At 45.6% G+C, this 110695-nt stretch carries 127 protein-coding genes, 3 tRNA genes and 21 pseudogenes (1 of these 151 cut by a window edge); 81 read left to right on the top strand and 70 right to left on the bottom strand.

Translation table 11 applies throughout. From position 1 onward, the window contains the following. Positions 1–198, bottom strand: the 5' portion of a protein-coding gene (locus CCS41_RS06700; RefSeq protein ID WP_162859989.1) for an IS110 family RNA-guided transposase. The gene continues 762 nt to the left of window position 1, outside the view; the window shows 198 of its 960 coding nt (coding positions 1–198); its start codon is at positions 196–198; its stop codon lies off the left edge, out of view. A gap of 322 nt (positions 199–520) precedes the next feature. Continuing rightward, positions 521–646 (bottom strand): annotated as a pseudogene (locus tag CCS41_RS06695) (IS481 family transposase); the annotation flags it as partial. Positions 647–703: 57 nt separating this feature from the next. On the opposite strand from CCS41_RS06695, the gene CCS41_RS06690 reads away from it, so the two are divergent. Then, on the top strand, positions 704–1756 hold the full coding sequence (locus tag CCS41_RS06690; protein WP_119797413.1) for an IS630 family transposase: 1053 nt from the start codon (positions 704–706) through the stop codon (positions 1754–1756). Here CCS41_RS06690 and CCS41_RS06685 read toward each other — a convergent pair. Further along, positions 1749–1982, bottom strand: a pseudogene (locus CCS41_RS06685) (helix-turn-helix domain-containing protein); the annotation flags it as partial. The gene CCS41_RS06690 and the pseudogene CCS41_RS06685 sit on opposite strands and share 8 nt — an antisense overlap. 282 nt (positions 1983–2264) lie before the next feature. Here CCS41_RS06685 and CCS41_RS06680 point away from each other — a divergent pair. After that, positions 2265–2357 (top strand) — tRNA-Ser (locus CCS41_RS06680). A 10-nt stretch (positions 2358–2367) separates the two neighbouring features. Continuing rightward, positions 2368–2444, top strand: a tRNA-Arg gene (locus CCS41_RS06675). 72 nt (positions 2445–2516) lie between these two features. Here the strand turns inward: CCS41_RS06675 and CCS41_RS06670 are convergent. From CCS41_RS06670 to CCS41_RS17915, 3 genes and pseudogenes are all read right to left on the bottom strand, one after another. Further along, positions 2517–3260, bottom strand: a pseudogene (locus CCS41_RS06670) (integrase core domain-containing protein); the annotation flags it as partial. Further along, the gene (locus tag CCS41_RS06665) at positions 3259–3393 is read right to left on the bottom strand and encodes a phage tail tape measure protein (RefSeq protein WP_119797411.1); all 135 of its coding nucleotides are present in this window, start codon (positions 3391–3393) and stop codon (positions 3259–3261) included. The pseudogene CCS41_RS06670 and the gene CCS41_RS06665, both read right to left, overlap by 2 nt. Positions 3394–3428: 35 nt before the next feature. After that, entirely contained in the window at positions 3429–6002 is a 2574-nt protein-coding gene (locus CCS41_RS17915) for a phage tail tape measure protein (RefSeq protein ID WP_119797410.1), read from the bottom strand. Between the two features lie 155 nt (positions 6003–6157). On the opposite strand from CCS41_RS17915, the gene CCS41_RS06655 reads away from it, so the two are divergent. Together CCS41_RS06655 and CCS41_RS17660 are read left to right on the top strand one after the other, a co-directional pair. Beyond that, entirely contained in the window at positions 6158–6526 is a 369-nt protein-coding gene (locus tag CCS41_RS06655) for an IS630 transposase-related protein (protein WP_119797707.1), read from the top strand. Positions 6527–6791: 265 nt separating this feature from the next. Beyond that, on the top strand, positions 6792–6983 hold the full coding sequence (locus tag CCS41_RS17660; protein WP_240313880.1) for a transposase: 192 nt from the start codon (positions 6792–6794) through the stop codon (positions 6981–6983). Between the two features lies 1 nt (position 6984). Here the strand turns inward: CCS41_RS17660 and CCS41_RS06645 are convergent, their stop codons facing one another. The 14 genes and pseudogenes from CCS41_RS06645 to CCS41_RS06580 form a co-directional block, all read right to left on the bottom strand. Continuing rightward, a complete protein-coding gene (locus CCS41_RS06645) occupies positions 6985–7200 on the bottom strand; it encodes a DUF1799 domain-containing protein (RefSeq protein WP_119797409.1) in 216 nt (71 codons plus the stop codon). After that, entirely contained in the window at positions 7197–7508 is a 312-nt protein-coding gene (locus CCS41_RS06640; protein WP_119797408.1) for a phage tail assembly chaperone, read from the bottom strand. The genes CCS41_RS06645 and CCS41_RS06640 overlap by 4 nt, the downstream gene beginning before the upstream one ends. An 11-nt stretch (positions 7509–7519) precedes the next feature. Then, positions 7520–8181 (bottom strand): annotated as a pseudogene (locus CCS41_RS06635) (phage tail protein). Between the two features lie 106 nt (positions 8182–8287). Further along, on the bottom strand, positions 8288–8638 hold the full coding sequence (locus CCS41_RS06630; protein ID WP_162860101.1) for a type II toxin-antitoxin system ChpB family toxin: 351 nt from the start codon (positions 8636–8638) through the stop codon (positions 8288–8290). Next, positions 8635–8889: an AbrB/MazE/SpoVT family DNA-binding domain-containing protein gene (locus CCS41_RS06625; RefSeq protein WP_119797406.1), complete on the bottom strand. Its 255-nt coding sequence runs from the start codon at positions 8887–8889 to the stop codon at positions 8635–8637. The genes CCS41_RS06630 and CCS41_RS06625 overlap by 4 nt, the downstream gene beginning before the upstream one ends. A gap of 143 nt (positions 8890–9032) precedes the next feature. Beyond that, positions 9033–9421 (bottom strand): annotated as a pseudogene (locus CCS41_RS06620) (phage tail terminator-like protein). 14 nt (positions 9422–9435) lie between these two features. Further along, a complete protein-coding gene (locus CCS41_RS06615) occupies positions 9436–9891 on the bottom strand; it encodes a hypothetical protein (protein WP_119797405.1) in 456 nt (151 codons plus the stop codon). A 156-nt stretch (positions 9892–10047) separates the two neighbouring features. Further along, positions 10048–10386 carry a hypothetical protein gene (locus CCS41_RS06610; protein WP_119797404.1) on the bottom strand — a complete coding sequence of 113 codons (339 nt, stop codon included), beginning with the start codon at positions 10384–10386 and terminating at the stop codon, positions 10048–10050. Positions 10387–10390: 4 nt separating this feature from the next. Beyond that, positions 10391–10927 (bottom strand): DnaT-like ssDNA-binding protein, encoded by a 537-nt coding sequence (locus CCS41_RS06605; protein WP_205411504.1) that lies wholly within the window; start codon positions 10925–10927, stop codon positions 10391–10393. Next, entirely contained in the window at positions 10872–11042 is a 171-nt protein-coding gene (locus CCS41_RS15625; protein WP_162859964.1) for a hypothetical protein, read from the bottom strand. Before CCS41_RS15625 ends, CCS41_RS06605 begins: the two co-directional genes overlap by 56 nt. A 465-nt stretch (positions 11043–11507) precedes the next feature. Continuing rightward, complete coding sequence (locus CCS41_RS06595) at positions 11508–12530, bottom strand: IS630 family transposase (RefSeq protein WP_119797384.1); 1023 nt, start codon at positions 12528–12530, stop codon at positions 11508–11510. Positions 12531–12650: 120 nt separating this feature from the next. Continuing rightward, positions 12651–13792, bottom strand: a pseudogene (locus CCS41_RS06590) (major capsid protein). A 29-nt stretch (positions 13793–13821) separates the two neighbouring features. Then, positions 13822–14574: a DUF6651 domain-containing protein gene (locus CCS41_RS06585; protein ID WP_119797401.1), complete on the bottom strand. Its 753-nt coding sequence runs from the start codon at positions 14572–14574 to the stop codon at positions 13822–13824. Between the two features lie 251 nt (positions 14575–14825). After that, complete coding sequence (locus tag CCS41_RS06580; protein ID WP_072551162.1) at positions 14826–15287, bottom strand: DUF3757 domain-containing protein; 462 nt, start codon at positions 15285–15287, stop codon at positions 14826–14828. Positions 15288–15523: 236 nt separating this feature from the next. Here CCS41_RS06580 and CCS41_RS06575 point away from each other — a divergent pair, with 236 nt between their 5' ends. Beyond that, positions 15524–15727, top strand: a complete 204-nt coding sequence (locus tag CCS41_RS06575) for a hypothetical protein (RefSeq protein WP_072551163.1) — start codon at positions 15524–15526, stop codon at positions 15725–15727. A gap of 117 nt (positions 15728–15844) precedes the next feature. Here the strand turns inward: CCS41_RS06575 and CCS41_RS06570 are convergent, their stop codons facing one another. Together CCS41_RS06570 and CCS41_RS06565 are read right to left on the bottom strand one after the other, a co-directional pair. Beyond that, positions 15845–16939 carry a hypothetical protein gene (locus tag CCS41_RS06570; RefSeq protein ID WP_072551164.1) on the bottom strand — a complete coding sequence of 365 codons (1095 nt, stop codon included), beginning with the start codon at positions 16937–16939 and terminating at the stop codon, positions 15845–15847. A gap of 94 nt (positions 16940–17033) precedes the next feature. Further along, positions 17034–17858: pseudogene (locus CCS41_RS06565) on the bottom strand (DUF4055 domain-containing protein); the annotation flags it as partial. A gap of 36 nt (positions 17859–17894) precedes the next feature. Here CCS41_RS06565 and CCS41_RS06560 point away from each other — a divergent pair. After that, entirely contained in the window at positions 17895–18263 is a 369-nt protein-coding gene (locus CCS41_RS06560; protein ID WP_119797707.1) for an IS630 transposase-related protein, read from the top strand. A 265-nt stretch (positions 18264–18528) separates the two neighbouring features. Then, positions 18529–18720 (top strand): transposase, encoded by a 192-nt coding sequence (locus tag CCS41_RS17655; protein WP_240313880.1) that lies wholly within the window; start codon positions 18529–18531, stop codon positions 18718–18720. 181 nt (positions 18721–18901) lie between these two features. Here the strand turns inward: CCS41_RS17655 and CCS41_RS06550 are convergent. Further along, positions 18902–19725, bottom strand: a protein-coding gene (locus CCS41_RS06550; RefSeq protein ID WP_240313869.1) for an IS5 family transposase whose coding sequence is annotated in 2 segments (ribosomal slippage) — positions 18902–19338 and positions 19338–19725 — 825 coding nt in all. Because the reading frame shifts where the segments join, the coding sequence is not laid out codon by codon here. Between the two features lie 206 nt (positions 19726–19931). On the opposite strand from CCS41_RS06550, the gene CCS41_RS06545 reads away from it, so the two are divergent. Both CCS41_RS06545 and CCS41_RS06540 read left to right on the top strand, forming a co-directional pair. Continuing rightward, on the top strand, positions 19932–20882 hold the full coding sequence (locus tag CCS41_RS06545; protein ID WP_205411503.1) for a hypothetical protein: 951 nt from the start codon (positions 19932–19934) through the stop codon (positions 20880–20882). A gap of 122 nt (positions 20883–21004) precedes the next feature. After that, positions 21005–21757 carry a DUF6651 domain-containing protein gene (locus CCS41_RS06540; RefSeq protein ID WP_072551133.1) on the top strand — a complete coding sequence of 251 codons (753 nt, stop codon included), beginning with the start codon at positions 21005–21007 and terminating at the stop codon, positions 21755–21757. Between the two features lie 73 nt (positions 21758–21830). On the opposite strand, the gene CCS41_RS17910 is transcribed toward CCS41_RS06540, so the two are convergent. Both CCS41_RS17910 and CCS41_RS17905 read right to left on the bottom strand, forming a co-directional pair. Further along, positions 21831–22124, bottom strand: coding sequence for a hypothetical protein (locus tag CCS41_RS17910; protein WP_477021199.1), 294 nt, complete (start codon positions 22122–22124; stop codon positions 21831–21833). Between the two features lie 189 nt (positions 22125–22313). Beyond that, positions 22314–22877: a transposase gene (locus CCS41_RS17905; RefSeq protein ID WP_477021200.1), complete on the bottom strand. Its 564-nt coding sequence runs from the start codon at positions 22875–22877 to the stop codon at positions 22314–22316. Between CCS41_RS17905 and CCS41_RS17900 the strand changes: the two genes are divergently transcribed. Then, a complete protein-coding gene (locus CCS41_RS17900; protein ID WP_275887679.1) occupies positions 22758–23015 on the top strand; it encodes a hypothetical protein in 258 nt (85 codons plus the stop codon). The genes CCS41_RS17905 and CCS41_RS17900 overlap by 120 nt on opposite strands. 160 nt (positions 23016–23175) lie before the next feature. Here the strand turns inward: CCS41_RS17900 and CCS41_RS06525 are convergent, their stop codons facing one another. Continuing rightward, complete coding sequence (locus CCS41_RS06525; RefSeq protein WP_072549715.1) at positions 23176–23544, bottom strand: IS630 transposase-related protein; 369 nt, start codon at positions 23542–23544, stop codon at positions 23176–23178. A 36-nt stretch (positions 23545–23580) separates the two neighbouring features. Here CCS41_RS06525 and CCS41_RS06520 point away from each other — a divergent pair. Continuing rightward, positions 23581–23718 (top strand): annotated as a pseudogene (locus CCS41_RS06520) (P22 coat - protein 5 family protein); the annotation flags it as partial. Between the two features lie 143 nt (positions 23719–23861). Here the strand turns inward: CCS41_RS06520 and CCS41_RS06515 are convergent. Further along, positions 23862–24227: an IS630 transposase-related protein gene (locus CCS41_RS06515; RefSeq protein ID WP_119797399.1), complete on the bottom strand. Its 366-nt coding sequence runs from the start codon at positions 24225–24227 to the stop codon at positions 23862–23864. 116 nt (positions 24228–24343) lie between these two features. Here CCS41_RS06515 and CCS41_RS06510 point away from each other — a divergent pair, with 116 nt between their 5' ends. The 6 genes from CCS41_RS06510 to CCS41_RS06490 all read left to right on the top strand — a co-directional run bounded on the left by CCS41_RS06510 (position 24344) and on the right by CCS41_RS06490 (position 34716). Beyond that, entirely contained in the window at positions 24344–25048 is a 705-nt protein-coding gene (locus CCS41_RS06510; protein ID WP_119797398.1) for a hypothetical protein, read from the top strand. A gap of 473 nt (positions 25049–25521) precedes the next feature. Continuing rightward, the gene (locus tag CCS41_RS15620; RefSeq protein WP_162860015.1) at positions 25522–25689 is read left to right on the top strand and encodes a hypothetical protein; all 168 of its coding nucleotides are present in this window, start codon (positions 25522–25524) and stop codon (positions 25687–25689) included. After that, on the top strand, positions 25664–27337 hold the full coding sequence (locus CCS41_RS06505; RefSeq protein ID WP_119797397.1) for a BUD32 family EKC/KEOPS complex subunit: 1674 nt from the start codon (positions 25664–25666) through the stop codon (positions 27335–27337). The genes CCS41_RS15620 and CCS41_RS06505 overlap by 26 nt, the downstream gene beginning before the upstream one ends. A 422-nt stretch (positions 27338–27759) precedes the next feature. Then, on the top strand, positions 27760–28158 hold the full coding sequence (gene mutT / locus CCS41_RS06500; RefSeq protein ID WP_119797396.1) for an 8-oxo-dGTP diphosphatase MutT: 399 nt from the start codon (positions 27760–27762) through the stop codon (positions 28156–28158). A gap of 238 nt (positions 28159–28396) precedes the next feature. Continuing rightward, positions 28397–30901 (top strand): C80 family cysteine peptidase, encoded by a 2505-nt coding sequence (locus CCS41_RS06495; RefSeq protein ID WP_240313867.1) that lies wholly within the window; start codon positions 28397–28399, stop codon positions 30899–30901. Continuing rightward, positions 30850–34716, top strand: a complete 3867-nt coding sequence (locus CCS41_RS06490) for an FG-GAP-like repeat-containing protein (RefSeq protein ID WP_119797395.1) — start codon at positions 30850–30852, stop codon at positions 34714–34716. Before CCS41_RS06495 ends, CCS41_RS06490 begins: the two co-directional genes overlap by 52 nt. A 58-nt stretch (positions 34717–34774) precedes the next feature. Here CCS41_RS06490 and CCS41_RS06485 read toward each other — a convergent pair whose 3' ends face one another. Continuing rightward, positions 34775–35179, bottom strand: a complete 405-nt coding sequence (locus CCS41_RS06485; RefSeq protein ID WP_119797394.1) for a hypothetical protein — start codon at positions 35177–35179, stop codon at positions 34775–34777. On the opposite strand from CCS41_RS06485, the pseudogene CCS41_RS06480 reads away from it, so the two are divergent. Continuing rightward, a pseudogene (locus CCS41_RS06480) lies at positions 35129–36150 on the top strand (IS630 family transposase). The gene CCS41_RS06485 and the pseudogene CCS41_RS06480 sit on opposite strands and share 51 nt — an antisense overlap. A 2-nt stretch (positions 36151–36152) precedes the next feature. On the opposite strand, the gene CCS41_RS06475 reads toward CCS41_RS06480, so the two are convergent. Then, positions 36153–36293, bottom strand: a complete 141-nt coding sequence (locus CCS41_RS06475) for a transposase (protein ID WP_119797393.1) — start codon at positions 36291–36293, stop codon at positions 36153–36155. A 194-nt stretch (positions 36294–36487) separates the two neighbouring features. Here CCS41_RS06475 and CCS41_RS06470 point away from each other — a divergent pair. The 3 genes and pseudogenes from CCS41_RS06470 to CCS41_RS06460 all read left to right on the top strand — a co-directional run bounded on the left by CCS41_RS06470 (position 36488) and on the right by CCS41_RS06460 (position 39184). Further along, positions 36488–37310, top strand: a pseudogene (locus tag CCS41_RS06470) (IS5 family transposase). A 511-nt stretch (positions 37311–37821) separates the two neighbouring features. Further along, a pseudogene (locus CCS41_RS06465) lies at positions 37822–38915 on the top strand (ISAs1 family transposase). Between the two features lie 44 nt (positions 38916–38959). Next, positions 38960–39184, top strand: coding sequence for a transposase (locus tag CCS41_RS06460; protein WP_162860014.1), 225 nt, complete (start codon positions 38960–38962; stop codon positions 39182–39184). On the opposite strand, the gene CCS41_RS06455 is transcribed toward CCS41_RS06460, so the two are convergent. Next, a complete protein-coding gene (locus tag CCS41_RS06455) occupies positions 39169–39759 on the bottom strand; it encodes a helix-turn-helix domain-containing protein (RefSeq protein ID WP_420836489.1) in 591 nt (196 codons plus the stop codon). The genes CCS41_RS06460 and CCS41_RS06455 overlap by 16 nt on opposite strands. A 170-nt stretch (positions 39760–39929) precedes the next feature. Then, on the bottom strand, positions 39930–40376 hold the full coding sequence (locus CCS41_RS06450; protein WP_119797391.1) for a hypothetical protein: 447 nt from the start codon (positions 40374–40376) through the stop codon (positions 39930–39932). Between the two features lie 844 nt (positions 40377–41220). Between CCS41_RS06450 and CCS41_RS06445 the strand changes: the two genes are divergently transcribed. From CCS41_RS06445 to CCS41_RS06435, 3 genes and pseudogenes are all read left to right on the top strand, one after another. Beyond that, the gene (locus tag CCS41_RS06445) at positions 41221–41586 is read left to right on the top strand and encodes an IS630 transposase-related protein (protein WP_119797390.1); all 366 of its coding nucleotides are present in this window, start codon (positions 41221–41223) and stop codon (positions 41584–41586) included. A 130-nt stretch (positions 41587–41716) separates the two neighbouring features. Then, positions 41717–41977, top strand: a pseudogene (locus CCS41_RS06440) (transposase); the annotation flags it as partial. Then, the gene (locus CCS41_RS06435) at positions 41978–43471 is read left to right on the top strand and encodes an IS4 family transposase (protein ID WP_119797388.1); all 1494 of its coding nucleotides are present in this window, start codon (positions 41978–41980) and stop codon (positions 43469–43471) included. It abuts the pseudogene before it with no gap. Between the two features lie 59 nt (positions 43472–43530). Here the strand turns inward: CCS41_RS06435 and CCS41_RS17645 are convergent. From CCS41_RS17645 to CCS41_RS06420, 3 genes and pseudogenes are all read right to left on the bottom strand, one after another. Continuing rightward, a pseudogene (locus CCS41_RS17645) lies at positions 43531–43581 on the bottom strand (hypothetical protein); the annotation flags it as partial. After that, positions 43581–43913 carry a transposase gene (locus CCS41_RS16060; protein ID WP_119797386.1) on the bottom strand — a complete coding sequence of 111 codons (333 nt, stop codon included), beginning with the start codon at positions 43911–43913 and terminating at the stop codon, positions 43581–43583. The gene CCS41_RS16060 and the pseudogene CCS41_RS17645, both read right to left, overlap by 1 nt. Continuing rightward, positions 43828–44193, bottom strand: a complete 366-nt coding sequence (locus tag CCS41_RS06420) for an IS630 transposase-related protein (protein ID WP_072550348.1) — start codon at positions 44191–44193, stop codon at positions 43828–43830. Before CCS41_RS06420 ends, CCS41_RS16060 begins: the two co-directional genes overlap by 86 nt. Positions 44194–44558: 365 nt before the next feature. On the opposite strand from CCS41_RS06420, the gene CCS41_RS06415 reads away from it, so the two are divergent. The 4 genes from CCS41_RS06415 to CCS41_RS06395 all read left to right on the top strand — a co-directional run bounded on the left by CCS41_RS06415 (position 44559) and on the right by CCS41_RS06395 (position 47647). Next, positions 44559–44831, top strand: a complete 273-nt coding sequence (locus CCS41_RS06415) for an IS630 transposase-related protein (RefSeq protein ID WP_240313866.1) — start codon at positions 44559–44561, stop codon at positions 44829–44831. 91 nt (positions 44832–44922) lie between these two features. After that, positions 44923–45303, top strand: a complete 381-nt coding sequence (locus CCS41_RS06410; RefSeq protein ID WP_240313865.1) for a transposase — start codon at positions 44923–44925, stop codon at positions 45301–45303. Positions 45304–45807: 504 nt separating this feature from the next. Then, positions 45808–46830, top strand: a complete 1023-nt coding sequence (locus CCS41_RS06400) for an IS630 family transposase (protein ID WP_119797384.1) — start codon at positions 45808–45810, stop codon at positions 46828–46830. A gap of 223 nt (positions 46831–47053) precedes the next feature. Beyond that, on the top strand, positions 47054–47647 hold the full coding sequence (locus CCS41_RS06395) for a BRO-N domain-containing protein (RefSeq protein ID WP_119797383.1): 594 nt from the start codon (positions 47054–47056) through the stop codon (positions 47645–47647). Between the two features lie 197 nt (positions 47648–47844). Here CCS41_RS06395 and tnpA read toward each other — a convergent pair whose 3' ends face one another. Then, a complete protein-coding gene (tnpA, locus tag CCS41_RS06390; RefSeq protein ID WP_119797021.1) occupies positions 47845–48276 on the bottom strand; it encodes an IS200/IS605 family transposase in 432 nt (143 codons plus the stop codon). Positions 48277–48623: 347 nt separating this feature from the next. On the opposite strand from tnpA, the gene CCS41_RS16550 reads away from it, so the two are divergent. The 8 genes from CCS41_RS16550 to CCS41_RS06360 all read left to right on the top strand — a co-directional run bounded on the left by CCS41_RS16550 (position 48624) and on the right by CCS41_RS06360 (position 53014). Then, a complete protein-coding gene (locus tag CCS41_RS16550; RefSeq protein ID WP_240313864.1) occupies positions 48624–48977 on the top strand; it encodes a Rha family transcriptional regulator in 354 nt (117 codons plus the stop codon). Between the two features lie 27 nt (positions 48978–49004). Continuing rightward, the gene (locus CCS41_RS16545) at positions 49005–49388 is read left to right on the top strand and encodes a phage antirepressor KilAC domain-containing protein (RefSeq protein WP_240313813.1); all 384 of its coding nucleotides are present in this window, start codon (positions 49005–49007) and stop codon (positions 49386–49388) included. A gap of 167 nt (positions 49389–49555) precedes the next feature. Continuing rightward, positions 49556–49819: a helix-turn-helix transcriptional regulator gene (locus CCS41_RS06380; RefSeq protein WP_119797145.1), complete on the top strand. Its 264-nt coding sequence runs from the start codon at positions 49556–49558 to the stop codon at positions 49817–49819. Between the two features lie 399 nt (positions 49820–50218). Then, positions 50219–50857 (top strand): helix-turn-helix transcriptional regulator, encoded by a 639-nt coding sequence (locus tag CCS41_RS06375; protein ID WP_240313814.1) that lies wholly within the window; start codon positions 50219–50221, stop codon positions 50855–50857. Positions 50858–50868: 11 nt separating this feature from the next. After that, positions 50869–51012 carry a hypothetical protein gene (locus tag CCS41_RS15615; RefSeq protein WP_162860011.1) on the top strand — a complete coding sequence of 48 codons (144 nt, stop codon included), beginning with the start codon at positions 50869–50871 and terminating at the stop codon, positions 51010–51012. Positions 51013–51115: 103 nt separating this feature from the next. Further along, entirely contained in the window at positions 51116–51313 is a 198-nt protein-coding gene (locus tag CCS41_RS06370) for a hypothetical protein (protein ID WP_119797382.1), read from the top strand. Positions 51314–51656: 343 nt separating this feature from the next. After that, on the top strand, positions 51657–51995 hold the full coding sequence (locus tag CCS41_RS16540; protein WP_119797381.1) for a helix-turn-helix domain-containing protein: 339 nt from the start codon (positions 51657–51659) through the stop codon (positions 51993–51995). Further along, positions 51881–53014, top strand: a complete 1134-nt coding sequence (locus tag CCS41_RS06360) for a tyrosine-type recombinase/integrase (RefSeq protein ID WP_240313899.1) — start codon at positions 51881–51883, stop codon at positions 53012–53014. The genes CCS41_RS16540 and CCS41_RS06360 overlap by 115 nt, the downstream gene beginning before the upstream one ends. A 34-nt stretch (positions 53015–53048) precedes the next feature. Here CCS41_RS06360 and CCS41_RS15610 read toward each other — a convergent pair. After that, a tRNA-Ser gene (locus tag CCS41_RS15610) sits at positions 53049–53145 on the bottom strand. A 234-nt stretch (positions 53146–53379) separates the two neighbouring features. After that, on the bottom strand, positions 53380–53565 hold the full coding sequence (locus tag CCS41_RS06355) for a hypothetical protein (protein WP_119797379.1): 186 nt from the start codon (positions 53563–53565) through the stop codon (positions 53380–53382). A gap of 382 nt (positions 53566–53947) precedes the next feature. Here CCS41_RS06355 and CCS41_RS06350 point away from each other — a divergent pair, with 382 nt between their 5' ends. Both CCS41_RS06350 and CCS41_RS17640 read left to right on the top strand, forming a co-directional pair. Continuing rightward, a complete protein-coding gene (locus CCS41_RS06350) occupies positions 53948–54784 on the top strand; it encodes a hypothetical protein (RefSeq protein WP_119797083.1) in 837 nt (278 codons plus the stop codon). 132 nt (positions 54785–54916) lie between these two features. Further along, entirely contained in the window at positions 54917–55249 is a 333-nt protein-coding gene (locus tag CCS41_RS17640; protein ID WP_119797084.1) for a YopT-type cysteine protease domain-containing protein, read from the top strand. A 164-nt stretch (positions 55250–55413) separates the two neighbouring features. Here CCS41_RS17640 and CCS41_RS06340 read toward each other — a convergent pair. Continuing rightward, positions 55414–56237: pseudogene (locus CCS41_RS06340) on the bottom strand (IS5 family transposase). Between the two features lie 236 nt (positions 56238–56473). Further along, positions 56474–56776, bottom strand: a complete 303-nt coding sequence (locus CCS41_RS06335; RefSeq protein ID WP_162860010.1) for a hypothetical protein — start codon at positions 56774–56776, stop codon at positions 56474–56476. A gap of 63 nt (positions 56777–56839) precedes the next feature. On the opposite strand from CCS41_RS06335, the gene CCS41_RS06330 reads away from it, so the two are divergent. Together CCS41_RS06330 and CCS41_RS06325 are read left to right on the top strand one after the other, a co-directional pair. Continuing rightward, positions 56840–57862, top strand: coding sequence for an IS630 family transposase (locus CCS41_RS06330; protein ID WP_119797377.1), 1023 nt, complete (start codon positions 56840–56842; stop codon positions 57860–57862). A 9-nt stretch (positions 57863–57871) separates the two neighbouring features. Further along, a pseudogene (locus tag CCS41_RS06325) lies at positions 57872–58060 on the top strand (IS701 family transposase); the annotation flags it as partial. Between the two features lie 19 nt (positions 58061–58079). On the opposite strand, the pseudogene CCS41_RS06320 reads toward CCS41_RS06325, so the two are convergent. Together CCS41_RS06320 and CCS41_RS06315 are read right to left on the bottom strand one after the other, a co-directional pair. After that, a pseudogene (locus CCS41_RS06320) lies at positions 58080–58202 on the bottom strand (DNA adenine methylase); the annotation flags it as partial. A 212-nt stretch (positions 58203–58414) separates the two neighbouring features. Then, complete coding sequence (locus tag CCS41_RS06315; protein ID WP_119797376.1) at positions 58415–58615, bottom strand: Arc family DNA-binding protein; 201 nt, start codon at positions 58613–58615, stop codon at positions 58415–58417. Between the two features lie 90 nt (positions 58616–58705). Between CCS41_RS06315 and CCS41_RS06310 the strand changes: the two genes are divergently transcribed. Continuing rightward, entirely contained in the window at positions 58706–58984 is a 279-nt protein-coding gene (locus tag CCS41_RS06310; protein WP_119797375.1) for an Arc family DNA-binding protein, read from the top strand. A 154-nt stretch (positions 58985–59138) separates the two neighbouring features. After that, positions 59139–59456, top strand: a complete 318-nt coding sequence (locus CCS41_RS06305; RefSeq protein WP_119797374.1) for an Arc family DNA-binding protein — start codon at positions 59139–59141, stop codon at positions 59454–59456. Positions 59457–59649: 193 nt separating this feature from the next. On the opposite strand, the gene CCS41_RS06300 is transcribed toward CCS41_RS06305, so the two are convergent. From CCS41_RS06300 to CCS41_RS06280, 5 genes are all read right to left on the bottom strand, one after another. Then, a complete protein-coding gene (locus CCS41_RS06300) occupies positions 59650–59814 on the bottom strand; it encodes a hypothetical protein (RefSeq protein WP_162860008.1) in 165 nt (54 codons plus the stop codon). Between the two features lie 45 nt (positions 59815–59859). Next, positions 59860–60732 (bottom strand): ATP-binding protein, encoded by an 873-nt coding sequence (locus tag CCS41_RS06295; RefSeq protein WP_119797734.1) that lies wholly within the window; start codon positions 60730–60732, stop codon positions 59860–59862. Positions 60733–60736: 4 nt separating this feature from the next. Then, positions 60737–61606, bottom strand: coding sequence for a helix-turn-helix domain-containing protein (locus CCS41_RS06290; protein ID WP_119797372.1), 870 nt, complete (start codon positions 61604–61606; stop codon positions 60737–60739). A 70-nt stretch (positions 61607–61676) separates the two neighbouring features. After that, positions 61677–62123, bottom strand: coding sequence for a YmfL family putative regulatory protein (locus CCS41_RS06285; protein ID WP_119797371.1), 447 nt, complete (start codon positions 62121–62123; stop codon positions 61677–61679). 51 nt (positions 62124–62174) lie between these two features. Further along, entirely contained in the window at positions 62175–62411 is a 237-nt protein-coding gene (locus CCS41_RS06280) for a transcriptional regulator (RefSeq protein WP_119797370.1), read from the bottom strand. Between the two features lie 103 nt (positions 62412–62514). On the opposite strand from CCS41_RS06280, the gene CCS41_RS06275 reads away from it, so the two are divergent. The 7 genes from CCS41_RS06275 (at position 62515) to CCS41_RS16535 (ending at position 68046) form a co-directional block, all read left to right on the top strand. Beyond that, entirely contained in the window at positions 62515–62928 is a 414-nt protein-coding gene (locus tag CCS41_RS06275; RefSeq protein ID WP_162860007.1) for a helix-turn-helix domain-containing protein, read from the top strand. Between the two features lie 391 nt (positions 62929–63319). Beyond that, a complete protein-coding gene (locus CCS41_RS06270) occupies positions 63320–63643 on the top strand; it encodes a transcriptional antitermination N peptide (RefSeq protein ID WP_119797368.1) in 324 nt (107 codons plus the stop codon). 55 nt (positions 63644–63698) lie between these two features. After that, on the top strand, positions 63699–65099 hold the full coding sequence (ptsG, locus tag CCS41_RS06265) for a PTS glucose transporter subunit IIBC (RefSeq protein WP_119797346.1): 1401 nt from the start codon (positions 63699–63701) through the stop codon (positions 65097–65099). A 303-nt stretch (positions 65100–65402) separates the two neighbouring features. Further along, the gene (locus CCS41_RS06255; protein WP_119797347.1) at positions 65403–65708 is read left to right on the top strand and encodes a hypothetical protein; all 306 of its coding nucleotides are present in this window, start codon (positions 65403–65405) and stop codon (positions 65706–65708) included. Beyond that, the gene (locus CCS41_RS06250; protein ID WP_119797348.1) at positions 65698–66312 is read left to right on the top strand and encodes an ERF family protein; all 615 of its coding nucleotides are present in this window, start codon (positions 65698–65700) and stop codon (positions 66310–66312) included. Before CCS41_RS06255 ends, CCS41_RS06250 begins: the two co-directional genes overlap by 11 nt. After that, positions 66312–66752, top strand: coding sequence for a hypothetical protein (locus tag CCS41_RS06245; RefSeq protein WP_119797349.1), 441 nt, complete (start codon positions 66312–66314; stop codon positions 66750–66752). Before CCS41_RS06250 ends, CCS41_RS06245 begins: the two co-directional genes overlap by 1 nt. A 661-nt stretch (positions 66753–67413) precedes the next feature. Then, positions 67414–68046, top strand: coding sequence for a reverse transcriptase domain-containing protein (locus CCS41_RS16535; protein WP_338025033.1), 633 nt, complete (start codon positions 67414–67416; stop codon positions 68044–68046). 431 nt (positions 68047–68477) lie between these two features. On the opposite strand, the gene CCS41_RS06235 is transcribed toward CCS41_RS16535, so the two are convergent. Beyond that, the gene (locus tag CCS41_RS06235) at positions 68478–69659 is read right to left on the bottom strand and encodes a recombinase family protein (protein WP_205411463.1); all 1182 of its coding nucleotides are present in this window, start codon (positions 69657–69659) and stop codon (positions 68478–68480) included. Between the two features lie 351 nt (positions 69660–70010). Here CCS41_RS06235 and CCS41_RS06225 point away from each other — a divergent pair, with 351 nt between their 5' ends. The 11 genes from CCS41_RS06225 to CCS41_RS17630 all read left to right on the top strand — a co-directional run bounded on the left by CCS41_RS06225 (position 70011) and on the right by CCS41_RS17630 (position 76886). Beyond that, positions 70011–70220 carry a reverse transcriptase domain-containing protein gene (locus CCS41_RS06225; protein ID WP_162860006.1) on the top strand — a complete coding sequence of 70 codons (210 nt, stop codon included), beginning with the start codon at positions 70011–70013 and terminating at the stop codon, positions 70218–70220. A gap of 4 nt (positions 70221–70224) precedes the next feature. Beyond that, a complete protein-coding gene (locus CCS41_RS06220; RefSeq protein ID WP_119797365.1) occupies positions 70225–70656 on the top strand; it encodes a group II intron maturase-specific domain-containing protein in 432 nt (143 codons plus the stop codon). 150 nt (positions 70657–70806) lie between these two features. Then, entirely contained in the window at positions 70807–71427 is a 621-nt protein-coding gene (locus tag CCS41_RS06215) for a lambda exonuclease family protein (RefSeq protein WP_119797720.1), read from the top strand. Between the two features lie 110 nt (positions 71428–71537). After that, positions 71538–72485 carry an Rpn family recombination-promoting nuclease/putative transposase gene (locus CCS41_RS06210; RefSeq protein WP_119797364.1) on the top strand — a complete coding sequence of 316 codons (948 nt, stop codon included), beginning with the start codon at positions 71538–71540 and terminating at the stop codon, positions 72483–72485. 360 nt (positions 72486–72845) lie between these two features. Next, positions 72846–73610: a Rha family transcriptional regulator gene (locus CCS41_RS06205; RefSeq protein ID WP_072551018.1), complete on the top strand. Its 765-nt coding sequence runs from the start codon at positions 72846–72848 to the stop codon at positions 73608–73610. 159 nt (positions 73611–73769) lie between these two features. Continuing rightward, entirely contained in the window at positions 73770–74036 is a 267-nt protein-coding gene (locus tag CCS41_RS06200) for a transcriptional regulator (RefSeq protein ID WP_072551019.1), read from the top strand. A 153-nt stretch (positions 74037–74189) separates the two neighbouring features. Next, on the top strand, positions 74190–74876 hold the full coding sequence (locus tag CCS41_RS06195) for a helix-turn-helix transcriptional regulator (protein WP_240313863.1): 687 nt from the start codon (positions 74190–74192) through the stop codon (positions 74874–74876). Between the two features lie 257 nt (positions 74877–75133). Further along, positions 75134–75331: a hypothetical protein gene (locus CCS41_RS06190; RefSeq protein ID WP_119797179.1), complete on the top strand. Its 198-nt coding sequence runs from the start codon at positions 75134–75136 to the stop codon at positions 75329–75331. Positions 75332–75617: 286 nt separating this feature from the next. Continuing rightward, positions 75618–75848 carry an excisionase gene (locus CCS41_RS06185; RefSeq protein ID WP_072550645.1) on the top strand — a complete coding sequence of 77 codons (231 nt, stop codon included), beginning with the start codon at positions 75618–75620 and terminating at the stop codon, positions 75846–75848. Next, a complete protein-coding gene (locus tag CCS41_RS17635) occupies positions 75823–76473 on the top strand; it encodes a phage integrase Arm DNA-binding domain-containing protein (protein WP_420866975.1) in 651 nt (216 codons plus the stop codon). The genes CCS41_RS06185 and CCS41_RS17635 overlap by 26 nt, the downstream gene beginning before the upstream one ends. Beyond that, positions 76470–76886: a tyrosine-type recombinase/integrase gene (locus tag CCS41_RS17630; RefSeq protein ID WP_420866974.1), complete on the top strand. Its 417-nt coding sequence runs from the start codon at positions 76470–76472 to the stop codon at positions 76884–76886. Before CCS41_RS17635 ends, CCS41_RS17630 begins: the two co-directional genes overlap by 4 nt. 630 nt (positions 76887–77516) lie before the next feature. Here the strand turns inward: CCS41_RS17630 and CCS41_RS06175 are convergent. Continuing rightward, the gene (locus tag CCS41_RS06175) at positions 77517–78611 is read right to left on the bottom strand and encodes a hypothetical protein (RefSeq protein WP_119797362.1); all 1095 of its coding nucleotides are present in this window, start codon (positions 78609–78611) and stop codon (positions 77517–77519) included. Positions 78612–80126: 1515 nt separating this feature from the next. On the opposite strand from CCS41_RS06175, the pseudogene CCS41_RS16530 reads away from it, so the two are divergent. Further along, positions 80127–80624: pseudogene (locus CCS41_RS16530) on the top strand (reverse transcriptase domain-containing protein); the annotation flags it as partial. On the opposite strand, the gene CCS41_RS06165 reads toward CCS41_RS16530, so the two are convergent. The 9 genes from CCS41_RS06165 to CCS41_RS06130 form a co-directional block, all read right to left on the bottom strand. Beyond that, positions 80541–81923: a recombinase family protein gene (locus tag CCS41_RS06165; RefSeq protein WP_240313897.1), complete on the bottom strand. Its 1383-nt coding sequence runs from the start codon at positions 81921–81923 to the stop codon at positions 80541–80543. The pseudogene CCS41_RS16530 and the gene CCS41_RS06165 overlap by 84 nt on opposite strands. Positions 81924–81973: 50 nt before the next feature. Further along, the gene (locus CCS41_RS16055) at positions 81974–82333 is read right to left on the bottom strand and encodes a recombinase family protein (RefSeq protein ID WP_205411473.1); all 360 of its coding nucleotides are present in this window, start codon (positions 82331–82333) and stop codon (positions 81974–81976) included. Between the two features lie 306 nt (positions 82334–82639). Further along, entirely contained in the window at positions 82640–83359 is a 720-nt protein-coding gene (locus CCS41_RS06155) for a reverse transcriptase domain-containing protein (protein ID WP_119797318.1), read from the bottom strand. Positions 83360–83921: 562 nt separating this feature from the next. Continuing rightward, the gene (locus CCS41_RS06150; protein WP_205411495.1) at positions 83922–84563 is read right to left on the bottom strand and encodes a DUF669 domain-containing protein; all 642 of its coding nucleotides are present in this window, start codon (positions 84561–84563) and stop codon (positions 83922–83924) included. Continuing rightward, on the bottom strand, positions 84560–85243 hold the full coding sequence (locus CCS41_RS06145; protein ID WP_119797319.1) for a DEAD/DEAH box helicase family protein: 684 nt from the start codon (positions 85241–85243) through the stop codon (positions 84560–84562). The genes CCS41_RS06150 and CCS41_RS06145 overlap by 4 nt, the downstream gene beginning before the upstream one ends. Positions 85244–85264: 21 nt before the next feature. After that, positions 85265–85600 carry a hypothetical protein gene (locus CCS41_RS06140; protein WP_119797320.1) on the bottom strand — a complete coding sequence of 112 codons (336 nt, stop codon included), beginning with the start codon at positions 85598–85600 and terminating at the stop codon, positions 85265–85267. Between the two features lie 124 nt (positions 85601–85724). After that, the gene (locus CCS41_RS17120) at positions 85725–85859 is read right to left on the bottom strand and encodes a hypothetical protein (RefSeq protein ID WP_275887683.1); all 135 of its coding nucleotides are present in this window, start codon (positions 85857–85859) and stop codon (positions 85725–85727) included. Positions 85860–85895: 36 nt separating this feature from the next. Next, on the bottom strand, positions 85896–86219 hold the full coding sequence (locus CCS41_RS06135) for a transcriptional antitermination N peptide (protein WP_119797321.1): 324 nt from the start codon (positions 86217–86219) through the stop codon (positions 85896–85898). A 551-nt stretch (positions 86220–86770) separates the two neighbouring features. Then, the gene (locus CCS41_RS06130; protein ID WP_162860000.1) at positions 86771–87457 is read right to left on the bottom strand and encodes an XRE family transcriptional regulator; all 687 of its coding nucleotides are present in this window, start codon (positions 87455–87457) and stop codon (positions 86771–86773) included. A gap of 113 nt (positions 87458–87570) precedes the next feature. On the opposite strand from CCS41_RS06130, the gene CCS41_RS06125 reads away from it, so the two are divergent. The 7 genes and pseudogenes from CCS41_RS06125 to CCS41_RS06095 all read left to right on the top strand — a co-directional run bounded on the left by CCS41_RS06125 (position 87571) and on the right by CCS41_RS06095 (position 91716). Then, the gene (locus CCS41_RS06125) at positions 87571–87798 is read left to right on the top strand and encodes a transcriptional regulator (protein WP_119797323.1); all 228 of its coding nucleotides are present in this window, start codon (positions 87571–87573) and stop codon (positions 87796–87798) included. A 67-nt stretch (positions 87799–87865) separates the two neighbouring features. Further along, positions 87866–88360, top strand: coding sequence for a YmfL family putative regulatory protein (locus CCS41_RS06120; protein WP_240313856.1), 495 nt, complete (start codon positions 87866–87868; stop codon positions 88358–88360). Between the two features lie 2 nt (positions 88361–88362). After that, complete coding sequence (locus tag CCS41_RS06115; protein WP_119797324.1) at positions 88363–89067, top strand: phage antirepressor KilAC domain-containing protein; 705 nt, start codon at positions 88363–88365, stop codon at positions 89065–89067. 10 nt (positions 89068–89077) lie between these two features. Then, a complete protein-coding gene (locus CCS41_RS06110; RefSeq protein WP_119797011.1) occupies positions 89078–89956 on the top strand; it encodes a helix-turn-helix domain-containing protein in 879 nt (292 codons plus the stop codon). Then, positions 89868–90833 carry an ATP-binding protein gene (locus tag CCS41_RS06105; protein ID WP_240313782.1) on the top strand — a complete coding sequence of 322 codons (966 nt, stop codon included), beginning with the start codon at positions 89868–89870 and terminating at the stop codon, positions 90831–90833. The genes CCS41_RS06110 and CCS41_RS06105 overlap by 89 nt, the downstream gene beginning before the upstream one ends. Positions 90834–90869: 36 nt before the next feature. Next, on the top strand, positions 90870–91232 hold the full coding sequence (locus CCS41_RS06100) for a RusA family crossover junction endodeoxyribonuclease (RefSeq protein ID WP_119797012.1): 363 nt from the start codon (positions 90870–90872) through the stop codon (positions 91230–91232). Continuing rightward, positions 91229–91716, top strand: a pseudogene (locus tag CCS41_RS06095) (antiterminator Q family protein). Before CCS41_RS06100 ends, CCS41_RS06095 begins: the two are co-directional and overlap by 4 nt. Before the next feature lie 210 nt (positions 91717–91926). On the opposite strand, the gene CCS41_RS15600 reads toward CCS41_RS06095, so the two are convergent. Beyond that, positions 91927–92199, bottom strand: coding sequence for a hypothetical protein (locus CCS41_RS15600; protein WP_162860005.1), 273 nt, complete (start codon positions 92197–92199; stop codon positions 91927–91929). Between the two features lie 412 nt (positions 92200–92611). On the opposite strand from CCS41_RS15600, the gene CCS41_RS06090 reads away from it, so the two are divergent. The 4 genes and pseudogenes from CCS41_RS06090 (at position 92612) to CCS41_RS06075 (ending at position 95227) form a co-directional block, all read left to right on the top strand. Further along, positions 92612–93435 (top strand): IS5 family transposase gene (locus tag CCS41_RS06090; RefSeq protein WP_240313862.1). Its coding sequence is split into 2 segments (ribosomal slippage): positions 92612–92999 and positions 92999–93435, totalling 825 coding nucleotides; the frame shifts between segments, so codons are not numbered across the junction. 22 nt (positions 93436–93457) lie between these two features. After that, positions 93458–93604 (top strand): annotated as a pseudogene (locus CCS41_RS17115) (RusA family crossover junction endodeoxyribonuclease); the annotation flags it as partial. Next, positions 93601–94089, top strand: a complete 489-nt coding sequence (locus CCS41_RS06080) for an antiterminator Q family protein (RefSeq protein ID WP_119797359.1) — start codon at positions 93601–93603, stop codon at positions 94087–94089. The pseudogene CCS41_RS17115 and the gene CCS41_RS06080, both read left to right, overlap by 4 nt. Positions 94090–94204: 115 nt before the next feature. After that, a complete protein-coding gene (locus CCS41_RS06075; RefSeq protein WP_119797033.1) occupies positions 94205–95227 on the top strand; it encodes an IS630 family transposase in 1023 nt (340 codons plus the stop codon). Positions 95228–95557: 330 nt separating this feature from the next. Here the strand turns inward: CCS41_RS06075 and CCS41_RS06070 are convergent, their stop codons facing one another. Together CCS41_RS06070 and CCS41_RS06065 are read right to left on the bottom strand one after the other, a co-directional pair. After that, positions 95558–96727: a hypothetical protein gene (locus CCS41_RS06070; RefSeq protein ID WP_119797358.1), complete on the bottom strand. Its 1170-nt coding sequence runs from the start codon at positions 96725–96727 to the stop codon at positions 95558–95560. A gap of 24 nt (positions 96728–96751) precedes the next feature. Continuing rightward, positions 96752–97279 carry a hypothetical protein gene (locus CCS41_RS06065; RefSeq protein ID WP_162860003.1) on the bottom strand — a complete coding sequence of 176 codons (528 nt, stop codon included), beginning with the start codon at positions 97277–97279 and terminating at the stop codon, positions 96752–96754. Positions 97280–97723: 444 nt separating this feature from the next. On the opposite strand from CCS41_RS06065, the gene CCS41_RS06060 reads away from it, so the two are divergent. Continuing rightward, on the top strand, positions 97724–97927 hold the full coding sequence (locus tag CCS41_RS06060; protein ID WP_119797356.1) for a class II holin family protein: 204 nt from the start codon (positions 97724–97726) through the stop codon (positions 97925–97927). Further along, a pseudogene (locus tag CCS41_RS06055) lies at positions 97924–98250 on the top strand (lysozyme); the annotation flags it as partial. The gene CCS41_RS06060 and the pseudogene CCS41_RS06055, both read left to right, overlap by 4 nt. 68 nt (positions 98251–98318) lie before the next feature. Here the strand turns inward: CCS41_RS06055 and CCS41_RS06050 are convergent. The 3 genes from CCS41_RS06050 to CCS41_RS06040 all read right to left on the bottom strand — a co-directional run bounded on the left by CCS41_RS06050 (position 98319) and on the right by CCS41_RS06040 (position 99672). Beyond that, entirely contained in the window at positions 98319–98882 is a 564-nt protein-coding gene (locus tag CCS41_RS06050) for a phage antirepressor KilAC domain-containing protein (RefSeq protein WP_119797354.1), read from the bottom strand. 51 nt (positions 98883–98933) lie between these two features. Continuing rightward, on the bottom strand, positions 98934–99377 hold the full coding sequence (locus CCS41_RS06045; protein WP_119797353.1) for a YmfL family putative regulatory protein: 444 nt from the start codon (positions 99375–99377) through the stop codon (positions 98934–98936). A 67-nt stretch (positions 99378–99444) separates the two neighbouring features. After that, complete coding sequence (locus CCS41_RS06040; protein ID WP_162860100.1) at positions 99445–99672, bottom strand: transcriptional regulator; 228 nt, start codon at positions 99670–99672, stop codon at positions 99445–99447. 111 nt (positions 99673–99783) lie between these two features. Here CCS41_RS06040 and CCS41_RS06035 point away from each other — a divergent pair, with 111 nt between their 5' ends. The 6 genes from CCS41_RS06035 to CCS41_RS16525 all read left to right on the top strand — a co-directional run bounded on the left by CCS41_RS06035 (position 99784) and on the right by CCS41_RS16525 (position 104052). Next, positions 99784–100395, top strand: coding sequence for a helix-turn-helix domain-containing protein (locus CCS41_RS06035; protein WP_119797351.1), 612 nt, complete (start codon positions 99784–99786; stop codon positions 100393–100395). Between the two features lie 525 nt (positions 100396–100920). Further along, the gene (locus CCS41_RS06030; RefSeq protein ID WP_119797350.1) at positions 100921–101244 is read left to right on the top strand and encodes a transcriptional antitermination N peptide; all 324 of its coding nucleotides are present in this window, start codon (positions 100921–100923) and stop codon (positions 101242–101244) included. A gap of 164 nt (positions 101245–101408) precedes the next feature. Then, a complete protein-coding gene (locus CCS41_RS06025) occupies positions 101409–101714 on the top strand; it encodes a hypothetical protein (RefSeq protein WP_119797347.1) in 306 nt (101 codons plus the stop codon). Continuing rightward, positions 101704–102318 (top strand): ERF family protein, encoded by a 615-nt coding sequence (locus CCS41_RS06020; RefSeq protein WP_119797348.1) that lies wholly within the window; start codon positions 101704–101706, stop codon positions 102316–102318. Before CCS41_RS06025 ends, CCS41_RS06020 begins: the two co-directional genes overlap by 11 nt. Continuing rightward, positions 102318–102758 (top strand): hypothetical protein, encoded by a 441-nt coding sequence (locus CCS41_RS06015; protein WP_119797349.1) that lies wholly within the window; start codon positions 102318–102320, stop codon positions 102756–102758. The genes CCS41_RS06020 and CCS41_RS06015 overlap by 1 nt, the downstream gene beginning before the upstream one ends. A gap of 562 nt (positions 102759–103320) precedes the next feature. Beyond that, positions 103321–104052: a reverse transcriptase domain-containing protein gene (locus CCS41_RS16525; protein WP_119797174.1), complete on the top strand. Its 732-nt coding sequence runs from the start codon at positions 103321–103323 to the stop codon at positions 104050–104052. Positions 104053–104526: 474 nt separating this feature from the next. Here CCS41_RS16525 and CCS41_RS16520 read toward each other — a convergent pair. From CCS41_RS16520 to CCS41_RS05970, 7 genes and pseudogenes are all read right to left on the bottom strand, one after another. After that, a pseudogene (locus tag CCS41_RS16520) lies at positions 104527–105666 on the bottom strand (recombinase family protein); the annotation flags it as partial. 306 nt (positions 105667–105972) lie between these two features. After that, a complete protein-coding gene (locus CCS41_RS05995) occupies positions 105973–106692 on the bottom strand; it encodes a reverse transcriptase domain-containing protein (protein WP_119797318.1) in 720 nt (239 codons plus the stop codon). Between the two features lie 562 nt (positions 106693–107254). Beyond that, positions 107255–107695 (bottom strand): hypothetical protein, encoded by a 441-nt coding sequence (locus CCS41_RS05990; RefSeq protein WP_119797349.1) that lies wholly within the window; start codon positions 107693–107695, stop codon positions 107255–107257. Next, entirely contained in the window at positions 107695–108309 is a 615-nt protein-coding gene (locus CCS41_RS05985) for an ERF family protein (RefSeq protein ID WP_119797348.1), read from the bottom strand. Before CCS41_RS05985 ends, CCS41_RS05990 begins: the two co-directional genes overlap by 1 nt. Next, positions 108299–108604 (bottom strand): hypothetical protein, encoded by a 306-nt coding sequence (locus CCS41_RS05980; protein ID WP_119797347.1) that lies wholly within the window; start codon positions 108602–108604, stop codon positions 108299–108301. The genes CCS41_RS05985 and CCS41_RS05980 overlap by 11 nt, the downstream gene beginning before the upstream one ends. A gap of 303 nt (positions 108605–108907) precedes the next feature. Next, a complete protein-coding gene (ptsG, locus tag CCS41_RS05975; RefSeq protein WP_119797346.1) occupies positions 108908–110308 on the bottom strand; it encodes a PTS glucose transporter subunit IIBC in 1401 nt (466 codons plus the stop codon). A gap of 55 nt (positions 110309–110363) precedes the next feature. Then, positions 110364–110687, bottom strand: a complete 324-nt coding sequence (locus CCS41_RS05970; RefSeq protein WP_119797345.1) for a transcriptional antitermination N peptide — start codon at positions 110685–110687, stop codon at positions 110364–110366. Positions 110688–110695: the final 8 nt, after the last annotated feature.

The following is a 110695-nucleotide window of genomic DNA, read 5'->3' as shown; positions in this document are numbered from 1 at the left end:
AGCCAGTGGAACACTGTAACTCCCTGTGGCTTCGAGACAAATATGACAATCCCCGTAAGGGATAAGCCATTTCAGTAGTTGGCTAAATCCAGAGGGGGTATTCGGGAATGCTTTTGTTTTATACTTTTTTCTCTCTACCCACACTGCAACATCGAATTTTAATTTGGCAACATCAATACCCACTGAGGTCTTGTCCATGGCTGATTCTCCCATGAAAAACAGATAATTAAATGATCGCCCCGACCTTCCTTATAAATACGTGCTCTTAGCACAAGATACCGTTCGGTCTTACAGGCGACGATAAATATGTCACCGGGGTTTTATCTGACTGCACAAGCTTTAAGCCTAAGGGCGCAAACAAACTCTCCGGTGACATCCCAATGATCAGTTGGGGATCATCAACCTTTGAAAGTTAATAATCAAGATATAAAGCCTAAGGGCGCAAACAAACTCTCCGGTGACATCCCAATGATCAGTTGGGGATCATCAACCTTTGAAAGTTAATAATCAAGATATAAGGGCGCAACCAAACCGAGCGAACACCACTGCCGGAAATCATTATCCCCTGTCGGTTAAGTTCATTCGCCACACGGTGCTGACCATAAGCAGGATAGTCGTAAGCCATATTCACCACCGCTTGTTCTATACCCGTGATCAATGAAGATGCTTGATTTTGAAGTCGATAAGGATCATGCTCATAGCCATGAAAATAGAGCTGACTGCTGACCAGAAAATTACCCTCGAAGCCCAACATCGTCAAAGCCATGACCGCCGTGTCTGTGACAGGATCCGGTGTGTTTTGTTGTCCGCAGACGGCTGGACTCCCCCTATGATTGCTCACTCACAGCTCATTAATGAAACCACGGTGCGGCGCCACCTTACAGACTATCATAAACTCAACAAGCTCAAGCCTGAAAATGGCGGCTCCGATGGCTATCTCAATGCGGAACAGACCACGTCGCTGGTTGAACATCTCACCCAGCAGCTCTACCACCACAATCACCAAATTGTGGCCTATATCGCTGGACGCTGGAACATCACCTTTACCGTATCAGGTCTGTATAAAGGGTTGAAGCAGCATGGCTTTAGCTATAAAAAGCCGAAAGGTGTTCCGCATAAATTTGCCGTTGAGAAACAGCAGCAATTTATAAAGACCTACAGCGAATTGAAAGACGCCGCGGGTAATGACCCCATACTGTTTATTGATGCCGTTCATCCGACACAAGCCACCAAAATAAGCTACGGCTGGATACGAAAAGGCCAGGATAAAACGATAGAGACCACCGGGAGCAGAACGCGGTTGAATATCATGGGAGCCTTGAACATCCAGAATGTGGCTAACCCCATAATCCGTGATTTAGATAAATCAGAGTTTCCGAAGAGGTCTGATGAGACGATTAACAGCGAAAATGTGGTTCACTTCCTGTCTGCCATTCGCGCGCATTATCCCATCACGACAACGGCACATGTGATCCTCGAGGGTGCAGGCTATCACCGTTCACAGCTTGTGCAAGACGCCGCGCTTACGTTGAATATCCAGCTTCATTACCTTCCGCCGTATAGCCCGAATCTAAACCCGATAGAGCGATTGTGGAAGGTGATGAATGAGCAAACACGAAACAATAGATATTACCCATCTAAACAGAGTTTTAAGAACGATATCTTAAACTTCTTTGAAGTGAAGCTACCACAAATGGCAAGTTCTCTGGTATCTCGCTTAAACGATAATTTCCAGGCGCTAAATCCTGCATCTTGATTTCACTTGGGTATATATGCGGCTCCACTCGATTTTTTTCGAGTGGTTTTTTACGGCTTATTTCCACCAAGGCTGGCTCACCTCCCTGCTCATACAGCTTTTTAAAACGGTAATAACTGTCTCTGCTGTAGCCCATGACTTTACACGCTGACTGAACATTACACAGCTGTTTTGCCAGGTCAAGTAAGCCGAGTTTCGGTTTGATTATTTTTGCTGTTTGATTCATTTCTAACACGCCTTCATTTCATATTAAATATATTGAAATGTCAGATTAAATTCAAACTTTTACACTGCTATATCGTCCAGCTATATCGGCGAGCACAGGAGATTTCGGATAGGCTCTAAGTAATCGGATAGGATGGAACATGCACATATTGTCTGTTGATTGTTCAAATGAAATATAAGTTGGGAAAAATTGTTTGACTTATAAGTGTGGGAAAGTAATATGTGCGCCACGCGGTGCCTATAAGCCTCTCGAGGAGATTAGGTGCAATTCGAAAGAAGCGTAGGTGAGGTGGCCGAGAGGCTGAAGGCGCTCCCCTGCTAAGGGAGTATATGGTTAAGAGCCGTATCGAGGGTTCGAATCCCTCCCTCACCGCCATGTAGTTTATGCATCCATAGCTCAGCTGGATAGAGTACTCGGCTACGAACCGAGCGGTCGGAGGTTCGAATCCTTCTGGATGCACCAAATTCAATGTCAGTGAGTATTAGCAACTGACTGTAATTTGTAGTAGTTCAAACTTAACCTGGCAGACACAAGCTAAGCGATCGAATTTGTCAGAGTAGTCTGAGTGTGCGATGGTTCAAATAAATTATCGAGTTGTTTTTCTTTTACTAACTCTTTTGATGCAATCCAAGTTTCCCAGGGGGTTTTGCCATAACAATACCAGCCTGAATGAGGTCGCTCTCTGTTGTAGAATGCGAGCCATTTATCGATGTCTTGCTGAATGTCTTCCAATGATGAATAAATTTTACGCCGAAACATCACGTCATAGCCTTCATTTTTCATCGTCTTATGAAACCGCTCACAGATACCATTAGTCTGCGGGCTGTATGCCTTGGTCCGCGTATGCTCGATATCTTCTAGCTCCAGGTAAAGCTGATACGCATGGGTTTCCTTTTTCCCCGAGTATTCTGACCCTCTGTCGGTCAGGATACGCAATAAGGGAACCGCTTGCTCATCATATAATGGCAGCACCTGATCGTTTAACATATCTGCGGCAACCAAGGCATTTTTTTCTGTATAGACCTTGGCAAAAGCGACTCTGGAATAGGTATCAACAAAGCTCTGCTGATACATTTTACCCACACCTTTAATGTGCCCCACGTAGTAAGTATCCTGAGAGCCGAGATAGCCCGGATGTTGCGTTTCAATTTGTCCATGAGCTTCTCGTTTATCCTGCACTTTTTCTAATGCTTGCAGTTGGGCTTCCGTCAGTAAGTACCCCTCCTGCGCTACTTTGGCTTCCAAGGTAGAAAGGCGTTTCTTGATATTTTCCAGGTCAGATACCGTCTTTAGTCATCACAAATTCGCCTTTGTGGACGATACCCGCAGGCTGGTATTTGTCGCCTTCACCGGTGTAGCCACCCTTCGCATGACTGGGCACATTACTGCTCCAGCGAGTATTTATGCCCATAACACCGGTTCCCAGTGCATTGCTACTGGCTGCATTTACAGGGTGAGTTGTAAACGCCCCCCTATCCAGCCCATGGCCGCTTGTATCGCTTGAGCAATCAGTAGGCGATTAATAATATCGACGATATTTGTCAAAAATGCCGTGGCAAAATTCTTCAGATTGGCCTGACCGGTGGTGGTCAATTCGGTCATCATCGAAGACAGATTGCCCAGGGTGGTGCTAGCCAGTTTTTGCGTCGCCGCGAAGACATGATGGGCGGTTTCAACGTATTCGGTTATTCCTTGTTTCATGCCCGCCAGCCAGTTGCCCTCGTTCATTTTTTCCTGATGAAAACCGGTATGTAATTCTTGTTTTGCTCTGAGATAGGCGGCGGTGATTTTTTCTAATTGTTCGGCATCGGTGATGCCTTCTTTTTGTTTCTGATAGGTATTATCCAGCTGAAAGGTCTGGTCAACGCGTTTTGCCTGTTTATCGGTGAGGCCAAACCTGGCCTGCTGCTGAGCGTTAAGACGGGCAAGAGACTGGCTGGTGTCTTCCATCTGTTTGAGCGCGGCGAGCGCTTTTTGTCGCTGGCTGTTCTCACGGGATAGCTGAGCTTCCAGTTGCAGGCTGGCATTGATTTCTTTGGCACGGGCTAACAGGGATTGTTGGTCAGCTGTTAATAGCGATTTGGTTTTTAAATCCGCTATCTGCTGCGTGAATCTCACCTGCTGCTTTTCCTGCTCGCTCATCGAGGTGGTGAGCGTGGCTTGTTCACGTAACATCGCGACCCGCTGGCAGCTTTCCAGTAAGGCGCGGGTAGCGGCATCATCACGGTAGACTGCTGCTGGACGGCCTGTTGCCTGGCGGATAGGGGGTGATTTTTTGCGCTTCTCGTCGGGAAATCGTGCTTCGATAGCCGCACGGATACGCGCTTGTTCCTGCGGGCTAAATCGGGTAGCAATCTCGTTAAATTTTTTCAGTTCTTTGCTGCGCTGCTGGGCTTGGTTGGCATAGCGTTCACGCCAGTGGTCGCGGCGTTGCAGCGCCGCTTTTTCGATTGCTTCGGCGGTGTGATGGGCTTTTTTACGCGCCGCGGCTAATTCATCCTGAAATTGCTTTTCCAGTAAGGCCGTTTTTTTATTTTCCAGTGCTTTGATACGAGTACGATTAAAAAACCCCTTGCGCGCCGCATTTAAATGCGCCTCCGCCAGGGCCAGTTCATCCTGTATCGTTTTGTCCCTACCGATATTCAGCATGGCATTCCAGGCGCTTTTGGCGGTGTTTTTCAGGCTGTACCAGGCTTTTTCCATCGTACCCAGATTGGCGACGATGTCATCCGCCCGGGTTTTCAGGGCATTGGCATAGGCCTCCATCGCCAGGCGTGCTGCACCTAGAGTATTGCCCGCACGTTCCAGCGCGGCTATCTGTTCATACTCGGAAGCCGTCAGAAAATGTAATTGCTTGTCTAATGCTTTGACCGCAGTAAGCGGTTCCTCCTGTAAGCGGGTAAAATGTTTGACGGTGTCATCGACGGATTGTCCCGTTGCCGCCGCCATTTTGGCGGCCGCCACACTGACCTGTTCAATTTGTGTGCTGTCAAACGCGCCGCTGCCGACCACTTGTGCCAGGGCTGCCGATAACGCCGATTGCGTTAACCCGTCACCGGAAAGCTTTTTAGCAAGCTGTTGTAATTGAGTGGCGGTTTTGCCCGCATACTGGCCGGTCAAAATCAGCTGCTTATTGAAGGTGCTGCTTTCTTGTGCACCCCGGTAGTAGGCCAGTCCGATGCTTGCCAGCGCGGTCGCGGCGCCCCCGAGCAGGATTTTGGTCGGGGTCAGCCACTGTCCCATGGCCTTGAGTGCATTGGCGATGCCACCAAAGCTGTCTCGGATTTGTCCTCCTTGCTGAATGGCAATCAGGTACAGCGGCATCCCCCCGGCAATCGAGGTCGCAATGTCGGTAAACTGCATCGGCAATTGACGTAATGCCATCCGGTATTGACCCGCCGATATCGTGCCTTTTTTCCAGCTGTTTTCTTGTTCCCTGAGTGTGGCAATGAAAGGTGCAGCCTGTTGGGTGACGCCCAATTGTGCGGCTTTGTAGGCCAAAATCTCCGCAGTGGTTTTCCCCTGACATTCACTTTGTTCACGCAGTTTAGCAATAAAGGCGTTTTTTGCCTGAGCGGCGACTTTGTCTGCAGCGGCTTGCGCCGCCGCGGCACGACCTTCAGCGGTTCTCGCTTGGGCCGCTTGAGCGAGTTCATCACGCGCCTGATGAATTGCCCGGGCGGCTTGGTCAAAGGTGTCCTTGTCAAGGAACGGCAAGTTTTTATACCGCCTGAGCTGCGCTTCCCTCTCATCAAGCTTGCCAAAGGCCGCGGTGACCGGATGAATTTTGCCCAATAAGCGGTGCAGCTCATCACGCTGTTGTTGCAGGCTAAGATTGGCTTGATGTGTTTGATGGCCGAACGCATTGAGCGTACGGGTGGCCGGTGTAAACGATGAATTGAAATCCTCGGCTTGCGCGGCAGTACGCGCGGCCGTGTCGCCAAAGTGAGCCAGTGCCCTGTCCCCTTTTTCCAGGTTTGAGGTGTCGACACGTAGCGAAATCGTTGCAATCTCTGTCATGTGGCACTCCGTGAGTGGATCAGGGACAAGGCGATACTTTCCAGGGTGCGAATATCGTCAAAAACGGTTGCGCGGGGTTCTACGCCTAGTAGAGTCATCACGTGGAGTAGGCAGCCATATAGCGTAGGCTGTATAAATTGATGTATAATTTCAAGATGACTTATCCATTAAAATTTCGCCAACATGTATTGGCTATTAAAGAGCAAGAAAAGCTTACATATGCCCAAACGGCCACACGTTTTTGTATTGGGACCGCAAGTCTGATGCGCTGGGCTAAACGAATAGAACCTTGTCTGACACGTGATAAACCCGCCAGTAAAATAGCTCGAGCGGCGTTGATTCTTGATGTGGAAACCTACCCTGACGCGTCTCAATACGAGCGAGCCCAACGTATGGGAGTGAGCGCTAGAGGTATCTGCCATGCGTTGAAACGGGCAGGGTTTAGCTATAAAAAAAACATTTTATCATCCAAAAGCCAACGCCCAATCCCGAGAAGATTTTCAGGTCAAGATCCAGGCCTATGAAGCCAGCGAGACCCCTATTATTTACGTTGATGAAAGCGGTTTTGCTCATGACATGCCCCGCCTCTACGGCTATTGAGCTAAAGGTAAGCGGTGTTACGGTCAACATGATTGGCACGCTAAAGCACGTACCAATGTCATTGGCGCTCAGCTTAACGGAAAATTAACCACCGTTTGTGCCTTTGAATACAATATCAATAGCGATATTTTTCATGCGTGGGTAACCCAAGACTGACTGCCAAAAATCCCTCAAGGGGCTGTTATCGTGATGGATAATGTGAGCTTTCACAAACGCCAGGATATCCAGTCTACTATACAAAAATCTGGTTTTATTCTGGAATATCTCCCGACGTATTCTCCTGACCTCAACCCGATTGAGCACAAATGGGCTCAGGCTAAAGCCCTTCGTAGGAAACGACAATGCGATATCGACACTCTCTTTTCTGACCCTTTATTTTGAATCAATTTATACGGCTACAGCCATAATCCAGGCCAGTCGGACCCGCCATCCCCGTGCGCCATTGGGTTGACATCGCCCGCATGACGAGGAAAGACGGCCAGATGTCAGGCCAAATCTCAAGAGGCTGCGGGGAAAAATCCTCAGGGCGTAAGCCTGCGCTGGCTAATTCTTCCGCACAAGGCGCTGGGGTGTAGAGCGCCGTCGCAACCGCCCTCAGTTTTTTTCGCGTTGACCCAGGAGCTCACGGTAAAAGGTGTGAATGATAGCTTCAATGGCTTGGGGATAGTTATTCGCCAGCTTGGTCAGATTGTCACGATTTAACTCATCGGGCAGCGCCCAGGCGGCGGTAATGTGCTCAACAAAATCCAATCCCGTTTGGTTTTTGCGCTTTTCCCTCTCAGCCATTTCATTGAGCGGCACATGTTTGAAGGTAAAGGTCACGATACCGGCGTCCAGGCCCGCGCGTGGAATCGCCACATCGGCTTTAAATCTGGGCTGAGGTTGCAACGTAAATTCGATCGACATACGGTGTCTCCTTAAGCGGGTTCTTTGTAAAATGTCATGGCGGGACTCTGCATATTCAGTACCAATGAGACCGTTTCCACGGCGTTAACTTCAGTATGAGGCACCTCGTTAAAAGCCACCGTCGCTGACCAGTAGCGCTTTTCTTTGGCCTGCGGCACGAACATCGAGAAGGCGACCACGTCCTGACGCTGATCGGTCTCCCGTAATAGCGGATAAATCGCCAAAGCAGGATCATGTCCCAAGGTATAGTCAGGGTGCGCGGGGCTTTCACGGTGTTGATATTGCGTTGCACGGTATCGGATAAAAATTGCAGGCTGACCGTTTGTTGATCGCCGCCAGAACTGGCAACCTCTTTGATTTGCGGGATTTCTGTCCAGGTTTTTATTTTGCGCAGACTGCCCGCGCCGCCACCGGCAACAAATTGTGTGGTCTGGCGGGTGTCGATATTTTCCAGGGTGAGGCTGGTTGCCGTCGCCGCCGACACGCGAGCAACCCGTTCATTGAGCCCCGTCCAGCCGGAAGACAGGTGAACAAGGTCATCCTTTTTAATTTTGTCGTTGCCGACCACCGTGAGCACCGCATGGGCAGCATTCGTGATAGCCGTAAACGGTAGCGCGGTTTCGTAGTCTGAGGCCAGGTAAACCTGGGCACCATTTGGTAAGGCAAAGCCCATAAGCTGTCTCCGAGTGTTGAGAGAATAAGAGGATGTTTAGAAATAAATTGATAACGAAATAATTTTCGAGGGCAGTTGATCAAGATAAGGTCGCTGTCCGACTTTTTTATTCGATGAGGGTGTGTAGTTTAATGAGCGCTTCTTCAATCACGATGTGATCAGCTTTTTCAATGAATTCACCGTCTCGGGCAGTGATATCAACCATTCTGCTTTGATTTAATAACACGACGCCTTGGGTTTGCGCGCCACTCCCTGATAATGTTACCGTGAAACCCTGATACCTTGAGAAAGCACCGCCTTGTGTGATCGGGGCAATCAAAACCATGCCAAGATCATTGAAGTTTTTAGGAGAGAGTACCAATACTGGTCGTCTGTCACCTTGCTGTTCTTTTCCTCGAGTCGGGTTGAGTGTTAACAATACGATATCACCGCGCGAAAATCCTTTTCTACGTGTCACCATATTTCTTCCCCTACGGGGGAGTGATCGTCACCCCATACACTTTCTTCCGTTTCAAGTGGGGCACTGGCATCACATTGTTTAATCAGTTCGGCCAGGGTGTAACGCTTAGGTTTGGGCGTCAGAACCAAGGTGCCGTCTTTGATTTCCAGATCCAGTTCTTGACCTACAGAGACCCCAATTTTTTTCAGAAAGAGCGCCGGTATGACGATACCGTTGCTATTGCCCCATTTTTTGATGGCTACTGTCATAAGACCTCCGAACATTGATGTTTATACAGCGTATAATAGTGACAGAAGAAGTCAATAATTATATTTAGTCTATACATTATATGTGAAGATACCCTCTGACAAATGTGAAGCACTCTAACAATTCACTACGGGGTAGTCGCCGATCAAATCATATGCGCCCGATAGCGCAGACTGAGGGGCAGACTGTAGGTGTGACAGTGCGTGATACCCGCAAATACTGTGAGGACACTAATGATTGCACAGCGGATAAGGCCATCGGTTAAAAGAGTACCCAAATCAAACAGATTGATGAGATCATCAGCGACAGCCTGTACCTGAGCCTGGCCGCTACCCGTCGGGACACAAGGGTCATTTGATAGACCCCGTGATAAACCCGTGAAACTTGCGCTAAATCCAGGCATTCTGTGGTGGCGGGCAAGAGATACGATTGCAGATACAGGCTGCCGGTGTCACTAAATTGCACGTTTTGACTGGCGACGGGAACCCCTTTTTTTGCTGCCCAGGTGCCCAGATGGTGCTCAAGTAGCGCCATGATACGTCCCGTGCTCATTTTTTCATCTCCTTAACCGCCTGGTTAAACAGCGTCTGGAATGCTTCCGCGGTGACACGAACCATACCGTTGGGCGCCTGTTTCGAGTGACCGAACTCCAGCCGATAGGCATAGGGCACGGTGTTGCTGAAATAGATGGCCTGCGTACCCGGCGTAAACTGCGTTAATTGCTGCATTCCCTCCGTTAGCGTCAGATTGCCACGGGGGTCAATGCGTCCGGTTTCTGTTTCTGCGGGCACATCAAAGGTCACCTGCCAATTGCCGCGAAATCGACCACCGGTATAGCCGGGTGGCGCTTTGCCTTGCCAGGTGTCCGCGTTACCCACTGGCGACATTGTCACCAATCTTGCCAATATTTTCATGCCCAGCACCTGGGGGAGTGCCTGATGCGCCTGTTTACTCTGGTTAATAAAGGCAGTCATGGAGGCCATAAAAGGTTTGTTATCCGTCATCTTAGAGCCTGTTCCAAATCTTCTTGAGCGACGCTCAGACGAGGAAAAAACGTGTGAAAAAGCGCAGTTTACAGAGAGTAAATGAGCATTTTGAGCGCGTTTTTGACGAAGTATCAGCAAGCACAAGAGATTTAGAACAGGTTCTTAGGCTCTCAGTTACAATTGATAACACAGCAGCAATGCAGCAGGTTTCACGGGAGTGACCTGTATCACCCGATGGGCTTTGCCCTCGATAAGAAGGTGATCGCCCTGATAAATTTCCGTCTCAGCGGTTGCCATCATTTTACTGTCACCTTGTTGGATAAGCGTGCCATCAATTTCACCGGTGGTGTAACGCGCCATGACACCCGTCAGCCTGTGATTTTCTAGCGGAACAGCGATTTCAACGCCTTTGATGACCTGAACACCCCCGCCTCGCTGTAGGGTATAAGGGACACCATTGTCACGCAATAAACGGTCGGCAGCACGGCGTAAGCCTGCATCATTGATCGCCATGTCATCACCCCCTGACGAGCTGGATTTGGCAGCTGCTGATGAGCAGGCCGTGCAGTAAGCCAGGCAACCAGCTAAAATGAGGTGACGAAGCAGACCCCGACGCATAGGTCACACTGATTGCCCCTGAAACACTTTCCTGAATAACTTCCTTGCCACCTGAAAACGACGGCGTCAAATCGATAGCCTGTGCGGCCAACGCCAGACGGCATTGCGCCTGAAGGACTTGTGATGGAATGCACTCTTTGGGCAATAAATAGCCATCAAAGATAACCCCTGAGCGCGGCCAGGCCAGGGGCTGAAAAGCGGTGGTCCGTTCGCCCTGCCAGTTCAGTCCCGCCAGGTAATCCATGGCTTTTATCAACAAGGTTTCACAGGCGGCGTCTTCCTCGGGGAGTGGCTCACCCCGTTTGTTGGCTAGCCGTCGCAAATCGGCGACACGGGCATAACTTTCCCTTTCGGGTGAATTGATATCCGTGATGAGCATGTTATTTTTCCTGTTCGCCAAGCTGCCAACCCTCATCCTGCCAACGGGTGACTTCATCGGGATGTACATTGGCGGTTATCGGATCATCAGGGTGAAGCGGGGAAGAATGCATCATCGGGATAAGTGCTGAAAGCGGCGTTACTGCTGTATTGTCTTTTTTGTTTTTCGTCATGCTTTTTCCTAACATAACCTCGATTCGGGATAAGCATAAGCCTCACTAAGTAGACCACATATTCACACAAAATATACTTTACAATCAATATGTTAGTCGTGTATTTTAATTACGTACCTTTACTTGCAACCCTGTTTATATTGCATCATGGTACAGTGACATTAAATACAACATTTGGATTGTTACGGAAAAAAAGGATATTTACATGAAAAGGACCAAGAAACTTTTGACACTATTACCAATTTTATTATCGCCAATGTTTACCTTTGCTTCCCCTGCTGCGGTTCCTGCGGGTTGTAAAGTTTGGATGGTACCTGAAGGTCCGTGGCTTTCACGCCTGCTCGTTTGTTCTCCACAGAAAACAGCCCCCTCGTGTCCTTTATCTCAACAGATTACTGATCGACAGGATATCATGATGCCCCCAAGAATCGGGTGACCCGCTTTTTGGTATATACCCAAGTGAAATCAAGATGCAGGATTTAGCGCCTGGAAATTATCGTTTAAGCGAGATACCAGAGAACTTGCCATTTGTGGTAGCTTCACCTCAAAGAAGTTTAAGATATCGTTCTTAAAACTCTGTTTAGATGGGTAATATCTATTATTTCGTGTTTGCTCATTCATCACCTTCCACAATCGCTCTATCGGGTTTAGATTCGGGCTATACGGCGGAAGGTAATGAAGCTGGATATTCAACGTAAGCGCGGCGTCTTGCACAAGCTGTGAACGGTGATAGCCTGCACCCTCGAGGATCACATGTGCCGTTGTCGTGATGGGATAATGCGCGCGAATGGCAGACAGGAAGTGAACCACATTTTCGCTGTTAATCGTCTCATCATCACGGATTATGGGGTTAGCCACATTCTGGATGTTCAAGGCTCCCATGATATTCAACCGCGTTCTGCTCCCGGTGGTCTCTATCGTTTTATCCTGGCCTTTTCGTATCCAGCCGTAGCTTATTTTGGTGGTTTGTGTCGGATGAACGGCATCAATAAACAGTATGGGGTCATTACCCGCGGCGTCTTTCAATTCGCTGTAGGTCTTTATAAATTGCTGCTGTTTCTCAACGGCAAATTTATGCGGAACACCTTTCGGCTTTTTATAGCTAAAGCCATGCTGCTTCAACCCTTTATACAGACCTGATACGGTAAAGGTGATGTTCCAGCGTCCCGCGATATACGCCACAATTTGGTGATTGTGGTGGTAGAGCTGCTGGGTGAGATGTTCAACCAGCGACGTGGTCTGTTCCGCATTGAGATAGCCATCGGAGCCGCCATTTTCAGGCTTGAGCTTGTTGAGTTTATGATAGTCTGTAAGGTGGCGCCGCACCGTGGTTTCATTAATGAGCTGTGAGTGAGCAATCATAGGGGGAGTCCAGCCGTCTGCGGACAACAAAACACACCGGATCCTGTCACAGACACGGCGGTCATGGCTTTGACGATGTTGGGCTTCGAGGGTAATTTTCTGGTCAGCAGTCAGCTCTATTTTCATGGCTATGAGCATGATCCTTATCGACTTCAAAATCAAGCATCTTCATTGATCACGGGTATATGAGTTAGACTTATGCTTATCTCTATTCAGTTAAAATAAAGCGGCTATCACGCCGCGGTCTTAGCCTAAAATCAGCGCACTGTGCTCCGGTTTCACTGCCGCGACACCCCAGGCTAGCCCGACTTCATAGCGTATCTGATGATACTGACGGTAGAGCGCCACCTGGAAAGTCATGCCGGAGACCGGATCGGTGACATTCATCACATCATCGGCGATATCCCCGCCTTGAGGCATCGCCGGTGTCCGCGACGCCAGCAGGAATGCATTGCGATCGAATGCCATGTTAGCGGTGTAGTGACCAACCAGCGTGACAGCGGTGTTGTCCGCCAGGTCTTGCAACAAGCCCGGTGCAGACAGGGTGATAGTCGAGGCGCTGGCCGCGGCCACCACGTATTGATGCGTATCGCCGGTAAAGGTGACAATATCCCCTCGGTTTACTGTGCCAGTTCCACTGTCTACGGTAATGAGCTGATTGCCGACGTGATAACCGCCCGCTTTGTTGACCAGAAAACCACTGCCGGTCCCTGCTGTGACCCGTTTGATGCCCGCGGAATTGTGCAAATTAAAGCCTTCGATACGCCCGATGGTCCCTTCCCGCAACAGGGCTTCGCTGCCTGCTTCGTTGACTTTAAACAAGACGGATTGTTTGCCGCGAATGTTGGAAATAGCGGCGGAACCCAAGACCATTTGCAAATCGGTGGTCGGGGCCCCGTTATCTTCCAGCACGCGACGCGCATCAGCAAAATCGGCCAGGTCTTCTTTAACGCCAAAGGGGTGCTCCTTGCTTTGCCAACAGCCCGTGCCGAGCCGGTGTACAGTGCGCCAAGATCGTGATCGACTTCGTTCGCTAAAGCGCGGAAAGCCTGTTTGAACTGGTCGGCCAACAGCAGGTTATAAGTACCGGCAGACCCGATAGCCATTTGTTCTTCGCCGTTCCATTGCACCGGTGCCATTTTAGATTTGCTGATTTTAACTTCCACTGTACTGATGGTTTGTTCCGCACTGCCTGCCGCCGTGGGACCGGGTACGATATCCACCGTTTTGGCTATCGGTGCCACCGGTGCGGTGATATTTTGATCGAGAGCGGCGGCTTCCGCTTTGCTGTTACGGGCAACGGCGGGAATAAAACCGACTTGCTCACGGGAAACGCTGTCTAATGCGGTATAAATCGTGGGGATCAACCCCGTTAAGGTATTTGCCATGCTATTGCTCCAGGGTAACGTGTGTAAAATTAATCGACGATCGAGATACCGTCTTTGAGTGCGGCTTGTTTGCTGCCGATGTCCAAGGCATCAAAGGCGCTGCGTTTGAGTGTTTTTTGTCCGTGTTGCTGGGGTGTGGGTTGTGAGCCGCCGCCACGGTGGCCGGAGGCTTTCAGAATGTGGTCTTTGTGCGGATACTGTTCGATGAGGTATTCTAAGGCTTCCTCAAACTCCGCGATTTCCCCGGGCTGACGGCGTGAGAACACCTTGTTGCCTGCCGTATCCGTGGCAACCACCTTGCCCGCGTCAATGCTGAATGCGTGACCGAACCGGGCTTGCACCAAATCCGCCGGAATAGCCAGGTTATCCTGGATAAACGTCGAGCTGCTGAAACGTCCGCCAATCATCTCTTGATACAACTGGGCTTCCAGGGTTTTATTTTTGCTGCTGGCCTCGTCAAGCTGGGTTTGAAAGGCTTGAGTGATTTGTGCTTTTACCTGGTCGACCGCCCCGGCCTCGATTAATTTCTTTTGATCGATGTGGGTGAGCGTTTGCAGTGCTTCACGGGCTTTCGCCGGGTCGTCAATGCCGGCAAACGCCTTGAGTTTGGCTTCGAGTGCTTCCTTGGCCTCACGGTGGTTTTTGGCCTCGCCATTGAGGGCGCTAATTTTGTTCAAGGCCGCCACCGCATCAAAGGGGATCGCTTTGCCGTCCTCATGCAAATACACCGGCATGCCGTTTTCCAGTACCGCTTTTCCTTCTGTATCGAGGTGCAATTTCATTGCTATTGTCTCCGCCCATAGGCTGGGTTAACCGGTCATCCGACCCGGGCGCTGTGTCGCCTCCGCTCACAGCTGTTCATAAAAAAAGCCACCCTGGGGTGGCCTGTGTGAAGTTGAGTGGTGTTCACTAATCTATCCCGTGGTAACCTGACATACCCTATTTAATGCGAACTACCCAATAGTTTTTTGCTCAATTTCGTCACTACTATTCAATAAAATTATCACTTAACATCCGTTTTTCCAGACGCATATTATTTAATTTCATCGGTAGTAAGCAGTGTAAACGAACAATCTTCTAATTTCTCTTTATTACATTTGTATTCATTCTTGTCTATTGTTTCCCAATCTTTCTGCCTCGTTAATGAAACATAAGGATCGATGTTGCTTTTATTACTTACAAGAAATAAAAACATTTCTTTATTTTTTTTATTATTTCTAGTGTTTTCCAAAGTATAACGACATGCAGGAATACCTTTCCCTTTATCAGAGTATGACACTTCTTTTAACTTCATAGTGTTAAAAGTTACTTGACTCGATAAAGTGCCAAGCCACTGAAATTTATTATCGATTTCTGCTGTATAAGTTAGACCTTCTTTTTTTATATTTTTATATTTCGGACAGGTTATAAAATCATTTTTCGATACGGATTGCGCCAATACTGACTGTGCCGATAACAATAAAAAACAGGTAAAAAGTAGATTAATTTTTTTCATTTAATACCTCATAGTGAAAAAACAGGTACAAAAAATCACACTAATAAATTAATGTGCAGAAATATTACGATAACACGATGAAAAATAACTCATTATGTCAAATAATAATACGGTCTTGTTTATCTCTGTTTGCAACACTCCACTCTATTATTCACTCTGTTTCAAAAATGATGGGAGGGTTAGGTTGCTGTACATAATTATTTACCGATATATTTGACAACAAAATAAGTGAAATAATGAATTCTTCTACAGGCTCCGCTAATAAAATTTTTACTGAAATGGAAGTAGCACTGTTGATTTTATGGTTACAATCTCCTGAAGATTTCAATCGAAAATTTGAGCATCGTTCTCCTCGTTCAGTACAGGAAAAGGTGATGGATACAATCGCAAAAATATCCAAACCTCCCGGGGCTGTTCCTCCTGTAGATTTTATGGTGTGACACGAGGTTATTCCTGTGATTTTTTCAGCGAGTCAATGATGTCAACGCTACTTTAATCTGTCCGGTTTTTGATACTTCAGGCAAACACAGGTTAAGTTGTGCTGACATGTTGATTTTTTACTCTGTTTGGGTAATTTTACGCAGCTGTTCCAAGGTGAGCCATTCCCCTTTGTCGCTGAAAAAGTCATCGGGACGCCGTCCCTCCTCTCGCAGCATTTTAGCGCGGGTTTTACCCAGGACTTGGACTTGCCGCGCGTAGGGTTGTTGCTGTAACCAGTCAGAATAAGTGGTATCCGCAGGCACTTGCCCGTCCAGGCTGGCGCGTGTGCCCGGGTCCAGCTCATCTAAGTCAATGCCCAGGGCGCGCCAGGATTTGATGACCAGTGTCTCCGTTGAGCGACAGCAGAAGTGCAGTCGTCCCGGTCCTGGCAGATAGGGGATGTGATGGCCGAGGGGCTGGCCGGCTAGGGTGTAGCACAAACGGTCACGGATAACACAGGGCGACGAGGTTTTATTATCCAGCGTACTGAGCCACTGTTTTCTGTCTATCATTGCGGCGTTATTTTCAGCAAACTGGTCGCGAGCCACCGCTGCAACATGGTTGACGGCGGTTTTGACCACGCTGGTGAGATTTTTGCGACTGATGTCCAGTACCCCATCTTGATACTGTTTTGCCCTGCTCCCTCGTACCTTGCGCGTGATGTGCTCGACGGTATCGCCCAAGAGAAACCCGTTTTTTACCGCGTTGTTGATACGCTGGAAGCGATCGGTTTCCAGATGACTGACCCAGTCGCGCAGTAAACGCCCTTGAAAGGGCTGCGCCATCGCTGCGGCGTAAACCTGTTCTGCGGTGATAAGCGCTAAGGGATAGCGGTGTAGCACCCCATCAGGCAGCAGGGTATCAAAGAGACGGCAGTGATAACCCGCTTCGTGCTCGGCAAAGGTCCGTAATTCCTCGCTGAGCGATAAATACAGGGTACTCATTGCCTGCTGATTTACCGCCTGGACGCTGGCTAATAAGCGGGCTAACTGTTTGACTTCGATGTGTTGCGGATTAACCTTCTCCAATTTCCCAAAAAGTCGGGCGGTTAGTTCAGCATCATATTGATTGAGTCGTGCCACCTTTTCTTTAGCCACACCGTGGGCGTAGCGGGATTGAAACAAACTGTGTGCAAGGGCTTCATCACGCAGCCGCTGGTTGACGGTGGACATGGTAACTCCTTAATAGAAAAACCGGTTTGATGGCATGAGGATAACGGGGTGTTTTTATACAGCCTGCGCGTCACCTCACGATGCCACGCGGGCGTTACAGTAAATCCGGTGGCAAATTGTTAAGTTCATCACACAGGGTTTCCGGGTTGGCATCGGCATCAATAAGGTTCAGTGCCTGTAAGGCGCGGATGGCATCCACTTGACGAATATCACCCCCTTGCCGCAGAGCCTGTATCGCCAGGGCGGCCGGGGCATTGAAGCTTTGCTGGGCGGTTTCAAGCTCGGTACGAATGTCCACCTTGCCGCCGTCTTTTTCGCCTGACCACTCTGCCATCAGCTGCAACAGGGTATCGAGGGCATCTTCTAGCGAGTTAGACAGGGTGTAGAGCGGGGATTGTTCTTGTAGGCGCTCTTCGCTCACTTGGTCGAGGGTCTTGGTGCTACTGTTTTGACTGCGCAACAGCTTGCCCCCGGCTTGACGCATCTGCTCGACCAAATCCGTCAGTGCCTCTTTGCCTGCTCCTACGGCGGCGCCCGAATGTTCGGTGTACGCACTGCCCTGTTTGGTGCGGTCACTAAAGTGTGTCGCGCTTGAGGCACCAATGGTCAACTTTTCGCCGGCTTCAAGACCAAACACATTGAGGATGGGCACCTAGGCCACATGCAAAATATTGTCTTGCTCACTCTGGCTTTGCCAATGTTTGATATTGAGTAACGCCAGATTCAATAGCGGCGGGGCGCCACACATAAAACCGGTGCGTTTGCTGTACAACGTGACCAGCGGAATACGCGGGCAAGAGGTGGCCCAGCTGTCGTGCAGTATCCAGCGTTCAGTGCCGTCGGCTTGCCTGATTTTACGGTAGAGTTCAACCCGACCGGGCGTCAGTTTGCGGATTTGTGCGATTTTCTGTTGGCGGTATAGCGTAGGCTGTATAAATTGATGTATAATTTCAAGATGACTTATCCATTAAAATTTCGCCAACATGTATTGGCTATTAAAGAGCAAGAAAAGCTTACATATGCCCAAACGGCCACACGTTTTTGTATTGGGACCGCAAGTCTGATGCGCTGGGCTAAACGAATAGAACCTTGTCTGACACGTGATAAACCCGCCAGTAAAATAGCTCGAGCGGCGTTGATTCTTGATGTGGAAACCTACCCTGACGCGTCTCAATACGAGCGAGCCCAACGTATGGGAGTGAGCGCTAGAGGTATCTGCCATGCGTTGAAACGGGCAGGGTTTAGCTATAAAAAAAACATTTTATCATCCAAAAGCCAACGCCCAATCCCGAGAAGATTTTCAGGTCAAGATCCAGGCCTATGAAGCCAGCGAGACCCCTATTATTTACGTTGATGAAAGCGGTTTTGCTCATGACATGCCCCGCCTCTACGGCTATTGAGCTAAAGGTAAGCGGTGTTACGGTCAACATGATTGGCACGCTAAAGCACGTACCAATGTCATTGGCGCTCAGCTTAACGGAAAATTAACCACCGTTTGTGCCTTTGAATACAATATCAATAGCGATATTTTTCATGCGTGGGTAACCCAAGACTGACTGCCAAAAATCCCTCAAGGGGCTGTTATCGTGATGGATAATGTGAGCTTTCACAAACGCCAGGATATCCAGTCTACTATACAAAAATCTGGTTTTATTCTGGAATATCTCCCGACGTATTCTCCTGACCTCAACCCGATTGAGCACAAATGGGCTCAGGCTAAAGCCCTTCGTAGGAAACGACAATGCGATATCGACACTCTCTTTTCTGACCCTTTATTTTGAATCAATTTATACGGCTACAGCCATAAACTTTCTGTCTTTCCGGTTGCGGATAATAAAAAATGTTTTTAGTGAGCTTGCAACCCGAAAAAATTCGAAACTATCCGCTTCTCTGTCTCGTAGAGGGTCTCTATCCACTTAATACTTTCTTTTTCTTTCATTAGACCTCTTCGGAAACTCTGATTTATCTAATTTCCATGTTATAAATTGCTGCAATCAGATTAAATCGTAATCCAAAACGTTTTCGCCTGTTTCGATAACGATCTGATACGATTTTAAATCGTTTAATCATACCAAGGACATTTTCGTTTAATACACGCTGGCTTGATAACTCACGATTGTTGCGTTTATCTTCTTTTGTTAAGGGATTTTTCTTTGTCTTTTTCTTAGGCAACGCCGAGTTTGAATGGATCTTGCCAAGCCCTTGGTAACCTGTATCTGTCACTGTTTTGATTTCAGGATGTATTCGCACGCCAGACTCTTTGAACAACCTAAAATCATGACGCCTCCCATGAGTAAAGCTTGTACAGATGACTGCTTTGCTTTTTTTATCGACGATCACTTGGGTTTTTAAGGTGGGTCGTTTCTTTTTTCCTGAGTAAAACTGCTTTTGTTTTTTTGGGGACGTTCAATCGGCGTTTCTGTGGCATCAATAAGAACGAGCTCATACTCCCTATCACTTTTTAATAAAGCTTTGCGTCCAGGGAGTGCAAAATCAGGATGCTTTATTAGCGTATTTTCTATCCATTTAATCGTTTCATAGCAGGTGCTCTCACTCACCCCATCGCTTCGGCTAACATGAAAATAAGTGCGATATTCCCGTAGATACTCAAGGGCCATTAATAAGCGATCTTCTAAACCCAGCTTGGGTTTCCGACCTCCTTTCCCTTGCTTACATTTATCTGCTTCATTCAATATCTTTATCACCTTTTCAAATGTACTGCGTTTAACTCCGGTTAAGCGCCGAAATTTTTCTTCTTCCAATACCTTTATTTGTTCATATTTCATGGGGGCTCCTTGTTCAGGAGATTTTTAACAACATTCCTACATGAATGCTATAGCAGGCGCCGTATCAGTTGATTATGAAAATCAGAAATAACATATTGATATTAATTAATATTTATTAACAAAAGTGATCACGTTACATGGCGCCTGCTATAGTTTCCGAAGAGGTCTAATATGATGCTGAATTAACCGCCCGACTTTTCGGGAGAGTGGAGCAAGTGAACCCGCAGCACATCGAAGTCAAACAGTTAGCCCGCTTGTTAGCCTGTGTCCAAGAGGTGAATCAGCAGGCAATGAGTACCCTGTATTTGTCGCTCAGTGAGGAATTGCTAGCCTTTGCCGAGCACGAAGCGGGTTATCACTGCCGTCTTGTTGATAAGCTGCTGCCTGATGGGGTGCTACACCGCTATCCCTTAGCGATTATCACCGCAGAACAGGTTTACGCGGCAGCGATGGCGGAGCCCTTTCAAGGGCGTTTACTGCACGACTGGGTCAGTCATCTGGAAAGCGATCGCTTTCAGCGTATCAACAACGCGGTAAAAAACGGGTTTCTCTTGGGTGATACCATCGAGCAAATTACACGCAAAGTACGCGGGAGCAGGGCAAAACAGTATCAAGATGGGGTACTGGACATCAGTCGCAAAAATCTCACCAGTGTGGTCAAAACCGCTGTTAACCATGTTTCAGCGGTAGCACGGGATAAATTTGCTGAAAATAACGCCGCAATGATAGACAGAAAACAGTGGCTCAGTACGATGGATAACAAAACCTCATCACCCTGTGTTATCCGTGACCGTTTGTGCTACACCCTAGCCGGCCAGCCACTCGGCCATCACATCCCCTATCTACAAGGACCGGGGCGACTGCACTTTTGCTGTCGCTCAACGGAGACACTGGTCATCAAATCCTGGCGCGCCCTGGGCATTGACTTAGATGAGCTGGACCCGGGCACACGCGCCAGCCTGGACGGGCAAGTGCCTGCGGATACCACGTATTCTGACTGGTTACAGCAACAACCCTACGCGCGGCAAATCCAATTCCTAGGTAAAACCCGCGCTAAAATGCTGCGAGAGGAGGGACGGCGTCCCGATGACTTTTTCAGCGACAAAGGGGAATGGCTCACCTTGGAACAGCTGCGTAAAATCACCCAAACAGAGTAAAAAATAAACATTCACACAGGCCACCCCAGGGTGGCTTTTTTTATGAACAGCTGTGAGCGGAGGCGCCCCAGCGCCCGGGTCGGATGACCGGTTAACCCAGCCTGCGGGCGGAGAAAAGAGCAATGAAATTACACCTCGATACAGAAGGAAAAGCAGTACTGGAAAACGGCATGCCGGTGTATTTGCATGAGGACGGCAAAGCGATCCCCTTTGATGCGGTGGCGGCCTTGAACAAAATTAGCGCCCTCAATGGCGAGGCCAAAGGCCACTGTGAGGCCAAGGAAGCACTCGAGGCCAAACTCAAGGCGTTTGCAGGCATTGACGACCCGGCGAAAGCCCGTGAAGCACTGCAAACGCTCACCCACATCGATCAAAAGAAATTAATCGATGCGGGCGCGGTTGATCAGGTGAAAGCACAAATCACTCAAGCCTTTCAAACCCAGCTTGACGAGGCCAGCAGCAAAAATAAAACCCTGGAAGCCCAGTTGTATCAAGAGATGATTGGCGGACGTTTCAGCAGTTCGGCGTTTATCAAGGATAACCTGGCTATTCCAGCGGATTTGGTGCAAGCCCGGTTCGGTCAGGCGTTCAGCATTGACGCGGGCAAGGTGGTCGCCACGGATGCGGCAGGCAACAAGGTATTCTCACGCCGTCAGCCCGGGGAAATCGCGGAGTTTGAGGAAGCCTTAGAATACCTCATCGAACAGTATCCGCACAAAGACCACATTCTGAAAGCCTCCGGCCACCGTGTGGGCGGCTCGCAGCCCACACCCCAGCAGCACGGACAAAAAACACTCAAACGCAGCGCCTTTGATGCCTTGGACATCGGCAGCAAACAGGCCGCATTCAAAGACGGTATCTCGATCGTCGATTAACTGTACACACATTACCCTGGAGCAATAGCATGGCAAACACCTTAACGGGGTTGATCCCACGATTTATACCGCATTAGACAGCGTTTCCCGTGAGCAAGTCGGTTTTATTCCCGCCGTCGCCCGTAATAGCAAAGCGGAAGCCGCCGCCCTCGATCAAAATATCACCGCACCGGTGGCCCCCATCGATAAAACGGTGGACATCGTGCCTGGTCCCACCGCAGCAGGCAGTGCGGAACAAACCATCAGTACAGTGGAAGTTAAAATCAGCAAATCCAAAATGGCGCCCGTGCAATGGAACGGGGAAGAACAACTGGCTGTCGGGTCGGCAGGCACCTATAACCTGCTGCTGGCTGACCAGTTCAAACAAGCCTTTCGTGCCCTGGCGAACGCAGTCGATCGCGATTTAGGGGCACTGTACACCGGCTCAGCGCGGGCTGTCGGAAAGGCAGGGAGCACTCCCTTTGGCGTCAAAGAAGACCTGGCCGATTTTGCCGATGCGCGTCGCGTGCTGGAAGATAACGGAGCCCCGACCACCGATTTGCAAATGGTCTTGGGGTCAGCGGCTATTTCCAACATTCGCGGCAAACAATCCGTCTTGTTTAAAGTCAACGAAGCGGGCAGCGAAGCCCTGTTGCGTGAAGGGACCATCGGGCGTATCGAAGGCTTTAATTTGCACAATTCCGCGGGCATCAAACGGGTCACAGCAGGGACAGGCAGTGGGTTTCTGGTCAACAAAGCGGGCGGTTATCAAATCGGTGATCAACTGATCGCGGTGGATACCGGCAGTGGCACGATAAACCGAGGGGATATTGTCACCTTTACCGGCGATACGCATCAATACGTGGTGGCCGCGGCCAGCGCCTCGACTATCACCCTGTCTGCACCGGGCTTGTTGCAAGACCTGGCGGACAACACCGCTGTCACGCTGGTTGGTCACTATGGCTGTAGCCGTATAAATTGATTCAAAATAAAGGGTCAGAAAGAGAGTGTCGATATCGCATTGTCGTTTCCTACGAAGGGCTTTAGCCTGAGCCCATTTGTGCTCAATCGGGTTGAGGTCAGGAGAATACGTCGGGAGATATTCCAGAATAAAACCAGATTTTTGTATAGTAGACTGGATATCCTGGCGTTTGTGAAAGCTCACATTATCCATCACGATAACAGCACCTTGAGGGATTTTTGGCAGTCAGTCTTGGGTTACCCACGCATGAAAAATATCGCTATTGATATTGTATTCAAAGGCACAAACGGTGGTTAATTTTCCGTTAAGCTGAGCGCCAATGACATTGGTACGTGCTTTAGCGTGCCAATCATGTTGACCGTAACACCGCTTACCTTTAGCTCAATAGCCGTAGAGGCGGGGCATGTCATGAGCAAAACCGCTTTCATCAACGTAAATAATAGGGGTCTCGCTGGCTTCATAGGCCTGGATCTTGATCTGAAAATCTTCTCGGGATTGGACGTTGGCTTTTGGATGATAAAATGTTTTTTTTATAGCTAAACCCTGCCCGTTTCAACGCATGGCAGATACCTCTAGCGCTCACTCCCATACGTTGGGCTCGCTCGTATTGAGACGCGTCAGGGTAGGTTTCCACATCAAGAATCAACGCCGCTCGAGCTATTTTACTGGCGGGTTTATCACGTGTCAGACAAGGTTCTATTCGTTTAGCCCAGCGCATCAGACTTGCGGTCCCAATACAAAAACGTGTGGCCGTTTGGGCATATGTAAGCTTTTCTTGCTCTTTAATAGCCAATACATGTTGGCGAAATTTTAATGGATAAGTCATCTTGAAATTATACATCAATTTATACAGCCTACGCTATACACCGCTAACATGGCCTTCGATCGCAATGCGTTTCTGCTGGCGTCACGGACACCGGCGATGCCTCAAGGCGGGGATATCGCCGATGATGTGATGAATGTCACCGATCCGGTCTCCGGCATGACTTTCCAGGTGGCGCACCAATGACATTTGTTCGGCCCTTGGCCTGCCCATCCTGGGTACCCCAACAGCGTTGACCTCGTGCAGCATAACCGTGGGTTCGTGGCCTATCGTGTGCGAAACCGCTTTCATCCAGATAAACGACCGGTTTTCCCTGCTTTTTATAGCAGGCTATCGTGTCCTGGAAGGCGCGCCGTGTCTCTTCGTCTGCCTTGGGATGACGCAGGGTTTTTTTTATAGGTGACACCCAGGTTTTTCAGTGCCTGCCAAATGGCTTTCTGGCACACCTGAAAGCGCGCCGCCCGTTCCCGTTGGTAAGCATCGGGATAAAGTGCAACATCTTCAGCTAACGCCACTTTATCAAGCTTACGCCGACGGGGGGAAGAAGGTTTAACCTCGATACGACTGAGCCAGCGAGTAACGGAAGCTGAACCAATGTGGAAGCGTTTAGCGGTCTCTCTGATACTCAAGTTTTCTTTCTCTCGAATACTCAGAACTTTACGGCGAAAATCGACAGAGTGGCTCATCGCTAACTCCCTGTTAAATAATTTAGCTATACATTGTAATCAAAATTAATACGTTACGCTATACCATCAATTTATTAGCTCAAAAAAACAGCTCTGACAACAATTGTGGAATAACTTTGTTCGTGATTTCACATGGAATACTAGAAAATGGTCAGTTAATGATTGACTTAGATGGTGAATATATAAGTTGTAGCGATTTTTTTGCGAAGATTGGGCAATGTACGGATAAACCTGTAAATATATTTATGACAGCCTGTCACGGTGCTGCTGCAATTGACAACGCAGCATTGTTACCTAAAGGTTCTTCGTTAGCTGTTGTTTCAGACAGAAATGAACCATCGTTAGGAGAAAATCTAGATCATTTTTATTCATTGATAGAAAAATCCCCTGATATCAGTACACTGTCTCTTTTATTATTATACAACTGTACACTGCAAAATAGGACATCAAGTTCTCTATGGATTAATAATAATGCGTATCATCTGAAATATTTTGTTCCAGGTATCCTTGGTCGTCATTTTTCAGCTACAGAGCGAAAAAAGGTTCACAGTGCTTTGGACAATTTTATGAATAAATCCGACAGAGAACACATAGATTTAGTAATGAATAAAATATCAAGAATTAAATCTATTGATGATATAACTGCTGCTGACTACGGGATATTACTCGCCATTACTAATGTGCTCTGTTGCAAAATTCCAGATGAATGTGTGGATATATCATTAGTCTCGCGGATTAGTGGAAGTAAAACCGAACTGCGTAAGAAGGGGATGTTATCTCGGGTGAAGGGGCGTGTTCAGACTTGTTGTACTCTAATCTAGAAGTCGAGTTTGGATAAGTACAATAGGGTCATTATGTTGGCTCCCAGCACGCAACAACCCAAGACGGGATTCCATTTTATATTATTTATAATCAATAAGGTTTGTATTCAAGCATTTTACAGATCAAGACTCCTCACAAGTTCAATTAACATAAAGAAATTGAATATTTTACAACCTTAAATTGGTTAATTAATGAGTATAATCCTGCCTTAATGCATGGGATGGGCTCATTGTGCTGTAAAATGAAAAAAATTTACTATAAACAAAATAAAATACATTTTATTAGAAGATAATTTTTTCAAGAAGAGTCTAATTAATACATGACTCACGCAAGCCCAGTGTATTTCGATGTAAAAAAATTAAAAAAACACTTTATCTCGCTAGTGGTTGAAAAGATATTAATCCTGGGCTTTATGTAAGTCCTGTAACAATAGGATTATTTTTGTGACAAAATATTTTAATAGAAGGTAGAAATGATAACCAATAATACATTCTTAAATTTTCAAGGCACGCTTGTGGTAGTAGGGGGCGAAAGAATAGGGGCTATGCTCAGTGGAGATAGAAAAAAAGCGACACATATGAATTTTCTTTATCGGTTTTTTGATTTATTTAGAAGTGAAAGCAGAAAAAAAAAAGTTTGAACGATTGTATGATGAATTACACCAAAATTCGAAAAAAGACGATAGTCTCGAAAAATGTAGGATTTTTGCAGACATAGTAAAGATGGCTGGGAAGGGTGGAGAAGAGCAATGTACTGTTTCTCTAAATAATCATAGCCAAATGAGATTTGATATAGCTGGAGAATCTATTTTCAGTCAAGATATTGATGATATTTCCAAAAAATGGGTCAAAATGATTTTTCTTCAACCATCAACCTCATATCCTGACTCATATAAAATAAGGAATGATAAATTTGGATTATTATATAAAAAATTATGTGCAATTCAACCAGATGATGGCAGAATGAAAATCTATCAAGATCAGAGTTTAAATAAATTAATGTTTTTCTCGGAAATGAGAGATTTAGCGGATGTTGATGAAAAAAATGAATTTTCCGTCTCTCTACAAGAAGGAAAGATTTTTTTTAATATCTATGGAATATCTATCTATAATCAACCTGTTAATGAGTCATATAAAACAATTATACAAAATGGGTGTGAATTCTTTAGTTTGCCTGGAAAAAGTGCAAATGAATTAGAAAAGTTTATAGAAAAAAATATCGTTTCTATAAGCAAAAAAATTGCAAACTATTTTTTAAAACATGAAAAAACCTTAAAGAAAAAAGATGAAAAAAAAGGTACAGATCATGAATTTTTGGAAATGAAATATAGTGGGACTAATCTGACACATAAAAAGAAAACATATTATTTTGATATGAAAAGGACATATTCTGAACGTGTTATTTGTACACCAGGTGAAGAGCTTAAAGATGAAGATCAGATAGAAGGTACGTCTAAACGTTTAGTTCAAAGAAATGGGCGAGTTGTAGTATTTATACCCAGTCGTAACCTTATTTCTAGGAACTGGACTGACTTTGATGAAGGTAATAACAAATATTATAGACTTCTACGAGAGACACCGACAGTAATAAGTGGTTTGGTTGTCGCTAAGAATAAAATAGTGGCGCCTAATGCAGGTGAAGATTTATTTGATTTACTCGAAAAAGGAACCATACTGAAGGTTAGTGCATTTAAAGATGCAGCATTTGATTTAAAAAAATTACATAATAAAGATATATATTTAACAGATATTAAAATAGAAAACATGACCTTGAATAAAGGAAGCGTTAATTTTATTGATATAAATATAGTAAAAAAAGGGATGAAATATAGAGAAGTAATTTTTACTGGATGTAATACCACATATGGTTTGGTAAATAACTGGGATAGAAAAGATCCTGTAACAAAGGAAATGGTTTATGATTACTCTTATTTAAGAACAGCGGATAACTATGCGCTTTTACTGGCTATGATAGTAGCCACGACAGAAGATTCTTTACTTCAAAAAGCGGCAATGTCCCCTAAGGTAGATATTATGCATGAAATATATCCAGACGATTACCCCAAAGACATTTATAAACATCCCGGAGCGATAAATCCTGAAAGCCGCAGCTTATTTTTAGCGTGGATATGTAAAAATGTCAAACCTGAATTCCATGGGATTGTCAAGTCTTTATTAACAAATCCAGCTGAAGTTGCAAAAAATTCACCTAATTGTAAAGATCTAGCTGATATGCTTTATTTTGATGATGAACTGAAGAGTGAGGCAAAAAAGAATAGCTTTTTCTAAAATGAATAACTTTACGATGAATTACAGAAAGGAATCTTCGTTCAGAGCAAGACGATAGGTCGAAATGAAGAGGCAACATATTGATAAATAGTGACTGAAAAGTTGTGCTTTGTCGTGTTTTGTTGCCTATTATATAAGCAAAAAATATTTTATCTATTTGTTTTTTATTGGTTATTTTATCTTAGTGTAACTTTATTTCACTTAGAGCCTGTTTCAAATCTTTTTTCTGTGCTCAGAAGAGGAAAAAATGGGCGAAAAAACGCAGTTTTTTCTTTGTATACAACGGAAAGGAGTAAATGGGCATTTTGGGCGCATTTTTGACGAATTACTTGACCAAAACACGGCGGGCACAAGAGACTTCGAACAGGTTATTAGCGTAAAAAAACATCAGAAAAATTATAATAAGATAGGAGGAACTCGAATTGCAGCACTTACAGATTGCCATAGGTATTGTCCGCAGCACACAACAAGAAATATTTATTACTCAACGCGTCAATCATTCACATATGGCCGGATCTTGGGAATTTCCTGGGGGCAAAATTGAGCAAAATGAAACGCCGCTTGCTGCTTTAAAACGCGAGTTACTGGAGGAAATCGGTATTACTGTACAACAAGCCTCACTGTTTAAAACACTACAGCATCACTATACTGATCGTGCCTTGACCTTACATTTTTATTTGGTAAAACGGTGGCAAAACGAGCCCTTTGGTCGCGAAGGACAACCGACGCGCTGGGTGCATCAGAGCGAATTACGGAGTACTGAGTTTCCGCCAGCTAACGGCGAAATTATTGAAATGTTAACTCAACCCTTTTGCGACTGAAAGCAACCTGAAACCTGCCGCGGGGCCTGGCTCCCACATGAGGCCTCTTTTGAAACCTACAGAGAATTTTGCGGATCCATAAAATCCCTGAACGCAGTGGAGATAGTTTCAGCCCATTCAACAAAAACTCCTGATTTTTCTAAAACTCTTGATAAACTTCAATAGACTCTTTGCAAAACCGTTGTTCGTTACGTGAAGAGTAGGTTTTACAAGAATTCTAATACAAAAAGGATTTAAAGTGTTGGATATCAGTGAAGTGACCCTGCAAGGTACCGAGCAGAATATTCGTGACGCTCCATCAAATGAAACTCATTCCGATCAGGCCAAACGGGATAACGTCGATGAGTGGAAAAAACCAACGGTTAACACGCTCAATCGTGGCTTCCACTCTCGGTTTGACAGCCAAATTATTCTTCAGCTTGAAGATGACCCCGTGGTCATGGAAGCTGCTGCGAGATTAGTCAGCAAACATCCTGATCGTTCAGTGCTATTTCAGCTTGATGTACAAGGCAACTACCATCTCGTTTATGGTAATCCGCGTATGCTAGCGGGTAATCTACGCTGGCAGGTGGTGGGACATGGCCACAGTGTTGAAGGCGAACTTAATCACCAAACACTCGCAGGGTACAACCCTGCTGAGTTGGCAGAAAGTATCAGGCAGTTTAGTAGCAAACTGAAAACTGTCTATGGTATCGACAGTGATCCCAATTATATCAGCCTGGTGGGATGTTCACTCACCGACTATCACCTACAAACCGGCGGCTACGCTCGGCAATTTGCGCTATCACTGGATGCGATAGGGCTCCGTGCTGATGTCGCCGCACGACGCACGGATGTCTCCATCAATAGACTCGGCCAGAAGGCCACGTTGGGCGATGACGGCGTCATGTACCATAAAATGAGTGATGACAAACTGGTATTAACCTGGAACAAACAAGATGTATTGGTCCCTGCCTCCGATCTGGCAGAACGTCTGGTGCGCGCTATCGTGCTGGTTGACAAACTCGCTTCGGGGAAGCTGAAATTCTCAGCACTGGATGAGCAGCAATACTTTGATTTGGCGGATTCTTTCCACCGGGAAGAGGGCATTTTAGACATAGAACAATTAATACTGACCACCTTTGATGATAAACATTACCAGGCATGGCGTTATGACCTCCATCAACTGCTACAACTGCAGGATTCCTACATTCAGTTGCAGGGATTCAGTGGGCAAAAAGCTCTCCATCAGAGTAAAGGCTGGAACACCAGCCAGGCAAGCAGTATCGCCGCATGGCAGCGTGTAAGTATGGAGAATCATACACCCGGCATAGCAATTCAGACCCGGGTTACTCCACAAGGACTGTTTATCGGCGATAATAGCCTTCATGCTCTTTCAGCGGCAACCGAGATAGGACTAGGTTGGCTGAATGCACGCACATTGGGAGACCCTCAAACACAAGATTTTCTCAATGCTCTGATGACACACGCCATGATTAACGAACAAAGGGCAGAGGGTGCTCTATCCGACATCGATGCTTCACAGCTTAATAATTTCCGGCAAAAATTCGCTAATTTAAGATCAATCGACCTCAGCAATCAGGACATTTTTACTCCCATAGAGGGGATTAGCTCCGACAGCGAGGGAGAGTATCTATTAAAGGGTGCGCATAATGTGCTGATGCTGTCTAGCCGTTACCAAGGACAACAGCACATCTACTCTTTGTATGATCCCTATGTTGGAGAAGTCAACATTAGCAGCACCAATGCTGAAAATAACGGGAAAGTCATAAATACGCTACTGCAAACCTATCTAGCGGGCCTGCATCACCCCCTTGATAACCAGAGAACTCGCGGACAACATTACGGCATGATACAGCAGGGAGAGCTTTTCATGTTTGAAGCCACCTACAAAATAAATATGAATAAGGCCAGACAGCACTATCCGGCATTGACGATATTCCAGACATTTCTGAGCGATTTCCACAGCGAACAACAGCAGCTAGCAGGGGCATCAAATATCACCTTAAACGGAGTCACCTTGCCGGCTCGTGTACTGAGCAAAATGGGTGCCACCCTGGCGGGTAAAGCATTTTCTCCCATGTACGGTAGCACTGAAATCACGCTCACCTCACCGTTGCAGTTTGATTCCGAGCGACTCTGTCATTACCTGAGCCAAACAGATAAAATCGCCGTCGCACAGGCTGTACTGTTTTTGAAACAGCAGCTTACTCTCCTAGAAAACGTTAATTACCTGTTGACACCCCAAAGCGATCCCGCAGCAGGGACAGTAGCAACTCGTCTGCTCAATGAAATTAATCAGCAAGTAGAAGGAGCTCAGATTAAGCCGGCGCTGTGGTCAGAACTGCAAAAAATACCCCGTCGCTGGCGGCGAGTGACACAATTCAACAATCGTGTTGGTACTGGGCTGCAGGGATACGGCTATCTACGCGGGTTTTATGATCTGAAAAAATATCGTGAAATGCTTAAAGGTGATGTGTTGACCCAACAACAAAAGGATGATTTGGCGTTTGAAGAAAAGCTAGCCATAGCGTCTTTTTCCTCCAATTTCGCCATTGATATAGCTCAATACGGCCTTGGTAGACTGGGATATTCTCTCGCTAATACAGCGATCTCTGGCTCACGTCTCGGTCAAATAGGCACCAGTGCCGGTTTTAAGATGGTAAGATTTGGTGGACCATTGTTAGGGGGATGTCCAGCGGTTTTGATCTCTACCAGGCTACTCGGTCGTTTAAGGCGTTAGACACCACCTCAGATCTTAAAATTCAACAAGATCTGATGGTGAATGGTTCGCTCTCACTGATGGGCGCAGCCGTTGGCATTGGTACCGCTATTTCCTTTGCCTTAGGTGGCACCGCGGCCACAGTGGCAGGCCCCGTTGGTTTAATCGTCGGTGCGGGGATCATATTAGGAGGTGAAATCTATTCTTCTGTTCGCCAGATAGAAAATATTGGGCAATATGTGCATTTAACACCCATGGAAACACTACATAATGGCTGGCGGGTATTCACTGGGCAGGGAGCAGATCCCGAGATAGAAAATCGGGTCGCATATATAAAAACAAGAGAAACGGTTCGCCAGCAATATAGTCGCCTACTAGTAGAACAATCCCAGAAAATCCTGCAGTCTAACGGACAAATTAATATCCTTTATACCAGTCTCGGTGAGGTTGAAGTGGAAGGGCATCCCTATAAAAAAATAGTGGCTAAAGATCTGGCTGGCAGAGAGCACGTGATACGGGATCACATTCTGCCCAGTGAAGATATTCAGGCGATGATATCTCGGGCGTTGACCGAGTACTTAGGACAATATTCTCTGGGGCAGCATCCGCTCATACTTGATAAACCCCGTGTGGTTCCCAGTGAGTACCACTACTATACCCCGAAACGACTTCTACATACTGACGATACCATCAATAATAGCGAACTTAGCATTAATGTCGTTATGACAACATTTAGTGCTCAATCTCAACGGGTAGGTCAGTTCATCGATCAAGATGGTGCATCACTTAATAAACATATGGAGGCAAATTATCACAGCGTGATGGGCGATTTTAACGGTGACGGTCGACGCGATATCGGCTATTTCACTGCGCAGCGCCTTTATCTGTTACTGAGCAATATCAACGGCAGTTATACGGAGGCACCGCCCATTGATTACAACTCGGGAGAGGTGCCTACAACAGCCCGCTATCTGATAGGCGATATTAACAATGATGATCGGGATGACATCATACTCATTATGGATGATGAAGAGCGTATCGATATTTTGTTCATACAGGAGGGTGGTGGTTTTGTCAGGCAGCACATTGCAATACAAGATGAAGGTGAAATACGGGTGTCAGCTCCATTACAAGCAACACCTGTGTTAGCGGATATTAATGGTGATGGCTATGCCGATTGGGTATCATTTACTCGTTCTGATGTTAACATTAATTATGGTGGATCGGAGGGAACTTTTAGTACGGGGATCTCTGCATCATTAGCGGCGTTACACAAAGGCGATGCGTCACAATATATCCATCATATGACAGGGGATATCGATGGTGATAGCTGTGATGACATCGTTTCACTGACTAAAAACGGGCGTTTACATATCCTATTAGGAGTCAACAAAAACCAGCGCCGGGTGCCGTTTAAAAAGGGATCGGAGCAATCCTATGCCTCAGTGACTGCACTACTGGCTGACTTTAATCCCGAGCAAATACAGCTTGCAGATATAGATGGTGACGGTCGTGCTGATTTGGTCGTGATCCAGAATGACGGACGCTATACCCTCTGCCACGGAAGACAAAATGGCCGCTTTGGCCCCGTGACCGATGATACACAGCGTGAAGAAAGGGGTCAGCGGGTGGCTTATCGCCCCAATCGACTGGCCGTACGGGGTGAGCAACAAATCTTAGGAATCACCCTGGATAGGGACGACAAGCCAGCCTTATTTTCACTCAATCAGGCCGGCATTGTGTTCACCCATACGTTGAGCGCTATTCCGATACAAGAGACCATCACAGATGTGAGACTGGGTGGCGGCAATGATGTCGTAAAGGGCAATCAGGATCAAAAATATAGCTTTGAAATGGAAGAAGGAACCAAAAACTTTAGCGGTGGCCGCTATGCCGATCGCTTTTTGTTGATGGGTAAACCTGCACCCCATCAACCCAGTGTGCTTGACGGCGGAGAAGATCCGACGTCCACTGACCAGCATGATACCGTGATTGCTGTCGCCAGACCGGCGGAAAATGATGGGTATATCATCAACCTCAATACTGGCACAGTCAGTTATACATCCAACCATAAAAAAATCATTGCCAATTTACTACATATTGAACATGCACAGGGGCATAGTGAAACCAATGATATATTGCGGGGCAATGAGGATGATAATCTTCTGAACGGTGTAGGTGGAAAAGATTCACTATTCGGCGAGGGCGGTAATGACATTCTAATGCTGCAGGCGGGCATTGCCCTTGGAGGAACAGGGACAGACAGCTACCGTATTTTGCAAAATAACCGCCCTGAAAATGCGATGGTAACGGTATTCGAGGCCCCCGATACGCAGGAGATCAGCAATGTCCTGCTAGATTACACAGCAGAACAAATCGTCTCTGTTTCTCATAAAGAGGGTTTTGTCCTGCTCACATTGCGCAATGATAACAGTACCCTCACCACGCTAGGATTGTATGGTATGTACAGTGATCCCAAGGAGGATCCTCTAACTCACCAACCTGGTGCCTATCATACTCTAGCTGATAAACCGTTTTCTTCTAACGCTTTCACTGACAAATCTGCTCGTAAAAAAAGATCACGGCAACATAATTTTCTTTTGTATACCCGTGATGGCTTCATGATAAGCGGGTGGCCACAACAACTCATGCCTCCCTCCGACGACAGTGAACCGTTACTACCCCGTCTAGCCGCACGGTATAAACCTGAATGGGATCGAAATTGGCAGAAATTAACCCAAAGATCAAAACCAGCAGACATACAAGTTCATTTGTCTACCCAAAATGAACAAGGAAAAATCACCATTAATATTGCCGGACGTGAGGTAAGAGCCAATCTGTTGCCAAGCTTTATGCAACTGATTATCGCCGAAACCCCGTTTAACGATAGACTCGAAGGAGATGATACCAATAATCGGTTACAGAGTGCGCAAGGCAACGATATTCTGATAGGGAAAGGAGGTTCAGATCACTATGTTATTGAGCATAAAAAGCCGGGTCGTCAAATTACTATCAATAATTATGATGATACAATCGGGGATCTGTTACCTCAGGACACGTTGGCATTACCACTATCGATTAAAGATATCCATCTGCAACAGGAAGCTAACGACATTATTCTTAGCTATCGTGACATGCCAACATTATATCCTACGGTGCGTATTACTAATTTTATGCAGGACGTGCGTTACCGTCATATCAGTGTACAAGACGAAAACGATACCCTTCTACCGTTAGTCCGCAACAACGCAGGGAATCTATCGTTAGGGCGATTGGAGATCACTGCAGGTGATGACGTTGCCATTGTGTACCATGAAAGTGCGCTGCTCAACGCACTGGTTAATGATCAGTTAAATTTATTGGCTGGCGATGACATCTTCATCGACCTTACCAATAACAGCAACTACACCCTGATCGGAGGTAAAGGTAACGATACGCTGTTAGGGGGTGGCGGAGACAATACCTATTTGATAGCACAGGATGACGGTCACGATATTATTGAAGAAAGAGGGGGACACAATAGCCTCAAATTTACCTCGGCGAATATCAACAAAAAAACACTGTGGTTAAAACAACAGAATAATGATTTGATAATACTGATTAACGGGGCAAATAACAGTGTGACGATCAAAAATTATTATGATCAATCTGAGTCGAAAATAGACAAAATAGAAGCCGGAGGATTTCAGTTAGCAGGCAGCAACATTGATCAAATGGTTTTAGCGATGTCTATTTTTTCTTCTGCAAATAGCCATTATCTACAGAGTCTTTTCTCGTGGCACCATGAAGAGCTGCAAAACAAATTTAACACACTGTGGAGAGAAGCGGTACATTGAAACTTCTTGTAAACTCGAGTTCAAACGTGTTAGGGCTTGTTCTAAATCTTCTCTTGCCTTATAGCCCTCTCTGTAAGAAGGCGTTTTCCTTCCATGCTGCAAGGCGAGCATGGTGATTAACAGCCAGTAACCGCTCTTTGACAGCGTGATCATTGTCACTCACTAAATGATATGAAACCTGTGGTTTGAGTTTACTACGCCCAAGCTGTGCCAGCACTTGATCAGCACGGAAAACCTCCCAACCACGCTCATCCCATCCTATCTTGCCAATGCCCATCATCTCATTTTTAAAGGGATGATTAAAAAGTTTCTGTAACGCCAATGCCGCTAGCCTTGATGTTTCTAGTGGTTTTATACCCGTGATCAATGAAGATGCTTGATTTTGAAGTCGATAAGGATCATGCTCATAGCCATGAAAATAGAGCTGACTGCTGACCAGAAAATTACCCTCGAAGCCCAACATCGTCAAAGCCATGACCGCCGTGTCTGTGACAGGATCCGGTGTGTTTTGTTGTCCGCAGACGGCTGGACTCCCCCTATGATTGCTCACTCACAGCTCATTAATGAAACCACGGTGCGGCGCCACCTTACAGACTATCATAAACTCAACAAGCTCAAGCCTGAAAATGGCGGCTCCGATGGCTATCTCAATGCGGAACAGACCACGTCGCTGGTTGAACATCTCACCCAGCAGCTCTACCACCACAATCACCAAATTGTGGCGTATATCGCTGGACGCTGGAACATCACCTTTACCGTATCAGGTCTGTATAAAGGGTTGAAGCAGCATGGCTTTAGCTATAAAAAGCCGAAAGGTGTTCCGCATAAATTTGCCGTTGAGAAACAGCAGCAATTTATAAAGACCTACAGCGAATTGAAAGACGCCGCGGGTAATGACCCCATACTGTTTATTGATGCCGTTCATCCGACACAAGCCACCAAAATAAGCTACGGCTGGATACGAAAAGGCCAGGATAAAACGATAGAGACCACCGGGAGCAGAACGCGGTTGAATATCATGGGAGCCTTGAACATCCAGAATGTGGCTAACCCCATAATCCGTGATGATGAGACGATTAACAGCGAAAATGTGGTTCACTTCCTGTCTGCCATTCGCGCGCATTATCCCATCACGACAACGGCACATGTGATCCTCGAGGGTGCAGCTATCACCGTTCACAGCTTGTGCAAGACGCCGCGCTTACGTTGAATATCCAGCTTCATTACCTTCCGCCGTATAGCCCGAATCTAAACCCGATAGAGCGATTGTGGAAGGTGATGAATGAGCAAACACGAAACAATAGATATTACCCATCTAAACAGAGTTTTAAGAACGATATCTTAAACTTCTTTGAGGTGAAGCTACCACAAATGGCAAGTTCTCTGGTATCTCGCTTAAACGATAATTTCCAGGCGCTAAATCCTGCATCTTGATTTCACTTGGGTATAACCCAGTGTCGTAACGCACTTTTGCTAACACCCATGGCCGTACTCGCTTGGGAAATAGTGTAATTTTGCTCAATCACTAAGTTAGCCACTTCATGTTTAAATTCTGGCGTAAATTTCTGGGGAGACATCTTCTTTATACCTTAATCTATTCACTAGACCTCTTCGGAAACTATAGCAGGCGCCATGTAACGTGATCACTTTTGTTAATAAATATTAATTAATATCAATATGTTATTTCTAATTTTCATAATCAACTGATACGGCGCCTGCTATAGCATTCATGTAGGAATGTTGTTAAAAATCTCCTGAACAAGGAGCCCCCATGAAATATGAACAAATAAAGGTATTGGAAGAGGAAAAATTTCGGCGCTTAACCGGAGTTAAACGCAGTACATTTGAAAAGGTGATAAAGATATTGAATGAAGCAGATAAATGTAAGCAAGGGAAAGGAGGTCGGAAACCCAAGCTGGGTTTAGAAGATCGCTTATTAATGGCCCTTGAGTATCTACGGGAATATCGCACTTATTTTCATGTTAGCCGAAGCGATGGGGTGAGTGAGAGCACCTGCTATGAAACGATTAAATGGATAGAAAATACGCTAATAAAGCATCCTGATTTTGCACTCCCTGGACGCAAAGCTTTATTAAAAAGTGATAGGGAGTATGAGCTCGTTCTTATTGATGCCACAGAAACGCCGATTGAACGTCCCCAAAAAAACAAAAGCAGTTTTACTCAGGAAAAAAGAAACGACCCACCTTAAAAACCCAAGTGATCGTCGATAAAAAAGCAAAGCAGTCATCTGTACAAGCTTTACTCATGGGAGGCGTCATGATTTTAGGTTGTTCAAAGAGTCTGGCGTGCGAATACATCCTGAAATCAAAACAGTGACAGATACAGGTTACCAAGGGCTTGGCAAGATCCATTCAAACTCGGCGTTGTCTAAGAAAAAGACAAAGAAAAATCCCTTAACAAAAGAAGATAAACGCAACAATCGTGAGTTATCAAGCCAGCGTGTATTAAACGAAAATGTCATTGGTATGATTAAACGATTTAAAATCGTATCAGATCGTTATCGAAACAGGCGAAAACGTTTTGGATTACGATTTAATCTGATTGCAGCAATTTATAACATGGAAATTAGATAAATCAGAGTTTCCGAAGAGGTCTACTATCTCTTCACTAAAATTTTTCCCTTCTTTAGTGTCCAAATTTATTAGGCCAGAATAGTGCCAGAAAGCCATTTGGCAGGCACTGAAAAACCTGGGCGTCACCTATAAAAAAAACCCTGCGTCATCCCAAGGCAGACGAAGAGACACGGCGCGCCTTCCAGGACACGATAGCCTGCTATAAAAAGCAGGGAAAACCGGTCGTTTATCTGGATGAAAGCGGTTTCGCACACGATAGGCCACGAACCCACGGTTATGCTGCACGAGGTCAACGCTGTTGGGGTACCCAGGATTGACAGGCCAAGGGCCGAACAAATGTCATTGGCGCGTTACTGGGAACCGTCCTGATGACGGTCGGATTATTTTTTTGTTCCATTAACAGTGATGTTTTTTACGCCTGGGTTACCCAGCAGGGCGGGATCCCACTTTAATGTGAACTAATAATAGGCAGTAAGATCATAATATTATGTATCCTAAAGAATATGTAATCATGAGTATTTTAAAGCAATTAGCCCTGATCCCTGACCCGCGTAAAGATATTAATATCAAACATCACCTGCTCGATGTTATTTTCCTGTTTTTTGCCGCCGTGTTAAGTGGGGCCTCGGGATGGAAATCCATCCAGGATTTTGGCGAAGCTCAGCTCGATTGGCTAAAAAAATATGGCTCTTATCATGGTGGGAGCCCACGTCGTCATTGTATTGCTAAAATCATCAATGCATTAGATACAAATTTGCTGATTCAATCCTTGTTTTTATGGATTAACGAACGACGCCAACGAGCCGGTAAGACGTTGCTCGCCATCGACGGTAAAACCTTGCGGAGAACCTGGTCTGAAGAGATTTGCACTGCGCTGCATGTGGTGAGTGCCTATGATGTTGATGCTGGTATTACGCTTTATCAAAAAGCGGCGAACAATAAGGGAAAAGAAGGAGAATTAGCCCGTCAGAGCATTGACGCGTTAGCGCTGGATAATGCATTGTGACGCTCGATTCATTGCATTGCGAAACCTCAACTTTATCACTTATCACGCAACGTAAAGGCAATTTTGTGGTGCAGCTTAAAGCGACTCAAAAGAAGCTGTTTGAACAGGTAAAACAGCAATTTGCTTTTGCCTATGATAGCGATAAATTGCACGAATATACGCAGACTAATCAGGGGCATGGCCGGATAGAAAAACGTACGGTTATGCAAATTAATGCGGAATTACCCAATGAATTAAAAGCGAAATGGCCTACCATTCGTACTTTCATTGAGGTCGCTAGTGAACGAACAAAAAATAATGTCACCCACTGTCGGTCACGTTGGTATGTCAGCTCATTACCGCTGAATGCAGAACAAGCGGCACAGGCAATTCGGCTGCATTGGGGGATAGAAAATCAACTTCACTGGGTATTGGATGTGGTGTTTAGAGAAGATGAACTCTTGATAAAAGCTCCGGATGGAGCAGCCCATGTCGCTCTTTTCAATCGCGTCGCGTTGGGTGTGATTAAACAGCACAAAGGTAAACAAGATAGTATTGCCAGTAAACGTAGACGTGCCGCCTGGTCAGCCGATTTTCGTAGTAAACTTATTTTTGGTTAAAAAATCAGCAAAGTGGAATCCCGCCCTGGGTTACCCAGCGCCTTTTGCCTACTCTTCCTCCTCATTGTGTCATCGTGATGGATAACGCCAGTTTCCACAAACGTCTCGACATTCAGCAGGCTATCAGTAAAGCCGGGTATCAGATTGAATATTTCCCTCCCTACTCACCTGATCTCAATTCCATTGAACATAAATGGGCACAAGCCAAAAGCAAAAGAAGGGACTTAAATTGCAGCCTTGACGCCTTATTCTCTCAATATAGTGTATAATCATTATTATGTCGTTCATCTATATCGAACAGGAGCTGCTGGGATACACCCCAAAAATAATCCAGTACAGCTTCAGTACCATGTAACCCATCTTCTTGTCGCTCATGTTGGCTAAACAGAACATCAGTTGCCCTGCTATATCCCAGGGTCGCGACCAACGCTTTGAGCTTCTTTTTTCCCCTTCGAATGGTCGTAAAGTCTACCTGCAACTGTTTGCCGGCGGGTGTTTCAAAGCGTTGTACAGGTTCCTCCGTTTTGGTTTTAAACTGCCAAATATAATTTCTCAGGATACCGTCTTTTCCCCCATAGCCTCGTGCTTGAAGTTCGCGAAATAACACAGTGGCAGGGATCCAGTCAGGTTTTGCTGCTTTAATCCGTTCGAGTAAATAAAATTTAAAGGGATCCAGTTTTGATAACGGTGTAGTACGCTGGCTGTAACGGGGTGTTTTGGCGATATTCCGTAAATAACGGCGTACCGTATTGCGTGATAGGTGAAGCTGTTTAGCGATTGCTCGAATACTCATCCCTTGTCGATGTAACACGTGAATTTCCACTAGTAGCTCCTGAGTTAACACTTTATTTACACCGCCAATTTTTATGTTAAAAAAGCGGTAATTTTTCCTCAGGTGGGTCAATTTTCAATTGTCATTAGTGGGTCAGTTTTACATTGCTGGTAACAATTCTCTTATTTTTTATCAAGTTATAGCGAGTCTGCCATATCTACATATGACTCTTGTACCAGATCTTAAAATTTTGAGAAGAGATCTTTTTCAAATAAAGTAAGTATATTAGGTATAATTGTTCGAATTTCTTTTTTTTTATTATCCGGATACCAGTAGATTTTTTCTTCTATTATTAGTCTTGCATTATGGTAAGCAGTAAGACTTTTCGTTTTATGATGATCATATAAGAGGTTGAATAGTTCCCCTTCTTTCTCCCCATTTTTTAATTTGGAAAGTTGTTTTTCAACTTCAGGTGTTTTTAGATAATGCTTGATAAATACCTCTGGATCAATCTCTTTAAATTTAATCCCTACCACTGTGCTTTTGTTTAAATTTTGTTGTTTAGTACGATTACATATATCATATGAACCTCTAACACCTCTAAAGGCAGCGCTCATTGCAGAAAAAAATGTATTTTTACAACGGGTTAATTGCTGTAATGAGCCAGAAGATAATACGCTGATACCCATAATCACCTCGTTATTGTCGTAATATTTCTAAATAAATAATGTTATGTATAGAATTTATATTTTGTATTAAACTGCAGCATGTTTTCATTAAAAACGGCTCGGAATGCGTTGAGTACCTGTAATGAGCATGGTTCACAACTGAGTGAGAATCAACCCCTATTCAGATTATTTATCGACATTCGTGGAGTAGCGTAAAGTGTTCTGGTCAAATAATTTTGGACACAAATTCAGGAGTTTTATGCCGCTTAATGTTCTTTCATCAGTGGCATTTGGTAATCATTAACACTATATAGCCTGACTTGATTGTAATATCACGCCCCACAGGCTCCCCTTCCTGTTTAAGTGCTGCCGATAACACACGGGACCCTGCCGATTCTCGACTAGCCTGATGGCGTTCAATTAACTTACTACATCAACTGTGTTTTAGCACCCGTTACCCGGACAGATGCCGTCTTGCCCACCATGATGTAAGTGCTATTTTTGCATCGAGGGACATGCCCGCTTTCAACACACCATACGCCAATTGGAATAATTTTCGCATTGCCGCGCAGACGCCTATTTTACCCCCTTTATGGTGTGATACGAGCCATTACCACTGCACTTTCACTATCGAGTAAATTAACGATAAAACTCTGTGGTGAACGGTGACGAATCTGCTCTATAGCTATACGTTTTAAGTTTGATTACAATGTAAAAAATAATCCAAACGAGCTAAAGATGAATTATTCAGTTGATTTTCGGCGAAAAATCCTCAGTGTTCGAGAGCAGGAAGGTCTGAGCATATAGCGTAACGTATTAATTTTGATTACAATGTATAGCTAAATTATTTAACAGGGAGTTAGCGATGAGCCACTCTGTCGATTTTCGCCGTAAAGTTCTGGGTATTCGAGAGCAAGAAAACTTGAGTATCAGAGAGACCGCTAAACGCTTCCACATTGGTTCAGCTTCCGTTACCCGCTGGCTCAGTCGTATCGAGGTTAAACCTTCTTCCCCCCGTCGGCGTAAGCTTGATAAAGTGGCGTTAGCTAAAGATGTTGCACTTTATCCCGATGCTTACCAACGGGAACGGGCGGTGCGCTTTCAGGTGTGCCAGAAAGCCATTTGGCAGGCACTGAAAAACCTGGGCGTCACCTATAAAAAAAACCCTGCGTCATCCCAAGGCAGACGAAGAGACACGGCGCGCCTTCCAGGACACGATAGCCTGCTATAAAAAGCAGGGAAAACCGGTCGTTTATCTGGATGAAAGCGGTTTCGCACACGATATGCCACGAACCCACGGTTATGCTGCACAAGGTCAACGCTGTTGGGGTACCCAGGATTGACAGGCTAAGGGCCGGACAAATGTCATTGGCGCGTTATTGGGAACCGTCCTGATGGCGGTCGGATTATTTTTTTGTTCCATTAACAGTGATGTTTTTTACGCCTGGGTTACCCAGCGCCTTTTGCCTACTCGTCCTCCTCATTGTGTCATCGTGATGGATAACGCCAGTTTCCACAAACGTCTCGACATTCAGCAGGCTATCAGTAAAGCCGGGCATTGGATTGAATATCTCCCTCCCTACTCACCTGCTCTCAATCCTCACTTTTACCCACAACGTTGAATGAAAAATGATTCAGGTGAAATTGGATTATTGGTAGAGTCAATAGTTAAATCAGGAAACAGGCACATGAAAACAGTAACGGGTAATGGGAATGAGTGGATCCGGGGAGAATTTCATCAAATTGATTTCGGAGATAAACGCCTTAAAGAGCGTTTTTTTGAAACAGCAGGTTTATTATCATCAAAAGCGTCAGGTTCAATTCACCCAAGCTGTCATGGTTCCTGGTCACAGGCCAAAGGGGCTTATCGATTTTTTAGCAATGAGAGAGTGAGCGAGAGCGCGCTATTCCGTACACATTGTGTGCAAACACAAAAACGTCTGGAGGGGCATTCACTGGTTTTTTCTCTTCAGGACACATCAGAGTTGAACTTTGACTCACATAAAAAGACAGAGGGGTTGGGAAGTATATCTAAAGCCTATCACAAACATAAAATGGGGTTGATGCTTCATGCAAGTTTGATGGTAACTCAGGAGGGCTTGCCGCTTGGGTTATCCTCGCTTAAATGCTGGTCACGTGTTTCCCGAGAGGAAACGCCTCAGGAAAAACAGCGGCGGCTTTATCAATCGACAATGAAAGAGAAAGAAAGTATTAAGTGGATAGAGACCCTCTACGAGACAGCGGCGCTGATACCCAAAGATACCTGCTTAATCACGCTGGGAGACAGAGAAGCGGATATTTTCGAACTTTTTCGGGTTGCAAGCTCACTAAAAACATTTTTTATTATCCGCAACCGGAAAGACAGAAAATTTATCGATGAAAAGGGGAAAAAAACAACGGTGCAAACCGCCTTGTCAAAGACGCCGATTTTAAAAACCATAGCACTCACCCTGCCCAAAAATCAGCAAAGGGTAGCAAGAACGGCTTATGTGGATATTCGCTCCATTTCAGGCTGGCTCCCCATTAGAAATAATCTAGTTTATGGGCCTACCAATAAAGACGCTTCACGGCATATCCATGAAAAGGTTCACGTATCTGCCATCAGTGTTAAAGAACAGCCTCCTCCAGAAGGAGTAGCGCCTGTCGAATGGGTATTATTGACCAATTTGACGGCCACTGACGCCTTTGAAGCAGAAGAGAAAGTGAATTGGTATAGACTGAGATGGAAGATAGAAGAGTTCTTCAAAACACTGAAATCAGGATGTTGTGTTGAACAATGTCGTTTAAATACGGCAACCAAACTAACGAAAATGATCACCCTCAAAAGCATTATCGCCTTCAAACTGATGTATATGACCAAAATGGCAGCGTTGTGTCCTGAGGCTACCTGCACCGATGTGTTGTCAAAGATAGAATGGCAAACGCTGTATTGCAGAATACAGACAACAAGCCGCCTTCCCGAGCATCCCCCCACAGTGCTTCAGGCAATAACATGGCTGGGTCAATTGGGAGGATTTCTTAACCGACGTGCCGAGGGTTTACCGGGAATAGGGTATGAGATCCTGCAAGAAAATGTGAGATTGTTCATTATTCTTAATAACAAAAATTGTGGGTAAAAGTGAGGATTGAGAGCAGGTGAGTAGGGAGTGAGATATTCAATCCGATGCCCGGCTTTACTGATAGCCTGCTGAATGTCGAGACGTTTGTGGAAACTGGCGTTATCCATCACGATGACACAATAAGGCGCTGGGTAACCCAGGCGTAAAAAACATCACTGTTAATGGAACAAAAAAATAATCCGACCGCCATCAGGACGGTTCCCAGTAACGCGCCAATGACATTTGTCCGGCCCTTAGCCTGCCAATCCTGGGTACCCCAACAGCGTTGACCTCGTGCAGCATAACCGTGGGTTCGTGGCCTATCGTGTGCGAAACCGCTTTCATCCAGATAAACGACCGGTTTTCCCTGCTTTTTATAGCAGGCTATCGTGTCCTGGAAGGCGCGCCGTGTCTCTTCGTCTGCCTTGGGATGACGCAGGGTTTTTTTTATAGGTGACACCCAGGTTTTTCAGTGCCTGCCAAATGGCTTTCTGGCACACCTGAAAGCGCGCCGCCCGTTCCCGTTGGTAAGCATCGGGATAAAGTGCAACATCTTCAGCTAACGCCACTTTATCAAGCTTACGCCGACGGGGGGAAGAAGGTTTAACCTCGATACGACTGAGCCAGCGGGTAACGGAAGCTGAACCAATGTGGAAGCGTTTAGCGGTCTCTCTGATACTCAAGTTTTCTTGCTCTCGAATACCCAGAACTTTACGGCGAAAATCGACAGAGTGGCTCATCGCTAACTCCCTGTTAAATAATTTAGCTATACATTGTAATCAAAATTAATACGTTACGCTATATGAGATCCTGCAAGAAAATGTGAGATTGTTCATTATTCTTAATAACAGAAATTGTGGGTAAAAGTGAGGATTGAGGTCAGGTGAGTAAGGAGGTAAGTATTCCAGTCAATGACCGGCCTGGATAATCGTTTCCTGAATGTCCTGATATAGCATCGGCAGTATAAATTGATTTATACTGTTGTAATGAACTCTCCATTAAAGTTTCACTTTCTATAGATGACTTATCCCTTAAAATTCCGCCAACATGTGTTGACTATTAAAGAGCAAGAAAAGCTCACCTATGCCGAAACAGCCACCCGTTTTTGTGTGGGGACAGCGAGCCTAATGCGCTGGGCTGGGCTAAACGTATCGACCCTTGCCTAACTCGTGATAAACCGGCGACCAAAATAAATCGCGCCGCGTTGCTCCTTGATGTGGAAACCTATCCTGAGGCGTCTCAATACGAACGCGCTCAACGTATGGGGGTCAGTGCTCGAGGGATAGGCGATGCGTTAAAACGGGCTGGGTTTAGCTATAAAAAAAACATTTTATCATCCCAAAATCGACGTCCAAGCGCGAAAAGATTTTCAGACTAAGATACAGGCTTATGAAGCCTGTGGTACCCCGATAATTTACGTGGATGAAAGCGGTTTTTCCCATGATATGCCGCGTCTTTATGGTTATTGAGTGAAAGGTAAGCGCTGTTACGGCCAACACGATTGGCATGCCAAAGCGCGTACTAACGTCATTGGCGCCCAGCTTAACGGAAAATTAACCACGGTTTGTACCTTCGACTGCCATATCAACAGCGATATTTTTTATGCCTGGGTCACCCAAGATTTATTGCCAAAATCTCCTCCAGGGGCCGTACTTGTAATGGATAATGTCAGTTTCCATAAGCGCCAAGACATTCAGTCTGCTAGACAGAAAGCCGGCTTTATTCTGGAATATCTTCCCACTTATTCTCCTGATATGAACTCCATTGAGCACAAATGGGCTCAAGCTAAAGCCCTTCGTAGAAAGCGACAATGTGATATCGATACCTTGTTCTATGACCCTTTATTTTAAATCAATTTATACCGCCTATGCCATACTTACGGAAAGAAGCGTTGTCCATTACGATAACGCAGCGAAGTGGCAGGGCAATCGCGCTACGGATTCCATGGCCCATAGAAAGGACGGCCTGCAACAATCAATGCATGTCCAAAATCCCACTTTTTGTCTTAAATTTACCTACAGCCGTTACCTGGCTCCATTGAGGCCCAGTATAATTCTAATTCTCGCCTATCCTTTAATTTTTTCATCTTCTGTAATTGCTCCTCCCAGCTATTTTCTCTTTTCTGACAAGTATTTCCTGGTGTGCACGTTTTTCTCATCAACGGCGGCGAAAAATTGTTTTTTACCGAATTCGACGATTCTGTAGACCTATCGGGAGACGCATGGCTAATGCCAGTCAATATCATTGTGGCGATCGTCCATTTAACAGCGCTTTTTATATATATATTCATAGTATATACCCGTGATCAATGAAGATGCTTGATTTTGAAGTCGATAAGGATCATGCTCATAGCCATGAAAATAGAGCTGACTGCTGACCAGAAAATTACCCTCGAAGCCCAACATCGTCAAAGCCATGACCGCCGTGTCTGTGACAGGATCCGGTGTGTTTTGTTGTCCGCAGACGGCTGGACTCCCCCTATGATTGCTCACTCACAGCTCATTAATGAAACCACGGTGCGGCGCCACCTTACAGACTATCATAAACTCAACAAGCTCAAGCCTGAAAATGGCGGCTCCGATGGCTATCTCAATGCGGAACAGACCACGTCGCTGGTTGAACATCTCACCCAGCAGCTCTACCACCACAATCACCAAATTGTGGCCTATATCGCTGGACGCTGGAACATCACCTTTACCGTATCAGGTCTGTATAAAGGGTTGAAGCAGCATGGCTTTAGCTATAAAAAGCCGAAAGGTGTTCCGCATAAATTTGCCGTTGAGAAACAGCAGCAATTTATAAAGACCTACAGCGAATTGAAAGACGCCGCGGGTAATGACCCCATACTGTTTATTGATGCCGTTCATCCGACACAAACCACCAAAATAAGCTACGGCTGGATACGAAAAGGCCAGGATAAAACGATAGAGACCACCGGGAGCAGAACGCGGTTGAATATCATGGGAGCCTTGAACATCCAGAATGTGGCTAACCCCATAATCCGTGATGATGAGACGATTAACAGCGAAAATGTGGTTCACTTCCTGTCTGCCATTCGCGCGCATTATCCCATCACGACAACGGCACATGTGATCCTCGAGGGTGCAGGCTATCACCGTTCACAGCTTGTGCAAGACGCCGCGCTTACGTTGAATATCCAGCTTCATTACCTTCCGCCGTATAGCCCGAATCTAAACCCGATAGAGCGATTGTGGAAGGTGATGAATGAGCAAACACGAAACAATAGATATTACCCATCTAAACAGAGTTTTAAGAACGATATCTTAAACTTCTTTGAAGTGAAGCTACCACAAATGGCAAGTTCTCTGGTATCTCGCTTAAACGATAATTTCCAGGCGCTAAATCCTGCATCTTGATTTCACTTGGGTATAGGTGCTCAAATCACCTTACACAGCGGTAACCGCATCCGACATCTCGCGGATTTTTTATGTCCAAAATATTATTTTGATATGGTCGGGCGTGCGGCTAATACAACACCTCTGCCGAGGAGGGAATACGCCCGCCGACTGTGTACGGTTTTGAGCACCCGACCACCCTCTCAAAAAGGGTTTAATCAAAATATTGCACAGGACACAAAAAATGACTATTCAACTCACTTTCCGTAGCTATCAGTTCGAACTCATTACCCGCGATAACAAAGTTTGGTTTACATCTGTTCAACTCATTCAAGCACTGGAATATGTGGATGAAAGCGCAGTAAATCGTATTTACGCTCGCCATTCTGATGAATTTTCTTCCTGTATGACAACCTCGGTCAAATTGACCGAGAACGGAATAAACAATAGCTTGCGTGAAATTGACACCCGCCTTTTTTCCCTGCGGGGTGCGCATCTGGTAGCTATGTTTGCTCGTACTCCAGTAGCCAAAGAGTTCAGAAAGTGGGTGCTAGATATTCTGGATAATGAAATGGATAATGTGAGTCTACAGTCGGTAACATTTGGCAAACTCGCCCAGCTAGAAATCGATTGCTATCATATTCAAGCATTTATGAAACATTTCACCGTCATTTCTGATTCGTGGTGGCATGAAATATATCCAGCATTAGTAAAACTAAATTCACCCTTAGCCTGTCGTCTTTATGACCGTTTCAAAGATGGAATGGTATTCGCCAATTTTGTTAATAGAAGCCTAAACGCCCAGCTCTCCACTGGCACAACACCAAGACGTAATTAATCTTCCACCCCTGTAACGTACAGGGGTTTTATGAATCGCAATTCATTTGTGAGAATTTCTGCATGCCAAATATCATTAATATTCATCAACAATCCCCATTAAGCCCCGAAAAGTAAATATCCCCCGGCAAAGCCGGGGGCTTTAATTATTAGCCCCTAGAAGAGGCCAACAAACCTTGAACCGCCTGAAGGCGGTCATTACATCCTAAGCTTCAATTGTTCATAATGATTGTCTTGTTTTTCTTGGTATCGAATGTAAGCTCGTATCAGCTCTTCGTTCAAACCCACTGTAGATACAAAGTAACCTCTAGCCCAAAAATTCTCACCACTATAATTCCGGACTTTACCCATAAACCGTCGTACGATTGAGATTGCACTTTTTCCTTTTAGATAACCCATTACATATGACACTGAATATTTCGGCGGAATACTTATGCAAATATGGATATGATCAATCATCAAATGTCCTTCAATAATTTTGCATTCCTTCTGACTTGCTAACTCGTGAAACATCTCACCGAGATGCTTTCTAATTTCACCAAATATTGTTTTTTTACGGCCTTTCGGGATAAAAACAATGTGATACTTACAATCCCATTTCGTATGGCTAAGACTCTGGTAATCTTTCATTTGAATTTCCTATCTCTTGGTCGAGATAGAAGATTCGGGTGACCGCACCACACGGTCAAACCTTACGGAGTCCCCCGGCAAAGCCGGGGGATTACCTAATTTTATTTACCGGTGATCACCTACCACAAGCAGCGGGTTATCACCACCGAACAGCATTATCACAAGGTAGAAGGTGAAGAGCTTAAAGCGTTCAGGAACCAATTGACAGTCAATCGATTAATAAACATACAGCACGCTGGAGTCATCCCAAGATGGGTATCTTTTCGGTTATCGGGTGGGAAGTGCCCGCAAATCACACTTCACTTATGAGTTAATCACCACATAAATTCAGGATAAGGAATTTCTCCATGTCAAATGCCATCACTATCTATCAACAGGTAAAAATGTCTAGCCGTGAAATTGCTCGACTAACGGGTAAACAGCATAAACATGTTCTCGATGATTGTCGCAAAATGTTCGAATCGATCAACATTCAATCGGCCGAGTTTTCGGCTGATTATAAAGACACCAGTGGTCGCACCTATCAAGAGTATTTGCTTGACCAGGATTTAACCATGACACTGGTCATGGGTTACAGTATTCAATTTCGCCATAGAGTCGCCACTCGCTGGCGAGAGCTGGAAGAGAAAGCAACGCGGCCTGTCTGCATATTACCTAATTTCGAAGACCCCCCTGTTGCGGCTATAGCATGGGCAGAATAGTTTCGTGAAAAAACCAGGTTAGTTTTAGTGAACAAAGAACAGGAAGCGGAATTACAGGAGTTGAAGAACCTGTTTAAGGAAGGAATAACGACCACTCAGTTTTGCAAAATGCTCAACGGTATTAACACACAACAGATTAATCACTGTTTGGCAGAAAGGAATTGGCTTTATAACGAAAGTAAATCCCATACCCGGTGGCGTGCAACCTCTTATGCGCGTGACCGATATTTAACGGAACATCAACATAAAATCAGCATTCATAACGGTGATGACTTTATCAAGTACCAACCGGTTTTATTGCGCAAGGGCGCAATCCGATTATTTGACCTCTACCGCAAAAATAAGTTGCCAATGAAAACCCATTGGGACGGGCAATTTACACACACCAAAGAACTCAATATTGCGTCATAAATCATAAACCCACGGAGTCACTCACCATGAAAAAATAAATAGCTACAACAAGTTGCAAATAGCGACGGTGACGCAATCACCGTTTTATATCACTTAACCCTAGCGCTAACAGAGGTGGCTCGAACCACCCCTGTCAGCTAACCACCATAACCTCATGGGAGGCTACAATGGCTAACATCGATATTACCCAATTTCCTGAATTACGGGAAGTGTTTCCTGAATTAACACCGGTGCAATTTGAAACGGCGATGCTGTTCTCTTTGGGCGTGTCACAAAAAGAAATTTCAGAATTGCGATCAATCTCATACAAAGTTGTGAAACAGACCCTGGAGGCGGCAAAAATCAAATTTGAGCCTCGTTCACTTCATGGTCTACTCACTATCTTCCATGTGCGTCTTGTGCTGTTTGCTTTGCAGCAATGTGTAAAATGAACGGACTCTGGTTCTGTTAAATAGCAACAGCAAACCCGTACTACAAAATAAAAAAGGAGCATAGGTGCCTTTAAGGCACCTACGGCATCCTGTTTATTCCCTTTAGCATTATCTGGCTTAAGTAATTAATACGTTCCAATCTGCATTGGAAAAAAGGCGCATTTTTAACGCAAAAGCCGATGTTACTTCAAAGGAGAAACCGTGATGAACAATCCCGTGATTGAAAACGTTGTATGCTGGATGACGGTGCCTTTTCTCATCCTATTAGCCCCGCTTATTTTAATATCGGTTATCTATTTTATTCGCGACTCATGTGCACGAAAAAAAACAAAAAAAAACTCATAGAATAATTTATGAATAAGATTAACTTGTCGTTACGTTCATTGTCTCTGACATCAAATGATGGAAAATAGTCAAGATGTTTGGGGAATAAAAAACTGTGACTCACGGTTTATTTATACCAATCGTGCTTTTTTTGACTTTTTCAATTTGCCACAAGGATTTGATGTGATAGGGCGGCGTGATGATGAACTTCCTACGTGTATTGCAGAATTTTCTTTAATAACTCAAAAATTGGAAAGAGAGGTTATAAAAAGCGGGCAAAAAATTACCCTCATTAAAACGCATTTTTTTGATCGTGAACAGAAACTGCAACCTTATTTATACGAAACTTTTCCGTTGCATAATAAAAGAAAGAAATGCATCGGCACCGTTTTTTATGGCAGAAAACTGGCTATTATTTCACTGCCACACTACGTGGACAAGCTGACTGCCACGCTATTATTGGAACCGCCCTCGAATCTCTTCACACAATCTGAACTGAGGATAGTCTTTTATTTATTACGCACGATGAGTGCCAAGGAAATAGGTAAAAAATTGGCACGTTCTCATCGCACAATAGAAAATAGAATTCGTATTCTATACCAAAAAGCGAAAGTGCATTCATTGCGAGACTTTAAACATTTTTGTCATCAAACCGGCTTTGACCGCACTGTTCCCCACGCGTTTATACGTCCTGGGATACAGTGTATTGAGTAGGAGATTTTCTTATGAGCAACAGACAGAGCAGAGCGAGAAAACGAGCGTTAAAAGATAAGGTCTTGGAAGCTAAGCGAAATGAAAATAAAAATTGGTTTAATCGATTAAGGCTTTGGTTCAAGAAGAAAAAAAAGCCTACACATCGATTGCCATAAAACCATTTTATTGTTTCTTCGAAAAATAATGCGTTTAACGTAGGGCTGCTCCTTGTCATATAAGTGGAATGTTTACATGTTATCTCTAAAAAAAGGAAGCGTTATGTTACAAGACGTGATGAAAGAACCGTCAGAGATGATTTATATTGGCGCGACACTCCACCAAGCACTTGAAACCTTTGCCGCGTCTGTCAGCGCTCATTGTGGATACAGTATAACAGCGGATCATTTTGCTCAATACCTTGTCGACCATTATGGTGAAATAGCTCAAGACACGATGATTGCCACATTGAAAAATTAAAAACATGTGCTTATTGCATCACTTTACTGATAGAAAACCTTCTATATAGAACAGGATAAATTAATGAGTTCACGTTCGTTCATCGAATAAGTTTAAAGAATGTGCATATCAACCGGATTTAGTCACACTATTTCCTGCAACCTTACTTAGATAAAGTTTTTATAACCAATAACCCTATCCTGGCAGAGAAAGTTTGCCAGGATTTTTTTATTCCTTAAATAACGTGGAGGTCAGTTAAATCTAGCTTATTTCCGCTGATTCATGAGGCCCAAACTATTTTTTCACTTCGGTGCAGATGAATTGATGACGTTTTTAACATGGATAAAGGATTAATAAACAGACAATGGATGAAGATACACGATTAACGCTAAAGGGTGCGGCTGAATTATTGGGCCTGTCCCCCAGGACAGTGAGCAAAATTATCAAATCGGGTGCGCTCTTCGGGCGGCGTTCAGACGGAAAGGGTGGGAAGTATATGATCCTGAAATCAGCCTGTATTGACTATCTGCGCAATCCACAAGCACGTGGAGGTGATGACACTTTTAAAGGAGGCAAACGATGCCACTCATACTCAGAGGGGGAATATGGCACTGCCATTTCTTTACCTCGACAGGCAAAAGAATTAGGCGATCGCTTGGTACAAAGGACAAGAAGCAAGCAAAGGAGTTGTATGACCGTTTGAAATCAGAGGCATGGCGTGTTGATCATCTGGATGATCTGCCAGTGAGAACCTTTGATGAATGTTGTCTACGCTGGCTGGATGAGAAGAGCCACAAACGTAGCCTGGACGATGATAAAACAAAAATCGAATTTTTCTTGCTGCATTTTTCGGGGCGAGATGTGTCAAGTATCACCGTGGAGCAAGTATTTTTAGCCCTCTCAACATTGACTAACCGAAAACACCGGCAACTATGGGAATCGAAACGGGACGCAGCAATCAGGAAAAATTTCTCTGTCCCCGAATACGAGCCTAAACCGGTTTCTCTTGCGACAAAAAGTCAATACCTGTCATTCATTCGTGGACTCTTTAGGATAATCGCTAATGAATGGAACTGGATCAAATCAGCACCGGTTATAAAAGCTAAGAAACCGGTCAACAAGCGGATACGATGGCTCACGACCGATGAGGCCACCCGGCTCATCGACTGTATGCCAGACAGTATTAAACCGGTAGTTATTTTTGCGCTGGCTACGGGGTTAAGGCGCTCAAATATACTGGATTTGGAATGGTCACAGATTGATATGCGAAGAAAAGTGGCCTGGGTCAACCCAGAAAATGCCAAAGCAGGGAAGGCGATTGGGGTTGCTTTAAATGAGACGGCGTGCAATGTGTTACGGGGTCAGCGAGGCAAACACGCGCGCTGGGTGTTTGTCCATACGGTTGCGAAAACGCGATCTGATGGCACCTTGACGCCTGCAATCAGGAAAATGCGCGTTGACGACAATGCAGCCTGGTATACTGGATTGAAGCGAGCGGGGATCACGGATTTCCGCTTTCACGATTTGCGGCACACCTGGGCGAGTTGGCTGATTCAGTCTGGCGTACCATTGAATGCGTTGCAAGAAATGGGCGGCTGGGAATCGGTTGAAATGGTGCGCAGATATGCTCATTTAGCACCCAGTCATTTAACGGAACACGCGAAGCAACTGGATCCGCTTTTGCGAGTTTACGACACAAATACGACACAGGATGATTTTTAACTTAAAAAAAAGGGTGCTAACCTATTGATTTACTTGGTGCGCCCTACAGGATTCGAACCTGTGACCTACGGCTTAGAAGGCCGTTGGTAAAATTATAATATATTGATTTAAAACAAAATAACTGCATTCGCAATATAACAAACCATCAAAAAACATCAATAACCATCAGTCTCCCTCAAATCGCCGTGGCACGTTTATGGCACGTAATATAATTCCCTATCATTGCACTTCCACAGACTTCCCCTCTTCGTTTTTGATTTCCCAGCCAGACTCACTCCATAAAAGTTTCCCTTTTCACTTACTATTTTTGCCGAGATTTTTACCACTTAGTTCAAAATATAAAATTCGTACTCGTCTGAGTATTCTCACAACGATTTCAAATTAACCTCCAAGACTGTATCCTCTGGCGTAGGCAATATCGACAGACTTACCTTCACATCAATAATACCAACCGGCGGTTTTTTCCAATAGGATTTAATATCCCGATGATGCGATGATGCGATGATGCGATGATGCGATGATGCGATGGTCTGATTGGCACTGACCATCATTCTGGCAGTGTCACCGGTGATGCCGAAAAAACTGTAGATTTTCGACTTAACTACAACTGTAGTATTTTGCCAAAGAAGGGCAACTGCACTGGGTAGTGTGAAGCCTGTTCCTGTAAGTCGACTCAAGAAGGCCTAGTCCTATCTCTAGTACAGCACCATAACTTACGTTCATGTTCGTGACACACATTAATTTAGTAAAACCTACTTATTATTAACTATAAAATTTATGGTATTAAATTTAATCGTGACTAATTTAATATTATATTGTGGCTTTGCCATTGTTATTCATCATATTCTTATCAGGATCATTTGTTCTCTCCTCTATTATAGTAGGCAGTAATTAATTAACCATAGATAATTTACAGTATATATCGTAAATAACATGCCAATAACAGACAATAATTTTTCATTAGCCAGAAAAGAAACAAATAAGGTATTAAGTAATCAACATCATACCTCTAAAAGTACTTTGCAAAGAATTGTTGAAGTTTCTCAAAGTGTGGAGGAACTTACAAAAAATTTAATACAAAAAGTGAAAGAAAATCCGCAACAAGATATATCCATTACAGAATATCAGGAAAATAGCCATTATCTTGATAAAGAAACTATTGCTTCTCTTAAAAAACTGGCGGAACGTTATAATGGATTCTACAAAATGGCATTTTGTCAGGCTGATTTTACTAGTCGTTCTTTAAAAAATCTAGAGCTAGCAACGCGCGGGGTGTGTTCTCCACTTGTGGAGACTTGGTTAGGTATGCGTGATCCGTTGCTGCAAAATAATTTTTTCAATTTTATAAAAACAGAAGATGGAGCTAAAAAAATAGCACAACTAAATATAAAAACATTAATTACATTCACTAAAAATGAAACACAGGATGAATATGAACTTAGATATTTTTCTGAAGACAATAGAAAATTAATTGAATTGATTAAATATTTCGGTGAGAATGATAGCGATATAATTAAATTAGCAAAAGAAAATGTTTTTATAAAAAATAAAGAAAGTATTAGAGAGCTAGTCAGTATTTTTAATAAAAATCATAAAGAATTTGTTGAGTTTGTTAAAATCATAGCCCAAGATGATAGTTTCATAAATAAATTAGTAAATAAACATAATATTATAAATGATGAAAAAATAACTGAATCATTAGTTCAATATTATAGTCTACACAAGTCAGAAATACATGATTTGGTACTAGAAGCTTACCTTACAAAATAAGATATAATTGGATCAGCAGTTCAATATTGTTCTGATCATAATGAAAAAATAGTTAACTTATTAAAGCGATATAATAGAAATAGCAATCCAGGTGATAAAAAAATACATATAAAACACAATATAATAGATGGAATGTATGAAATAGACGAAAAAAAATACTGTTTTAGCCATATTAACGATCTAGAATCAAAATTGGGTAAGAACGCAATAGCAACATTAGAGCTACCCATTAGCGATGGTAGATATTACCTTACAATCCGTCCTTATAATGAAAAGAGACTTCATGCTGTTGGAATGTATATTGATATAAAGTCCAACACTTTTCAATTTTTTGATCCTAATTTTGGAGAATTTTTGTTTAGTTCTATTAATGATATGCAAAAATTTTTCAGGACCTTTACTATGCATAATGATACATACGACCTATCTGATTTAACTGTACAAACCTTTAGCCCGATAAACTAACCATAGGCGTTGCTGCCTGGCTCACCTTCAAAGCAACGTATTACGCTAAAAGTTCTGTCTACAACAGTCGATAATCCTTTACCTAGTAGTACATAATCTACGTAACCTGTTACTTTGTTTTTCAACTTGCTTATTCTTCAGTAGACCTCTTCGGAAACTCTCATTTATCTAATTTCCATGTTATAAATTGCTGCAATCAGATTAAATCGTAATCCAAACCGTTTTCGCCTGTTTTGATAACGATCTGATACAATTTTAAATCGTTTAATCATACCAATGACATTTTCGTTTAATACACGCAGGCTTGATAACTTACGATTGTTGCGTTTATCTTCTTGTGTTAAAAGATTTTTCTTTGTCTTTTTCTTAGGCAACGCCGAGTTTGAATGAATCTTGCCAAGCCCTTGGTAACCTGTATCTGTCACTGTTTTGATTTCAGGATGTATTCGCACACCAGACTCCTTGAACAACCTAAAATCATGGCGCCTCCCATTAGTAAATGGTTGTACAGATGACTGCTTTGCTTTTTTTATCGACGATCACTTGGGTTTTTAAGGTGGGTCGTTTCTTTTTTCCTGAGTAAAACTGCTTTTGTTTTTTTTGGACGTTCAATCGGCGTTTCTGTGGCATCAATAAGAACGAGCTCATACTCCCTATCACTTTTTAATAAAGCTTTGTGTCCAGGTAGGGCAAAATCAGGATGCTTTATTAGCGTATTCTCTATCCATTTAATCGTTTCATAGCATGTGCTCTCACTCACCCCATCGCTTTGGCTGACAGGAAAATAAGTGCGATATTCCCGTAGATACTCAAGGGCCATTAATAAGCGCTCTTCCAAACACAGCTTAGGTTTCCGACCTCCTTTTCCTTGCTTACACTTATCTGCTTCATTCAATATCTTTATCATCTTTTCAAATGTACTGCGTTTAATTCCGGTTAAGCGCCGAAATTTTTCCTCTTCCAGTACCTTGAGTCCCTCATATTTCATAGGGGCTCCTTGTTCAGGAGATTTTTAACAAAATTCCTACATGAATGCTAGTTTCCGAAGAAGTCTAGTGAATCCAGCGTTGTGACTTCTCTTGCAGAAGAGCTTCCTACCAACAAACTATCTACCTGCTAGTAAAAAATACAGTGGTAGCACGTTGTTACTCAGAACTCACATGATTGCCAATAAGCAATCATGTAATATTCTGCTTTTTAATTTATTTTAAAATGGAAAATAAATTAGGCGTATTGACCAGGAGGCACAGCATGTGAAGCTGGTTTTATTCCTGACGTGTTCCCTTTGGGCCAAGGGTAAACATTTCTTCCACTATTTTGGCGATTTTCAATTTGTGGACTAGAGCTTTCAGATTTTTTAACATCTTTTGCTTGACCATTACATCCAACACCATGTTGTTCGTGGAAACATTTATGAGAACGATGTCCGTTTTTTATATAGAATTCTGCTGCAGCGGCATGATCAACCATATATGGAGATTCTGAGGATCCCTTTTCCAACTGTGAAGGTGCTTTTTCTTGGGACATAGCTATACCCGTGATCAATGAAGATGCTTGATTTTGAAGTCGATAAGGATCATGCTCATAGCCATGAAAATAGAGCTGACTGCTGACCAGAAAATTACCCTCGAAGCCCAACATCGTCAAAGCCATGACCGCCGTGTCTGTGACAGGATCCGGTGTGTTTTGTTGTCCGCAGACGGCTGGACTCCCCCTATGATTGCTCACTCACAGCTCATTAATGAAACCACGGTGCGGCGCCACCTTACAGACTATCATAAACTCAACAAGCTCAAGCCTGAAAATGGCGGCTCCGATGGCTATCTCAATGCGGAACAGACCACGTCGCTGGTTGAACATCTCACCCAGCAGCTCTACCACCACAATCACCAAATTGTGGCCTATATCGCTGGACGCTGGAACATCACCTTTACCGTATCAGGTCTGTATAAAGGGTTGAAGCAGCATGGCTTTAGCTATAAAAAGCCGAAAGGTGTTCCGCATAAATTTGCCGTTGAGAAACAGCAGCAATTTATAAAGACCTACAGCGAATTGAAAGACGCCGCGGGTAATGACCCCATACTGTTTATTGATGCCGTTCATCCGACACAAGCCACCAAAATAAGCTACGGCTGGATACGAAAAGGCCAGGATAAAACGATAGAGACCACCGGGAGCAGAACGCGGTTGAATATCATGGGAGCCTTGAACATCCAGAATGTGGCTAACCCCATAATCCGTGATGATGAGACGATTAACAGCGAAAATGTGGTTCACTTCCTGTCTGCCATTCGCGCGCATTATCCCATCACGACAACGGCACATGTGATCCTCGAGGGTGCAGGCTATCACCGTTCACAGCTTGTGCAAGACGCCGCGCTTACGTTGAATATCCAGCTTCATTACCTTCCGCCGTATAGCCCGAATCTAAACCCGATAGAGCGATTGTGGAAGGTGATGAATGAGCAAACACGAAACAATAGATATTACCCATCTAAACAGAGTTTTAAGAACGATATCTTAAACTTCTTTGAGGTGAAGCTACCACAAATGGCAAGTTCTCTGGTATCTCGCTTAAACGATAATTTCCAGGCGCTAAATCCTGCATCTTGATTTCACTTGGGTATAGAACGCTGTCAGGCCCGCACGGGCCGGGCGCAAAGAAATCATATTTTTCTAGCCATTGCTGCCTGGTTTGAACAACATAAACGCCGTCTGTCCGAAAAAATAACTCTTTACCAACAAAATTGGGCTGTCATTAAAAACGCTATTACTACACACATCAGAGCACTATTGGCTACACCAGGTTAGATTCGTGCGAAACTCATGCAAAACATGAACTTTGCAGGTAATAAAAACACGCCGCCCGTTGAATGTCGGTGAGTGTTTCTTCCGGTATCTGCTGTAACCAGGCAAAGACTTGTCTGCTTGATAACGCCCATTTAATTCTTCTTACAGAGACACCCAAAAAATCCTTCTTCATTTGCTTAAAACTTATATCTGAGTTCGAGATAAGCCTGACTCATTGAAATTATTATGATATAAGGCTTCATTGGAGTGTATGGTTCACCGTTGTAATCAACAACGAAAAGTTGAGCACCATGAAAGGGGACTATAATGGTGACGTTACTTTGAGTATTTGCTATAGTTGTCATGTTCGGTTCCTTAAGCAGTCTCGGACGGATTAAAAACCTCAGCGGTTGTCGCCACTGGGGTTTTGCTGTTTTTTGATATGTGATCTTTTAGGATTTGGGTAATTTCAGAGTTCATAGAACGTCCATGTTTTGCTGCAATATTTTTGATTGCCTCCATAAATTCCTTTGGCATCCTAATGTTAAATTGTGGTGTAGCTCTTGTTCCTATCATATTGACCTCATATTGGTATCACCGTGATACGCTTTAAAACATAACAGCACGGTGATATCATGTCAATATATTAATTAAGTGGAGATACCTATGGCTCGTTCCGAACCACAAATTAACATTCGTCTTCCGCAAAATTTGAAAGATCAAGTTCATGAATTAGCGGCATTAAATAAGCGATCAGTTAACGCTGAAGTAATTGCAGCAATTGAATTAGTAATAGAAAGAAATATCCTAAAAAATAGGAATCCTGAATCAATTAAAAATCTTTATAAAAAAAAACAACTCAAAATTGAAAAGCAAGAAGAATTTAATAAAAGACTTAAGAAGCTTGAAGAAGAACTCGCTTCAATTAAATTAGGTAAGAAGTAGCTAAAAAATAATTTATTGAATATTTTCAAAAACGAAGTTGGTTGTCATGTTCTGCCCCTGTTGGGGGGGGTAATTCCACCACCGTTGAAACTAATTTGCGTATACTGTCAAGTTAATCCTATGCTATCTCAAGTTGAATTTTTACAGGTGTGTTATGAGTAAATTTCCTAGCCAATTACAAGACAAATTTAATTTGCGCTTACCGCATGGTATGCGTGATGCTATAGCAGAACTAGCCAAACAAAATTGTCGCTCGATGAATTCAGAAATAGTCCAGATCCTTCATGATGCAATGGTGAATTCAGGTATAGGCATCTCCCATAAAGTAGCAGCCGGTTTAGATGTGCAGCTTACTGATGAAGATACGTTTCTGTGGGTTAAGCATTTACAGCGACCAGAACACGCCCCAGAACTTGAAACGTTAGGGCGCGTGATAAAAAAAATGACTGAAGAGATCAAAAAATCTCAATAATCGCAGAAGTACGGATATGCTTATGCAGCCACCAGTAAATCATGTATACGCCCCGCAACATAAGCTTCTGCACGTGCGAGGTAGGCTGAAATATACTTATGATCTTTCTTTACCCTCCGCCCTATCGCCCTGCATGACACTTTGCCTCGATAATGAACAACAATAATTTCGTAAGCGAGCAAATCAAAAGATTTTAGACTCCTACTGCCTGGTCAACAATCTTCCCCTCCTCGTCGCTCAACCACGGACGGCTATCACCTTCCTGTTGACATAAAGGCCAGCATGCTTTGAACTCCGTACCAATTCGTGAACTACTCCAATTACCCCAAGCTGCGAGTAAATCTTTTACGTGCTTCATGCCCCCTCCCATGCCGTTATCACCCATGCCACCGGTTAGTTTTTATTACACCGCTCTTGCCCGATAGCTCTCCCAGGTAAACGCCAAGGTACAGCCGCCACCTTCGTTCATTCTGTCTAACACCCGCTCTCCGAGGTAAGTTGTTAAGTCTTCTTTCGGCAAATTGCTCAGCAGCAGCGTCGGTTTCATGTTTTCATAGCGGGTGTTGATGATTTCAAATAAAATCAGCTTTTCCGCCTCACTGCCAAACTGCACACCGATTTCATCGATAATCAACATGTCAACACCGGTGTAGTGTTTAATCACCTCGGATTCGGTTTTGGTGGCGTCTTTCGCCCAGGTGCTTTTGACATCTCGAGTAATACGTAGCGCTGACGTCAGGACGACCGAGGCGTGGTGTGTCGTAATGATGTGTTTAGCAATCGCAACCGCCAGATGATTTTTTCCGGTACCGGGCTTGCCGCACATCACCAATCCACCGCCTTGGGCTAAGCGCTCAGACCATTTTTGTGCATAGGCCTGGCATACCTTCTGGCAACGCAAGGATTCCGCATTAACCGGCTGATAAGAGTCAAAACTGGCAGTGGCAAAACGAGCAGGGATACCCGTCTGGCTCAGCAAATTTTTAATCAATTGGGCCTGATTTCGCTGCTGGTCTGAGGCGATATTCTTTTTCAATACGGTGATTTTTTCGTGTAAACACGCCGGACAGTCCGTTTTCTGTTGTACTTTGACGAGGCCATGCAGGGTTCGACAGCGTTGTTCAAAAGCCCCGTGTTGTGGGCAGAGGACCTCTGCTACATCAATCCGAACCCCTGCTATTTCCTTCAGCGGGGCACGGGCACTTTTCAACCGGTCTTCAAGAAAAGTGAGGTCTTGCTGCTGACGCGAATTTTCTATTTTTTCAATGACATTCATCACATTACCCTTCCATCCACGCCGGAAATACCGTGGTACCGTAGTCTTTTTTAGCGAAGTGTTCGCCAGAAACCCGTTTGAATGTGGTGCCATCCGCTGCCCGTTTGTTCTGGTAATTCAGTTTCTGACTGGCGGTGCAGAACCAGCTTTTGGGCGTGTCGTGGCGGAATTCTAAATCTAATCGCGTCAGCTCGTAGACCAAGTCCAAATGCGGGAATAGTGTTTGCCAGCTGTCGAAATCCTGCGGGGTCAGGCGGATTATTTTCCCCTCGAAGGCGTAACGGCTCGCTAGGTTGTGCACCGTGGCAGTCTGAGTGTCTGCGGAAGGGGAATTACGCTGAGCAGGAAAACAGCCAGGGTTGGGGATGGGCTCTTCTGGCTTGATGGAAAACCTTTCCGCCTCGATTGCACAAATTTCACTCGTGGTTGGGGTGTTAGGTTCTATGACAGGTTCTATGACTGGTTCAAAAGAGTGACTGATTCTGGGTGTCCCAGATTCACCACCCCCTGGTGTTCCAGATTTACTACTTAGTGTTATAGATTCATCACCTGATGAAAATGCTACACCACCTGGGGCAGGACATTCACCCCCAACTTGAGTGGCTTTATTTAGTGTCAAATGGTAAACATTGGATTTATTCAACCCATGGTCAGTTTTACGAAATTCAATCCACAGTAAGCCGTCAATCACCAATCGTTGGATATGTTTTTGTACAGAGCGATCTGTCGTTTCACACTGATGAGCGATGTAGGGCACCGAAGGCCAACATTCTCCTTGGTCGTTAGCATTATCGGCTAACTTCAGTAAAATCAATTTTCTTATCGGATTACCCACTTTGATACCCATGGCTTGTGCCATTAAATTCATGCTCATTTTCTATTTCCTATGCGACGTTTTTAATCGTTTTCAGGCAGCCTGCTTCAAGCCGTTTAGTAGCGGGGTTTTACTTGCCGTAAACCAGGAGTGTGGCTCTGACTTCGGAGTCTCGCATTGCCATATGTTTACGGTGAGCTTCAATGATTTTCTGCTTTTCTTTTTCATCAACCGCACCGTCATTGTTAATCGCATCCAATATCAGCTTATCCACCGCACTGCGCTTAATTGTGGTGTGTAGCCCCATGTGGTGTAGTTCCACCGTATCGACGTCATCGGCTGAAGGGATAGGGACGACGAGGGCTTCTGACCGTTCGGCGAAATATTCTGCTACTAGAGTTGATTGGCTCAACGTTTGTAGTGCTTGTAATTCATCGATGCTAAAGAATCGACAGCCTTTGCTTTCATACAGTCGATTGTTAAACTTGACTTCCGATACTCCAAGATAAGCCGCTGCAACACTCCTTCCACCGTCAATACGCTCACATATCCGGTTAATTAATGCACGTTTGTCCATAATTTCAGTACTGCCCCTGTAGTTATGTTTATGTTCACGTTATGAGAAAGTTCACTCTACTTGATGTTTATCCAGAGGTAGTCCATCGGTTGGGTTTGGGTAAACGTTGGGATTTAATTCGTGGGGTGTCACTTGCCAAGCCAATACTTTGCACAAGCAGATGATTTTTTTGGGAGGCACTCCATTCTTTAACCACAAACTAATAGTCTGTGGTTCGTACCCCAAACAACTAGCGATTTCAGTTTGGCTGGCAATGCCAGCAATACGTTTTTTGATTTGATGGTTCATAAATGCCTCTTTAATTAAAAAATCGCAGATTACAAGAAAATAATGATTTATGCAAGATACTATTAAAATGATAAAAACAAGAAAACCTTGTAGAATGTTCATCATGAAAAATGAAACTGTTATAAATTCGGCATGCCGAATCACTCAGCTGTTAAAAAAAAGAGACTGGAGTCAATCCGATCTAGCTAGACTGCTTGGGGTCACACCTCAGGCCGTACAACAGTGGGTGAAAGGTATCAGTTCGCCACGAGGTGGAAATCTTGCAAAGCTTTCAGAGGTAAGCGGTTTACCGAAATATTGGTTTTTTATGGATAGTCAGGGTGGTGTGTCAACATCATATGAACAGATCGATCAGCTTGAGGGAACAAATGAACAACATAAAATACTCATTAGACTTTTTGATAGTCTCCCTGAGATCGAGAAAAAACAATTGATTAAATCACTTTATGAAAAACAGCAATATTACGATCAGCTTCTTGAAGAGCTTGCTACTGCTCGCGGAAAAAATATAATCTGATCGTTCCCCTCCTTTTCTCATCATGACTATGAACCCTGCCTGTGCAGGGTTTTTTTTGTATTTTTACAATAGTTTACAATTATATATTCACAATAATACACGACTTATTTAAATTAAAATTTGCTAAATACAATTTAATGTTGTAAATTTATCTCATCAACACGGCAAGCACCCCGCGAAGCAGGCAAGGAAAGCCCATGAAGTAGCCGTCCGAGGCGCATGAAAATCGGAATGATTCGCGAAATAGAATGCCCGATATACCCCGCACAGGCGGATGCTCTTTAACAATTTAGAATTTGGTAGCACTGACAAAGTGCACCCTTGCGTTCACCCGTTGATTTCTGAATAGGTTGTGTCACCAGCTTATCCAGAAATCAATCGGAGGTAAGTTATGGCAACGATTATTTACAAGCCATCGAAACGCAAAGCAATGTATGGCGGTAATGCCAAATACCGCAGACATCAACGCCGTAAAGCGGAAGCCCTCTCTCGTGAGGCGATCGAAAACAGCCTTGATCGGAGAGGGGGCGATCACGCAAAAATAGTGCGTGCTCAACCTCGCTCGGATGTAGATCGGGCAATTGCTCTAGCGACGGCCTTCCCTTTACGTCAAAAGCCGCAGGACAGTATGTACAATCGGCTGATGCCAAGAGCCTGGTTATTTTCTGTGCGAGGAACAAGCCGAACAAAAAAGGCTATTACCGTTTCTGCTTAGCAGAGGTTTTATTACAACACAGCCCCAGGCTGTCCTACCTATTGGAGTGACTATCATGTTAAAACAAAGCTTTGCTCATCTACAAAAGGTGGGGCAGTCTTTGATGCTGCCCGTTTCTGTTCTGCCGGTCGCCGGTTTATTGCTCGGTTTAGGGTCTGCGGGGTTTGCTTGGCTCCCTGTCACCGTTTCACATCTAATGGCCGAGGCCGGTGGGACCGTATTTGCTCATCTGCCGCTGCTGTTTGCTCTGGGTGTCGCGCTCGGCTTGACTCAAAATGACGGCGTGTGCGCCCTGGCGGTGATTGTCGCGTACGCCATCATGGTAAAAATGTTGGCGATTGTGGCACCCTCTGTTGATACCGGTGTATTCGGTGGCATGGTGATGGGCGGGGTCGTCGCTGTGCTGTTTAATCGCTTCCATAACCTCCGTGTCCCCGCGTATCTGGGCTTTTTTGCCGGTAAACGTACGGTGCCGATTATTGCAGGTATCATGGCTATCCCGGTTGCCTTGCTATTGGCATTGATGTGGTCACCTATCGGACAGAGCATTGAGGCCTTTTCACATTGGGCGATAGTACAAAATCCTGAGCTGGCTTTTGGTGTGCACGGCATGGTGCAACGGACGCTGATCCCCTTGGGCTTGCACCATATCTGGAATGTGCCTTTTCATATGCAAATCGGGGAGTATACCAATGCCACAGGGCAGGTTTTTCACGGAGATATCCCCCGTTATATCGCCGGCGACCCTACCGCAGGGCAACTGGCGGGCGGCTTTTTGTTTAAGATGTACGGGTTGCCCGCCGCTGCATTGGCTATCTGGCACACCGCCAAACCGGAGAACAGAGCGAAAATCGGCGCACTCATGGGGTCTGCCGCATTAACCTCCTTTTTAACCGGCATTACCGAACCGATTGAATTTGCCTTTATGTTCGTTGCCCCGCTGTTGTATGTCATGCATATCCTGCTGTCAGGCTTGGCCTTTTCTCTGGCAATTGCGCTAGAAATGCGTCACGGTACCAGTTTTTCACACGGGCTGATTGATTTTATTGTGCTCAGTCCGCAGGCCAACCGTGTGTGGCTGTTTCCGGTCGTTGGCCTCGCGTATGCCACGCTGTATTACGGGTTATTTCGCCTGCTGATTGTACGTTTTGACCTCAAAACCCCGGGGCGTGAAGCCGGTTTATTACCCTACGTGCAGCAGGATACCCCTATCACCCCGTTGCTTATCCAGGCCTTTGGCGGCAAAGACAACATTACCGCTCTCAACGCTTGCATCACGCGATTGCGGGTCAGCGTGAAAAACAGCAAACAGGTGAATCAACACGCACTCAAGACCTTAGGTGCACAGGCGGTGATTGTGCTCGGTTCCGGCGTGCAAGCCATTTTCGGTGCCCAATCTGAGCAGCTTAAAACCGCGATGGCATTACAGCTCAACACCCCGCAAACACCGCATTAATTTTCTTTTTTTCCCCTTTTCCTCCAGGCCACTGACCTTTTTTGTCGGTAGCGTTGTCGTGGAAAAAAACCTTCAGGAGCACCGTATGCACCCATGGATTATCACTGCATGGCCTCACAGCACGCCTGCGGAAAAACCCAAACGCAATCAATTCATTCAACCAACGAGGTGAACCATGATTTTTACTATCCAAGATAACGCATTAATCATCATGATCAACGGTGTGAAGCGAGTTTTCCTTAACAGCGAGCGGGGCTATGCCCGCATGTCTCAAGCGTATTGTAAAAGCAGAGGGCGACTGGCATGACACCCGAGACGCTTATTGAAGCACGAAAAATAATGAACACGTTCAGTGATCAAGATTGGCACAACATTAATGAACAGGCGGAAGAGTGGGACAAATACTTCACCTTTGACCACATCGCCCAGCTCTTTAAAAAATTGCCCCATTTTGATAGTGAGGCCTTGGCACTCGCCTTGGATGAAACCGAACCCGATGACCTCGATGAGGCATTTTTCAGCATTTTTATCTCAAAAGCGAAGTGGATGTTAGCCAAAGAACGGCTCTACAGTGGCGATGACTATGACGAGGTCTATTATGGAGAATAAAGCCTTTTATCTTAAGCTGGCCACTATCCAACGCGAACTTAATGCACCGAAAAATCAATACAATACCTTTGGTAAATACCACTACCGCAGCTGTGAAGACATTTTGGAAGGCGTTAAGCCGCTGCTGGGTGATTTATTTCTCTCGATAAGTGATGAAATCGTACAAATAGGCGATCGCTATTACGTCAAGGCAACAGCGACCCTGACGGATGGTGAAAATTCGTTTCAGGCCTCCGCCATCGCACGGGAAGAATTGAACAAAAAAGGCATGGATGCGGCACAGCTGACCGGGGCAACCAGTTCCTACGCGCGTAAGTACTGCCTGAACGGCCTGTTTGCGATTGATGATGCCAAAGATGCCGACACCGAGGCCTATAAACAGCAAGAAAACAAGGGAACCCCACACACGAAGTCCACCGTTGCACGGACACCCGAACAATACCTCACCGATTTCACCCACTGGGCGCGTCAATGCAAGGATAAAGTGGCCTTACAGGGGGCTTATAACCGACTGAGCCAGCTGCTTATCCAGCAGCCTGATTTAGCACAAAAAGCCAACGACATTTATCTCACCCACTCAGCAACCTTAGAGAAGGCAGCCTAATGGCACACACCATCACCCTCAAACTCCAACAGGCCGCCAGAGAATTTACGGCCACTGACGCCATCGGCTTCGCCCTACGGGGTGGCGTTAAATACTACGATCGCAAATTAAAAGCCCATGCTTTCACTAACTACCAGGCGGTACTGTTTGCCAAAGCCGGCAATCAAGCAGATTTTTACCGCGAAACACTCAACCCAGGTGCTATCGTTGAGCTCTTCGGTGAAAGCATCAAGATCGACAGCTACGAAGGGAAAAACGGACAAGCGATCGTCTTGGAGCTAAACAATGCACGTTTGGGCTTTGTCGACGCGGGACAGCAGACACAGAGACAACAACCCACCCAAGCGCTACCCCAATACCCTACCAAGGCACCCTGTCAACAAAGCAATGTGATGCCGTTCACAAATTTTAATGACGACGGGGATGACATCCCGTTTTGAGCGGTTCGCTAAGCTGCTCAGTTTCTTGCAGGTGCGAGTCCTGCTGCAATAATTGGTTAGTTTGATTGCGTAGCTATGGCGTACATGTGGAAGGCGACTGAAACATGGAAGCAACGCCGGATAAACGTTGCCCCTGACCCAGTCCGTGGGCGCGCGCAAGCACACAGCCCGTAACGAAAGTGAACCTGAACAAGCCTCGTAAATGTCAGCCACACGGCAATGCTGGGAGAGTGTGGTGTAGGGTGGTTCCGCCGAGCCTTTGGAATGGGGGCGAAGGTCATCGAGTTCTAGTGGATTAACTAACCACTTGAAGCTAGAACGGGAACTCGGGGTATTGAGGATGGGATGTGCGCATAGAACTGAGCGGAACGAACGAGACCTCTACCCGTCGTGGTTTAACCCACCGCGTAATTGAAGATATAAGGTAACCGCCGAAGTTCGAATAGACGCGGGATAGAGGAGTCGGAGGAGGCCATAGTACTGTTGATGATGAGGACAACATAACCTCGTCGGAGAGAAGGGCCTCTGCTTCTGTCATGCTATTTTTTGTAGGAGGCATTACGTGATTGCGAAAGCTGAAAACACGTCGCTAGAAAGAGTGCGAGTACTGCAACGAAAGTTATACCTAGCAGCCAAGACGAATCCAACACGGAAATTCGGCATGCTGTATGACAAGGTGTGTCAGATCGATGTGTTATGGATGGCCTACAAGCAAGTCCGAGCCAACAAAGGTGCCCCAGGCATCGACCAGCAGACTTTTGAAGTCATTGAAAAGGAAGTTGGAGTTGGGTCATTCTTGGCTGAAATCCAAACAAAACTCATGGAAAAGAGGTACACGCCTCTGCCGGTCAAACGGGTGTACATCCCCAAGGCTGACGGAACGCAAAGACCTCTAGGCATTCCCGTTATCGCAGATCGTGTTGTTCAGGCAGCGGTGAAAATTGTTATCGAACCTCTTTTTGAGGCTACCTTCAAGGATTGCTCGTATGGCTTCCGGCCTCGGAAGAATGCACAACAAGCATTGCGGGAAATCTACAAGTGGCTGAATTTCAAGTGCCACTGGGTGGTAGATGCGGATTTGAAGTCGTACTTTGACACAATTCCGCACGATAAATTACTGCTGTCCGTTCGAACCAGAGTCATTGATCGCTCGGTTGTAAAGCTGATCGAGATGTGGCTTAAAGCTGGAGCGATGGAAGAGATGAAAATCCGGAAGGAGACGACCGGTACGCCGCAAGGGGGAGTGATTACTCCGCAAACAATCTGGCAAACTTCTGCCATATGTTTTGTCTGATCCTGCTTCCAGGCTGGTATCATTCCCGGGATTCACCCGAAAAACCACCACAATTTCATCACGATAAATTTCTATCCGTTTCACCAGCGCACGCAGAATTTCTCGCTTCATCAGAAAATCGTCCGTACTCAGGCGTTCCGTGACCGCAGCAGCAAAATCCTCCACCCGGTTAACCAGTAGCAGCAACTCATGCTGGTTCTCTGTGGCCTGTTTCACCTTCACTCTCTGGCGCGCAAGTTCCGCCAGCCTGAGCGTCATCACTCTGATCCGTGGTTCAAAGTCTGTTTTGCCAATCAGCCCTTCGGCAAAACTATCAATCAATCGGGACCGCCCCACGTTTAGCTGATTTTCTTGCTTTTTCAGACGCTCAGCATCTGCGGTCTGTCCACTGTGCTCTGACGCCTGCGTTAGACGCTGCTCATATTCTTTTTTCAGCCGTTCCGGCTCAGACAGCAGCGCAATGACCTGTGCCCAGACCGTTTCATCCAGCATGGATGTCCTGACCTGTTTATTGTCACACACCCGAATGCCCCCAAAGCGGTAAGCATCCGTCCCAGTACAGTGGTAATAAGAATACTGCGCCCCCCTTTTGCCGCAGATTTACTGACTTTTTTGCCATAATACGCATAGCGACAGTGGCCGCACACAGTCAGCCCCTGTAAGAGATAAGCGGCTCCCCGGCGCCCCTGTCGTGCATGTCGGCGGTTTTCTTCCAGCTGTTCGTTGACCGTCAAGAAAAGAGCGCTGTTGATGATGGCAGGCACAGGGATCCCGATGCCGTCATCCGGCTTACTTCGTATTACTGAATAACCGTTCTTGAGGATATCTGCACTGTTGCGCGCTGCTCTCACCCGGGGACGGGGGGCGCAGTTTTTCGTTTTTCCGAACACAGCAAGTCCTTTGTAAGCGGGGTTCTTTAACATGCCCCATACCGTACTGCGGTCCCAGCCGGGTTTGCCGGTGGCGCTTTCTATGCCTTTCTCAGCCAGACGTCTGACCACACCGCCTAGACTCAGGCGCTCTATGCCAGCCCAACTAAATATCTTCCTGACCACGGAGGCTTCATGAAGGTTGACAATATACTGTGCGGGTGTCCCGTCCGGCTGCCTGCGGATATACCGATAACCGTAAGGTGCACCGGAAAGGACACCGACATTACCACAGCGTGCACCGTGAAGCTTACCACGCCGGTTGCGCTCCATAATCTTTGCCCGCTCATATTCAGCAAACATCCCCTGCATCTGCAGAAGCATCATGTCTTCCGGCGTGTCGCCGGGGGTGTGACAGATAAAGATAACCTCCACGCCGCAGGCGCTGAACTCTTCCATCAGCAGAGCCTGATAGGCGTATTTACGGGCTAGCCTGTCGGGCGACAGGATGTACAGGCATTCAATATCGCCTGCCGCCGCGTAGTCCCTCAGGCGCTCTAGTTGCGGGCGGATAAGTGTAGCACCGCTGACACCATCATCGATAAAGAGCATGGCGTCAGGCAACACGTGGCCGTCCTCACGGATGCGGTCCTTGATTGCTGCAAGCTGACTGCCGATGGTGCCATTTTTTACCTGTTGCCCGGAAGAAACGCGGGCGTAGAGTGCGACCAGTGCCTTGTTCATAACATTTTGCTCCGTCTAGCGGTTGAGCGGGCAGGAGCCCGGTGAGGTTTGGCCTGGGCCTGGTCGTGAGGGGTAAGCACGTGGTGGTTAACGGGAGTCAGCTGTTCATAAACATCCGTCAGCTGGTCGTCAGAAAACCGGCTGGGCTCGAAAGTGATACGTACGTGTTGTGAAAATGGCTTCGGTTTCATTGCTGAGGGTCACTCCGTGTGCCGTTATCAGTCTCAATAACGAGGGAAAACTCAGTGATGCTCCCATCCGGATGACCAGACTTGAGGCAGCGCCGGTGAAAACGCAGGCCCCAGCTTACGCGAAAGTTTGCACTATTGTTTGCGGAGTAATTTCTCCCCCTTGCTCGCTAATCTCTACCTGCACTGGCTTGATTCGACGTGGGAGAAAAAGGCGTTCGGTAAACGTCCGCATGATGCTCATATCGTGCGATATGCCGACGATTTTGTGATTTTGTGCAGCAAGCGCCCGGAGTTTTATCTGGATCAGGCCAAGAAAGTCTTAGACCGACTTGGGTTGACGCTTAATGCCAAGAAAACGCGGATAGTTTAATGCCATGAAAGAGCCGTTTGACTTTCTAGGTCACAGGTTCGCAGTTCAACCATCGAAAGTGACGGGCGAGTTGAAGACCTTTTACTATCCGACTCCCAAGGCTATGAAGTCTGTTAAGCAGAAAATCCGTGATGTTGTCCGAAAAGGGCAGCACTGGGATTGGCCCACATTGGTGAAAGAAAAGGTAAACCCGATTCTTCGCGGATGGGGGAATTACTTCAAGACAGGTAATTCAAGGAAGCATTTCTTGAGCATAGCGAATTACACGATATGGACACTCTGCATCATGTTGCGGAAGAAGCACAAGAAACGGGGTAAGGGGTGGAGGGACCACCCGCCGTCCTGGTTCTACGATTACCACGGGCTGTTTAAGCTGTACAGCCTGTCCGTAACCGGAGATGAAGGGAGTCGGTATGCCCGACCTGTGCCGTCGTAACGCTGTGGAAAGAAGACAGTCGGAAAGCCGTGTGCGGGAAAACTGCAAGCACGGTTTGACGAGAGGTCGCTGGGGAGATGATGTCAAACCAGAGACCTACTCTACGAGGGGTTCTCCGTTTTGATGACAAGACAATTTATCGAGGTAAAAATGGAACAACGAACAGAAGCCTGGTTTGCTGCAAGAAGCGGCAAAGTGACGGCCAGCAAATTGGCAGAGGTGATGGCAAAAGTCAAAACCGGCGATGCCGCAACGCGAAAAAAATACAGGGCCGAGCTGATTTGCCAACGCCTGACGGGGAAACGGGAAGACACCTTTGTCACGCTCGATATGAAGCACGGGACGGCACTGGAACCCGTCGCCCGTGAGGCTTACATCTTGCGTGAATTTGCAGTAGAGGTCACGGAGGTGGGTCTCGTCGACCACCCTACCATCGAGGGGTTTGCGGCCAGTCCCGACGGACTGGTTAACGACGATGGCCTGATCGAGATTAAATGCCCCAAAACCTGGACGCATCTGAAGACATTAAGAACCGGCGAACTCAAAAGAGAATATTTCCTGCAAATGCACGCGCAAATGCTGTGTACAGGGCGCAAATGGTGTGACTTTGTCAGTTTTGATAATCGACTGCCACCGGAATTGGCTTACTTCAAGAAGCGCATTCACTTTGATGAGGCACTCGGCAAGGAAATTGAAACAGAAGTACGTCAGTTTCTGCAGGAACTTGAACGTGAAATCGCAGAGATTAAAACTTATGGGCGGGCAGCTTGAAAATAACGCCACGGAAAAAAGTGGTCGTCAACATCAAAACAGGGGCAAAGATGGTATGATCCAGGGCATGCCTTTCTGAAACGTCGTTATATTAAGCTTAGGATAAAGCGATGAAAGCAATAATTTCTCCTCACGACGCCTTCTGTAAGAAGTTTTTGGGCAATCTTGAGGTGGCACGAGACTTTTTGAAAACACATTTACCGCCCGCTATTTTGGAGAAATGTGACCTTTCTACACTGAAAGTAGAAGATTGCTCCTTTGTTGATGAAAATTTGAGACAATATTTCTCTGATATTGTTTATTCAATGCAGATGAACGACGGCAGCAAGGCGTACATTCAGTGTATTATCGAACATCAAAGCAACCCGCAACTTTTGATGACGTTTCGTGAATTACGCTATTGTGTGGGGATTTGGCAAAAATATTTTGACAAAAACCCGAACGAAAAATTACCTATTGTGGTGCCGATATTGTTTTATCACGGGAAAAGGCGGCCCTATCCTTACAGCAGGGATTTGATGGATTGTTTTGTTGACCCGGAGCTAGCCAGAGAAATCTACACCAAGCCGTTTCCTTTGGTGGATATTAGCGTTATTCCTGATGAGGAAATCATGACACACGGCCATGTGGCGTTGATGGAACTGGTGCAAAAACACATTTACATGCGTGATATGATAAACATTGTCGGACCCATTGCAGAACTATTGAATAAAGGTTATACAAACCGTGAATTGTTCCACGCTTTGCTCTATTATATCACCTACCAAGGGGAAACGAAGAATACTGAAAAGTTCTTCAAAGCGCTCGTGGATCAGACACCCACTTACCGTGAGGACATTATGACAATTGCACAACAACTCGAAAAACGGGGCGAAAAACGGGGCATCGAACAGGGCATGCAACAGGGCATGCAACAGGGCATGCAACAGGGACGTCAGGAAACTAAACTCGAAATTGCCAAGCAGCTTCTTAAAAGTGGTGTAGATGGTGCTTTGGTTAAAGCGTCTACTGGACTTTCTGACCAAGATATTAAAGATATTGAAGTATTGCTACATTAAGGGTGCCTTAGCACCTGCTATACCCGGACGGGCTGAATGATGATTCAGCCTCGGGAATATTTCGTTAAAGGTGTTAAATACCTTTAACTAGCGAATGCCGCATACGCAAGTAGTGCGGTTTTTTTACGCCCATAGCGTGTAATGGGTCAGATAGTGAGCAATTATACACCTTCAATAAAACTCAATTCACCTTTAGCCTACCATCTTTGTGACTGTTTCAAAGATGGGATGGTATTCGTTAATTTTGTTAATAGAAGCAAAGCCCAACCCCCGCTGACGCAACATCAAAGCTTAATTAATCTTCCACTCCGGTAACGTACCGGAGGTCATTAATCGCAATTCACTTGCAAGGAATTCTGCATGTCAAATGTTATCACTATCTATCAACAGGTAAAAATGTCTAGCCGTGAAATTGCTCAACTAACGGATAAACAGCATAAACATGTTCTCGATGATTGTCGAAAAATGTTCGAATCGATTAACATTCAATCGGCCGAGTTTTCGGCCGATTACAAAGACGCCAGTGGTCGCACTTATCAGGAATATTTACTTGACCAAGATTTAACCATGACATTGGTCATGGGCTACAGCATTTCGCTACGCTATAAAGTCGCCACTCGCTGGCGTGAGCTGGAAGAGAAAGCAACACGGCCTGTCTGCGTATTGCCTAATTTCGAAGATCCCCCTGTTGCGGCTATGGCATGGGCAGAACAGTTTCGTGAAAAAACCAAGTTGGCCTTAGTAAATAAAGAACAGGAAGCGGAATTACAGGAGTTGAAAAACCTGTTTAAGGAAGGAATAACGACGACTCAGTTTTGCAAAATGCTCAACGGTATTAACACACAACAGATTAATCACTGTTTAGCGGACAGAAATTGGCTTTATAACGAAAGTAAATCCCATATCCGCTGGCGTGCAACCTCTTATGCACGTGACCGATATCTAACGGAACATCAACATAAAATCAGCATTCATAGCGGTGATGACTTTATCAAGTACCAACCCGTTTTACTGCGCAAAGGGGCAATCCGATTATTTGACCTCTACCGCAAAAATAAGCTGCCAATGAAAACCCATTGGGACGGACACTTCACCCACGAAAAAGAACTTGGCATCGCATCATAAACCCACGGAGTCACTCACCATGAAAACATAAATAGCCACAACAACTTACAAATAGCGACGGTGACGCAATCCCGTTTATATCACTTAACCCTAGCGCTAACAGAGGTGGGACTAACCACCCCTGTCAGCTAACCACCACAACCTACCACAGAGGCTACAATGGCTAACATCGATATTACCCAATTTCCTGAATTACGGGAAGTGTTTCCTGAGTTAACGGCTGTTCAATTTGAAACAGCGATGCTTTTCGCGTTAGGCGTATCACAAAAAGACATCGCTTTATTACGCTCGGTATCCTATCCCGCCGTGAAACAGACATTGGCAAGTGCAAAACTCAAATTTGAACCGTATTCGCTGCATGGTCTGTTTACCGTATTTCATGTCCGCCTTGCGCTTTTTGCTTTGAAGGGATGTAGAAAGCGATAGCGTTTAGCATGATAAAAATAGAAAAGATAGTCTCTCTTGTGGAGACTATCTCATTTTATTTTTCTAATTAGACTTTCGCACTGACTAAGTAATTTACCCTCTCCTAGATAGAGCGTCATCCACAATGAAAGGGACTGAATAGAGTTAGGACAGATGATGAAAAAAATAGCAAAGGTATCAAGTTCATTGCCTCTGACATCTATTATGGAAAACAGTCAAGATGTTTGGGGAATAAAAGACCGTGATTCACGCTTTATTTATACCAATCGTGCTTTTTTTGACTTTTTAAATTTGCCACAAGGATTTGATGTGGTAGGGCGACGTGATGATGAACTTCCTACGTGTATTGCAGAATTTGCTTTAATAATTGAAAAACTGGAAAGAGAGGTTATAAAAAGCGGACAAAAAATTACCCTCATTAAAACGCATTTCTTTGGTCGTGAGCAAAAACTGCAACCTTATTTATACGAAACCTTTCCGTTGAATAATAAAAGAAACAAATGCATCGGCACCGTTTTTTATGGCAGAAAATTGGCTATTATTTCACTGCCCCACTACGTAGACAAGCTGACGGCCACGCTATTATTTGAACCTCCCTCGACTCTCTTCACACAATCTGAATTGAGGATAATCTTTTATTTATTACGCACGATGAGTGCCAAGGAAATAGGTAAAAAATTGGCACGTTCTCATCGCACAATAGAAAATAGAATTCGTATTCTATACCAAAAAGCGAAAGTGCATTCATTGCTGGACTTTAAACATTTTTGTCATCAAACCGGCTTTGACCGCACTGTTCCCCACGCGTTTATACGCCCCGGGATACAGTTTATTGAGTAGGAGGTTTTCTTATGAGCAACAGACAGAGCAGAGCGAGAAAACGAGCGTTAAAAGATAAGGTCTTGGAAGCTAAGCGAAATGAAAAAAAATTGGTTTACTCGATTAAGAAGTTGGTTTAAAAAGAGAAAAAAGCCTACACATCGATTGCCATAAAACCATTTTATTGCTTCTTCGAAAAATAATGCGTTTAGCGAAGGGCTTCGTCTTATCAATACAAGTGGAGTACTTACATATTATCTCTAAAAAAAGGAAGCGTTATGTTACAAGACGTGATGAAAGAACCGTCAGAGATGATTTATATTGGCGCGATACTCCACCAAGCACTTGAAACCTTTGCCGCGTCTGTCAGCGCTCATTGTGGATACAGTATAACTGCAGCTCATTTTGCTCAATACCTTATCGACCATTATGGTGAAATAGCCAAAGACACGATTATTGCCACATTGAAAAATTGAAAATGGATTTTATTACAGAATAAATAAAATAGCCTTCTTCATCAAGGCTATTTTTATTGGATAAATTTTATATGATTGCCTCATTATTCGACCTATAAAGAGAAGACCCTATTTTAATACTACCCCCTCATAACAATGAAAGACGCTATTATTTATTGATATTGATTATTCCTCTCATTATTTTTTATTCTTGAAATAAAGTTATTCACATGACCCTCTATGATTCTTCTGTCTAAAACACGGACGAGGTCATGACGTTTTTAACGTTGATAAGGAAAGCACTGCGATGGAAATCAGCCTCAAGCAATGGAATCAAAATCAGCCTCGCCCACGTTGCATGGAACAAGTACGTCGATGGGTCCGCTCTGGTGCCATCCAACCGCCACCACGGCTCGATGGCAGAGAATACCTTGTTAACGCTAATGCCGTGAAGATCGACCCCACAACCCCCGCCAGTTACGCCGGAAAGCGCTTAATGGAGAGACTGTATCATGGCACGCAAAAGAAAGCCGGCTAACCGAGACCTGCCCCCCAATCTGTATGTCCGCAATAACGGCTACTATTGCTACCGAGACCCCCGCACAGGTAAGGAATACGGCCTAGGGAGCGTGAAACGTATCGCAATCAACGAAGCGATTGCCATGAATATGCAGATTTTTGACCAACGCTACAATTTGGTAGACAGAATTAACGAGGTGAATACGCTGTCGGTGACAGAATGGATAGCCAGATTTAAAGAAAAATTGCATCAACGTGGCCTTCGTTCTAAAACACTCACAGACTACCAATCAAGATTAACGGCCATCACCCAGGCTTTTCCTGATAGTACATTGAACACCCTTACCACCAAAGACATTGCTAAATTTTTAAAGAGTTACAGCGAACAAGGCAAAACCGCCAGTGCAAAATTAATTCGCAGCTTGTTGATCGATATGTTTAATGAAGCCATTGCAGAAGGGCATTTGGCAACCAATCCGGCTACAGCGACGAAGAAGCCTCGCGTACAGATACAGCGAGAACGTTTATCACTGGAAGAGTTTCTTGTGATAAGAGAAGCGGCAAACAAACGGCAGCCGTTGATAGGTTTAAGCATGGATTTGGCCTTACTGACAGGTCAGCGGGTGGGGATATCCAACGGATGAAATGGCAAGATGTTCATGATGGGAAATGGTGGGTAGAGCAACAGAAGACAGGGATGAAATTGGCGATACCTTTAACCTTGAATCTGGAGGTGATTGACAAGAACCTTGAAGGTGTTCTCGCGGATTGTCGGCAACAAATAAGGGGTGAAAATTATGTCTTTGCGGGAAGGAATAAAACCCGCTTCAGTCAGAGATCGCTATCGACAGGTTTTGCCGATTCAAGAGAGAAATCAGGTTTGAAATGGCAGGGCACACCGCCTTCATTTCACGAGATTAGAAGTTTATCCGCGCGGCTGCACAGTGAAGCCAGAGGTAACGATTTTGCACAAAAATTACTGGGACACAAATCTTCTGCCATGACGGATAAATACCGTGATAGCCGAGGAAGTGAGTGGGACGAAATTCGATACTAATTATTACCTTTTGGGCTACCAAGTAAGGTGTTAGGATGCGAGCCGCATCTATGTATTTTGACCTAATTTCGATCGATTGTGACTTTTTGTTTTTAATTTATTGATTTATATGATAAATAAAATACTCGCACTATGAGGAGTATAAGTCACACTAAGATAAAATAATCAATAAAAAACAAATAGATAAAATATTTCTGCTTATATAATAGGCGACAAAACACGACAAAGCACCACTTTTCAGTCACTATTTATCAATATGTTGCCTCTTCATTTCGACCTATCGTCTTGCACTGAGCGAAGGGTCCTTTCTGTCATTAACCATCAAATGATTCACTTTTCCAGCATCCAAGATAGCCTTGTTTGAAACTTGTTTCATCGGCATCGGTCATGTTGTTTTTTTCTTCGACTTTAGTGTCATCCATACTTTAACTAATTGTATATATTGTATTATTTTACATTCACAAATCAGATAGAAGCAAACAGTGACACTGTTATGACATTTTTGTGGCACTGCATATACTTATCACCATTCAAAACACTGGAAAAAATAAATTATTTAATAGGACACAAAATTATAATTTTTGTAAAAGTAAACAATAGTCTCCAAATGCCAAAACGAGTACCTTCAGGTCAAGCATCAATCCCTTCCATGCTACTATCGCTTTCACTTGAGCTGCTATCAGAATTCGGTGCAAGAATAGGTACATCAATATGAACTGATGGTTCCGGACAAAGGCTAAAATCAGGTTCACCATAACTTTTAGCCAATACCTCGGATTCGGCTAATGTGCTACCTATTATGTGCTTTAAAAATTTTGTTTTTATTGCCTGATCGTTTTCATTTATAAACTTATTTTTAATACTGTAAAAAACTTCATCTTTTATCAGTGGATCAATAATTTTATTATCCTTACTCCAAGGATCAATAATCAGAAATATTTCTTTTTCTTCATTTATCTGAGCACAGAAATCGATAAAGTGAGAATATGAATTAGGATTGCCTTCACTAACACCACAGTACCGTTCCATACTTTCGAATAATTTCCTATCTGAAGAATAGATAATTAGGGCGTGATTATTAGCGAGATCAGGATCATCTGGGTTATTTTCTGTAAAACAGATAACTCGCATTTCCTCCGGATTTACACCTTCTCTACATAATAAGGCGTAAACTAAATAAGAAATTTCTCCACAATAAGTTGGGGGCCCCTCTTTATATTCACTTTCGTTAGTTCTGGCGCTTGTTTCTACTCCTTTTGAAATATAAGCTAAGTTTCCAGAGGAAGGGTTATTCTGATCGGCTTGATGATTTTCATAGACTCTTACAACCAATTCACTATAAACTCTTTGTATGGTGACCCGATCATTGTTTTTACAGGCATCATCAAATTCTTGTTGTAGATCGTCTGACATACCGTCGGCTTTTCTACGTATCCGCTCACGTACAGTGCGAATAGTCTCTACACCATTGGGAGAATTACTTGTTGGAACATCACGCCTATTTGCCTTATTCCAAAAGGCATTCGCTTGAATCAAGGCGGATGTAACACTCTCTCCTAAAATGTAATTCCTTTCCAAAGATGGATAGTACCCGTCCTTGATGTTAGTGATACAGTCATTTATGCTTTTATGCCGTAAAAATTTAATTTTTTTCCTTGGAGGAACAGGACCAGGATCAGGACCGTTTAATATCACACCCCGATTGCTAACTGAAGACGGATACATAGACCACCTCTTGTCTTGTGTTAAGTTAAGGAATTTATAAATTTTTATCACATAACTTGTCGCAAATAACGAGTATTTCTTAACCTATTTTTTTTATGAATTTATTGATGTTATTTTTGAAATAATTAGTAATATATCGTTGTGTTTTAAATGGAATAAAAAATAATTCATCAGGCCAATGTATACCTATTTGACTCCGAAGATGCTGTTTTTTTGTTTAGAATAATATTCTCCATTTTTCATAAAAATTATAATTTCACATATCATTCAGTAATCTAATTTTTCCAGTGTTTCGAATAATAATGAATATATACAGCGCCTACTATAGGTTGAGGGAATATTTAAGGACTTATTTTGACCGTCAGTAGGCACTGCCAAACACAGTCGTTATGTATTCCGTGTTTATCCTGACAAGCGACATTTTATATCAGTTAATTTTTATTTCCGTTAATTTATATGGTTACTTGTGTCTATTTTTATATAAAGCGTTTGATGACAGAAAACGTCATCCCACATACAATAAAATTCACAGGCGAGTATTGATCTTAATCAGGCTATTTTGATACTGGCTGCGTTTTTCATGGTGAATATTTCACCACTGGCTGTCCAAGTGAAATTATGCCCACCTATTAGTTTGATAGTTTGGGCCAAGCAATCTTAACCCGATTAATCCATATCCTTCACCCGCCGGAATGATTATATCAATATCTCCGTTAACAGAATGAGCTTCAGTCCCCACGTGTTTAACATTAATGCCATCAAGGGTTATATGCACAGAAACATGCACTCCAACGGATAAAGATATGCCTTTCCGAGCGGTTCGCTAAGCTGCTCAGTTTCTTGCAGGTGCGAGTCCTGCTGCAATAATTGGTTAGTTTGATTGCGTAGCTATGGCGTACATGTGGAAGGCGACTGAAACATGGAAGCAACGCCGGATAAACGTTGCCCCTGACCCAGTCCGTGGGCGCGCGCAAGCACACAGCCCGTAACGAAAGTGAACCTGAACAAGCCTCGTAAATGTCAGCCACACGGCAATACTGGGAGAGTGTGGTGTAGGGTGGTTCCGCCGAGCCTTTGGAATGGGGGCGAAGGTCATCGAGTTCTAGTGGATTAACTAACCACTTGAAGCTAGAACGGGAACTCGGGGTATTGAGGATGGGATGTGCGCATAGAACTGAGCGGAACGAACGAGACCTCTACCCGTCGTGGTTTAACCCACCGCGTAATTGAAGATATAAGGTAACCGCCGAAGTTCGAATAGACGCGGGATAGAGGAGTCGGAGGAGGCCATAGTACTGTTGATGATGAGGACAACATAACCTCGTCGGAGAGAAGGGCCTCTGCTTCTGTCATGCTATTTTTTGTAGGAGGCATTACGTGATTGCGAAAGCTGAAAACACGTCGCTAGAAAGAGTGCGAGTACTGCAACGAAAGTTATACCTAGCAGCCAAGACGAATCCAACACGGAAATTCGGCGTGCTGTATGACAAGGTGTGTCAGATCGATGTGTTATGGATGGCCTACAAGCAAGTCCGAGCCAACAAAGGTGCCCCAGGCATCGACCAGCAGACTTTTGAAGTCATTGAAAAGGAAGTTGGAGTTGGGTCATTCTTGGCTGAAATCCAAACAAAACTCATGGAAAAGAGGTACACGCCTCTGCCGGTCAAACGGGTGTACATCCCCAAGGCTGACGGAACGCAAAGACCTCTAGGCATTCCCGTTATCGCAGATCGTGTTGTTCAGGCAGCGGTGAAAATTGTTATCGAACCTCTTTTTGAGGCTACCTTCAAGGATTGCTCGTATGGCTTCCGGCCTCGGAAGAATGCACAACAAGCATTGCGGGAAATCTACAAGTGGCTGAATTTCAAGTGCCACTGGGTGGTAGATGCGGATTTGAAGTCGTACTTTGACACAATTCCGCACGATAAATTACTGCTGTCCGTTCGAACCAGAGTCATTGATCGCTCGGTTGTAAAGCTGATCGAGATGTGGCTTACAGCTGGAGCGATGGAAGAGATGAAAATCCGGAAGGAGACGACCGGTACGCCGCAAGGGGGAGAAATTACTCCGCAAACAATCTGGCAAACTTCTGCCATATGTTTTGTCTGATCCTGCTTCCAGGCTGGTATCATTCCCGGGATTCACCCGAAAAACCACCACAATTTCATCACGATAAATTTCTATCCGTTTCACCAGCGCACGCAGAATTTCTCGCTTCATCAGAAAATCGTCCGTACTCAGGCGTTCCGTGACCGCAGCAGCAAAATCCTCCACCCGGTTAACCAGTAGCAGCAACTCATGCTGGTTCTCTGTGGCCTGTTTCACCTTCACTCTCTGGCGCGCAAGTTCCGCCAGCCTGAGCGTCATCACTCTGATCCGTGGTTCAAAGTCTGTTTTGCCAATCAGCCCTTCGGCAAAACTATCAATCAATCGGGACCGCCCCACGTTTAGCTGATTTTCTTGCTTTTTCAGACGCTCAGCATCTGCGGTCTGTCCACTGTGCTCTGACGCCTGCGTTAGACGCTGCTCATATTCTTTTTTCAGCCGTTCCGGCTCAGACAGCAGCGCAATGACCTGTGCCCAGACCGTTTCATCCAGCATGGATGTCCTGACCTGTTTATTGTCACACACCCGAATGCCCCCAAAGCGGTAAGCATCCGTCCCAGTACAGTGGTAATAAGAATACTGCGCCCCCCCTTTTGCCGCAGATTTACTGACTTTTTTGCCATAATACGCATAGCGACAGTGGCCGCACACAGTCAGCCCCTGTAAGAGATAAGCGGCTCCCCGGCGCCCCTGTCGTGCATGTCGGCGGTTTTCTTCCAGCTGTTCGTTGACCGTCAAGAAAAGAGCGCTGTTGATGATGGCAGGCACAGGGATCCCGATGCCGTCATCCGGCTTACTTCGTATTACTGAATAACCGTTCTTGAGGATATCTGCACTGTTGCGCGCTGCTCTCACCCGGGGACGGGGGGCGCAGTTTTTCGTTTTTCCGAACACAGCAAGTCCTTTGTAAGCGGGGTTCTTTAACATGCCCCATACCGTACTGCGGTCCCAGCCGGGTTTGCCGGTGGCGCTTTCTATGCCTTTCTCAGCCAGACGTCTGACCACACCGCCTAGACTCAGGCGCTCTATGCCAGCCCAACTAAATATCTTCCTGACCACGGAGGCTTCATGAAGGTTGACAATATACTGTGCGGGTGTCCCGTCCGGCTGCCTGCGGATATACCGATAACCGTAAGGTGCACCGGAAAGGACACCGACATTACCACAGCGTGCACCGTGAAGCTTACCACGCCGGTTGCGCTCCATAATCTTTGCCCGCTCATATTCAGCAAACATCCCCTGCATCTGCAGAAGCATCATGTCTTCCGGCGTGTCGCCGGGGTGTGACAGATAAAGATAACCTCCACGCCGCAGGCGCTGAACTCTTCCATCAGCAGAGCCTGATAGGCGTATTTACGGTCTAGCCTGTCGGGCGACAGGATGTACAGGCATTCAATATCGCCTGCCGCCGCGTAGTCCCTCAGGCGCTCTAGTTGCGGGCGGATAAGTGTAGCACCGCTGACACCATCATCGATAAAGAGCATGGCGTCAGGCAACACGTGGCCGTCCTCACGGATGCGGTCCTTGATTGCTGCAAGCTGACTGCCGATGGTGCCATTTTTTACCTGTTGCCCGGAAGAAACGCGGGCGTAGAGTGCGACCAGTGCCTTGTTCATAACATTTTGCTCCGTCTAGCGGTTGAGCGGGCAGGAGCCCGGTGAGGTTTGGCCCGGGCCTGGTCGTGAGGGGTAAGCACGTGGTGGTTAACGGGAGTCAGCTGTTCATAAACATCCGTCAGCTGGTCGTCAGAAAACCGGCTGGGCTCGAAAGTGATACGTACGTGTTGTGAAAATGGCTTCGGTTTCATTGCTGAGGGTCACTCCGTGTGCCGTTATCAGTCTCAATAACGAGGGAAAACTCAGTGATGCTCCCATCCGGATGACCAGACTTGAGGCAGCGCCGGTGAAAACGCAGGCCCCAGCTTACGCGAAAGTTTGCACTATTGTTTGCGGAGTAATCACTCCCCCTTGCGGCGTACCGGTCGTCTCCTTCCGGATTTTCATCTCTTCCATCGCTCCAGCTTTAAGCCACATCTCGATCAGCTTTACAACCGAGCGATCAATGACTCTGGTTCGAACGGACAGCAGTAATTTATCGTGCGGAATTGTGTCAAAGTACGACTTCAAATCCGCATCTACCACCCAGTGGCACTTGAAATTCAGCCACTTGTAGATTTCCCGCAATGCTTGTTGTGCATTCTTCCGAGGCCGGAAGCCATACGAGCAATCCTTGAAGGTAGCCTCAAAAAGAGGTTCGATAACAATTTTCACCGCTGCCTGAACAACACGATCTGCGATAACGGGAATGCCTAGAGGTCTTTGCGTTCCGTCAGCCTTGGGGATGTACACCCGTTTGACCGGCAGAGGCGTGTACCTCTTTTCCATGAGTTTTGTTTGGATTTCAGCCAAGAATGACCCAACTCCAACTTCCTTTTCAATGACTTCAAAAGTCTGCTGGTCGATGCCTGGGGCACCTTTGTTGGCTCGGACTTGCTTGTAGGCCATCCATAACACATCGATCTGACACACCTTGTCATACAGCATGCCGAATTTCCGTGTTGGATTCGTCTTGGCTGCTAGGTATAACTTTCGTTGCAGTACTCGCACTCTTTCTAGCGACGTGTTTTCAGCTTTCGCAATCACGTAATGCCTCCTACAAAAAATAGCATGACAGAAGCAGAGGCCCTTCTCTCCGACGAGGTTATGTTGTCCTCATCATCAACAGTACTATGGCCTCCTCCGACTCCTCTATCCCGCGTCTATTCGAACTTCGGCGGTTACCTTATATCTTCAATTACGCGGTGGGTTAAACCACGACGGGTAGAGGTCTCGTTCGTTCCGCTCAGTTCTATGCGCACATCCCATCCTCAATACCCCGAGTTCCCGTTCTAGCTTCAAGTGGTTAGTTAATCCACTAGAACTCGATGACCTTCGCCCCCATTCCAAAGGCTCGGCGGAACCACCCTACACCACACTCTCCCAGCATTGCCGTGTGGCTGACATTTACGAGGCTTGTTCAGGTTCACTTTCGTTACGGGCTGTGTGCTTGCGCGCGCCCACGGACTGGGTCAGGGGCAACGTTTATCCGGCGTTGCTTCCATGTTTCAGTCGCCTTCCACATGTACGCCATAGCTACGCAATCAAACTAACCAATTATTGCAGCAGGACTCGCACCTGCAAGAAACTGAGCAGCTTAGCGAACCGCTCAAAACGGGATGTCATCCCCGTCGTCATTAAAATCGGTAGACGGCGTCAGGTTGCTTTGTGGCAGTGAAGAGGGCATGTATAACGGCTTACCGGGTGACGACGGAGACAGATTTGCCCTCGGTTGGCGTTCATCTTTATCCTTCAGGTTAGCCACGATTTTATTCAGGGTGGTGGCGGGTTTGCCTGCCATTTTCTCTTGTAATGTCTGACGGGTTTGGGCGAAAAAAGGCAACTGGATATCCAAGCTGTAGGTTTCCTTGCCATCGCTTTTGGTCTTCAGTGTTTTTTGCAACACAAGTCCAATTTTCTTACCGATTAATTCGGGAGCCAGAGGGGCGTTGATGTCTTTCACGACACGGGTGAGCTGCTTAATGCCGGTACAGCCCATCATGGCGTTGATCAGGTTGACGCCGTAGGGGTTGGGCGTGCTGTCTTTCTTTTCATAATACAGGTTCAGGTAGTGGGCTTTGCGTCCATCCTCCGTTTCGACAGAAAATTCAATCGATTTGGTCCCACTGGGACTGGTCATGTATTTCGCTTCAGTGAGAGTGACAATATACGCGCCTGACTCACTGATAAACCCGCTTTGGCCGGCGGCGAGCGCCGCTTCTTGATGATACGTAAAGATGACCTCATTCATGCTGCATGTCCTTCTGTGTTGTGACCCGTATCAAGGTGGTAATAGTGGCAAACTGTGGCATCCACCCCGGCGAGGTCGTTATCAATTTCATGCCTGTCGAACATCCCCATCGGGGATTTAACCGTGTCTGCGCCGTCATTTTGTGTGGTAAACACGTACCTGCCGTCTTTCACGCAGGTCCGTAACACCAGGGTAAACATGCCTTCTAGGGTGATTTTTTCATCCAGCATTTTGCCAATGGTTTTAATCTTGGTTTTGCCTGATGCGGTTTCTTCGGTGTGCGATAAAAAGTAAATACGCAGCTCAGGCGGGGTATTGTGGATCGCACTGTAGATAATATTCCAGGCGTGTCCGCCAATTTCGGTAAATTTATCATAGGACTTCTCATCCGCCCGGCGCATAAATTCATGTGCCATGACATATTGAAAGTCATCGATAATCACGATTTTTTTGCCGTAAGCGTGCGCCTTCCCAATCGCGGTCATAATGGTGTGCCAAATGTCGACAACATAGAGCGCGGTGTCGGGATTTTTTTTATCCCAGGGCAGCCACCCTGAAGAACGAAAAGGCAGGGGTTTATTAATAGGTTGAATAAGTAAGCATGCTTTGGGATTGAGGTTGCGCAAACTGGCGGATTTGCCGGTACCCGATTCCCCCAGTATTAATGTGGCAGTGCCCATGGTTTTTTCCTTGGTTGTTGTTCAGTCTGACCCGCCGTGAGGGTCGTTTGTGCAGTATCCATAATAGACCTCATTGTATTCATCACCTTGGTAGAGCCGTTCTTTGGCTAACATCCACTTCGCTTTTGAGATAAAAATGCTGAAAAATGCCTTATCGATGTCATCGGGTTCGGTCTCATCCAAGGCGAGTGTCAAGGCCTCACTATCAAAATGGGGCAATTTTTTAAAGAGCTGGGCGATGTGGTCAAAGGTGAAATATTTATCCCACTCTTCCGCCTGTTCATTAATGTTGTGCCAATCTTGATCACTGAACGTGTTCATTATTTTTCGTGCTTCAATAAGCGTCTCGGGTGTCATGCCAGTCGCCCTCTGCTTTTACAATACGCTTGAGACATACGTGCATAGCCCCGCTCGCTGTTAAGGAAAACTCGCTTCACACCGTTGATCATGATGATTAATGCGTTATCTTGGATAGTAAAAATCATGGTTCACCTCGTTGGTTGAGTGTTTTTTTTAGCCAGATAAAAAGGTCAATGAATTGATTGCGTTTGGGTTTTTCCGCAGGCGTGCTGTGAGGCCATAGGGTGATACGGTGTTCGCTTAAAAAATCGTTCATGGTTCACCTTTGTGGGTTAATTCAATAACGCCCCTGCTAAGCAGAAGCGGTGATAACCTTGTTTGTCCAGCGTGTTCCTCGAACCGAAAATAACCAGGCTCTTGGCATTAGCCGGTTGTACAGGCTGTCCTGTGGCTTTTTACGTAAAGGAAAGGCCGTCGCTAGAGCAATCGCCCGATCTACCTCTGAGCGAGGTTGAGCACGCGCTATTTTTGCGTGATGGCCCACTCTCCGACCAAGGCTGTTTTCGATCGCTTCGCGAGAGATAGCCTGTGCTTTACGGCGTTGATGTCTGCGGTATTTGGCATTACCGCCATACGTTGCCTTGCGTTTCGATGGCGGGTAAATAATCGTTGCCATAACTTACCTCCGATTGATTTCTGGATAAGCTGGTGACACAACCTATTCAGAAACCAACGGGTAAACGCCAGGGTGCACTTTGTCAGTGCTACCAAATCCCAAATTGTTAAAGAGCATCCGCTTGAGCGGGGTAAAGCGGGTATTCTATTTCGCGAATCATTCCGATTTTCATACGCCTCGGACGGCTACTTCATGGGCTTTCCTTGCCTGCTTCGCGTTAGTGTTTGCCGTGTTGATATACAGTATTTAATACCCTGGTTATATAAATGTCAATCACCAAAGTGTTAATTTGAGTGATTAAAGTAATATATAGTTGTTTTTAAAGTAGTTTTTTATTTTAAAAATATTGAGCTATAACTGATCATACCGAGTAATCAGGTATAAAAGTGTAGAATGAAGAGTATCTATCGAGGAAAGGTCGGGGTGAATTCATAGATCGTCAGTGGAAAAGAACCGATCGACAATGTGTTAAAGGTTTAGCGACGGAGTGTGTGAATGTTTGATAGACTGCCAATGAAAAACCCTGCACAAATAGGCAGGGTATCCTCTGATTAATCAATTATGCTGGCAGTGTAAAAAACTTTTCCCAAGATTTTAACGTCACTAAGCAACACCGTATCATCTGGATATTCATTTTGATTTAGGCTGCGCATCTTCACCATATTATTGGGTAAAGCATAGAGTATCCTCAACATGCAGAGACCACCGACAGATACGGCATATATTTTGCCGTTCTTGATCTCCGTGATGCTCTCGTCAACAGCAACAATTGCGCCTTCTTGAATGGTAGGACACATACTTGAATCAGGTGCCAGTATAGCGACGGAATTAGTCAGGGTGGTTTTAGTTTTTACAGCGATGTCCATAGGTAATCGAATCATTTTTAGCATATCCTCTCGTCCCTTATCTCTGGGGATCAGCAGCCGCTCCATGCGACCATAAAGAGGAAATTCATACTCATTTTCGCTAACTGGACTCGTTGGGTCATCAATGTGTATCCTTTCAAACCTTATTCCTTCTTGAACCCATTTATCCTTCATAGGCTCCACACCGTCGCCTAACCATTCAGGGCGAACTCTAAGCACACGCGAAATATCCAGCAGCTTTCTCGAGCGCTGGCTCTTTCCTGATGTAATTTTTTGGATGGCGGCTTGTGAAAGACCCGCCTTCACGGCGAGAGAGGCTTGGGTTAACCCTTCCACATTCATCGCATGTTTAACTCGTTGTGCAAACGTCATTTTCATACCATTAAAAATACAACTTCAGTCATTAACCGTCAAACAACTAAAGAGGTTGCTTTTGTATAACCAGGGTATTATATTAGTCATTGAAAACAATAAAGGTGATTCATATGAACATAGTAATTAAAACCGCAATTACCCTTGTAGGGACTCAAACGAGACTCGCTAAAGCCTGTGGTGTGACTCAATCTGCGGTACAGAAGTGGTTGTATGGTAAGTCAAAAGTGGCCCCTAAAAATGTTAAACCTTTGGTAGAGGCCACTCAGGGTGTCATTCAGGCTTACCAAATTCGCCCGGATTTGCCCGACCTTTTTCCACATCCAGACGAAGCGGCCTGATCTCATCGTGACGCCATGCTCTCATAACGCAAACAAAAGTATAACCCAATAAGGAATAGGATAAATTATGGACAAACGCGCATTAATTAACCGGATGTGTGAGCGAGTGACAGGCGGACGCGCCGTTGCTACGGCGTATTTAGGGATGTCTGAATCTAAATTTAACAATCACTTGTATGAGAACAAAGGTGCTCGATTTTTCAGCGTCGATGAATTGGTAGCACTGCAAACACTGAGTGAGTCAACCTGGGTTGCGGAATATTTTGCTGCACGATCGAATGCCATCGTCGTACCTGCACCTTCTGCGGAGGTGGACACCGTGGAACTGCACCACATGAGCCTGAACACAGCAGTCAAACGCAGTGCTGTCGACCAGTTAATTCTTGATGCGATTAGGGAGCACGGGGGATTAATGAACAAGCCCAACAGAAAATTCTGGATGCTCACCGTAAACACATCGCAACACGAGACGGTGAAGTTCGCGCCACGCTGCAGGTTTACAGTAAGTAAAAACACCGCGACTGCGGACCAGGCAGTCGCCCTACACAAACACACGGAGTGATGATGAACCCATTATCAAACGCAGTCAACCCCAGCATGGGGAGTCGAGAGATAGCCGATTTAGTGGAGTCTCGTCACGACAATGTGAAAAGAGCCATTGAGCGCTTGGTTGAAAAGGGGATTATCAGACTTCCTCCAATGGAGGAGGTTAAAAATCAATCAGACCAATACGTTTTTGAATACAGGGTAGGTAAACGTGATAGCTATGTGGTGGTCGCCCAACTCTCCCCTGAATTTACCGCCCGCGTAGTCGATCGTTGGCAGCAACTGGAAGAGAAAGCGGCCTACTCGTTTTTACCGGTCGATTATTTATCAGCCTTGAAAACATTAACGCAAGAGGTTGAGCGACGCCAACGGCTAGAAAACCCGTTAGCACGGGCTGCCCCTAAGATAGATTTCGCCGACCGTGTGAGCGAAGCCAGTGGCATTCTGGTGGGCAATTTTGCCAAGCTGATGGGCCTTCGTCCCAACAAATTGTTTGTTTGGTTACGCAAAAATCACGTGCTAATGGGTATTCCTTCTCGCAGAAATGTGCCTCGACAGGAGTACCTGGAGCGGGACTATTTCACCTTCAGAGAAACGCCCATCGAGACGGAGCACGGGATGAAAATCACCTTCACCCCGCTACTGACCGGCAAGGGCCAAGCGTGGCTAACAAAAAAGCTATGTGAAGCAGGCTTATTGAAAACGATCACAAACGCGGCATAGGGAATAGACAATGAGTATGAAATTAATGACACACGCCATGAGTATCAAAGTGGGGAATCCGCTGAGAAAACTGATTTTACTCAAATTGGCTGATAATGCCAACGACCAAGGCGAATGCTGGCCGTCAGTGCCCTATATCGCTCATCAGTGTGAAATGACAGATCGCTCGGTACAAAAACATCTTCACCAGTTGGCAGTAGACGGCTTGCTGTGGATTGAATATCGTAAAAATGAGCAGGGCGTGAATAAATCGAATGTTTATCATTTGACGTTAAACAATGCCCCAAAAGTGAAGGGTGAAAATAAGTCACCCGGGGAGGATACAGGTTCACCTCCTGGTGAATCAAGAACGCTGGGTGGAGTATCTGGCACACGGGGTAGCGCATCTGGAACACCAGGAAGGGGTGAATCAGGAACACCCAGAATCAGTCATTCTTTTGAACCAGTCATAGAACCTGTCATAGAACCTAACACCCCAACTGCGAGCAAAATTTGTGCAATCAAAGTCGATGAGTGTCCTGCCAAGCGAGAAGACCCCATCCCCCACCCTGACTGTTTTCCTGCTCAGCGTAATTCCCCTCACGTTGACACTCAGACCAGCCTAGCGAGCCGTTACGCCTTCGAAGGGAAGATAATCCGCCTGACCCCGCAAGATTTCGACAGCTGGCAAACGCTATTCCCGCATTTGGACTTGGTCTACGAGCTGACACGATTGGATTTAGAGTTTCGTCACGACACGCCTAAAAGCTGGTTTTGCACCGCCAGTCAGAAACTGAATTACCAGAACAAACGGGCAGTGGATGGCACCACCTTCAAACGGGTTTCTGGCGACCGCTTCGCCAAAAAAGACTACGGCACCACGGTATTTCCGGCGTGGATGGAAGGGTAATGTGATGAATGTCATTGAAAAAATAGAAAATTCGCGTCAGCAGCAAGACCTCACTTTTCTTGAAGACCGGTTGAAAAGTGCCCGTGCCCCGCTGAAGGAAATAGCAGGGGTTCGGGTTGATGTAGCAGAGGTCCTCTGCCCACAACACGGGGCTTTTGAACAACGCTGTCGAACCCTGCAGGGCTTTGCCAACGTGCAACAGAAAACGGACTGTCCGGCGTGTTTACACGAAAAAATCACCGTATTGAAAAAGAATATCGCCTCAGACCAGCAGCGAAATCAGGCCCAATTGATTAAAAATTTGCTGAGCCAGACGGGTATCCCTGCGCGCTTTACCACTGCCAGTTTTGAGTCTTATCAGCCGATTAATGCTGAATCCTTGCGTTGCCAGAAGGTATGCCAGGCCTATGCACAAAAATGGCATGAGCGTTTAGCGCAAGGCGGTGGGTTGGTGATGTGCGGCAAACCCGGGACAGGAAAAAATCATCTGGCGGTTGCGATTGCTAAACACATCATTACGACACACCACGCCTCGGTTGTTCTGACATCCGCGCTACGTATTACTCGAGAGGTCAAGAGCACCTGGGCGAAAGACGCCACCCAAACCGAATCCGAGGTGATTAAGCACTACACCGGTGTCGACATGTTGATTATCGATGAAATCGGTGTGCAGTTTGGCAGTGAGGCGGAAAAGCTGATTTTATTTGAAATCATCAACACCCGCTATGAAAACATGAAACCGACGCTGCTGCTGAGCAATTTGCCGAAAGAAGACTTAACGACTTACCTCGGTGAGCGAGTACTGGACAGAATGAACGAAGGTGGCGGTTGTACCTTGGCGTTTACCTGGGAGAGTTATCGAGCCAGAGCCGTGTAACAAAAATCAACCGGCGCCAGTAGAGACAGATGAAACATGAATGAATATCGAATAGTGCTGCCTTACCCGCCGACAGTGAATACCTATTGGCGACATGCCAGAGGCCGACATTACATCAGCAAACAGGGCAGGCAGTACCGTACCGAGGTTATTGCGTTAATTGCACGTAAGGGGCTTACCCTGTGCCTAAAAAGCAAACTTCGTGTCAAGGTACGAGTTCATGTCCCAGACCGCAGGAAACGCGATTTAGATAATCTGCTAAAGGCACCGTTGGATGCCTTGGTACACGCGGGCATGATTGCCGATGACAGTGTGATTGATGACCTGCACATCATTCGGGGTGAACAGGTGCAAGGCGGCAGGAGGGAGATAATCATAACGGAACAGGAGGCAGCATGAACGTCGCACCACTTAGGCTCAATAATGAGCAGTATCACTGGGTTAACAGCTGGTTGGAACGCTGGGGAGCCTGGGTATACAGCGGTCGATTGGAGAAGCCACAGAGCAGCCTCATCGCCCACTGTATGGCGACAAAAAAGCAGCAAGAAAATCCTACCAGGCCAATGTGTAATGATGATGACGGGTTGTTGATTTCTCGGGTCGTGGATACGGTGATACCGGTGGATAACCAGGCCTTTGGCATCCTGCTCAGTTACTACGTGCAGCGCCTTTCCCGCTATTCGATAGCGGCTTATAGTCAGAAAGTCGCCATCCCTCGTAATATCAGCACACGAGGAGGCAACCGCTTTAAAACCCCTCACTGGCTACCTGTCGTAGAGAAGTCGATCAGATACTAGAGGAAAGTCTGTATCTACTTCATACTTCTATAGAACAGGCGTTTAAATGTCGTAAACGTGTTGGTAAAATTAAAAAAGTGGCGTAATTTTGTTGACTGAAAAGCGCAAATGAGCAATGATTACAGGGTATCTTGCCGTGTCTGTGTTTCGATAACGAGCAACCGCAAAACCCTGATCCCCGCCGTGGAGGTTTTTGTATTATTGATTTGATGAAAAAGATATCTGGGGTTACAACCAGCCCAAAGAAGTAAGAGCAGTCAAAAATAGATAAGAAGGGGTTTTCTCAAGTCATACCGCTACAAAAAAAGCGTTATTTTTCTTAATCGCCGTAACTCCTCTCTGCGTAATTTCTCGTTTATTGACACAGAAGACGACATTTCTGTATCAGAAAGCATTGCTTTCTGTGTAGGCGCTTGTTGTTCGGTACATACTGGCACTGGTGAGATCCCCATGTATTTATGTTTCCACTGAATCTTACAACTAATAAAATTATCAGTAGCAGAAGCCCAAACAGATGTTGGCAATAATAAAATGAGTAATATCTTCAAAAAAATATTTATCTTTTTCACTTGATTACCTCATATTTCAAATCGATGTTATTTGATACGCGCTGACTTTTTGTCACTCATTAAGTCTAGTTAAAATAATGGTTATTTTCCTTTTTAATTTTTCTTGTCAGTTATTACTCTTTATTTCAAAGGCTACACATCGTGTGGCCTTTTTCATTTTTAGCGTCTATTCCCATTACCCATCAGTGTTCATATTTTTTAAGAGGTAAGAATGCGGCACTATTTCTACGACACAACATCCGACCCCTAGCGGGAAACGGTATAGTAGGCGCCATGTAACGTGATCACTTTTGTTAATAAATATTAATTAATATCAATATGTTATTTCTGATTTTCATAATCAACTGATACGGCGCCTGCTATAGCATTCATGTAGGAATGTTGGTAAAAATCTCCTGAACAAGGAGCCCCCATGAAATATGAACAAATAAAGGTATTGGAAGAGGAAAAATTTCGGCGCTTAACCGGAGTTAAACGCAGTACATTTGAAAAGGTGATAAAGATATTGAATGAAGCAGATAAATGTAAGCAAGGGAAAGGAGGTCGTAAACCCAAGCTGGGTTTAGAAGATCGCTTATTAATGGCCCTTGAGTATCTACGGGAATATCGCACTTATTTTCATGTTAGCCGAAGCGATGGGGTGAGTGAGAGCACCTGCTATGAAACGATTAAATGGATAGAAAATACGCTAATAAAGCATCCTGATTTTGCACTCTCTGGACGCAAAGCTTTATTAAAAAGTGATAGGGAGTATGAGCTCGTTCTTATTGATGCCACAGAAACGCCGATTGAACGTCCCCAAAAAAACAAAAGCAGTTTTACTCAGGAAAAAAGAAACGACCCACCTTAAAAACCCAAGTGATCGTCGATAAAAAAAGCAAAGCAGTCATCTGTACAAGCTTTACTCATGGGAGGCGTCATGATTTTAGGTTGTTCAAAGAGTCTGGCGTGCGAATACATCCTGAAATCAAAACAGTGACAGATACAGGTTACCAAGGGCTTGGCAAGATCCATTCAAACTCGGCGTTGCCTAAGAAAAAGACAAAGAAAAATCCCTTAACAAAAGAAGATAAACGCAACAATCGTGAGTTATCAAGCCAGCGTGTATTAAACGAAAATGTCCTTGGTATGATTAAACGATTTAAAATCGTATCAGATCGTTATCGAAACAGGCGAAAACGTTTTGGATTACGATTTAATCTGATTGCAGCAATTTATAACATGGAAATTAGATAAATCAGAGTTTCCGAAGAGGTCTAATCTACTAAAGGCACCGTTGGATGCCTTGGTACACGCGGGCATGATTGCCGATGACAGTGTGATTGATGACCTGCACATCATTCGGGGTGAACAGGTAAAAGGCGGCAGGATGGAAATAATCATAACGGAACAGGAGGCAGCATGAACGTCACACAACTTAGGCTCAATAATGAGCAGTATCACTGGGTTAACAGCTGGTTGGAATGCTGGGGAGCCTGGGTATACAGCGGTCGATTGGAGAAGCCACAGAGCAGCCTCATCGCCCACTGTATGGCGACAAAAAAGCCACAAGAAAGTCCTACCAGGCCAATGTGTAATGATGATGACGGGTTGTTGATTTCTCGGGTGGTGGATACGGTGATACCTGTGGATAACCAGGCTTTTGGCATCCTGCTCAGTTACTACGTACAACGCCTTTCCCGCTATTCGATAGCGGCTTATAGTCAGAAAGTCGCCATGCCTCGCAATATCAGCACACGAGGAGGCAACCGATTTAAAAAGCCTTCACTCGCTACCTGTCGTAGAGAAGTCGACCAGATACTAGAGGAAAGTCTGTATCTACTTCATAATTCTATAGAACAGGCGTTTAAATGTCGCAAACGTGTCGGTAAAATTAAAAAAGTGGCGTAATGCTATTGACTGAAAAGAGCAAATGAGCAATGATTGCAGGATATCCTGCCGTGTCTATACCCGTGATCAATGAAGATGCTTGATTTTGAAGTCGATAAGGATCATGCTCATAGCCATGAAAATAGAGCTGACTGCTGACCAGAAAATTACCCTCGAAGCCCAACATCGTCAAAGCCATGACCGCCGTGTCTGTGACAGGATCCGGTGTGTTTTGTTGTCCGCAGACGGCTGGACTCCCCCTATGATTGCTCACTCACAGCTCATTAATGAAACCACGGTGCGGCGCCACCTTACAGACTATCATAAACTCAACAAGCTCAAGCCTGAAAATGGCGGCTCCGATGGCTATCTCAATGCGGAACAGACCACGTCGCTGGTTGAACATCTCACCCAGCCGCTCTACCACCACAATCACCAAATTGTGGCCTATATCGCGGGACGCTGGAACATCACCTTTACCGTATCAGGTCTGTATAAAGGGTTGAAGCAGCATGGCTTTAGCTATAAAAAGCCGAAAGGTGTTCCGCATAAATTTGCCGTTGAGAAACAGCAGCAATTTATAAAGACCTACAGCGAATTGAAAGACGCCGCGGGTAATGACCCCATACTGTTTATTGATGCCGTTCATCCGACACAAGCCACCAAAATAAGCTACGGCTGGATACGAAAAGGCCAGGATAAAACGATAGAGACTACCGGGAGCAGAACGCGGTTGAATATCATGGGAGCCTTGAACATCCAGAATGTGGCTAACCCCATAATCCGTGATGATGAGACGATTAACAGCGAAAATGTGGTTCACTTCCTGTCTGCCATTCGCGCGCATTATCCCATCACGACAACGGCACATGTGATCCTCGAGGGTGCAGGCTATCACCGTTCACAGCTTGTGCAAGACGCCGCGCTTACGTTGAATATCCAGCTTCATTACCTTCCGCCGTATAGCCCGAATCTAAACCCGATAGAGCGATTGTGGAAGGTGATGAATGAGCAAACACGAAACAATAGATATTACCCATCTAAACAGAGTTTTAAGAACGATATCTTAAACTTCTTTGAAGTGAAGCTACCACAAATGGCAAGTTCTCTGGTATCTCGCTTAAACGATAATTTCCAGGCGCTAAATCCTGCATCTTGATTTCACTTGGGTATATGTATTGATAACTAGCAGCTGTAAAACCTTGACCTTCGCCGTCGCGTCGGAGTTTTGTCAGGGCAATCGAATCTAAATATCTAACCTGAATTTTGGATAAGAAATTATAGATAAAACGCTAATATTCGATTTTTTAAATAAAAACTCTCCACAAAGAGATGGCTGGATTGTTTCATTAAAGATCGAGACTATTATGGATGATATTGAAAAACTTTATTTGCTTGATTTATGAAGTCTGCGAGTTGAAAATCTTGCTTAATTCTCTTGATTTCTAATATAGATGCTCAAGTTATACTTTGAAAAATTTAAAACAGATCACGTTCGAGTGCCGTCGTCAATAGGATTTAGATGCGATTGCATTGCATCAATGTAAAGTTTCCGATCTTTAGCTAATGTAGCTGCCTGCTTTCGCGGGACACCTAAATCAATAGACGCATTAAAGACACCAGAATATTCTTGAGAATAGGCATTACCACAATAAATAATATGCATAATTCTCCACGAAAAATTCTGGAATATAGACTTACTCTGACTTTTATCTGAACTCCATTGTTTCAATCTAGCTTTTAAAACTTTTTGTTGAATGTTTGTATCTAAGGCATTAAATATGTTTAAAATACGCTTACTAAGAAGAGACGGTTTGCGGCCAGTATTTTTATTAATTTGATTTATAAAATCTAAGATTTCTTTCGTCGATGCTATCTGAGTATTTAAAGGTAAATTAATATTATTATATTGTCTAAACTTATTTATCCAATTTTCTATAGTGCGATGAGATACACATAAGTTTTTTTCTGTGACTGATTTATCCCAGTTATAAGAAACTATTGCTACCAGCAAGTGTAAGTTCTCTGAGGCATTAAATAGTTCATGACCGTTTCCTTTCTCTTTATTACAATCTCTTACTTTTTCCAGGGCTGTTTTGATAATCAAAATTAGATTAGAATTAGACACCACGAGTGTTTTTACCCATGATACATCTAGTGTTGATTCTTCCTGTGACAATTGCTCCACTATCTTTTCATCTTCAGCAGTTAATTTATTCGGTTTCTCCAAGATGGTACGGGTACTAGCGGTAGTGGTAGTGCTTGTATTCGCGGTTTGTGAAAACTGCGAAGGTAATTGCTGTAAAAGGCTAAGATTAGCAGTGCTTACAGCCATTCGAACCGTAGGTTGTGGAATAGTAGATGGAAAAACTGGATTTTTCATTACTGGAGCGGCGTGAAGATCACTATCAGCATGGAACGATCTTTGAGAAAAAGAGGAGGAGGAGGGGGAGGCTGGCTGTAGCAACTTTGCCGAAGGACTGCTATCTGTTGCTGTGTCCAACTTACTAAAAAAATCAAACACATCATTTCTCAAATCTGGAAGCTCCGCATCAGGATCAGGAGCTCTAGGTAAATCGAGATTACCACTACCGTAGCTTTCGTGAACTTGCCTGTAAGGATGATGGCGAGAACCTGTAAAAGTGGAAACGTGTGTCAACTTGGTTTTTAAAACAGAAGAAACTTATCCATTACCACTATCATTACTTGCACCTCCCCTCTGAGAAGACTGAGAAAAACATGGCATTCCCTTGGATAGAGTTTCATACGGAAAGAATTGATGGTCGTCATTTGTACCTGAAGAACTGGTTCGTGAATGCTGTTGAGCTAATGTAGATTGATTAATAGACACTGCATCTACATTAGGATGAACGACAACATCAGGATTGTTAGGCGAAGTTTTCATCCATTCTCGATAAGGGGCCTCTTTTCCTTGACAAGGGGTCTCCTTAACATGTACGCCTGATGCTTGTTTTGCGTCAGTTAAATTGAACCCGAAAGCTCCAGGAGCTGTTCTTAGCTGTCGTAGATGTTGAGAATCTAGGAGAGCTTCAGGACTAGTATATGTATCATGATTTATAGGTAACGTTCCAAATGGCATTTTACTTTTCTTCTCTGGTAATGAAATAGGTAATAAATTGCTATGCAATTGAATGAAAAATTTAATTAGATTATTTATATTTAATGGGTGATGGTTAAAAGTACTAAACAATCACCGTCCGAGCGAGTCTAATCGATAAAATTCTACTTTCAAATAACCTATTTACGTTTAGCAATATAATAGTTACGTATCTTTACGTATTAATACAAAGAGACTTTATACAGAATATTTTTGTAATACGCTTTCAAAAAACGCTCATTTAAGGTTGCGAATCGCGTGGTCTTTTTCACATTTAGCACCTTTCTCCAATACCCATCAGTGCTATATCTTTTTAATTCACGAGATATACCCATTTGACATGAAGATACTGGTTTTTGTATTTAGAATAATATTATTACTTTATGATTAAAATCATAATTTTACATTAAATTCGAAATCTAATTTTTCCAGTGTTTCGAATGGTAATGAGTATATAAGTGGCCAGGGAAGCGACACTATTTCTATGACACCACCCCGACCCCTAGCGGGAAACGGTATTCCCACTGAGAGACGAGAATGAGCATGGAAAAACTGACGACAGGCGTTGCCTACGGGGCCTCAGCCGGTAGCATTCTGAATGGTTTGCTAAACAGCTACAGCCCGGAACAATGGAACGCCATTGGCGTGCTGGCGGGCGTCTCGCTGGCGGTGCTGACCTATTTGACCAATCTGTATTTCAAGATTAAAGAAGACCGGCGTAAGAGCGCAACAGGCAAATGAGCAAGCTAAGCAAACCCATGCTGGGACTGATTTTGGCAGGGGCGACAGCGACCGCCATCCTTACACAATTTTTGCATGAAAAAGAAGGCAATCGGCTGACGGCCTATCGAGACGGCGCGAATGTGTGGACGATTTGCCGCGGTGCGACACGAGTTGATGACAAGCCGGTAATGCAAGGCCTGCAACTCAGTGCAGAGAAATGCGAGCAGGTTAACAAATTTGAGGTAGATAAAGCGATCGCCTGGGTAGAACGTCATGTTCAGGTGCCGTTAAGCGACGCTCAGAAAGCCGGTATTGCTTCATTTTGTCCGTATAGCAGGGGCCGTATAAGTTGATTATAAAAATCAGCAATAACATATTGATATTAAATAATATTTATTAACAAAAGAGATCACGTTACATGGCGCCTGCTATATCGAGGCACATTTCTGCGAGAAGGAATACCCATTAGCACGTGATTTTTGCGTAACCAAACAAACAATTTGTTGGGACGAAGGCCCATCAGCTTGGCAAAATTGCCCACCAGAATGCCACTGGCTTCGCTCACACGGTCGGCGAAATCTATCTTAGGGGCAGCCCGTGCTAACGGGTTTTCTAGCCGTTGGCGTCGCTCAACCTCTTGCGTTAATGTTTTCAAGGCTGATAAATAATCGACCGGTAAAAACGAGTAGGCCGCTTTCTCTTCCAGTTGCTGCCAACGATCGACTACGCGGGCGGTAAATTCAGGGGAGAGTTGGGCGACCACCACATAGCTATCACGTTTACCTACCCTGTATTCAAAAACGTATTGGTCTGATTGATTTTTAACCTCCTCCATTGGAGGAAGTCTGATAATCCCCTTTTCAACCAAGCGCTCAATGGCTCTTTTCACATTGTCGTGACGAGACTCCACTAAATCGGCTATCTCTCGACTCCCCATGCTGGGGTTGACTGCGTTTGATAATGGGTTCATCATCACTCCGTGTGTTTGTGTAGGGCGACTGCCTGGTCCGCAGTCGCGGTGTTTTTACTTACTGTAAACCTGCAGCGTGGCGCGAACTTCACCGTCTCGTGTTGCGATGTGTTTACGGTGAGCATCCAGAATTTTCTGTTGGGCTTGTTCATTAATCCCCCCGTGCTCCCTAATCGCATCAAGAATTAACTGGTCGACAGCACTGCGTTTGACTGCTGTGTTCAGGCTCATGTGGTGCAGTTCCACGGTGTCCACCTCCGCAGAAGGTGCAGGTACGACGATGGCATTCGATCGTGCAGCAAAATATTCCGCAACCCAGGTTGACTCACTCAGTGTTTGCAGTGCTACCAGTTCATCGACGCTGAAAAATCGAGCACCTTTGTTCTCATACAAGTGATTGTTAAATTTAGATTCAGACATCCCTAAATACGCCGCAGCAACGGCGCGTCCGCCTGTCACTCGCTCACACATCCGGTTAATTAATGCGCGTTTGTCCATAATTTATCCTGTTCCTTATTGGGTTATACTTTTGTTTGCGTTATGAGAGCATGGCGTCACGATGAGATCAGGCCGCTTCGTCTGGATGTGGAAAAAGGTCGGGCAAATCCGGGCGAATTTGGTAAGCCTTGAATTCACCATCAACAGCTCTTATAAAAGCGTTTACATTTTTGGGTGAAACTTTTTTCTTTAGGTGAAGCCAACACCAAATAGTTGGCTGAGCTACACTTACCTTGTCCGCTAGTTTTTTCTGGCTACCAGCGATACTGATTGCACGTTGCACATATAAATTTATAGACATAAGTAATTCCAATTTTGAACACAAGAGATAATAACTTTGAGATTCGACAATTGCAATACTTTTGGATATTTGACTAAAAATACCCAAAGCTATATGTTGGAGAGTATGAAAGAGACCACACTAGCTGAACGCCTAAAAATGGCTATGGATACGGGTAAATTTACGCAAGCAAAATTGGCGTCCGCCACGGGCATGGCTCAACCTAGTATCTGGAAACTACTTAGCGGAAAAGCGTTAAGTAGTACCAAAATTCTTCAACTATCCAGGGTGCTTAACGTTAGGGCTGAATGGTTAAGCGAAGGAAAGGGGCCAATGAATGACAACAGCAGCAATGATATAGCAGAAATAAAGCGGTCATATGATGATGTTTTTTCAGTCGATGTTTATGGAAAAAATGGCCTGACAGGAGAAAGAGTTTTAGTTCCCGACTCAGTTAAATCAAAAACTTGTAGGGCATACAGGCTTAATGTTAACAGTGGTTGTGCCGAAGCTCCATCAGGGACATTGATCGTTGTAGATATAAAAGAAATACCAGGAACAAATGATTTAGTATACGCCCACGTCAACGAATTAGCATCGGTTTACCGTTTCATGCAAGGTGGTTCATTTGGATTTTTGGCGGTAGATGATCCAAGGATACCTTTGCTTGAATTAACATCAAAATCGTCGCTGATAGGTGTTATTGTGTACCTTTCTCGGAGCCTTCGCCGTAAATAACACGCCAAAGATGGATGGGTTGTCTCATATTTTCCAGCCCCTACCCTTACCATTTCTATCATAAAAAAATCCTTTTTCTGAAAAAACAAAATCGGCATTATACAGTATTGGACCAAAATGGTCTGTAAAAAAACACAGTTCATCATACCCGAATACGTAATTTATTCTTTATTAAATAAATTACCCTTCCCTTGATTGCCATATATATAAAAAATAAATCACTTTAATTATCAAGAAACTATCATGATTATAGCCAAAAGTTCACTTATGGATATTGAAATAATATATATCTTTGGTTATATTAACTTCATCACTAACGCGAAGCAGGCAAGGAAAGCCCATGAAGTAGGCGCATGAAAATCGGAATGATTCGCGAAATAGAATGCCCGATATACCCCGCTCAAGCGGATGCTCTTTAACAATTTGGAGTTTGGTAGCACTGACAAAGTGCACCCTTGCGTTCACCCGTTGGTTTCTGAATAGGTTGTGTCACCAGCTTATCCAGAAATCAATCGGAGGTAAGTTATGGCAACGATTATTTACAAGCCATCGAAACGCAAGGCAACGTATGGCGGTAATGCCAAATACCGCAGACATCAACGCCGTAAAGCGCAGGCTATTTCACGTGAGGCGATCGAAAATAGCCTTGATCGGAGAGGGGGCCATCACGCAAAAATAGTGCGTGCTCACCCTCGCTCAGAGGTAGATCGGGCGATTGCTCTAGCGACGGCCTTTCCTTTACGTAAAAAGCCACAGGACAGCCTGTACAACCGGCTGATGCCAAGAGTCTGGTTATTTTCGGTTCGAGGAACCCGCAGGACAAACAAAGTTATCACCGCTTCTGCTTAGCAGGGGCGTTATTGAATTAACCCACAGAGGCGAACCATGATTTTTACTATCCAAGATAACGCATTAATCATCATGATCAACGGTGTGAAGCGAGTTTTCCTTAACAGCGAGCGGGGCTATGCCCGCATGTCTCAAGCGTATTGTAAAAGCAGAGGGCGACTGGCATGACACCCGAGACGCTTATTGAAGCACGAAAAATAATGAACACGTTCAGTGATCAAGATTGGCACAACATTAATGAACAGGCGGAAGAGTGGGACAAATACTTCACCTTTGACCACATCGCCCAGCTCTTTAAAAAATTGCCCCATTTTGATAGTGAGGCCTTGGCACTCGCCTTGGATGAAACCGAACCCGATGACCTCGATGAGGCATTTTTCAGCATTTTTATCTCAAAAGCGAAGTGGATGTTAGCCAAAGAACGGCTCTACAGTGGCGATGACTATGACGAGGTCTATTATGGAGAATAAAGCCTTTTATCTTAAGCTGGCCACTATCCAACGCGAACTTAATGCACCGAAAAATCAATACAATACCTTTGGTAAATACCACTACCGCAGCTGTGAAGACATTTTGGAAGGCGTTAAGCCGCTGCTGGGTGATTTATTTCTCTCGATAAGTGATGAAATCGTACAAATAGGCGATCGCTATTACGTCAAGGCAACAGCGACCCTGACGGATGGTGAAAATTCGTTTCAGGCCTCCGCCATCGCACGGGAAGAATTGAACAAAAAAGGCATGGATGCGGCACAGCTGACCGGGGCAACCAGTTCCTACGCGCGTAAGTACTGCCTGAACGGCCTGTTTGCGATTGATGATGCCAAAGATGCCGACACCGAGGCCTATAAACAGCAAGAAAACAAGGGAACCCCACACACGAAGTCCACCGTTGCACGGACACCCGAACAATACCTCACCGATTTCACCCACTGGGCGCGTCAATGCAAGGATAAAGTGGCCTTACAGGGGGCTTATAACCGACTGAGCCAGCTGCTTATCCAGCAGCCTGATTTAGCACAAAAAGCCAACGACATTTATCTCACCCACTCAGCAACCTTAGAGAAGGCAGCCTAATGGCACACACCATCACCCTCAAACTCCAACAGGCCGCCAGAGAATTTACGGCCACTGACGCCATCGGCTTCGCCCTACGGGGTGGCGTTAAATACTACGATCGCAAATTAAAAGCCCATGCTTTCACTAACTACCAGGCGGTACTGTTTGCCAAAGCCGGCAATCAAGCAGATTTTTACCGCGAAACACTCAACCCAGGTGCTATCGTTGAGCTCTTCGGTGAAAGCATCAAGATCGACAGCTACGAAGGGAAAAACGGACAAGCGATCGTCTTGGAGCTAAACAATGCACGTTTGGGCTTTGTCGACGCGGGACAGCAGACACAGAGACAACAACCCACCCAAGCGCTACCCCAATACCCTACCAAGGCACCCTGTCAACAAAGCAATGTGATGCCGTTCACAAATTTTAATGACGACGGGGATGACATCCCGTTTTGAGCGGTTCGCTAAGCTGCTCAGTTTCTTGCAGGTGCGAGTCCTGCTGCAATAATTGGTTAGTTTGATTGCGTAGCTATGGCGTACATGTGGAAGGCGACTGAAACATGGAAGCAACGCCGGATAAACGTTGCCCCTGACCCAGTCCGTGGGCGCGCGCAAGCACACAGCCCGTAACGAAAGTGAACCTGAACAAGCCTCGTAAATGTCAGCCACACGGCAATGCTGGGAGAGTGTGGTGTAGGGTGGTTCCGCCGAGCCTTTGGAATGGGGGCGAAGGTCATCGAGTTCTAGTGGATTAACTAACCACTTGAAGCTAGAACGGGAACTCGGGGTATTGAGGATGGGATGTGCGCATAGAACTGAGCGGAACGAACGAGACCTCTACCCGTCGTGGTTTAACCCACCGCGTAATTGAAGATATAAGGTAACCGCCGAAGTTCGAATAGACGCGGGATAGAGGAGTCGGAGGAGGCCATAGTACTGTTGATGATGAGGACAACATAACCTCGTCGGAGAGAAGGGCCTCTGCTTCTGTCATGCTATTTTTTGTAGGAGGCATTACGTGATTGCGAAAGCTGAAAACACGTCGCTAGAAAGAGTGCGAGTACTGCAACGAAAGTTATACCTAGCAGCCAAGACGAATCCAACACGGAAATTCGGCATGCTGTATGACAAGGTGTGTCAGATCGATGTGTTATGGATGGCCTACAAGCAAGTCCGAGCCAACAAAGGTGCCCCAGGCATCGACCAGCAGACTTTTGAAGTCATTGAAAAGGAAGTTGGAGTTGGGTCATTCTTGGCTGAAATCCAAACAAAACTCATGGAAAAGAGGTACACGCCTCTGCCGGTCAAACGGGTGTACATCCCCAAGGCTGACGGAACGCAAAGACCTCTAGGCATTCCCGTTATCGCAGATCGTGTTGTTCAGGCAGCGGTGAAAATTGTTATCGAACCTCTTTTTGAGGCTACCTTCAAGGATTGCTCGTATGGCTTCCGGCCTCGGAAGAATGCACAACAAGCATTGCGGGAAATCTACAAGTGGCTGAATTTCAAGTGCCACTGGGTGGTAGATGCGGATTTGAAGTCGTACTTTGACACAATTCCGCACGATAAATTACTGCTGTCCGTTCGAACCAGAGTCATTGATCGCTCGGTTGTAAAGCTGATCGAGATGTGGCTTAAAGCTGGAGCGATGGAAGAGATGAAAATCCGGAAGGAGACGACCGGTACGCCGCAAGGGGGAGTGATTACTCCGCAAACAATCTGGCAAACTTCTGCCATATGTTTTGTCTGATCCTGCTTCCAGGCTGGTATCATTCCCGGGATTCACCCGAAAAACCACCACAATTTCATCACGATAAATTTCTATCCGTTTCACCAGCGCACGCAGAATTTCTCGCTTCATCAGAAAATCGTCCGTACTCAGGCGTTCCGTGACCGCAGCAGCAAAATCCTCCACCCGGTTAACCAGTAGCAGCAACTCATGCTGGTTCTCTGTGGCCTGTTTCACCTTCACTCTCTGGCGCGCAAGTTCCGCCAGCCTGAGCGTCATCACTCTGATCCGTGGTTCAAAGTCTGTTTTGCCAATCAGCCCTTCGGCAAAACTATCAATCAATCGGGACCGCCCCACGTTTAGCTGATTTTCTTGCTTTTTCAGACGCTCAGCATCTGCGGTCTGTCCACTGTGCTCTGACGCCTGCGTTAGACGCTGCTCATATTCTTTTTTCAGCCGTTCCGGCTCAGACAGCAGCGCAATGACCTGTGCCCAGACCGTTTCATCCAGCATGGATGTCCTGACCTGTTTATTGTCACACACCCGAATGCCCCCAAAGCGGTAAGCATCCGTCCCAGTACAGTGGTAATAAGAATACTGCGCCCCCCCTTTTGCCGCAGATTTACTGACTTTTTTGCCATAATACGCATAGCGACAGTGGCCGCACACAGTCAGCCCCTGTAAGAGATAAGCGGCTCCCCGGCGCCCCTGTCGTGCATGTCGGCGGTTTTCTTCCAGCTGTTCGTTGACCGTCAAGAAAAGAGCGCTGTTGATGATGGCAGGCACAGGGATCCCGATGCCGTCATCCGGCTTACTTCGTATTACTGAATAACCGTTCTTGAGGATATCTGCACTGTTGCGCGCTGCTCTCACCCGGGGACGGGGGGCGCAGTTTTTCGTTTTTCCGAACACAGCAAGTCCTTTGTAAGCGGGGTTCTTTAACATGCCCCATACCGTACTGCGGTCCCAGCCGGGTTTGCCGGTGGCGCTTTCTATGCCTTTCTCAGCCAGACGTCTGACCACACCGCCTAGACTCAGGCGCTCTATGCCAGCCCAACTAAATATCTTCCTGACCACGGAGGCTTCATGAAGGTTGACAATATACTGTGCGGGTGTCCCGTCCGGCTGCCTGCGGATATACCGATAACCGTAAGGTGCACCGGAAAGGACACCGACATTACCACAGCGTGCACCGTGAAGCTTACCACGCCGGTTGCGCTCCATAATCTTTGCCCGCTCATATTCAGCAAACATCCCCTGCATCTGCAGAAGCATCATGTCTTCCGGCGTGTCGCCGGGGGTGTGACAGATAAAGATAACCTCCACGCCGCAGGCGCTGAACTCTTCCATCAGCAGAGCCTGATAGGCGTATTTACGGGCTAGCCTGTCGGGCGACAGGATGTACAGGCATTCAATATCGCCTGCCGCCGCGTAGTCCCTCAGGCGCTCTAGTTGCGGGCGGATAAGTGTAGCACCGCTGACACCATCATCGATAAAGAGCATGGCGTCAGGCAACACGTGGCCGTCCTCACGGATGCGGTCCTTGATTGCTGCAAGCTGACTGCCGATGGTGCCATTTTTTACCTGTTGCCCGGAAGAAACGCGGGCGTAGAGTGCGACCAGTGCCTTGTTCATAACATTTTGCTCCGTCTAGCGGTTGAGCGGGCAGGAGCCCGGTGAGGTTTGGCCTGGGCCTGGTCGTGAGGGGTAAGCACGTGGTGGTTAACGGGAGTCAGCTGTTCATAAACATCCGTCAGCTGGTCGTCAGAAAACCGGCTGGGCTCGAAAGTGATACGTACGTGTTGTGAAAATGGCTTCGGTTTCATTGCTGAGGGTCACTCCGTGTGCCGTTATCAGTCTCAATAACGAGGGAAAACTCAGTGATGCTCCCATCCGGATGACCAGACTTGAGGCAGCGCCGGTGAAAACGCAGGCCCCAGCTTACGCGAAAGTTTGCACTATTGTTTGCGGAGTAATCACTCCCCCTTGCGGCGTACCGGTCGTCTCCTTCCGGATTTTCATCTCTTCCATCGCTCCAGCTTTAAGCCACATCTCGATCAGCTTTACAACCGAGCGATCAATGACTCTGGTTCGAACGGACAGCAGTAATTTATCGTGCGGAATTGTGTCAAAGTACGACTTCAAATCCGCATCTACCACCCAGTGGCACTTGAAATTCAGCCACTTGTAGATTTCCCGCAATGCTTGTTGTGCATTCTTCCGAGGCCGGAAGCCATACGAGCAATCCTTGAAGGTAGCCTCAAAAAGAGGTTCGATAACAATTTTCACCGCTGCCTGAACAACACGATCTGCGATAACGGGAATGCCTAGAGGTCTTTGCGTTCCGTCAGCCTTGGGGATGTACACCCGTTTGACCGGCAGAGGCGTGTACCTCTTTTCCATGAGTTTTGTTTGGATTTCAGCCAAGAATGACCCAACTCCAACTTCCTTTTCAATGACTTCAAAAGTCTGCTGGTCGATGCCTGGGGCACCTTTGTTGGCTCGGACTTGCTTGTAGGCCATCCATAACACATCGATCTGACACACCTTGTCATACAGCATGCCGAATTTCCGTGTTGGATTCGTCTTGGCTGCTAGGTATAACTTTCGTTGCAGTACTCGCACTCTTTCTAGCGACGTGTTTTCAGCTTTCGCAATCACGTAATGCCTCCTACAAAAAATAGCATGACAGAAGCAGAGGCCCTTCTCTCCGACGAGGTTATGTTGTCCTCATCATCAACAGTACTATGGCCTCCTCCGACTCCTCTATCCCGCGTCTATTCGAACTTCGGCGGTTACCTTATATCTTCAATTACGCGGTGGGTTAAACCACGACGGGTAGAGGTCTCGTTCGTTCCGCTCAGTTCTATGCGCACATCCCATCCTCAATACCCCGAGTTCCCGTTCTAGCTTCAAGTGGTTAGTTAATCCACTAGAACTCGATGACCTTCGCCCCCATTCCAAAGGCTCGGCGGAACCACCCTACACCACACTCTCCCAGCATTGCCGTGTGGCTGACATTTACGAGGCTTGTTCAGGTTCACTTTCGTTACGGGCTGTGTGCTTGCGCGCGCCCACGGACTGGGTCAGGGGCAACGTTTATCCGGCGTTGCTTCCATGTTTCAGTCGCCTTCCACATGTACGCCATAGCTACGCAATCAAACTAACCAATTATTGCAGCAGGACTCGCACCTGCAAGAAACTGAGCAGCTTAGCGAACCGCTCAAAACGGGATGTCATCCCCGTCGTCATTAAAATTTGTGAACGGCATCACATTGCTTTGTTGACAGGGTGCCTTGGTAGGGTATTGGGGTAGCGCTTGGGTGGGTTGTTGTCTCTGTGTCTGCTGTCCCGCGTCGACAAAGCCCAAACGTGCATTGTTTAGCTCCAAGACGATCGCTTGTCCGTTTTTCCCTTCGTAGCTGTCGATCTTGATGCTTTCACCGAAGAGCTCAACGATAGCACCTGGGTTGAGTGTTTCGCGGTAAAAATCTGCTTGATTGCCGGCTTTGGCAAACAGTACCGCCTGGTAGTTAGTGAAAGCATGGGCTTTTAATTTGCGATCGTAGTATTTAACGCCACCCCGTAGGGCGAAGCCGATGGCGTCAGTGGCCGTAAATTCTCTGGCGGCCTGTTGGAGTTTGAGGGTGATGGTGTGTGCCATTAGGCTGCCTTCTCTAAGGTTGCTGAGTGGGTGAGATAAATGTCGTTGGCTTTTTGTGCTAAATCAGGCTGCTGGATAAGCAGCTGGCTCAGTCGGTTATAAGCCCCCTGTAAGGCCACTTTATCCTTGCATTGACGCGCCCAGTGGGTGAAATCGGTGAGGTATTGTTCGGGTGTCCGTGCAACGGTGGACTTCGTGTGTGGGGTTCCCTTGTTTTCTTGCTGTTTATAGGCCTCGGTGTCGGCATCTTTGGCATCATCAATCGCAAACAGGCCGTTCAGGCAGTACTTACGCGCGTAGGAACTGGTTGCCCCGGTCAGCTGTGCCGCATCCATGCCTTTTTTGTTCAATTCTTCCCGTGCGATGGCGGAGGCCTGAAACGAATTTTCACCATCCGTCAGGGTCGCTGTTGCCTTGACGTAATAGCGATCGCCTATTTGTACGATTTCATCACTTATCGAGAGAAATAAATCACCCAGCAGCGGCTTAACGCCTTCCAAAATGTCTTCACAGCTGCGGTAGTGGTATTTACCAAAGGTATTGTATTGATTTTTCGGTGCATTAAGTTCGCGTTGGATAGTGGCCAGCTTAAGATAAAAGGCTTTATTCTCCATAATAGACCTCGTCATAGTCATCGCCACTGTAGAGCCGTTCTTTGGCTAACATCCACTTCGCTTTTGAGATAAAAATGCTGAAAAATGCCTCATCGAGGTCATCGGGTTCGGTTTCATCCAAGGCGAGTGCCAAGGCCTCACTATCAAAATGGGGCAATTTTTTAAAGAGCTGGGCGATGTGGTCAAAGGTGAAGTATTTGTCCCACTCTTCCGCCTGTTCATTAATGTTGTGCCAATCTTGATCACTGAACGTGTTCATTATTTTTCGTGCTTCAATAAGCGTCTCGGGTGTCATGCCAGTCGCCCTCTGCTTTTACAATACGCTTGAGACATGCGGGCATAGCCCCGCTCGCTGTTAAGGAAAACTCGCTTCACACCGTTGATCATGATGATTAATGCGTTATCTTGGATAGTAAAAATCATGGTTCACCTCGTTGGTTGAATGAATTGATTGCGTTTGGGTTTTTCCGCAGGCGTGCTGTGAGGCCATGCAGTGATAATCCATGGGTGCATACGGTGCTCCTGAAGGTTTTTTTCCACGACAACGCTACCGACAAAAAAGGTCAGTGGCCTGGAGGAAAAGGGGAAAAAAAGAAAATTAATGCGGTGTTTGCGGGGTGTTGAGCTGTAATGCCATCGCGGTTTTAAGCTGCTCAGATTGGGCACCGAAAATGGCTTGCACGCCGGAACCGAGCACAATCACCGCCTGTGCACCTAAGGTCTTGAGTGCGTGTTGATTCACCTGTTTGCTGTTTTTCACGCTGACCCGCAATCGCGTGATGCAAGCGTTGAGAGCGGTAATGTTGTCTTTGCCGCCAAAGGCCTGGATAAGCAACGGGGTGATAGGGGTATCCTGCTGCACGTAGGGTAATAAACCGGCTTCACGCCCCGGGGTTTTGAGGTCAAAACGTACAATCAGCAGGCGAAATAACCCGTAATACAGCGTGGCATACGCGAGGCCAACGACCGGAAACAGCCACACACGGTTGGCCTGCGGACTGAGCACAATAAAATCAATCAGCCCGTGTGAAAAACTGGTACCGTGACGCATTTCTAGCGCAATTGCCAGAGAAAAGGCCAAGCCTGACAGCAGGATATGCATGACATACAACAGCGGGGCAACGAACATAAAGGCAAATTCAATCGGTTCGGTAATGCCGGTTAAAAAGGAGGTTAATGCGGCAGACCCCATGAGTGCGCCGATTTTCGCTCTGTTCTCCGGTTTGGCGGTGTGCCAGATAGCCAATGCAGCGGCGGGCAACCCGTACATCTTAAACAAAAAGCCGCCCGCCAGTTGCCCTGCGGTAGGGTCGCCGGCGATATAACGGGGGATATCTCCGTGAAAAACCTGCCCTGTGGCATTGGTATACTCCCCGATTTGCATATGAAAAGGCACATTCCAGATATGGTGCAAGCCCAAGGGGATCAGCGTCCGTTGCACCATGCCGTGCACACCAAAAGCCAGCTCAGGATTTTGTACTATCGCCCAATGTGAAAAGGCCTCAATGCTCTGTCCGATAGGTGACCACATCAATGCCAATAGCAAGGCAACCGGGATAGCCATGATACCTGCAATAATCGGCACCGTACGTTTACCGGCAAAAAAGCCCAGATACGCGGGGACACGGAGGTTATGGAAGCGATTAAACAGCACAGCGACGACCCCGCCCATCACCATGCCACCGAATACACCGGTATCAACAGAGGGTGCCACAATCGCCAACATTTTTACCATGATGGCGTACGCGACAATCACCGCCAGGGCGCACACGCCGTCATTTTGAGTCAAGCCGAGCGCGACACCCAGAGCAAACAGCAGCGGCAGATGAGCAAATACGGTCCCACCGGCCTCGGCCATTAGATGTGAAACGGTGACAGGGAGCCAAGCAAACCCCGCAGACCCTAAACCGAGCAATAAACCGGCGACCGGCAGAACAGAAACGGGCAGCATCAAAGACTGCCCCACCTTTTGTAGATGAGCAAAGCTTTGTTTTAACATGATAGTCACTCCAATAGGTAGGACAGCCTGGGGCTGTGTTGTAATAAAACCTCTGCTAAGCAGAAACGGTAATAGCCTTTTTTGTTCGGCTTGTTCCTCGCACAGAAAATAACCAGGCTCTTGGCATCAGCCGATTGTACATACTGTCCTGCGGCTTTTGACGTAAAGGGAAGGCCGTCGCTAGAGCAATTGCCCGATCTACATCCGAGCGAGGTTGAGCACGCACTATTTTTGCGTGATCGCCCCCTCTCCGATCAAGGCTGTTTTCGATCGCCTCACGAGAGAGGGCTTCCGCTTTACGGCGTTGATGTCTGCGGTATTTGGCATTACCGCCATACATTGCCTTGCGTCTCGACGGTTTACGAATGATCGTTACCATAACTTGTC

It is taken from the genome of Candidatus Fukatsuia symbiotica, from assembly GCF_003122425.1.
Classification (GTDB): Bacteria; Pseudomonadota; Gammaproteobacteria; order Enterobacterales; family Enterobacteriaceae; genus Fukatsuia; species Fukatsuia symbiotica.
Note: the sequence above shows the minus strand (reverse complement) of the source record. Positions and strands in the feature narration are given on the sequence as shown.

Excerpts from the sequence above, each read along its gene's own strand:
- CCS41_RS17655 (WP_240313880.1), top strand. The coding sequence starts at position 18,529 with ATGGATAATGTGAGCTTTCACAAACGCCAGGATATCCAGTCTACTATA.
- ptsG (WP_119797346.1), top strand. The coding sequence starts at position 63,699 with ATGTTAAAACAAAGCTTTGCTCATCTACAAAAGGTGGGGCAGTCTTTG.
- CCS41_RS17120 (WP_275887683.1), bottom strand. The coding sequence starts at position 85,859 with ATGAACGATTTTTTAAGCGAACACCGTATCACCCTATGGCCTCACAGC.
- CCS41_RS06150 (WP_205411495.1), bottom strand. The coding sequence starts at position 84,563 with ATGAATGAGGTCATCTTTACGTATCATCAAGAAGCGGCGCTCGCCGCC.
- CCS41_RS06045 (WP_119797353.1), bottom strand. The coding sequence starts at position 99,377 with ATGGACAAACGCGCATTAATTAACCGGATGTGTGAGCGAGTGACAGGC.
- CCS41_RS06290 (WP_119797372.1), bottom strand. The coding sequence starts at position 61,606 with ATGAGCATGAATTTAATGGCACAAGCCATGGGTATCAAAGTGGGTAAT.
- CCS41_RS06280 (WP_119797370.1), bottom strand. The coding sequence starts at position 62,411 with ATGAACCATCAAATCAAAAAACGTATTGCTGGCATTGCCAGCCAAACT.
- CCS41_RS06210 (WP_119797364.1), top strand. The coding sequence starts at position 71,538 with ATGAAAGCAATAATTTCTCCTCACGACGCCTTCTGTAAGAAGTTTTTG.
- CCS41_RS06570 (WP_072551164.1), bottom strand. The coding sequence starts at position 16,939 with ATGTCCACCGTCAACCAGCGGCTGCGTGATGAAGCCCTTGCACACAGT.
- CCS41_RS06175 (WP_119797362.1), bottom strand. The coding sequence starts at position 78,611 with ATGTATCCGTCTTCAGTTAGCAATCGGGGTGTGATATTAAACGGTCCT.
- CCS41_RS06165 (WP_240313897.1), bottom strand. The coding sequence starts at position 81,923 with ATGGAGCGCAACCGGCGTGGTAAGCTTCACGGTGCACGCTGTGGTAAT.
- CCS41_RS17640 (WP_119797084.1), top strand. The coding sequence starts at position 54,917 with ATGTATGAAATAGACGAAAAAAAATACTGTTTTAGCCATATTAACGAT.
- CCS41_RS06255 (WP_119797347.1), top strand. The coding sequence starts at position 65,403 with ATGACACCCGAGACGCTTATTGAAGCACGAAAAATAATGAACACGTTC.
- CCS41_RS06625 (WP_119797406.1), bottom strand. The coding sequence starts at position 8,889 with ATGACAGTAGCCATCAAAAAATGGGGCAATAGCAACGGTATCGTCATA.
- CCS41_RS06315 (WP_119797376.1), bottom strand. The coding sequence starts at position 58,615 with ATGATAGGAACAAGAGCTACACCACAATTTAACATTAGGATGCCAAAG.
- CCS41_RS05990 (WP_119797349.1), bottom strand. The coding sequence starts at position 107,695 with ATGGCACACACCATCACCCTCAAACTCCAACAGGCCGCCAGAGAATTT.
- CCS41_RS06395 (WP_119797383.1), top strand. The coding sequence starts at position 47,054 with ATGACTATTCAACTCACTTTCCGTAGCTATCAGTTCGAACTCATTACC.
- CCS41_RS06100 (WP_119797012.1), top strand. The coding sequence starts at position 90,870 with ATGAATGAATATCGAATAGTGCTGCCTTACCCGCCGACAGTGAATACC.
- CCS41_RS16550 (WP_240313864.1), top strand. The coding sequence starts at position 48,624 with ATGTCAAATGCCATCACTATCTATCAACAGGTAAAAATGTCTAGCCGT.
- CCS41_RS06605 (WP_205411504.1), bottom strand. The coding sequence starts at position 10,927 with ATGAAGTCACCCGTTGGCAGGATGAGGGTTGGCAGCTTGGCGAACAGG.
- CCS41_RS06110 (WP_119797011.1), top strand. The coding sequence starts at position 89,078 with ATGAGTATGAAATTAATGACACACGCCATGAGTATCAAAGTGGGGAAT.
- CCS41_RS06595 (WP_119797384.1), bottom strand. The coding sequence starts at position 12,530 with ATGAAAATAGAGCTGACTGCTGACCAGAAAATTACCCTCGAAGCCCAA.
- CCS41_RS06015 (WP_119797349.1), top strand. The coding sequence starts at position 102,318 with ATGGCACACACCATCACCCTCAAACTCCAACAGGCCGCCAGAGAATTT.
- tnpA (WP_119797021.1), bottom strand. The coding sequence starts at position 48,276 with ATGAAAGATTACCAGAGTCTTAGCCATACGAAATGGGATTGTAAGTAT.
- CCS41_RS06300 (WP_162860008.1), bottom strand. The coding sequence starts at position 59,814 with ATGAAGCACGTAAAAGATTTACTCGCAGCTTGGGGTAATTGGAGTAGT.
- CCS41_RS17660 (WP_240313880.1), top strand. The coding sequence starts at position 6,792 with ATGGATAATGTGAGCTTTCACAAACGCCAGGATATCCAGTCTACTATA.
- CCS41_RS06250 (WP_119797348.1), top strand. The coding sequence starts at position 65,698 with ATGGAGAATAAAGCCTTTTATCTTAAGCTGGCCACTATCCAACGCGAA.
- CCS41_RS06050 (WP_119797354.1), bottom strand. The coding sequence starts at position 98,882 with ATGATGAACCCATTATCAAACGCAGTCAACCCCAGCATGGGGAGTCGA.
- CCS41_RS06525 (WP_072549715.1), bottom strand. The coding sequence starts at position 23,544 with ATGACTTATCCATTAAAATTTCGCCAACATGTATTGGCTATTAAAGAG.
- CCS41_RS06665 (WP_119797411.1), bottom strand. The coding sequence starts at position 3,393 with ATGGGCATAAATACTCGCTGGAGCAGTAATGTGCCCAGTCATGCGAAG.
- CCS41_RS06515 (WP_119797399.1), bottom strand. The coding sequence starts at position 24,227 with ATGAGCCACTCTGTCGATTTTCGCCGTAAAGTTCTGAGTATTCGAGAG.
- CCS41_RS06035 (WP_119797351.1), top strand. The coding sequence starts at position 99,784 with ATGAAAGAGACCACACTAGCTGAACGCCTAAAAATGGCTATGGATACG.
- CCS41_RS06115 (WP_119797324.1), top strand. The coding sequence starts at position 88,363 with ATGAACCCATTATCAAACGCAGTCAACCCCAGCATGGGGAGTCGAGAG.
- CCS41_RS06305 (WP_119797374.1), top strand. The coding sequence starts at position 59,139 with ATGAGTAAATTTCCTAGCCAATTACAAGACAAATTTAATTTGCGCTTA.
- CCS41_RS17635 (WP_420866975.1), top strand. The coding sequence starts at position 75,823 with ATGGCACGCAAAAGAAAGCCGGCTAACCGAGACCTGCCCCCCAATCTG.
- CCS41_RS06445 (WP_119797390.1), top strand. The coding sequence starts at position 41,221 with ATGAGCCACTCTGTCGATTTTCGCCGTAAAGTTCTGGGTATTCGAGAG.
- CCS41_RS17915 (WP_119797410.1), bottom strand. The coding sequence starts at position 6,002 with ATGACAGAGATTGCAACGATTTCGCTACGTGTCGACACCTCAAACCTG.
- CCS41_RS06205 (WP_072551018.1), top strand. The coding sequence starts at position 72,846 with ATGTCAAATGTTATCACTATCTATCAACAGGTAAAAATGTCTAGCCGT.
- CCS41_RS06450 (WP_119797391.1), bottom strand. The coding sequence starts at position 40,376 with ATGGGTATCAGCGTATTATCTTCTGGCTCATTACAGCAATTAACCCGT.
- CCS41_RS06295 (WP_119797734.1), bottom strand. The coding sequence starts at position 60,732 with ATGAATGTCATTGAAAAAATAGAAAATTCGCGTCAGCAGCAAGACCTC.
- CCS41_RS15615 (WP_162860011.1), top strand. The coding sequence starts at position 50,869 with ATGAGCAACAGACAGAGCAGAGCGAGAAAACGAGCGTTAAAAGATAAG.
- CCS41_RS06135 (WP_119797321.1), bottom strand. The coding sequence starts at position 86,219 with ATGGCAACGATTATTTACCCGCCATCGAAACGCAAGGCAACGTATGGC.
- CCS41_RS06220 (WP_119797365.1), top strand. The coding sequence starts at position 70,225 with ATGAAAGAGCCGTTTGACTTTCTAGGTCACAGGTTCGCAGTTCAACCA.
- CCS41_RS06540 (WP_072551133.1), top strand. The coding sequence starts at position 21,005 with ATGAAATTACACCTCGATACAGAAGGAAAAGCAGTACTGGAAAACGGC.
- ptsG (WP_119797346.1), bottom strand. The coding sequence starts at position 110,308 with ATGTTAAAACAAAGCTTTGCTCATCTACAAAAGGTGGGGCAGTCTTTG.
- CCS41_RS16055 (WP_205411473.1), bottom strand. The coding sequence starts at position 82,333 with ATGAACAAGGCACTGGTCGCACTCTACGCCCGCGTTTCTTCCGGGCAA.
- CCS41_RS06215 (WP_119797720.1), top strand. The coding sequence starts at position 70,807 with ATGGAACAACGAACAGAAGCCTGGTTTGCTGCAAGAAGCGGCAAAGTG.
- CCS41_RS17630 (WP_420866974.1), top strand. The coding sequence starts at position 76,470 with ATGAAATGGCAAGATGTTCATGATGGGAAATGGTGGGTAGAGCAACAG.
- CCS41_RS06585 (WP_119797401.1), bottom strand. The coding sequence starts at position 14,574 with ATGAAATTGCACCTCGATACAGAAGGAAAAGCGGTACTGGAAAACGGC.
- CCS41_RS06080 (WP_119797359.1), top strand. The coding sequence starts at position 93,601 with ATGAACGTCACACAACTTAGGCTCAATAATGAGCAGTATCACTGGGTT.
- CCS41_RS06130 (WP_162860000.1), bottom strand. The coding sequence starts at position 87,457 with ATGACGTTTGCACAACGAGTTAAACATGCGATGAATGTGGAAGGGTTA.
- CCS41_RS06020 (WP_119797348.1), top strand. The coding sequence starts at position 101,704 with ATGGAGAATAAAGCCTTTTATCTTAAGCTGGCCACTATCCAACGCGAA.
- CCS41_RS06330 (WP_119797377.1), top strand. The coding sequence starts at position 56,840 with ATGAAAATAGAGCTGACTGCTGACCAGAAAATTACCCTCGAAGCCCAA.
- CCS41_RS06370 (WP_119797382.1), top strand. The coding sequence starts at position 51,116 with ATGTTACAAGACGTGATGAAAGAACCGTCAGAGATGATTTATATTGGC.
- CCS41_RS06310 (WP_119797375.1), top strand. The coding sequence starts at position 58,706 with ATGGCTCGTTCCGAACCACAAATTAACATTCGTCTTCCGCAAAATTTG.
- CCS41_RS06145 (WP_119797319.1), bottom strand. The coding sequence starts at position 85,243 with ATGGGCACTGCCACATTAATACTGGGGGAATCGGGTACCGGCAAATCC.
- CCS41_RS06190 (WP_119797179.1), top strand. The coding sequence starts at position 75,134 with ATGTTACAAGACGTGATGAAAGAACCGTCAGAGATGATTTATATTGGC.
- CCS41_RS16540 (WP_119797381.1), top strand. The coding sequence starts at position 51,657 with ATGGATGAAGATACACGATTAACGCTAAAGGGTGCGGCTGAATTATTG.
- CCS41_RS06490 (WP_119797395.1), top strand. The coding sequence starts at position 30,850 with ATGTCCAGCGGTTTTGATCTCTACCAGGCTACTCGGTCGTTTAAGGCG.
- CCS41_RS06375 (WP_240313814.1), top strand. The coding sequence starts at position 50,219 with ATGATGGAAAATAGTCAAGATGTTTGGGGAATAAAAAACTGTGACTCA.
- CCS41_RS06120 (WP_240313856.1), top strand. The coding sequence starts at position 87,866 with ATGGACAAACGCGCATTAATTAACCGGATGTGTGAGCGAGTGACAGGC.
- CCS41_RS06355 (WP_119797379.1), bottom strand. The coding sequence starts at position 53,565 with ATGATGGTCAGTGCCAATCAGACCATCGCATCATCGCATCATCGCATC.
- CCS41_RS06350 (WP_119797083.1), top strand. The coding sequence starts at position 53,948 with ATGCCAATAACAGACAATAATTTTTCATTAGCCAGAAAAGAAACAAAT.
- CCS41_RS06640 (WP_119797408.1), bottom strand. The coding sequence starts at position 7,508 with ATGTCGATCGAATTTACGTTGCAACCTCAGCCCAGATTTAAAGCCGAT.
- CCS41_RS05980 (WP_119797347.1), bottom strand. The coding sequence starts at position 108,604 with ATGACACCCGAGACGCTTATTGAAGCACGAAAAATAATGAACACGTTC.
- CCS41_RS16535 (WP_338025033.1), top strand. The coding sequence starts at position 67,414 with ATGCTGTATGACAAGGTGTGTCAGATCGATGTGTTATGGATGGCCTAC.
- CCS41_RS06435 (WP_119797388.1), top strand. The coding sequence starts at position 41,978 with ATGAAAAATGATTCAGGTGAAATTGGATTATTGGTAGAGTCAATAGTT.
- CCS41_RS06615 (WP_119797405.1), bottom strand. The coding sequence starts at position 9,891 with ATGACGGATAACAAACCTTTTATGGCCTCCATGACTGCCTTTATTAAC.
- CCS41_RS06185 (WP_072550645.1), top strand. The coding sequence starts at position 75,618 with ATGGAAATCAGCCTCAAGCAATGGAATCAAAATCAGCCTCGCCCACGT.
- CCS41_RS06195 (WP_240313863.1), top strand. The coding sequence starts at position 74,190 with ATGATGAAAAAAATAGCAAAGGTATCAAGTTCATTGCCTCTGACATCT.
- CCS41_RS05970 (WP_119797345.1), bottom strand. The coding sequence starts at position 110,687 with ATGGTAACGATCATTCGTAAACCGTCGAGACGCAAGGCAATGTATGGC.
- CCS41_RS15625 (WP_162859964.1), bottom strand. The coding sequence starts at position 11,042 with ATGACGAAAAACAAAAAAGACAATACAGCAGTAACGCCGCTTTCAGCA.
- CCS41_RS06575 (WP_072551163.1), top strand. The coding sequence starts at position 15,524 with ATGAATTCTTCTACAGGCTCCGCTAATAAAATTTTTACTGAAATGGAA.
- CCS41_RS05985 (WP_119797348.1), bottom strand. The coding sequence starts at position 108,309 with ATGGAGAATAAAGCCTTTTATCTTAAGCTGGCCACTATCCAACGCGAA.
- CCS41_RS06025 (WP_119797347.1), top strand. The coding sequence starts at position 101,409 with ATGACACCCGAGACGCTTATTGAAGCACGAAAAATAATGAACACGTTC.
- CCS41_RS06580 (WP_072551162.1), bottom strand. The coding sequence starts at position 15,287 with ATGAAAAAAATTAATCTACTTTTTACCTGTTTTTTATTGTTATCGGCA.
- CCS41_RS06400 (WP_119797384.1), top strand. The coding sequence starts at position 45,808 with ATGAAAATAGAGCTGACTGCTGACCAGAAAATTACCCTCGAAGCCCAA.
- CCS41_RS15620 (WP_162860015.1), top strand. The coding sequence starts at position 25,522 with ATGATAACCAATAATACATTCTTAAATTTTCAAGGCACGCTTGTGGTA.
- CCS41_RS06485 (WP_119797394.1), bottom strand. The coding sequence starts at position 35,179 with ATGTTGGGCTTCGAGGGTAATTTTCTGGTCAGCAGTCAGCTCTATTTT.
- CCS41_RS06380 (WP_119797145.1), top strand. The coding sequence starts at position 49,556 with ATGGCTAACATCGATATTACCCAATTTCCTGAATTACGGGAAGTGTTT.
- CCS41_RS06275 (WP_162860007.1), top strand. The coding sequence starts at position 62,515 with ATGAAAAATGAAACTGTTATAAATTCGGCATGCCGAATCACTCAGCTG.
- CCS41_RS06140 (WP_119797320.1), bottom strand. The coding sequence starts at position 85,600 with ATGACACCCGAGACGCTTATTGAAGCACGAAAAATAATGAACACGTTC.
- CCS41_RS06420 (WP_072550348.1), bottom strand. The coding sequence starts at position 44,193 with ATGAGCCACTCTGTCGATTTTCGCCGTAAAGTTCTGGGTATTCGAGAG.
- CCS41_RS06200 (WP_072551019.1), top strand. The coding sequence starts at position 73,770 with ATGGCTAACATCGATATTACCCAATTTCCTGAATTACGGGAAGTGTTT.
- CCS41_RS06235 (WP_205411463.1), bottom strand. The coding sequence starts at position 69,659 with ATGAACAAGGCACTGGTCGCACTCTACGCCCGCGTTTCTTCCGGGCAA.
- CCS41_RS06270 (WP_119797368.1), top strand. The coding sequence starts at position 63,320 with ATGGCAACGATTATTTACAAGCCATCGAAACGCAAAGCAATGTATGGC.
- CCS41_RS06560 (WP_119797707.1), top strand. The coding sequence starts at position 17,895 with ATGACTTATCCATTAAAATTTCGCCAACATGTATTGGCTATTAAAGAG.
- CCS41_RS06030 (WP_119797350.1), top strand. The coding sequence starts at position 100,921 with ATGGCAACGATTATTTACAAGCCATCGAAACGCAAGGCAACGTATGGC.
- CCS41_RS06475 (WP_119797393.1), bottom strand. The coding sequence starts at position 36,293 with ATGTCTCCCCAGAAATTTACGCCAGAATTTAAACATGAAGTGGCTAAC.
- CCS41_RS06285 (WP_119797371.1), bottom strand. The coding sequence starts at position 62,123 with ATGGACAAACGTGCATTAATTAACCGGATATGTGAGCGTATTGACGGT.
- CCS41_RS06075 (WP_119797033.1), top strand. The coding sequence starts at position 94,205 with ATGAAAATAGAGCTGACTGCTGACCAGAAAATTACCCTCGAAGCCCAA.
- CCS41_RS06060 (WP_119797356.1), top strand. The coding sequence starts at position 97,724 with ATGAGCATGGAAAAACTGACGACAGGCGTTGCCTACGGGGCCTCAGCC.
- CCS41_RS06125 (WP_119797323.1), top strand. The coding sequence starts at position 87,571 with ATGAACATAGTAATTAAAACCGCAATTACCCTTGTAGGGACTCAAACG.
- CCS41_RS06245 (WP_119797349.1), top strand. The coding sequence starts at position 66,312 with ATGGCACACACCATCACCCTCAAACTCCAACAGGCCGCCAGAGAATTT.
- CCS41_RS06335 (WP_162860010.1), bottom strand. The coding sequence starts at position 56,776 with ATGTCCCAAGAAAAAGCACCTTCACAGTTGGAAAAGGGATCCTCAGAA.
- CCS41_RS06690 (WP_119797413.1), top strand. The coding sequence starts at position 704 with ATGAAAATAGAGCTGACTGCTGACCAGAAAATTACCCTCGAAGCCCAA.
- CCS41_RS06655 (WP_119797707.1), top strand. The coding sequence starts at position 6,158 with ATGACTTATCCATTAAAATTTCGCCAACATGTATTGGCTATTAAAGAG.
- CCS41_RS06610 (WP_119797404.1), bottom strand. The coding sequence starts at position 10,386 with ATGGCGATCAATGATGCAGGCTTACGCCGTGCTGCCGACCGTTTATTG.
- CCS41_RS06105 (WP_240313782.1), top strand. The coding sequence starts at position 89,868 with ATGGCACCACCTTCAAACGGGTTTCTGGCGACCGCTTCGCCAAAAAAG.